The 104,845-nt window shown below is 49.8% G+C and carries 99 protein-coding genes, 1 pseudogene and 3 riboswitches; of the genes and pseudogenes, 8 read left to right on the top strand and 92 right to left on the bottom strand.

Going from position 1 to position 104,845, the window contains the following annotated elements; genetic code table 11:
- Window positions 1-109: 109 nt before the first annotated feature.
- From ABEW34_RS03095 to ABEW34_RS02845, 51 genes and pseudogenes are all read right to left on the bottom strand, one after another.
- Entirely contained in the window at window positions 110-526 is a 417-nt protein-coding gene (locus tag ABEW34_RS03095; RefSeq protein ID WP_056034740.1) for a GtrA family protein, read from the bottom strand.
- 64 nt (window positions 527-590) lie between these two features.
- Complete coding sequence (locus ABEW34_RS03090; protein WP_430154764.1) at window positions 591-4,442, bottom strand: glycosyltransferase family 39 protein; 3,852 nt, start codon at window positions 4,440-4,442, stop codon at window positions 591-593.
- Window positions 4,443-4,710: 268 nt separating this feature from the next.
- Window positions 4,711-6,234 (bottom strand): lysine--tRNA ligase, encoded by a 1,524-nt coding sequence (gene lysS / locus ABEW34_RS03085; protein ID WP_430154762.1) that lies wholly within the window; start codon window positions 6,232-6,234, stop codon window positions 4,711-4,713.
- A gap of 85 nt (window positions 6,235-6,319) precedes the next feature.
- Entirely contained in the window at window positions 6,320-6,796 is a 477-nt protein-coding gene (gene greA / locus ABEW34_RS03080) for a transcription elongation factor GreA (protein WP_056034744.1), read from the bottom strand.
- 695 nt (window positions 6,797-7,491) lie between these two features.
- Window positions 7,492-7,662 (bottom strand): annotated as a pseudogene (locus ABEW34_RS03075) (tRNA dihydrouridine synthase DusB); the annotation flags it as partial.
- Between the two features lie 16 nt (window positions 7,663-7,678).
- Entirely contained in the window at window positions 7,679-7,900 is a 222-nt protein-coding gene (locus ABEW34_RS03070; protein ID WP_430154760.1) for a helix-turn-helix domain-containing protein, read from the bottom strand.
- Window positions 7,852-8,403 (bottom strand): 2-amino-4-hydroxy-6-hydroxymethyldihydropteridine diphosphokinase, encoded by a 552-nt coding sequence (gene folK / locus ABEW34_RS03065; protein WP_430154758.1) that lies wholly within the window; start codon window positions 8,401-8,403, stop codon window positions 7,852-7,854. The genes ABEW34_RS03070 and folK overlap by 49 nt, the downstream gene beginning before the upstream one ends.
- Window positions 8,381-8,767: a dihydroneopterin aldolase gene (gene folB, locus ABEW34_RS03060; RefSeq protein ID WP_430154756.1), complete on the bottom strand. Its 387-nt coding sequence runs from the start codon at window positions 8,765-8,767 to the stop codon at window positions 8,381-8,383. Before folB ends, folK begins: the two co-directional genes overlap by 23 nt.
- Window positions 8,768-8,798: 31 nt before the next feature.
- On the bottom strand, window positions 8,799-9,671 hold the full coding sequence (folP, locus tag ABEW34_RS03055) for a dihydropteroate synthase (protein ID WP_430154754.1): 873 nt from the start codon (window positions 9,669-9,671) through the stop codon (window positions 8,799-8,801).
- A 61-nt stretch (window positions 9,672-9,732) separates the two neighbouring features.
- Window positions 9,733-10,698, bottom strand: a complete 966-nt coding sequence (locus ABEW34_RS03050; RefSeq protein WP_430154752.1) for an aminotransferase class IV — start codon at window positions 10,696-10,698, stop codon at window positions 9,733-9,735.
- Window positions 10,695-11,276 (bottom strand): aminodeoxychorismate/anthranilate synthase component II, encoded by a 582-nt coding sequence (gene pabA, locus ABEW34_RS03045; RefSeq protein ID WP_430154750.1) that lies wholly within the window; start codon window positions 11,274-11,276, stop codon window positions 10,695-10,697. Before pabA ends, ABEW34_RS03050 begins: the two co-directional genes overlap by 4 nt.
- Window positions 11,277-11,290: 14 nt before the next feature.
- The gene (locus ABEW34_RS03040; protein ID WP_430154748.1) at window positions 11,291-12,928 is read right to left on the bottom strand and encodes an anthranilate synthase component I family protein; all 1,638 of its coding nucleotides are present in this window, start codon (window positions 12,926-12,928) and stop codon (window positions 11,291-11,293) included.
- 297 nt (window positions 12,929-13,225) lie between these two features.
- Window positions 13,226-14,164 carry a cysteine synthase A gene (cysK, locus tag ABEW34_RS03035; RefSeq protein WP_046234444.1) on the bottom strand — a complete coding sequence of 313 codons (939 nt, stop codon included), beginning with the start codon at window positions 14,162-14,164 and terminating at the stop codon, window positions 13,226-13,228.
- Between the two features lie 307 nt (window positions 14,165-14,471).
- Window positions 14,472-15,443 (bottom strand): peptidylprolyl isomerase, encoded by a 972-nt coding sequence (locus ABEW34_RS03030; RefSeq protein WP_430154746.1) that lies wholly within the window; start codon window positions 15,441-15,443, stop codon window positions 14,472-14,474.
- 18 nt (window positions 15,444-15,461) lie between these two features.
- Window positions 15,462-16,361: an Hsp33 family molecular chaperone HslO gene (gene hslO / locus ABEW34_RS03025; RefSeq protein ID WP_430154744.1), complete on the bottom strand. Its 900-nt coding sequence runs from the start codon at window positions 16,359-16,361 to the stop codon at window positions 15,462-15,464.
- A gap of 3 nt (window positions 16,362-16,364) precedes the next feature.
- Window positions 16,365-17,135 carry a type III pantothenate kinase gene (locus tag ABEW34_RS03020; RefSeq protein WP_056034779.1) on the bottom strand — a complete coding sequence of 257 codons (771 nt, stop codon included), beginning with the start codon at window positions 17,133-17,135 and terminating at the stop codon, window positions 16,365-16,367.
- On the bottom strand, window positions 17,132-18,016 hold the full coding sequence (nadC, locus tag ABEW34_RS03015) for a carboxylating nicotinate-nucleotide diphosphorylase (protein ID WP_430154742.1): 885 nt from the start codon (window positions 18,014-18,016) through the stop codon (window positions 17,132-17,134). The genes ABEW34_RS03020 and nadC overlap by 4 nt, the downstream gene beginning before the upstream one ends.
- Window positions 18,009-19,625, bottom strand: coding sequence for an L-aspartate oxidase (nadB, locus tag ABEW34_RS03010; RefSeq protein ID WP_430154740.1), 1,617 nt, complete (start codon window positions 19,623-19,625; stop codon window positions 18,009-18,011). The genes nadC and nadB overlap by 8 nt, the downstream gene beginning before the upstream one ends.
- Window positions 19,626-19,664: 39 nt before the next feature.
- Complete coding sequence (nadA, locus tag ABEW34_RS03005) at window positions 19,665-20,603, bottom strand: quinolinate synthase NadA (RefSeq protein WP_430154738.1); 939 nt, start codon at window positions 20,601-20,603, stop codon at window positions 19,665-19,667.
- Between the two features lie 416 nt (window positions 20,604-21,019).
- Window positions 21,020-21,982: an ABC transporter permease gene (locus tag ABEW34_RS03000; protein WP_430154736.1), complete on the bottom strand. Its 963-nt coding sequence runs from the start codon at window positions 21,980-21,982 to the stop codon at window positions 21,020-21,022.
- A gap of 1 nt (window position 21,983) precedes the next feature.
- On the bottom strand, window positions 21,984-23,078 hold the full coding sequence (locus tag ABEW34_RS02995; RefSeq protein ID WP_430154734.1) for an ABC transporter permease: 1,095 nt from the start codon (window positions 23,076-23,078) through the stop codon (window positions 21,984-21,986).
- A gap of 5 nt (window positions 23,079-23,083) precedes the next feature.
- Complete coding sequence (locus ABEW34_RS02990; protein WP_430154732.1) at window positions 23,084-24,631, bottom strand: ABC transporter ATP-binding protein; 1,548 nt, start codon at window positions 24,629-24,631, stop codon at window positions 23,084-23,086.
- A 118-nt stretch (window positions 24,632-24,749) separates the two neighbouring features.
- Entirely contained in the window at window positions 24,750-25,820 is a 1,071-nt protein-coding gene (locus ABEW34_RS02985) for a BMP family ABC transporter substrate-binding protein (protein WP_430154730.1), read from the bottom strand.
- A 517-nt stretch (window positions 25,821-26,337) separates the two neighbouring features.
- A complete protein-coding gene (ftsH, locus tag ABEW34_RS02980; RefSeq protein ID WP_430154728.1) occupies window positions 26,338-28,338 on the bottom strand; it encodes an ATP-dependent zinc metalloprotease FtsH in 2,001 nt (666 codons plus the stop codon).
- A gap of 104 nt (window positions 28,339-28,442) precedes the next feature.
- A complete protein-coding gene (gene hpt / locus ABEW34_RS02975) occupies window positions 28,443-28,982 on the bottom strand; it encodes a hypoxanthine phosphoribosyltransferase (RefSeq protein WP_430154726.1) in 540 nt (179 codons plus the stop codon).
- A gap of 47 nt (window positions 28,983-29,029) precedes the next feature.
- Complete coding sequence (gene tilS / locus ABEW34_RS02970; protein ID WP_430154724.1) at window positions 29,030-30,460, bottom strand: tRNA lysidine(34) synthetase TilS; 1,431 nt, start codon at window positions 30,458-30,460, stop codon at window positions 29,030-29,032.
- A 76-nt stretch (window positions 30,461-30,536) separates the two neighbouring features.
- Window positions 30,537-31,460 carry a protein kinase domain-containing protein gene (locus tag ABEW34_RS02965; protein ID WP_430154722.1) on the bottom strand — a complete coding sequence of 308 codons (924 nt, stop codon included), beginning with the start codon at window positions 31,458-31,460 and terminating at the stop codon, window positions 30,537-30,539.
- The gene (locus ABEW34_RS02960) at window positions 31,444-32,169 is read right to left on the bottom strand and encodes a hypothetical protein (protein ID WP_430154720.1); all 726 of its coding nucleotides are present in this window, start codon (window positions 32,167-32,169) and stop codon (window positions 31,444-31,446) included. The genes ABEW34_RS02965 and ABEW34_RS02960 overlap by 17 nt, the downstream gene beginning before the upstream one ends.
- A gap of 288 nt (window positions 32,170-32,457) precedes the next feature.
- A complete protein-coding gene (gene spoIIE, locus ABEW34_RS02955) occupies window positions 32,458-34,950 on the bottom strand; it encodes a stage II sporulation protein E (RefSeq protein WP_430154719.1) in 2,493 nt (830 codons plus the stop codon).
- 364 nt (window positions 34,951-35,314) lie between these two features.
- Window positions 35,315-35,860, bottom strand: a complete 546-nt coding sequence (locus ABEW34_RS02950; RefSeq protein WP_430154717.1) for a S1 domain-containing RNA-binding protein — start codon at window positions 35,858-35,860, stop codon at window positions 35,315-35,317.
- A 103-nt stretch (window positions 35,861-35,963) separates the two neighbouring features.
- Window positions 35,964-36,275: an FtsB family cell division protein gene (locus tag ABEW34_RS02945; RefSeq protein ID WP_056034815.1), complete on the bottom strand. Its 312-nt coding sequence runs from the start codon at window positions 36,273-36,275 to the stop codon at window positions 35,964-35,966.
- A 68-nt stretch (window positions 36,276-36,343) separates the two neighbouring features.
- Window positions 36,344-36,946: a spore cortex biosynthesis protein YabQ gene (gene yabQ / locus ABEW34_RS02940; RefSeq protein ID WP_430154715.1), complete on the bottom strand. Its 603-nt coding sequence runs from the start codon at window positions 36,944-36,946 to the stop codon at window positions 36,344-36,346.
- Window positions 36,943-37,227 carry a sporulation protein YabP gene (gene yabP, locus ABEW34_RS02935; protein ID WP_099517812.1) on the bottom strand — a complete coding sequence of 95 codons (285 nt, stop codon included), beginning with the start codon at window positions 37,225-37,227 and terminating at the stop codon, window positions 36,943-36,945. The genes yabQ and yabP overlap by 4 nt, the downstream gene beginning before the upstream one ends.
- Before the next feature lie 209 nt (window positions 37,228-37,436).
- The gene (locus ABEW34_RS02930; protein ID WP_430154774.1) at window positions 37,437-38,198 is read right to left on the bottom strand and encodes a DUF817 domain-containing protein; all 762 of its coding nucleotides are present in this window, start codon (window positions 38,196-38,198) and stop codon (window positions 37,437-37,439) included.
- A complete protein-coding gene (locus ABEW34_RS02925; protein WP_430154713.1) occupies window positions 38,198-38,806 on the bottom strand; it encodes a histidine phosphatase family protein in 609 nt (202 codons plus the stop codon). The genes ABEW34_RS02930 and ABEW34_RS02925 overlap by 1 nt, the downstream gene beginning before the upstream one ends.
- 107 nt (window positions 38,807-38,913) lie before the next feature.
- A complete protein-coding gene (locus ABEW34_RS02920) occupies window positions 38,914-39,195 on the bottom strand; it encodes an RNA-binding S4 domain-containing protein (protein WP_046234424.1) in 282 nt (93 codons plus the stop codon).
- Window positions 39,196-39,198: 3 nt separating this feature from the next.
- Complete coding sequence (locus tag ABEW34_RS02915; protein ID WP_430154711.1) at window positions 39,199-39,471, bottom strand: HU family DNA-binding protein; 273 nt, start codon at window positions 39,469-39,471, stop codon at window positions 39,199-39,201.
- Between the two features lie 192 nt (window positions 39,472-39,663).
- Window positions 39,664-41,145 (bottom strand): nucleoside triphosphate pyrophosphohydrolase, encoded by a 1,482-nt coding sequence (mazG, locus tag ABEW34_RS02910; protein ID WP_430154709.1) that lies wholly within the window; start codon window positions 41,143-41,145, stop codon window positions 39,664-39,666.
- Window positions 41,146-41,444: 299 nt separating this feature from the next.
- Window positions 41,445-41,987 (bottom strand): stage V sporulation protein T, encoded by a 543-nt coding sequence (spoVT, locus tag ABEW34_RS02905; protein ID WP_430154708.1) that lies wholly within the window; start codon window positions 41,985-41,987, stop codon window positions 41,445-41,447.
- 536 nt (window positions 41,988-42,523) lie between these two features.
- A complete protein-coding gene (locus ABEW34_RS02900) occupies window positions 42,524-42,757 on the bottom strand; it encodes a hypothetical protein (RefSeq protein ID WP_430154707.1) in 234 nt (77 codons plus the stop codon).
- A 24-nt stretch (window positions 42,758-42,781) separates the two neighbouring features.
- Window positions 42,782-43,531, bottom strand: coding sequence for an ABC transporter ATP-binding protein (locus tag ABEW34_RS02895; RefSeq protein ID WP_430154772.1), 750 nt, complete (start codon window positions 43,529-43,531; stop codon window positions 42,782-42,784).
- 264 nt (window positions 43,532-43,795) lie between these two features.
- Window positions 43,796-45,637 (bottom strand): allophanate hydrolase, encoded by a 1,842-nt coding sequence (gene atzF / locus ABEW34_RS02890; protein WP_430154705.1) that lies wholly within the window; start codon window positions 45,635-45,637, stop codon window positions 43,796-43,798.
- Window positions 45,634-49,335: an urea carboxylase gene (gene uca / locus ABEW34_RS02885; RefSeq protein ID WP_430154703.1), complete on the bottom strand. Its 3,702-nt coding sequence runs from the start codon at window positions 49,333-49,335 to the stop codon at window positions 45,634-45,636. Before uca ends, atzF begins: the two co-directional genes overlap by 4 nt.
- A 22-nt stretch (window positions 49,336-49,357) precedes the next feature.
- Window positions 49,358-50,008 carry an urea amidolyase associated protein UAAP2 gene (locus ABEW34_RS02880; protein ID WP_430154701.1) on the bottom strand — a complete coding sequence of 217 codons (651 nt, stop codon included), beginning with the start codon at window positions 50,006-50,008 and terminating at the stop codon, window positions 49,358-49,360.
- Window positions 50,009-50,010: 2 nt separating this feature from the next.
- Window positions 50,011-50,736 (bottom strand): urea amidolyase associated protein UAAP1, encoded by a 726-nt coding sequence (locus tag ABEW34_RS02875; protein ID WP_430154699.1) that lies wholly within the window; start codon window positions 50,734-50,736, stop codon window positions 50,011-50,013.
- Window positions 50,737-50,782: 46 nt separating this feature from the next.
- Window positions 50,783-50,933: riboswitch (guanidine-I (ykkC/yxkD leader) on the bottom strand.
- A gap of 148 nt (window positions 50,934-51,081) precedes the next feature.
- Window positions 51,082-51,873 (bottom strand): hypothetical protein, encoded by a 792-nt coding sequence (locus ABEW34_RS02870; RefSeq protein ID WP_430154697.1) that lies wholly within the window; start codon window positions 51,871-51,873, stop codon window positions 51,082-51,084.
- 240 nt (window positions 51,874-52,113) lie between these two features.
- A complete protein-coding gene (locus tag ABEW34_RS02865) occupies window positions 52,114-52,314 on the bottom strand; it encodes a hypothetical protein (protein WP_099517823.1) in 201 nt (66 codons plus the stop codon).
- A gap of 13 nt (window positions 52,315-52,327) precedes the next feature.
- Window positions 52,328-53,200, bottom strand: coding sequence for an SPFH domain-containing protein (locus ABEW34_RS02860; protein ID WP_430154695.1), 873 nt, complete (start codon window positions 53,198-53,200; stop codon window positions 52,328-52,330).
- Window positions 53,201-53,413: 213 nt separating this feature from the next.
- A complete protein-coding gene (locus ABEW34_RS02855; protein ID WP_430154693.1) occupies window positions 53,414-54,214 on the bottom strand; it encodes an ABC transporter permease in 801 nt (266 codons plus the stop codon).
- 5 nt (window positions 54,215-54,219) lie between these two features.
- Complete coding sequence (locus tag ABEW34_RS02850) at window positions 54,220-55,236, bottom strand: ABC transporter substrate-binding protein (protein WP_430154691.1); 1,017 nt, start codon at window positions 55,234-55,236, stop codon at window positions 54,220-54,222.
- A gap of 183 nt (window positions 55,237-55,419) precedes the next feature.
- Window positions 55,420-55,568, bottom strand: a riboswitch (guanidine-I (ykkC/yxkD leader).
- A gap of 146 nt (window positions 55,569-55,714) precedes the next feature.
- The gene (locus ABEW34_RS02845) at window positions 55,715-56,890 is read right to left on the bottom strand and encodes an asparaginase (protein WP_430154689.1); all 1,176 of its coding nucleotides are present in this window, start codon (window positions 56,888-56,890) and stop codon (window positions 55,715-55,717) included.
- Window positions 56,891-57,089: 199 nt separating this feature from the next.
- On the opposite strand from ABEW34_RS02845, the gene ABEW34_RS02840 reads away from it, so the two are divergent.
- Both ABEW34_RS02840 and ABEW34_RS02835 read left to right on the top strand, forming a co-directional pair.
- Window positions 57,090-57,665: a TetR/AcrR family transcriptional regulator gene (locus ABEW34_RS02840; RefSeq protein WP_430154687.1), complete on the top strand. Its 576-nt coding sequence runs from the start codon at window positions 57,090-57,092 to the stop codon at window positions 57,663-57,665.
- A 94-nt stretch (window positions 57,666-57,759) separates the two neighbouring features.
- Entirely contained in the window at window positions 57,760-59,580 is a 1,821-nt protein-coding gene (locus ABEW34_RS02835) for an alpha/beta fold hydrolase (RefSeq protein ID WP_430154685.1), read from the top strand.
- Window positions 59,581-59,588: 8 nt separating this feature from the next.
- Here the strand turns inward: ABEW34_RS02835 and ABEW34_RS02830 are convergent, their stop codons facing one another.
- On the bottom strand, window positions 59,589-60,224 hold the full coding sequence (locus ABEW34_RS02830; protein WP_430154683.1) for a DUF2306 domain-containing protein: 636 nt from the start codon (window positions 60,222-60,224) through the stop codon (window positions 59,589-59,591).
- Window positions 60,225-60,369: 145 nt separating this feature from the next.
- On the opposite strand from ABEW34_RS02830, the gene ABEW34_RS02825 reads away from it, so the two are divergent.
- Window positions 60,370-60,966: a TetR/AcrR family transcriptional regulator gene (locus tag ABEW34_RS02825; protein WP_430154681.1), complete on the top strand. Its 597-nt coding sequence runs from the start codon at window positions 60,370-60,372 to the stop codon at window positions 60,964-60,966.
- Between the two features lie 193 nt (window positions 60,967-61,159).
- Here ABEW34_RS02825 and urtE read toward each other — a convergent pair whose 3' ends face one another.
- From urtE to ABEW34_RS02795, 6 genes are all read right to left on the bottom strand, one after another.
- A complete protein-coding gene (gene urtE / locus ABEW34_RS02820; protein ID WP_430154679.1) occupies window positions 61,160-61,867 on the bottom strand; it encodes an urea ABC transporter ATP-binding subunit UrtE in 708 nt (235 codons plus the stop codon).
- Window positions 61,845-62,624, bottom strand: coding sequence for an urea ABC transporter ATP-binding protein UrtD (urtD, locus tag ABEW34_RS02815; RefSeq protein WP_430154677.1), 780 nt, complete (start codon window positions 62,622-62,624; stop codon window positions 61,845-61,847). The genes urtE and urtD overlap by 23 nt, the downstream gene beginning before the upstream one ends.
- Window positions 62,593-63,678 carry an urea ABC transporter permease subunit UrtC gene (gene urtC, locus ABEW34_RS02810; RefSeq protein ID WP_430154675.1) on the bottom strand — a complete coding sequence of 362 codons (1,086 nt, stop codon included), beginning with the start codon at window positions 63,676-63,678 and terminating at the stop codon, window positions 62,593-62,595. The genes urtD and urtC overlap by 32 nt, the downstream gene beginning before the upstream one ends.
- A 24-nt stretch (window positions 63,679-63,702) precedes the next feature.
- Window positions 63,703-64,608: an urea ABC transporter permease subunit UrtB gene (gene urtB / locus ABEW34_RS02805; protein ID WP_056034884.1), complete on the bottom strand. Its 906-nt coding sequence runs from the start codon at window positions 64,606-64,608 to the stop codon at window positions 63,703-63,705.
- Window positions 64,609-64,718: 110 nt separating this feature from the next.
- Window positions 64,719-65,981 carry an urea ABC transporter substrate-binding protein gene (gene urtA / locus ABEW34_RS02800; protein WP_430154673.1) on the bottom strand — a complete coding sequence of 421 codons (1,263 nt, stop codon included), beginning with the start codon at window positions 65,979-65,981 and terminating at the stop codon, window positions 64,719-64,721.
- Window positions 65,982-66,468: 487 nt separating this feature from the next.
- Window positions 66,469-67,869 (bottom strand): MATE family efflux transporter, encoded by a 1,401-nt coding sequence (locus tag ABEW34_RS02795; RefSeq protein ID WP_430154671.1) that lies wholly within the window; start codon window positions 67,867-67,869, stop codon window positions 66,469-66,471.
- A 158-nt stretch (window positions 67,870-68,027) separates the two neighbouring features.
- On the opposite strand from ABEW34_RS02795, the gene ABEW34_RS02790 reads away from it, so the two are divergent.
- Window positions 68,028-68,912, top strand: coding sequence for an AraC family transcriptional regulator (locus ABEW34_RS02790; RefSeq protein ID WP_430154669.1), 885 nt, complete (start codon window positions 68,028-68,030; stop codon window positions 68,910-68,912).
- Window positions 68,913-69,023: 111 nt separating this feature from the next.
- Here ABEW34_RS02790 and ABEW34_RS02785 read toward each other — a convergent pair whose 3' ends face one another.
- From ABEW34_RS02785 to pth, 4 genes are all read right to left on the bottom strand, one after another.
- Entirely contained in the window at window positions 69,024-70,181 is a 1,158-nt protein-coding gene (locus ABEW34_RS02785) for a peptidylprolyl isomerase (RefSeq protein WP_430154667.1), read from the bottom strand.
- Window positions 70,182-70,258: 77 nt separating this feature from the next.
- On the bottom strand, window positions 70,259-73,786 hold the full coding sequence (mfd, locus tag ABEW34_RS02780; RefSeq protein WP_430154665.1) for a transcription-repair coupling factor: 3,528 nt from the start codon (window positions 73,784-73,786) through the stop codon (window positions 70,259-70,261).
- A gap of 317 nt (window positions 73,787-74,103) precedes the next feature.
- Entirely contained in the window at window positions 74,104-74,337 is a 234-nt protein-coding gene (locus tag ABEW34_RS02775) for an anti-sigma-F factor Fin family protein (protein ID WP_056034901.1), read from the bottom strand.
- A 138-nt stretch (window positions 74,338-74,475) separates the two neighbouring features.
- Window positions 74,476-75,036, bottom strand: a complete 561-nt coding sequence (pth, locus tag ABEW34_RS02770) for an aminoacyl-tRNA hydrolase (RefSeq protein WP_430154663.1) — start codon at window positions 75,034-75,036, stop codon at window positions 74,476-74,478.
- 276 nt (window positions 75,037-75,312) lie between these two features.
- On the opposite strand from pth, the gene ABEW34_RS02765 reads away from it, so the two are divergent.
- Window positions 75,313-76,455, top strand: coding sequence for a WG repeat-containing protein (locus tag ABEW34_RS02765; RefSeq protein WP_430154661.1), 1,143 nt, complete (start codon window positions 75,313-75,315; stop codon window positions 76,453-76,455).
- Here the strand turns inward: ABEW34_RS02765 and ABEW34_RS02760 are convergent.
- The 6 genes from ABEW34_RS02760 to ABEW34_RS02735 form a co-directional block, all read right to left on the bottom strand.
- Window positions 76,452-77,366 carry a metallophosphoesterase family protein gene (locus tag ABEW34_RS02760; protein WP_430154659.1) on the bottom strand — a complete coding sequence of 305 codons (915 nt, stop codon included), beginning with the start codon at window positions 77,364-77,366 and terminating at the stop codon, window positions 76,452-76,454. The genes ABEW34_RS02765 and ABEW34_RS02760 overlap by 4 nt on opposite strands.
- A 90-nt stretch (window positions 77,367-77,456) precedes the next feature.
- Window positions 77,457-77,801 carry a DMT family transporter gene (locus tag ABEW34_RS02755; protein WP_430154657.1) on the bottom strand — a complete coding sequence of 115 codons (345 nt, stop codon included), beginning with the start codon at window positions 77,799-77,801 and terminating at the stop codon, window positions 77,457-77,459.
- A gap of 7 nt (window positions 77,802-77,808) precedes the next feature.
- The gene (locus tag ABEW34_RS02750) at window positions 77,809-78,714 is read right to left on the bottom strand and encodes an HAD family hydrolase (protein ID WP_430154655.1); all 906 of its coding nucleotides are present in this window, start codon (window positions 78,712-78,714) and stop codon (window positions 77,809-77,811) included.
- Between the two features lie 3 nt (window positions 78,715-78,717).
- The gene (locus ABEW34_RS02745; protein ID WP_430154653.1) at window positions 78,718-80,073 is read right to left on the bottom strand and encodes an ABC transporter substrate-binding protein; all 1,356 of its coding nucleotides are present in this window, start codon (window positions 80,071-80,073) and stop codon (window positions 78,718-78,720) included.
- Window positions 80,074-80,113: 40 nt separating this feature from the next.
- Window positions 80,114-80,953 (bottom strand): carbohydrate ABC transporter permease, encoded by an 840-nt coding sequence (locus ABEW34_RS02740; RefSeq protein ID WP_430154651.1) that lies wholly within the window; start codon window positions 80,951-80,953, stop codon window positions 80,114-80,116.
- 23 nt (window positions 80,954-80,976) lie between these two features.
- Window positions 80,977-81,801: a carbohydrate ABC transporter permease gene (locus ABEW34_RS02735; protein WP_430154770.1), complete on the bottom strand. Its 825-nt coding sequence runs from the start codon at window positions 81,799-81,801 to the stop codon at window positions 80,977-80,979.
- Between the two features lie 285 nt (window positions 81,802-82,086).
- Here ABEW34_RS02735 and ABEW34_RS02730 point away from each other — a divergent pair, with 285 nt between their 5' ends.
- Window positions 82,087-82,626, top strand: a complete 540-nt coding sequence (locus ABEW34_RS02730) for a GbsR/MarR family transcriptional regulator (protein ID WP_430154649.1) — start codon at window positions 82,087-82,089, stop codon at window positions 82,624-82,626.
- A gap of 234 nt (window positions 82,627-82,860) precedes the next feature.
- Here the strand turns inward: ABEW34_RS02730 and ABEW34_RS02725 are convergent, their stop codons facing one another.
- From ABEW34_RS02725 to ABEW34_RS02660, 14 genes are all read right to left on the bottom strand, one after another.
- Window positions 82,861-83,508, bottom strand: a complete 648-nt coding sequence (locus ABEW34_RS02725; protein WP_430154647.1) for a 50S ribosomal protein L25 — start codon at window positions 83,506-83,508, stop codon at window positions 82,861-82,863.
- Between the two features lie 249 nt (window positions 83,509-83,757).
- On the bottom strand, window positions 83,758-85,158 hold the full coding sequence (gene glmU / locus ABEW34_RS02720; protein WP_430154645.1) for a bifunctional UDP-N-acetylglucosamine diphosphorylase/glucosamine-1-phosphate N-acetyltransferase GlmU: 1,401 nt from the start codon (window positions 85,156-85,158) through the stop codon (window positions 83,758-83,760).
- A gap of 326 nt (window positions 85,159-85,484) precedes the next feature.
- A complete protein-coding gene (spoVG, locus tag ABEW34_RS02715; protein ID WP_020620824.1) occupies window positions 85,485-85,772 on the bottom strand; it encodes a septation regulator SpoVG in 288 nt (95 codons plus the stop codon).
- A 129-nt stretch (window positions 85,773-85,901) separates the two neighbouring features.
- Entirely contained in the window at window positions 85,902-86,300 is a 399-nt protein-coding gene (locus ABEW34_RS02710) for a RidA family protein (protein WP_430154768.1), read from the bottom strand.
- Between the two features lie 35 nt (window positions 86,301-86,335).
- Window positions 86,336-87,166 (bottom strand): pur operon repressor, encoded by an 831-nt coding sequence (gene purR / locus ABEW34_RS02705; protein WP_430154643.1) that lies wholly within the window; start codon window positions 87,164-87,166, stop codon window positions 86,336-86,338.
- An 83-nt stretch (window positions 87,167-87,249) separates the two neighbouring features.
- Entirely contained in the window at window positions 87,250-88,104 is an 855-nt protein-coding gene (gene ispE, locus ABEW34_RS02700) for a 4-(cytidine 5'-diphospho)-2-C-methyl-D-erythritol kinase (RefSeq protein ID WP_430154641.1), read from the bottom strand.
- A 145-nt stretch (window positions 88,105-88,249) separates the two neighbouring features.
- Window positions 88,250-88,438, bottom strand: a complete 189-nt coding sequence (locus ABEW34_RS02695) for a small, acid-soluble spore protein, alpha/beta type (RefSeq protein ID WP_430154639.1) — start codon at window positions 88,436-88,438, stop codon at window positions 88,250-88,252.
- Window positions 88,439-88,612: 174 nt separating this feature from the next.
- The gene (veg, locus tag ABEW34_RS02690; protein WP_056034935.1) at window positions 88,613-88,882 is read right to left on the bottom strand and encodes a biofilm formation stimulator Veg; all 270 of its coding nucleotides are present in this window, start codon (window positions 88,880-88,882) and stop codon (window positions 88,613-88,615) included.
- A 203-nt stretch (window positions 88,883-89,085) separates the two neighbouring features.
- A complete protein-coding gene (gene yabG / locus ABEW34_RS02685) occupies window positions 89,086-89,976 on the bottom strand; it encodes a sporulation peptidase YabG (RefSeq protein WP_430154637.1) in 891 nt (296 codons plus the stop codon).
- Window positions 89,977-90,079: 103 nt separating this feature from the next.
- Window positions 90,080-90,994 carry a 16S rRNA (adenine(1518)-N(6)/adenine(1519)-N(6))-dimethyltransferase RsmA gene (gene rsmA / locus ABEW34_RS02680; protein ID WP_430154635.1) on the bottom strand — a complete coding sequence of 305 codons (915 nt, stop codon included), beginning with the start codon at window positions 90,992-90,994 and terminating at the stop codon, window positions 90,080-90,082.
- Between the two features lie 10 nt (window positions 90,995-91,004).
- Window positions 91,005-91,553 carry a ribonuclease M5 gene (gene rnmV / locus ABEW34_RS02675; RefSeq protein ID WP_430154633.1) on the bottom strand — a complete coding sequence of 183 codons (549 nt, stop codon included), beginning with the start codon at window positions 91,551-91,553 and terminating at the stop codon, window positions 91,005-91,007.
- Window positions 91,554-91,773: 220 nt separating this feature from the next.
- Window positions 91,774-92,919, bottom strand: coding sequence for a ubiquitin-like domain-containing protein (locus ABEW34_RS02670; RefSeq protein WP_430154631.1), 1,146 nt, complete (start codon window positions 92,917-92,919; stop codon window positions 91,774-91,776).
- A gap of 245 nt (window positions 92,920-93,164) precedes the next feature.
- Window positions 93,165-93,372, bottom strand: a riboswitch (cyclic di-AMP (ydaO/yuaA leader).
- A 184-nt stretch (window positions 93,373-93,556) separates the two neighbouring features.
- Complete coding sequence (locus ABEW34_RS02665) at window positions 93,557-94,330, bottom strand: TatD family hydrolase (protein ID WP_430154629.1); 774 nt, start codon at window positions 94,328-94,330, stop codon at window positions 93,557-93,559.
- Between the two features lie 121 nt (window positions 94,331-94,451).
- A complete protein-coding gene (locus ABEW34_RS02660; RefSeq protein ID WP_430154628.1) occupies window positions 94,452-95,747 on the bottom strand; it encodes an HD domain-containing protein in 1,296 nt (431 codons plus the stop codon).
- Window positions 95,748-96,027: 280 nt separating this feature from the next.
- Here ABEW34_RS02660 and ABEW34_RS02655 point away from each other — a divergent pair, with 280 nt between their 5' ends.
- Entirely contained in the window at window positions 96,028-96,282 is a 255-nt protein-coding gene (locus ABEW34_RS02655) for an AbrB/MazE/SpoVT family DNA-binding domain-containing protein (RefSeq protein WP_012772023.1), read from the top strand.
- A gap of 119 nt (window positions 96,283-96,401) precedes the next feature.
- Here ABEW34_RS02655 and rsmI read toward each other — a convergent pair whose 3' ends face one another.
- The 10 genes from rsmI to ABEW34_RS02605 form a co-directional block, all read right to left on the bottom strand.
- A complete protein-coding gene (gene rsmI / locus ABEW34_RS02650) occupies window positions 96,402-97,280 on the bottom strand; it encodes a 16S rRNA (cytidine(1402)-2'-O)-methyltransferase (RefSeq protein ID WP_430154626.1) in 879 nt (292 codons plus the stop codon).
- Between the two features lie 31 nt (window positions 97,281-97,311).
- Entirely contained in the window at window positions 97,312-97,968 is a 657-nt protein-coding gene (locus ABEW34_RS02645) for a tRNA1(Val) (adenine(37)-N6)-methyltransferase (protein WP_430154766.1), read from the bottom strand.
- Window positions 97,969-98,089: 121 nt separating this feature from the next.
- Window positions 98,090-98,536: an initiation-control protein YabA gene (locus tag ABEW34_RS02640; RefSeq protein WP_430154624.1), complete on the bottom strand. Its 447-nt coding sequence runs from the start codon at window positions 98,534-98,536 to the stop codon at window positions 98,090-98,092.
- A gap of 94 nt (window positions 98,537-98,630) precedes the next feature.
- Window positions 98,631-99,434, bottom strand: coding sequence for a PSP1 domain-containing protein (locus ABEW34_RS02635; RefSeq protein WP_430154622.1), 804 nt, complete (start codon window positions 99,432-99,434; stop codon window positions 98,631-98,633).
- Between the two features lie 4 nt (window positions 99,435-99,438).
- On the bottom strand, window positions 99,439-100,416 hold the full coding sequence (gene holB, locus ABEW34_RS02630; RefSeq protein ID WP_430154620.1) for a DNA polymerase III subunit delta': 978 nt from the start codon (window positions 100,414-100,416) through the stop codon (window positions 99,439-99,441).
- 39 nt (window positions 100,417-100,455) lie between these two features.
- On the bottom strand, window positions 100,456-100,899 hold the full coding sequence (locus ABEW34_RS02625) for a YaaR family protein (protein ID WP_046234499.1): 444 nt from the start codon (window positions 100,897-100,899) through the stop codon (window positions 100,456-100,458).
- Window positions 100,900-100,915: 16 nt separating this feature from the next.
- The gene (locus ABEW34_RS02620) at window positions 100,916-101,245 is read right to left on the bottom strand and encodes a cyclic-di-AMP receptor (RefSeq protein ID WP_430154618.1); all 330 of its coding nucleotides are present in this window, start codon (window positions 101,243-101,245) and stop codon (window positions 100,916-100,918) included.
- A 67-nt stretch (window positions 101,246-101,312) separates the two neighbouring features.
- Complete coding sequence (gene tmk / locus ABEW34_RS02615) at window positions 101,313-101,939, bottom strand: dTMP kinase (protein ID WP_430154616.1); 627 nt, start codon at window positions 101,937-101,939, stop codon at window positions 101,313-101,315.
- 108 nt (window positions 101,940-102,047) lie between these two features.
- Window positions 102,048-103,577 (bottom strand): aminotransferase class I/II-fold pyridoxal phosphate-dependent enzyme, encoded by a 1,530-nt coding sequence (locus ABEW34_RS02610; RefSeq protein WP_430154614.1) that lies wholly within the window; start codon window positions 103,575-103,577, stop codon window positions 102,048-102,050.
- 187 nt (window positions 103,578-103,764) lie between these two features.
- A complete protein-coding gene (locus tag ABEW34_RS02605) occupies window positions 103,765-103,956 on the bottom strand; it encodes a sigma factor G inhibitor Gin (protein ID WP_081418785.1) in 192 nt (63 codons plus the stop codon).
- A 217-nt stretch (window positions 103,957-104,173) separates the two neighbouring features.
- Here ABEW34_RS02605 and ABEW34_RS02600 point away from each other — a divergent pair, with 217 nt between their 5' ends.
- Window positions 104,174-104,704 (top strand): transposase, encoded by a 531-nt coding sequence (locus tag ABEW34_RS02600; protein WP_430154612.1) that lies wholly within the window; start codon window positions 104,174-104,176, stop codon window positions 104,702-104,704.
- The last annotated feature ends 141 nt before the right edge of the window (window positions 104,705-104,845 follow it).

Below are 104,845 nucleotides of genomic sequence, written 5' to 3'. Positions count from 1 at the left end.
ACTCATATAATATATCACGGGTGCCTAGAGGATTGCAAGTGTTTTTTCAAAAAAACTTTCAACTTTTATTAAACCCGCATTACAGCGCCTTTTCCGGCGTTTCAAACCCTTATTTACCGCGAAAAACCCACTTCTTGCTGCCAATAAAATTGAGCACTGTTGTCACCCCTGTAACGAGCAGCTTTGCCAGCCACTCGTTAACAAGCATCTTTTCAGATACGAAATACAATAGGGGCAACGACAGGCCTAGAACCGTACAGCTCAAAATAGTAAACCTTATCGCCTGTGCTTTATCAAACTTGCGTTCTCTTCGCTGCTCCGGCCCTTTGCCGAACGTCAGCCAGGAATTCATAACGTAGCTGTTCACAATACCTGCTCCATAAGAAATCACCTGTGCACCAACGAAGTACACACCCAGCCATACCAAGAGGCTAAACACCATAAAATCGACAGCCGTATTTACGAGCCCTATCATATTAAACATTATAAACTGCCTGATTGTTTGCCTCATTGCACCCTGGGACATGTTGCCGCTCCTTTGTCTTCCTAACTTCTTTACTCAAATGTTTGTATGGCTCAGCTTCCTGGCACTAGCCGCTATAGAGCACCCAGCTTGGGAACCAACGCAATATATGAGCCACATATGTTTTGCTGAAAGGCAAACCTGATAATACAGGATAAAACATAAAGAACAGCACGACTGCTGCTGCGACGTAGAGGCCTAAATATTTCCTCCACTTCGGATTTTTCTCCTCTGCCGTCTGGAACATATAGAGTATCGCCATGATCATGAACGGCACCATCGCAAAATAATGATAAATAAACGTCAGCCTTGGCACCAGCATCCAAGGCAAGTATTGCGACAGATAAGCAATCCAGACGATGTACATGCGTTTATCCTTGCGCTTAAGGCTTATATAGAAGGCACCTATTACTGCAAACAGTCCCGTCCACCAAATAAGTGGATTGCCGAAGGCGGAAATCGACGATACATCATTCGCATTTTCTAAATCCTTGCCGCTATAATACCACACCGGGCGTTTCATAAACGGCCATTCCCACCACTGCGAGGAATAAGGATGCGTGGCAACCAGCTCGCTGTGATAAGAATACATATGCTCCTGCTGACTTACAAGTCCTTCAAATGTATATTTGCCATCACCTGCGTTCAGCACCGGGATAAAGGATAGGCTGTAAATAACAGCAGGAATGGCGATATACGTCACCAAACAGCTCGCGAGCGTCAATAGCGTATTGCGCGGGAAAGCTTGAATGACGCGCTTAAAGGTTTCCCTCTGCTCGGCATTCCCTGTTCCCGATGCAAGCGCACGCTTGGATGCCGCATATTGCTGGTAGCGTTCGAACAAGGATAGGCCCAACATAACGGCAAGCCCTGCCCCGCCGTAAAGGACGATCCATTTGGACGCGGCACCTATGCCGAATACGATCCCTGCAAGGGATAGCGGAATGAGCGTCTTCCGTAGGGCTACTAAATAGAAGTTCATTCTATAGTAACGGTACATGAAGTAGAACATAAGCATAATGAAAAATACGGCGTACACATCGATCGTCGCAATGCGCGTCTGTGTGAAATGCATGAAGTCGGCTGCTAGCAAAATTGCGCCTGCCGCTGCATAAACCGTGCGATAGCGGAACAACCGCAGCACGAATATATACATAAGCGGAATCATCGCAATACCGAACAGCGTTCCAATGATCCGCCAGCCGAAGGGGCTAAGTCCGAACAGCTTGATGCCAATGGCGATGAGTATTTTGCCCAGTGGCGGATGTGTATTTTCATAGACAGGCAAATCCTCAAGGAACTCATATGCAGTACGTGCATGATAAATCTCATCGAAGTATGAGCCGTTCCAATAGGTTGACTTGTAAGCAGCCGAGCTTTGCTCATCAAATAGATGCTGAGCAGGACCAAAACGCGGGTCCTCGGCCGCTGCCGCATTAGAGTCGATATAAACAATGTCTCCAATAGGCAGCGGCTGATCGCTTCCGCTCGGATAAAAGGCCATTTCCTGCAGCGAGAAACCAGTTGAAGCGACTGTAACCTTGGCATATCTCGCGCTCACATTAAGCGGCTGGACGACCCATTTTAGATCATCGCCGATTTTCAGCTCGACTTCTACGCCGCCGCTCCACGCATCCGGTGAATTTCCGAACTCCAGCTTGAACTTGCCGGCTCCCACACCTCCGAACATATTGACCCGCTCCAGCTGCTGCGTCTGGCCAAGATCAACATAAAAGCTCTGGCCATTCTGCTGCGGCTTCCATCCAGTATTAAGGCTATTGAACGAGCCCAAGTTAAGCAGCGCCACAATCGCATAGACAACGGTAATGCCGCCCATCCACCACCAGTCTTTGCGAGTGAGCTTATTGCTGTCCTTGCCTGGAGAAGAAGCTTGCAGTTCCTTCCCTTTAGCAGTGCTCTGCGGCTCCAGCTCCTTGAGTGCCTGCCGGTCTGCTTCACGAAGTTCTTCCTGCGTTAGCGGAGGAACTGGTTTGGGATCATTTTTCACATAAAGAGAATAACCGACATAAAGCAAATAGGCGAACAAGCACAAATTCGTAATGGAGCACAAAATGACAATGCCGTCGGTCACCGTATGCTGACCTGCCTCGCTGAATGCAAGCACGTAGCCGACATTAATGAAATGCGTGACACTGAAACCCATCATGAGATGCAGCAGCCGCCGATCCTGCGACTCGATATAGGCGAAAACATACAGCAAGATGACAGGGAACAGATAACGCTCATGCATTTTTGTAGCAAACAGAAACACGATTGTGATGAGAATAATCGCAATAAAATAAGAGATGCCCAGATTGCGCTTTGGCTTGCCCTTGAAGGAGAACCATAGTGCGGCTATAACCGCTAGTACAATGGCAATGTTACCCCATGTTTTATAGGATAGCGCAAGCCAGCTGCTCTCCAGCGGTGCCCAGTTCCCTCCCGTAAGCGCGTATAAGTTGAACGCATTCAGCGTTGCGTACGGATAGGAGGATAACGTTGCTTTGTAAAGCTCAATAACACCCATTAAGCCGCCATTGTTCAAGAAAAATGGAGCCGCAAGCACTAGAAAAGCAATCACGCCATAAGCGACGCTCATCAAGGCACGCTTCCAATCGCGTTTATGCCAATAAGCGAGCAAGACGACCGGGGCGAATATTAAAGCCTGCGGTTTAATGAGCACAGCAAGCGCGAACCAGATACCGCCTCGTTCCAAACGCTCCCCCGCCATGCTGCTAATGGCCATAATGAGAAACAAGGTGAAGAAGGAATCCACCTGCCCCCAGCCTGCTGAATTGATCCAGATCGCCGGGTTAAAGACATAGAGAAGGGCAAGGCCTGCCGCTGCTGCCGGATTGAGCTTTGTTTTGGCAAAACGGTAAATGAGCCAGCTGGACACTAGATCGGCCACGATGGCGGGGAGCTTGAAAAGCAGTGTTGCTCCGCTTGTATCCGGATTTATGCTGAACCATGACTTGATGGCAGCAAGAACATACAAAATATAGACGTAGCCCGGCGGGTAGTCTGCAAAGACCCCTTTTTCATAAAACTGCTGGACGCCATTCTGGTAGGCGCGATCCGCCCAGTACATAAAGGTTTTAATATCGTTGACGTAGCCCGGCACCTTAATCGCAACCCATAGCCTGAAAATAAGAGCTGCTGTCATGGCGGCAATCAGCCAGCCACGATAGGAAGTGCTGGACTTGCCAAGCGGCTGCGTCCGAAGCATTTTTCGATAGAGAAAAACAAACAAGAGGCCGAATAAGGCCGATATCGATAATACGGGAAAAGCGGATATCTTTTTCGGGTCCTTTTCAGCTTCTGTCGATCCGCCCCCACCACCTGTCAGCTTCGATGGTTCGAAGGACATGATTTGCACGTTTTCAGGCTTTGCTGGAAGCTGCTCCATTTTCAAATCGTCGAACAGCGCTGTTCCCGTGTTCAAGCTTCCGTAGCCGCCCAGGCTGATGCCCATTTGCAGCTCCTTCTGCTCTGGCCCTGTCCGGCCGTAAAATTCGAGCAGCTTCCACTCGCCTGCCGTATCAGTCAACTGTGGAAATGGATCGCCCACTCCTAAAATGAACAGATTTGCCCCGATTGCATCGTTTTTCGCATCTGAGACCTTGACCCAGCCGCTCACATGGTAATAAGCGTCCGGACTTACGGTCAGCTTCTGTATCCATTTGGCATGGTTCGGTTGAAAGTTCTGAATCTTAGCTGCGCCGGTGCCCGAATAAACATCGGACTGCTCCAGCGTGAAGCGCGATACGCTCTCCCCAGCCTCCCACACATCCTGCGTCCATGACAAAGGTACACCAGACTCCGCATCCTCGAAGCCAGCATTATGTATAATATTAAATTCCTCCGCGAACACCTGCTTGCCGCCATAAGGCAAAAAACTGAATAAGAGCATTACCATGCATATGACCAACCGCAAACTTCTCATCGAACCTTTCAGCAACGTCTGTTCACCTCTAATTTCTATAGTCAATACCTCGCTAAGATAGCTTTTTTTGTCTGAAAATACATATTCACTTTAAAGGAAAATACGGCACGGGTCAATGGACGGAGCCGGCATTAGCTTATTGCCTGACATAAAGCACGTTTAAACAGCTTTCCTAGCCTATTATAGAAAAAAACCTGCTGAAGCCGCAGGCCTCAACAGGTTAGTAGAAAAATATGATCGGCTATTCGCCAGCAAGATTGCGCATATGCGGGAACAGCAGCACGTCGCGGATGGAAGGCGCATCGGTGAGCAGCATGACCAGACGGTCGATACCGATTCCTAGTCCGCCCGTTGGCGGCAAGCCGTACTCCAGTGCACGTATGAAATCGTCATCCATCTCATGCGCCTCGTCATTGCCCTGCTCCTTCTCCAGCAGCTGCGCCTCAAAACGTTCGCGCTGATCGATCGGATCGTTCAGCTCTGTAAACGCATTGGCATGCTCGCGCGCCACGATAAACAATTCAAAACGATCCGTGAAGCGAGGATCAACCGGGCTTTTCTTCGCCAGCGGCGAAATCGCAACCGGATGGCCCGTAACGAAGGTCGGCTGAATGAGCGTATGCTCACAAAACTCTTCAAAGAACGCATTCACAATATGACCAAACGTCATATGCGGCTCAACTTTGACGTTATGCTCCTTTGCAATGGCATGCGCTTCTTCATCCGTCATTTGAACGCTGAAGTCAACGCCTTTGATTTCCTTAACCAGATCAACCATTGAAATACGGCGCCATTGCGGCGTCAGGTCGACTTCTTGGCCTTGGTACATGATTTTGGTTGTGCCGAGCACATCCTGCGCGATATGCGCGATCATGTTTTCTGTCAATGCCATAATGTCCTTGTAGTCCGCGTAAGCCTCATACAGCTCCAGCATCGTAAACTCTGGATTATGGCGTGTCGACATGCCTTCGTTCCGATAAACGCGACCAATTTCGTAAACCTTCTCCATGCCGCCAACAATGAGGCGCTTCAAATGCAGCTCAATCGCAATACGCATATACAGCTGCATATCAAGCGCATTATGATGCGTGATGAAAGGACGTGCGGATGCTCCGCCCGGAATCGTATGCAGCGTCGGCGTTTCCACTTCCAGATAGTTCTGGCCATCCAGGTAGCGTCTCATCGATTGGATAATGCGGGAGCGGGAGATGAACGTCTGTTGAACATCAGGGTTCACAATGAGATCAACATAACGCTGGCGGTAGCGCAGCTCGACATCCTTCAGTCCATGGAACTTGTCCGGCAAAGGCAGGAGCGACTTCGTAAGTACGATCACTTCAAGCGCTTTTACCGATACTTCGCCGGTATTCGTCTTGAATACCGTTCCCTTGACGCCGATGATATCGCCGATATCAAGCAGGGTGAACGCTGCGAATTGGTTTTCCTCAACCGTATCCTTGCGTGCATAAATTTGAATTTTGCCGCTTAGATCCTGAATGTGGGCAAAGCTCGCTTTCCCCATGCCGCGCTTCTGCATAATCCGGCCCGCAATGCTTACCTGTACGGCTTTCTCCTCCAGCTCTTCCTTCGTAAACGACTCATAAGCGGACACGATGTCCTTCGCATTATGCGAACGCTCGAATTTGCTGCCGAATGGATCAATGCCGAGTCCTCTCAGCTCGTCCAGTTTGTCACGACGGATTTGCAGCAGCTCGCTTAGCTCTTGTTCTTGCTCATGACCTGTCTCGGTGTTCTGATGTTCCAACTTGATTTCATCTCCTAAGGCACCGCTTTAACGTTCAAAAAGCTTCCGCTTAAGGAAGCTTTCTGAATCAGACACAGTGCAAACCTTATTTTTTAATATCGACGATTCTATATTGTATAACACCGGCAGGTACGCTGACATCAACGACCGTGCCTTCCTTTTTACCCAAAATCGCTCTGCCTACAGGACTCTCATTGGAAATCTTATTGTTAAGCGGATCCGATTCTGCGGAACCGACAATGGCATATTCCATTTTATCGCCAAATTCCAAATCTTCTACGGTTACCGTGGAGCCGATGCTGACCACATCTGTATCGATCTCATCGCTGTTGATGATCCGAGCGTTGCGGAGCATTTTTTCCAACGTAATGATACGACCTTCGATGAAGGCCTGCTCATTCTTAGCATCTTCATACTCGGAGTTTTCGCTAATATCGCCGTAGCCAATCGCGATCTTGATCCGCTCAGCTACTTCGCGACGCTTGACCGATTTCAGCATCTCCAGTTCGTCCTCAAGCTTTCTCAAACCTTCCTGAGTCAGAATGATCTCTTTATCGCTCATCTTTCCGATTCTCCCGTCGTGTGACCAATTTTCATACCATGTATGAATTCACTGTTAATTAATATATTACGCTCCTCTTGCCTCAGACCAGCTGAGGGAGCAGATAAGCCGCGTTGACTATAGTCATTAAGGTTATATTGCACGATTATATGCAATGTTCTCCTGAATGTCAATCAAAGCCAAACGACTGGAACGACTTTCGCATAAGGCCTCTTGAAAGCGTTGCCCACCATATATGTACACCTGTCTGCAAGGAACACGCTGCTTGTAAATGCACCCGTGCTTGAACCCTCTATTTCAGTTGGCGGGACAGCCAAATAGCCCTTCTTTTTTATTCGTTACAAAACCGCACATTCCTTCCTAACATGTCTGCAAAAAACACAAAGTTCCAAATATATAAGATTTTTTACATAAGCCTACCATTTTCTCATAAGCCATCATGGCTCTCCTCATTTATCCTTTCCTATACTTCAAAAAGCAATGTGAAAAACCGATCTATGAAAAAACAACAAATGTTTTGTCGTTTGAGTCACATGAGCATAGGCAGGAGAGGCGCCTTTACAAGCTTATTTTTTTAAAAAAGGCAGGTCTCTGAACGTTCTCAGATAACCTGCCCGTTTATTTCATTTGTAAATCAAGTATAGGGAGTGTCGAATTCCCGAACAGCCGTTTCCTGAACAGCTTGCTCGTGCAAGCTAGAGACCTGCAGCAGCCAGACCTTGCTCTTCGAGCGACACCACATATTGATCCAAAATGTCCACCATCCGGTCCCGGCCGGTTTCTTCCATAATAACATCCTTCACGCGCGCACCGCCCGGCAAGCCTTTCAAATACCAAGCCAGATGCTTGCGCATTTCCCGTACGGCAGCCGTTTACGCCTGCTTATACGTTTCCGTTTGATTCCGAATCCGTCAACTCTTCATAGCTAACGCCAAGGGTGTTTGATATGTGAATCAATAACTTCGCGTCCGCCTTGCGGGTGCCGCGCTCAAGAGAGCCTAACACCGCTACCGACACGCCAAGTACTTTTGCTAATTCCTGCTGTGTATAGCCCTTTAGCTTACGAAATGCCCGGACTCGCTGTGCCAATTGATGATTTTCCATAACATGATGCCTTCCTTTCCATCCTGAAGCGCTGAAGCCGCGGCCGCAGCCACCTGTTCCTTAAGCGGATGGGACTGCTCGATTACATCACCAAGAGGAACGAGCACGAAAGAACGTTCCATCATTCGAGGATGCGGAAGCGTCAGCTCCTCGCCATCCATCACGACATCAGCATACAACAGCAAATCGAGATCTATAGTGCGCGGCCCCCAGCGTATATCTCTAACACGCCCAAGCTGCTGCTCGGTATCCAGCAGGACGTGCAGTAAAGCAAGCGGGAACAGCGTAGTTCGTACGGCGATAGCCATATTCAGAAAAGGGGGCTGATCCGTATAGCCGACCGGATCGGTCTCATATACGCCAGAAACGCGAAGCACTTCGATGTCTGGGCAGCCGCTTAACTGCTGGATCGCTTGCAGCAGAAGCTGCTGCCGATCACCTACATTTGAACCTAGAGCCACATAAGCATATGCGGGCGAATTAAACGGAGACAACGCGTCCATCAGCATCCCGCTTTCTGCGCAGCTCTACCGTCACGCCATCAAAATGAATGTCGAACGGCGGGTTCGGCTTCGTCACACGAACCGTGACTTCATTTATCATAGTATAAGCCGCCAGCAATTGGGTTGCAATGCTACCCGCTAAAGCCTCGATCAATTTAAACGGCGTTCCTTCGACGATTTTCTTCGTTAGCGCATGCAATTCGGCATAATTCACCGTTGCTTCCAAATCATCCATCGTTGCCGCCTTCTCCAAATCCAGCAGCAGCTCCAGATCGACACCGAATTTTTGCCCCAGCCTGTTCTCTTCTGCAAAAACACCGTGATAACCGTAGAACTGCATGCCTTTCACAAGCATTCTATCCATAAGCTTACGCCCCTTATACTTATATCTAAATCTATGAATAACGCGGATAGGTAATCGCATCCGACATTGTAGCTGTTCTTTTATTTGCGCGGACATCATGCACCCTGACGATTTGACAGCCTTGAGCAATGCCCAGCGCCGTCGTTGCTGCCGTACCCTCTACCAGCTCTTCCCTCGGCAAATCTAGCGTCTGCCTAATGAAGCTTTTGCGTGAAGTGCCCAGCAGTACAGGATAGCCGAGAGCGTGCAGCTCGGCGAGCCGCCCTAGAAGCTCCATATTCTGCTCATGGGTTTTGGCAAAGCCAAGACCGGGATCAAGCCAGATCTGCTCCTCTTGCACGCCCGCATGTCTTGCGATTTCGATGCTTTCTTTCAAATCGGCAATAACATCCTCCACAAAATCAGCTGCCAGGTAGACGGGATTCATCCGATTATGCGTTAAAATAACCGGGCAGACGTATTCCGCTGCAGCTGCCGCCATTTCCGCATCAAATTTGAGTCCCCAAATATCATTGATGATCGTAGCTCCTGCTTCGAGTGCATGGCGCGCTGTCTTTGCTTTATACGTATCGATCGATATCGCAATGTGGGGCAGCGCGGCACGGACAGCTTGTATGACCGGAATGACGCGGCGCAGCTCCTCCTCGGCATCGACCGGCACAAAGCCTGGGCGCGTGGACTCGCCGCCGATATCGATAATATCAGCGCCTTCTGCCGCCATCTCCACCGCGCGGCGGGCAGCCGCCTCCGCTTCATTAAACTTCCCGCCATCGGAGAAGGAGTCCGGGGTCGCATTCAAAATGCCCATAATCAGCGTGCGCTTGCCCAGCTCCAGCCGCTTCCCTCCAGGCAGCTCATAGCTCCTGCTGTAATATTCAAGCTTGCTTTCTCTTGTTATATTCATAAGTTCCGCTCACACCTTTAGCTATTCTAGTCTTCATGCGCAGCTGATTGACGCTTCCACCTTACTTGCTTCTCATCGTATCGGAGCGGTAAGCCTTGAGCAGCTGGCGCGTGATCGGGCCGGCCACCGTCCCGGCTTTCCCGGCTTCCGCTTCAGGTTCAAGCATGGCTCCATTTCTGGCCTTTCCGTAGCCCACGCCGCTTCCTGCACCCGCCTCTTTGCCAACCTTCACCAGAGTGCCGTCGGTACCTGATAACCGCGTAACTGGCACCAGCTCCTGAACGGAGCCCGTCAGCCAAATTTCATCTGCCCCAAGCAGTTGGTTCCAGCTGTAATGGCCTTCCTCCACCTGGAAGCCTGCCGCACGGGCCAGTTCCATAACGCGCTCTCGCGTAATGCCAGGCAAAATGCCTGTATCAACCGCGGGTGTCCGAATAACACCATCCTGGGTAAAAAAAAGATTGCTGACGATGCCCTCCGTCAGCAGGCCAGCACCGCTCAGCATCAATCCTTCTGCTCCCGGCGAGGCATTGCTCGCGGCCAGCTCGCGCTTCGCTATAATATTATTCATATAATGCAGCGATTTAAGCCGAATCTCTCCTTCTGGCGTATTGCGCTTCGTATGCAGCAGCCTAAGCTCGCGGCCATGCTCATACAGCGCAGCCTGATAAGGCGGCAGCGGCTTCATCAAGATCAGCTCCTGCGGCTGCTCATAATCACCCATCGGCAAGCCTAGTCCGCCATCGCCAGCTGTAACGGTCAGCCGGACATAACCGTCCTTCAGCTCATTCGCATGAAGCAGCTCGGCGATGCTCGCCTCAAGCGTGCTTTGATCCGTTTTGTAGCGAATGCCCAGCGATGCACAGCCCGCTTCCAGCCGCCGTAAATGCCGCTCCAGCAAATAAGCGCGACCGCCATAGGTCCGAAACGTCTCGAACAAACCCAAACCGTACAAAAAGCCGTGATCATATATTGAGATCACAGCTTGACCGGCATCCATGACATCGCCATTGAATGCGACCTTCATCGCGGCGCGCCAGTACGAATTTCCAAAAAGTTGCGCAGCAGCGTCAGCCCATGCTCGGAGATAATCGATTCCGGATGGAATTGCACCCCTTCAATCGGGTATTCTTTGTGGCGAAGGGCCATAATTTCGCCTTCTGCTGTTTCTGCGCTGATTTCGAGACAGTCTGGCAGAGTCTCTTTTTTCACGATAAGGGAATGGTAACGGGTTGCGGTGAACGGCGAAGGGATGCCTTCAAAAATGGTTTTGCCGTCATGCACCATTTGCGATGTTTTGCCATGCATTAAACGTTCAGCGCGAATGACATCTCCGCCAAATGCTTGTCCAATCGCCTGATGGCCAAGGCACACGCCGAAAATCGGAATTTTTCCTTTAAAATGCTCAATGAGCGACAGGCTGATGCCCGCCTCGTTAGGAGAGCAAGGTCCCGGAGAAATCAAAATATGATCAGGAGCCAGCTGCTCAATGTCCGCCAGCCCCAGCTCATCATTTCTTTTCACAACAATGTCCTCGCCAAGCTCGCCTAAATATTGCACCAGGTTGTAGGTAAACGAATCATAGTTATCTATTACGAGAATCATCGCATGCGCCTCCTCTAATGTTTGCGCCCGCTTGGCGCAGCCTGCCTGAACCGTTCACTATACTCAATCGCCTTCCACAGCGCCTTCGCCTTGCTTAATGCTTCCTTATATTCGCGCTCTGGCTTGGAATCAATGACGATGCCTGCTCCGGCCTGAATGTGCACCACGCCGTCTTTGACGACCATAGTTCGTATGATAATATTAAATTCCATATCGCCGTTATAGTCAATCCATCCGAGCGAACCGGTATATGGTCCACGTCTTACAGGCTCCAGCTCTTCAATGATTTCCATCGTGCGGATTTTGGGAGCGCCTGTTATGGTGCCGCCTGGGAAAGTGGCCGCAATCACATCGTAAGCATCCTTGCCCTCGGCAAGCCGTCCCTCAACTTGGGATACCAAATGCATCACATGCGAATATTGCTCTATGACCATCAGCTCTTCCACTTTCACCGTGCCGTAAGCCGAAATCCGGCCCAAATCGTTGCGCTCCAAATCGACCAGCATAATATGCTCGGCGCGCTCCTTCTCGCTCGTCCGCAGCTCCTCCGCCATGAGCTCGTTTTCCGCTTCTGTTCGGCCGCGTCTGCGCGTTCCGGCAATCGGACGGGCTGCAAGCAAGTCGCCGCGGCGCTCAACGAGCAGCTCCGGCGAAGCCGACACGAGCTGAAAGTCAGGACAGCGCAGAAAGCCCATATATGGAGAAGGATTAATGAGACGAAGCCACTCGTACAGCTCTTCTGGCTGCACACCCAGCGCCCGGCTCTGCCTCACCGATAAATTAACCTGAAATACGTCGCCTTGCCCAATGTAACGCTGAATTTGCCGAACAGCCTCCTCAAAGGCTTCCTTCGAAAAACGCGTGCTGATCCCGCCCAGCGCATCCAGATTGCTCTGGAGGGAATCGTCCGCGGTGAGCTCGAGACGCTCTTGTCGCAGCTGGCGGCTGCCGCTTGTGCCAGTGCTTGCAGCATGGCTCACACCTCGCTGCCCATTCACTCCGCTCCCGAACCGCTGCTTCCAATAAACGGCCATCTCATCCGCCCGTGAGCAAGCTTGCGCATAAAGCAGTCGCAGCTCCTCTTCACTCGCATCGCTTGGCACAAGCGTATGCACAGCGCAATAAAGCTTCTTGTCGCTATGATCGACAATCCACAGTTCATTTAAACGCAGGAACAAATAATCCGGCAAATTCAAATCATCTTCCGTCAGCTCCGGCAGCCGTTCAATCGAACGAATGACGTCATAGCTCCAAAATCCGACGCAGCCGCCCGTCCATTTCGGCGTGCCAGCTGCTTCAAGCTTCGGCGCGAGATAAGGCTCCATCCAGCTCCGCACCACTTCGAGCGGCTTGCCCTGATAGCGTACGACTGAATCAGCTGCATGCGAAGCATCGGCGAGAGCTGCACTCAACGCCTGGGCTTCCGCCTTCAGGCCTTTGCCGCGAATGACGCTTTCCGGCTGCAAGCCGAAATATGTATAGCGCCCGTCCTTGCCGCTCTCCAGCACAAAAGCATACGGCGATGCATCCCGCCATGCCTCTTCCCATGAAGTGACGCCTTCTTCTCCAAGCGGCAGCTCCCGCAACAGTGGAAAAGTCGTATACTTCTGCTCGGCGTGCCACCCTAACCAATAGTCCAAGGCGGTGAACATCACCTTCCAACCCCCGATCGACAAGCATGTTTATTTTGCCTAGTATACAGAATACCCGCCCAAAAGGAAAGAGCATTGCCGCCATATACCCAAGGCCAATTACGCCCATCAAGCGTAAACGGCTGCAGCCGTCCTCTGGCGGCAAAGCTAACGTTTCGAAAGTGAATTATAAGCTGTTTATAAGGTGAAACTTATAAATTCCAATAATTGAAAAAAGCCCCCCACTCAAATGAATGGAAGGCCAGTCAAACGGTACACCGCTCCTACTCAAGGCACGGCCCCGCTTGGAAATAAGCGTTAGTTCTCGAAGTTGAACAGCGGCGTACTGAGGTAACGCTCACCGTTACTTGGAACAACCGCGATAACGCGCTTGCCTTTGCCGAGTTCCTTCGCTACTTTCAAAGCAGCATAGATTGCAGCACCGGAGGAAATTCCGCATAAAATGCCTTCTTCTTTCGCAGCACGGCGTGCGTAGTCGAATGCATCATCATTTTCAACGGTAATCACTTCGTCATAGATCTCACGGTCCAAAATCGTCGGCACAAAGTTAGCACCAATGCCTTGGATTTTGTGAGGGCCAGGCTGTCCGCCTGAAAGCAATGGGGAAGCTGCTGGCTCAACCGCGTAAATTTTAATATCTTTGAAGTTCTTCTTCAGCACTTCACCAGTACCCGTAATTGTACCGCCAGTACCAATACCCGCTACGAATGCATCCAACTTGCCATCCAGGGAGTTGATTGCCTCAACAATTTCTGGGCCTGTCGTCTCGCGGTGGATTTTCACATTCGCTTGGTTATTGAACTGCTGCGGGATAAAATAGGACGGATTCTCTTTCGCCAATTCCTCGGCTTTGCGAACAGCTCCGTTCATGCCTTCCGAACCCGGCGTCAGAACCACTTCTGCGCCATAGGCACGAAGCAGGTTGCGGCGCTCAATACTCATCGTCTCAGGCATAACGAGAATAGCTTTATAGCCTTTAGCTGCTGCTACCAAGGCAAGACCGATACCTGTATTACCGCTCGTAGGCTCAACAATTGTATCGCCTGGCTTGATAATACCTTCTTGTTCAGCTACTTCGATCATGCTGATTGCGATACGGTCCTTTACGCTTGCACCTGGATTTTGATATTCAAGCTTCACATAAATTTCAGCGCTATCCTCAGGAACAAGACGATTCAAGCGAACTAGCGGTGTATCACCAATTAGATCAGTAATGCTTTGCACGATTTTTGCCATGTGTCATACTTCCTCCTTATTCCGACTAATTCAGTTGGTTTTTTAACTAATTCCATCTTATCAATGAGTTGTATTCGTTGTCAATACCTTCATGTCCTTCAATCGAAAACGGCTGGCTAACGCCATCACCGACCGAAAAAGTAACGTTTTACGATGAAATATAAGACTGATATAAGAGGAAGCCTTATAAATGCTTATATTTTGAAAAAGACGGATTGTTCGCCCATTTTCTAATCATCTTGCGAATACGGCTATATGATGCTCCAATATAATGGAAGCTTATAAACGAACCTAAAATTTCTTATATTTATGGGAAGGTGACCGCGTCATATTTCTCCAATAGCTGCTGCTCAATTTCGCTTAGCGAAGGAGCCTGTGATAAAGCTAGCTCTTTGCGAACCTGTTCATGCAATTGCTGCCCCTGTGGCTTATCCGTTGTATGGCGCTCCATCAAACGAATAATGGCGTATCCTTCGGCAATTGCGATTGGGCCGGCAATCTCTCCCGTACCCAGCTTGCTTGCTGCTGAAAGAATCGCCAGCTCATGAAACGGGTCATTCGCATCAATAAGGCCTAAATCACCGCCAGCCTCTGCCGTAAAAGCATCTATTGAGCTTTCAGTGGCTGTTTGCGCGAAATCCGCTCCTTGGGACAGTTTATCCAGCACGCGGTTCGCCTCTTCGATATTCGCCGTCACAATCCAGGATAAGCGATATTGCAGCTTGTCGCTGTATTGCTCCTCATGATCCGCAATGTATCGTTCAACCTCAGCATCAGGCACATCCACCTTTTGGATCGCAATTTTTTCAGTCAACAGCCTGTACTTTGCATCCTTCAAAACTTCCTCTTTGGACATGCCCAGCTGCTGATCCATGATGCGGTAAAAATCCTCTTCGCTATCATATCCCTCTGCCTGCTCCTCAACAGCTTTCTGCTGTTCCTGAGCAGTAACCTCAAGCTGCTGTGAGGCAGCTTCTTGGTCAATGGCGCTTTGAATCATCATCAGCTTGAGGGTAGCTTCGCCATATTGCTCGCTGAGCCTGTTCATTAGCTCGCTTACCCTAATGCTGTGATTGCCAATGATGGCAACAATTTTATCGTTTTCCGAGCTGCCGGGTACAATCTCATTGCCCGTTTCCGTACGTGTTCCCGGATCCGGCTCATGCTCTGGCAACCCTTCAGAAAAAGGCGACAATCTCACTACAACAACTACACTGAGCACGATCATGCACAACGCCTGAATGACAACGATCGTCCTGACTACACCGATTTTATTCATTGCCCGGTAGCCTCCATCTTAATGGATCGGCTTCGGTTTGGCTTGGTCGAGCAATTGCTCCAGCTCAGTGCGGTTAAACTGGTAAGCTTCATTACAGAAGTGGCATACGACCTCTGCTTTTCCTTCTTCTTCAATCGTTTGCTGCAATTCCGATTCGCCCATGCTGATCAGAGTCTGCTCTACACGCTCGCGCGAGCATTTGCATTGAAAACGCAAATCCAGCGACTCATGGATGACAACATCGTCGCCGACGACCCATTTGAGCAGCCCTTCTGGCGTCTCGCCCTGATCGAGCAGCGCAGTGACAGGAGGCATCGCACTGAGCGCTTTCTCCAGCTTTGTGATTTCCGCATCCGTAAGTCCTGGCATCAGCTGTACGATAAAGCCGCCAGCGTGGATGACGCGGCCGTCCTCATCGACCAGCACGCCGAGCCCAACTGCGGAAGGCGTCTGCTCCGATACGGCAAAATAATAGGTGAAGTCTTCGCCCAGCTCGCCGGAAACAATCGGAACGCTGCCGCGATAAGGCTCTTTCAGACCTAGATCCTTTGTAATATGAATATAACCGCTATGGCCTACTGCACCAGCAACATCAAGCTTGCCCTGCGCATTGCTTGGAAGCAGAACGAGCGGATTGTCCGTGTAGCCTCGCACTTCTCCATGAGCATTTGCATCAACAACGATTTGTCCCATTGGGCCTTCGCCCTTCACTTGAATCGTCAGCTTTTCTTCGCCCTTCAGCATGGCGCCCATAATAGCTCCGGCTGTTGCCGTTCTGCCGAGTGCCGCCGTTGCTGTCGGCAGTGTACCGTGCCGTCGCTGCAGCTCATCGACCAATTTCGTCGTACGGGCAGCGAAGACCCGAATTTTGCCTTCCCATGCCGTGCCGCGCACCAAAAAATCTTTCCTTTGCTCCATCGTCTATCCCTCCTGATTCCGTTCATATATAATACGCAAGCCTTCTAATGTCAGAAGCGGATCAACCTCATCTATCGTTTCCGATTCTGAGCTAATTAACTCAGCCAAGCCGCCCGTCGCGATGACACGCGGCGAAACTTTAAATTCCTTGCGGATTCTGCGCACGATACCGTCCACTTGTCCAGCATAGCCGTATATAATTCCCGCCTGCATAGATGTGACCGGATTGCGGCCGATTACGCTTGGCGGCTTCACCAGCTCAATTCGCGGCAGCTTCGCCGCCCGCTGATAAAGCGCCTCTGTCGAGATAGCAATGCCCGGTACAATTGCGCCGCCCAAATAACTGCCAGCCGCATCAATGTAATCAAACGTCGTTGCGGTGCCAAAGTCGACGACAATAAGCGGGCTGCCATATTTGACGATGCCCGCCACCGAATTCACGATGCGGTCAGCGCCGACCTCGCGGGGATTTTCATACCGGATATTGAGTCCTGTCTTCACGCCTGGGCCGACGATATACGGTTTCTTGCGCAAATACTTCATGCACAGCTGCTCCAGCGTCCGCATGAGCGGTGGAACAACGGATGAAATAATAACGCCTTCCATCTGCTCCAAACGCATGCCGGCAAAATGAAACAAATGATGAAAGTTAATGCCATATTCATCAACTGTAGCGGAACGATTCGTGCTGAGCCTCCAGTGATGGAGCAGCTCCTTGCCTTGATAAATACCCAGCACTATATTCGTATTGCCGACGTCAATGACGAGAATCAAGACATGGCCCCTCCCTTCTTCGCAAACAGGTCGAGACTAATATCAAGCGATTGAAAGGAGTAGGTAAGGCCTCCTACCGAAATGACATCTACACCGCAAGCGGCTATGCCGTGAATCGTATCAAGCCGCACATTTCCCGAAGCTTCTACAATAACATGTGGCGCGCGCTGCTTGATTTGCTTTACAGCGGCTTTCATCATCTCATGCGGCATATTGTCCAGCATAATAATATCAGCACCGCATGCAATCGCCTCATCGACTTGCTCTAAAGACTCCGTCTCCACTTCGATTTTCATCGTATGGGGAATACCTGCTCGCGCTGCTTCCACCGCTTCTCGAATACCGCCTGCGCCCTTAATATGATTATCCTTGATCATAACGGCATCATACAAGCCAAATCGGTGATTCGAGCCGCCGCCTACACGAACGGCATATTTTTCAAGCAGACGATGGCCAGGCGTCGTTTTGCGAGTGTCGACCAGTCGGACCGGCAGGCCTTGCAGCGCCGCTACAAATTCACTAGTCTTCGTCGCCACTCCAGACATCCGCTGCATTAAATTAAGCGCTAGTCGCTCCCCAGTGAGCAGACTATGGATGCTGCCCTCTACTTCAGCGAGTACAGTGCCTTTTTCAACATACTGCCCATCCTCGACCTTTGCTGTGAAAGCTAGCGATTGGTCAACGATTTCAAACACAAGACGCGCAATCGGAATGCCGGCAATCCGCCCATTTTCCTTCACATGAATGACGGCCTTCGCCTGCGCTCCACGTGGAATAGTCATAGCTGTCGTTACATCGCCGCTCCCGATATCTTCAGCGAGCCAGCCACGTATTTGCGCGCGCAGCGCTTCATTATAGCCATCCAGCGTTGTCTCAAACATTGGTTAACCGCTCCTCTGTCCTCCCGTATACACGGTGCATTACGGTATGCTTGCGCCATACTTGATCATTGCGCTCCGGGAAGTCCTCACGGTAATGCGCGCCGCGGCTCTCCTCCCGCTGCAAAGCGGATTCCGCCGTCAACAGGGCGCATGTCAGCATATTGGCAAATTCAAACTCTTCCCGCTTGGTCAGCATGGCTTGAAAAATAGTCAACTGGCGCCGCAGCTCCTCCAGCCCCTTCGCGAGACCCTTGGCATCGCGCTGCAAGCCCGCGTACCTGACCATCACTTTTTGCAGCTTCAATCTCCGCTCCACCACTGCCTGAATCGGCACGCTGCTGCGCGGTACGCTGCTCTCTATTATAGGCTGAATCTCTGCATGCTCTGCAAGTTTATCAATCGCCTCGACGATCCGCTTGCCGAAAACGACCGCTTCCGAAAGCGAATTGCTCGCTAAGCGATTCGCTCCGTGAACGCCTGTCGAGGAAACCTCGCCGCACGCAAACAACCTTTTAATATTGGTTTCTCCATCGAGATCGGTTTTAACACCGCCCATCATATAATGGGCAGCAGGGGCGACCGGAATCCAATCCGTCGTCAGATCCAAACCGTATTGCAGGCAAAATTCATAAATATTCGGAAAACGATGCTTCACCATATCCGGCGACTCATGCGTCACATCCAAATAAACAAAGGTTGATTTCGTTGCCTCCATCTCGCTAATAATGGCGCGGGCCACCACGTCACGCGGCGCCAGCTCCAGCTGAGGATGGTAACGCTCCATAAAACGCTCGCCCCGCGTATTGCGAAGCACGGCTCCTTCGCCGCGCACCGCCTCTGAAATCAGAAACCGCGGCGCTCCTGGGTAGCATAGGGAGGTCGGATGAAATTGAACAAACTCTACATCCTGGATATAAGCCCCTGCCCGGTAAGCCATTGCAATCCCATCGCCTGTGGCCACCTCAGGATTCGTCGTGTAACGATAGAGCTGGCCAGCACCACCAGAGCATAGAATGGTTGCCTTGCCGCGCACAAACAGACGCGAGCCGTCCGGTTTTTGCACAACAGCGCCAACGCATTCTCCATCATTAGTCACCAAATCGATGACAAAATGGTCGTCCCAAACTTCAATACCCGGTTTAGACAACGCTTTCTCCGATAAGGCTCGTACAATTTCGTAGCCCGTCGCATCCCCGTTCGCATGCAAAATACGGCGCTGGCTGTGAGCGCCTTCCTTCGTCAGCGCAAACTCGCCATTTTCCAAATCGAACTGCGTCCCCATTTCAATGAGCTGATTTACCCCTTCCGGCCCCTCATGCACGAGCACATTGACCGCATCCTCTGAGCACAAGCCTGCTCCTGCAATCAACGTATCCTCGCTGTGGTAAGTGGGTGAATCATCCTCCGATATGACCGCGGCAATGCCGCCCTGCGCATAACGGGTGTTGCTGTCGAGCAGCGACTTCTTCGTAATCATCAGCACGGAATGCCGATCACTTGCCCGAAGTGCGGTAAAAAGACCGGCAATGCCGGCCCCAATCACAATTACATCCTTCTCGATTACCGGCAGTTCGTCCAAATTGATGTCTACAAGGTATCTGGGAATCATTTTTCGCGCCTCCAGGCATAGGAGTAGCGCATGCTGCTCCTATTTCACGAGTAACATGCGCTCCAGGGACAAGCGTGCTTGATCCGCCACATGCGGCGGTACATAGATTTGCGGCTGCATCGTTTCGAGGCATTTTACCAGCTTTTTGAGGTTATTAACCTTCATGTTCGGGCAGACCAAATATTTAGATGCAAAAAGGAATGTTTTGTCCGGACTGTCCAGCCGCAGCTGATAGCCCGTGCCATCCTCCGTGCCGACAATGAACTCCTTGCAATCCGATTCCTTGCAATATTTAATAATTGCTGTCGTACTGCCGACAAAGTCACCCAGCTCCACCACTTCAGGGCGGCACTCAGGATGCACAACAAACTGTGCATTCGGGTATTTCGCTTTCATTTCCTCTACATCCTTGACCGTCAACATGTCGTGCGTGTTGCAGTAGCCCTCCCAGATAATCATGTTCTTATCGGTTTTCTGCTGCACGTAATGCCCAAGGTTTTTGTCCGGTACCCAAATGACGTCTTGGCCTTCAACGGAGTTCACAACGTTAACCGCATTTGCCGATGTACAGCAAATGTCAGTCTCTGCCTTAATTTCGGCAGATGAGTTAATATACGTAACGACGGTCGCATTCGGATGCTGAGCTTTCAGCTTGCGAAGACCATCGACATTGACCATATCCGCCATCGGGCAGCCTGCACGCTCGTCCGGAATAATAACCGTTTTGTTCGGTGCCAAAATTTTTGCGCTCTCGCCCATAAAATGCACACCGCAAAATACGATGACATCCGCATCCGTCTGTGCCGCTTTTTGTGCTAGCAAAAACGAATCTCCACGGAAATCTGCAACCTCTTGAATTTCATCACGCTGATAATAATGAGCAAGAATGATGGCGTTGCGCTCTTTCTTCAATTGCATTAGCCGTTCCCGCAGTTCGCGGTTCTGCTCCGCCTTGCGTTCCAGTGCCAGTGCTTCCACAGTTAATCCTCTCCTCTTATGAGGGAAGGGCAAGCTGATTGCCCATTCCAGATATGGCTACTTCCGACTTTGTGAATTGATGCACAAACCTAAAAAGTCGTTCGCCTTTCATTTGACCTTTACGGTAAATTCATTTGATAAGGTTTAATTTACTCCAGGCAGATCATGCTGTCAATGCGTTTATGACAAAAGTGTGAATTACCTATGAAAATAACTCCTGACGCAGCTGAACTTTCCATCAATGGCGACGATTGTGTATAAATGCAGCATTTACACACATAGTTATCAACAAGTTATCCACAATCGTGGATTTTCTGTGACTAACCTTGCGCAAATGATCAGAATACAAAAACTTCCCTTGGATTAATCACCAGATACGTGATATCCATGGGAAGTTTGGTGCTCTTTAGATCCTGTTAGCGTTTTGCCGGATCGTATGGTTCGCCAAGCGAGCCTGGAGCAGAAGAACGTCCTACTGCACCAACGAGTACAACCAGCGTCAATACGTATGGCAGCATGTAGAAAAACTCGGTCGGAATTTGCTGCGACCAATCGAACAGTTGGGCAAAGTTGCGAATCGCTTGCGCGAAGCCAAAGAAAATAGCAGCTCCCGCAACGCCGAGCGGATTCCATTTTCCGAAAATAACTGCCGCGATAGCGATAAAGCCTTGGCCCGAAATCGTATTATGGGCAAAGTTGCTCGTCGTTGTTAACGTAATGGTCGCACCGCCAAGACCCGCAAGTGCGCCGCTGAGCAGCACGCCGATATAACGGTATTTCGTTACGCTGATACCCACTGTATCGGCCGAGCTTGGGTATTCACCGACTGCGCGGAGGCGCAAGCCGAAGTGCGTTTTGTACAGTACAATATAGCTGATAATGACAAGCAAAATAACAACATAGGTCGTCGGATAAGCTTTAAAGAACGCCTCTCCAAAAAACGGAATATCTGATAAATAAGGGATTTCCCATTTGTTGAATACATGAGTCAGCGTTGTTGTTTGTCCCGAACCTTCATACAAGCTTTTGGTCAAATAAATCGCTATGCCCGCTGCCAAAATATTAATAACGACACCAACTATCGTCTGATCCGCCTTAAATGTAATGGTAGATACCGCATGTAGAAGGGCAAATAACACGCCATATATTGCTGCCCCCACTAAGCCTATCCACGGAGCAGATTCCTCATAACCAGCTTGTATCGCATAATCGGTAATGACTGCTGCCGCGAACGCGCCTGACACCATCAGGCCTTCGAGACCGATATTAATAACGCCAGACCGCTCAGAAAAGAGACCACCTAGACCTGTGAAAATAAGCGCCGTAGAAAATACAAGCGTAACGTTAATAAGCTGACCCAATATTTCCAGTGCATTCATATTAGATCGCCTCCTTACGCTTGTCTGCACGTCGTCCAAGGAATGGTTTTATGAAAAACTTTACTATGCCATGCGAAGCAATAAAGAAGATGACCGAACCAATAACGATTCGAACGAGCTCCGGCGGTACACCCGCTCCAAAGCTCATACCCGCAGAGCCATAGCTGAGACCACCGAACAGTATAGCACCGAACAACACGCCAATTGGCGTATTGCCGCCAAGCAGAGCAACCGCGATACCATCAAAGCCATAGCCCCATGGCGCTGCTAGAATCGTCTGATAGCCAAATACGCCCAGCGTCTCAAACACGCCTGCCAGTCCCGCAAACAGTCCGCTAATAAACATCGACTTTACAATGGTGCGATTGACATTAATCCCTGCATACAGCGCTGCGTCAGGGCTTTGTCCCACTGCTCTGAGCTCATAGCCCTGCTTCGTTCTCCATAGTATAATATAAAATACACCAATACCGAGCAAGGCAATGACCGTGCCCCAATGCATACGGGCATGATCCATCGCATCGGACAACCAGCCAATCGATACCAGTGCAGATTCTTGGATTGGATCTGATTTTTGCTGCCCTTTTGCCACAAAAAATGCGCGAATAATGTAATTGGACAAATAAAGCGCGACCCAGTTCAACATAATCGAAGAAATAACTTCATTAACGCCGCGAACAGCCTTTAAATAGCCGGTCAAGGCCGCCCATAAGCCTCCGCACAGCGCTCCGACAATAATAGCAAGCGGAGCATGCAGAAACCACGGTAGGTCCAGCGTAATCCCTATGACGGTTGCACCAGTCATACCCATCATGAACTGGCCTTCTACCCCGATATTAAACAGACCTGTACGGAAAGCGAAAGCAACCGCTGTACCTGTGAATATGAGCGGAGTAATCGCACGAATAGCCTCGCCCATATCGTAAGCACTGCCAAACAGCTTTTTAATCAGTGATTGGTAAGCCAGTATAGGATCAAACCCGCCTGCCAGCATGGCTATTGCCCCGCACAACAGACCCAAAATGATAGCCACCAAGGGGACCAGGAAGGATGTTTTATTGAATATTTTGTCCGCAATTCCTTTGACTTTATCCATGGTTGCTAACTCCCCCCTTTGCTCGGCTCATTCGCCGCCGAATTGCCTGCCATCATTAGACCCAGCTGTTGATCGTCACGCTGATCTGCATCGGCATACCCCATAATTTTACCTTCATACATAACCGCAATGCGATCAGACAACGCGTACAGCTCATCCAGCTCGAACGATACAAGCAAAATCGCTTTACCTGCATCCCGCGCTTCAATCAGCCGCTTATGCACATATTCGATCGCACCTATATCCAAGCCACGAGTCGGCTGCACAGCAATGAGCAATGATGGATTTTTCCAGAGCTCACGGGCTATAATAGCCTTCTGCTGGTTGCCGCCCGACAAGGAGCGGGCCTTTGCCCCAATACCTGACGAACGTACATCAAACTCCGTTACTAATTGATTCGCAAGCAAGTCTATTGCTTTATAATCGATAAAGCCGTTTTTGCCGAACTGCGGATCAAAGTAAGTATCCAGCACCATATTTTCGCTGAGTGTGAAATCAAGCACCATACCATGCTTGTGTCGATCCTCTGGAATGTGACTGACGCCTGCTACGGACAATTGGCGCGGCGTTTTATTGATCATTTCCTTGCCCTGAAGCTTTACAGATCCGCTTGATGCTTTACGCATTCCTGTAATGGCCTGTACCAGCTCACTTTGTCCATTGCCGTCAACACCAGCAATACCCAAAATTTCGCCCGCACGGATATCAAAGGCTACACCGTTCAGAACGAGTTTTTTCTCTTCGCCCTTCATCGTAAGGTTGTCAACGGATACGATAAGCTCTCCGGGCTCTTTCTTAGTCTTTATAGCCTGGAAATTAACATCGCGGCCTACCATAAGCTCAGCAAGCTGCTGCTCATTCGTTTCTTTGGTCGTGACGGTACGCACAACCTTGCCACGACGAATAACCGTAACGGAATCCGCAAGTGCCATAACCTCTTTGAGCTTATGCGTAATCAAAATAATGGACTTGCCTTCGGCAGCCAAATTGCGCAATATGCCAATCAGCTCTTCGATCTCCTGTACGGTCAGCACCGCTGTCGGTTCATCGAAGATCAAAATTTCGGCCCCGCGGTACAACGTTTTCAAAATTTCCACACGCTGCTGCATGCCCACCGTAATATCTTTAATCCGCACCTGCGGATCTACTTTCAATGCATAACGCTCCGAGATGGAACGGACTTTGTCATTTGCTTGCTTATAATTGACGAATGTGCCAAACTTGCGCGGCTCATTGCCAAGCACAATATTTTCCGCCACCGTAAATGGCTGTACGAGCTTAAAGTGCTGATGCACCATGCCAATTCCAAGTTCAATCGCCTTACCTGCACCTTCAATAACTGTTTTATTGCCGTTAACCCAAATTTCTCCTTCATCCGGCTGATACAGCCCGAACAAAATGTTCATCAATGTGGACTTGCCTGCACCATTCTCGCCCAGCAATGCATGGATTTCGCCTTTCTTGAGCTCAAAATCAATCGAATCATTGGCTACAAGCCCGGGAAAGCGTTTCGTAATCCCCTTAAGTGTGACAGCCGCTGCACTTTGTTTCATCCAGTTATCCTCCCCGGTTTGTTAGCTCCCAATCTCAAAAAAGGACAAGACCAGCTTATAGCAGGTCTTGTCGGCTGTACATAATAAACAAACGACATCTAAATAGATTGATTGAAAATTATTTAATATCAGTTGGAACTACAAGCGAACCGCTAATAATTTGTTGTTTGTAATCTTCAACTTTTGTCATAATTTCTTCAGATACGTTAGGGTTGTTTTCTGGCAGACCTACTGCACCGTCTTTTAGACCAAGAACAACCGATTTGCCGCCTTCCCATTTGCCATTAATCAGTTCAGTGGAAACTTGGTGAATGGCAGTTTCAACGCCTTTAAGCATGGAAGTAAGTGTGACTTCGTTGCCGAACTCGATGGATTGGTCTTTATCAACACCGATTACCCATACATCTTGCCCTGCTTTTTTACGAGCTGTTGCTTCGTTGAATACACCGTTGCCAGTACCACCAGCAACTTGGAAAATAATATCTACGCCGTCATTGTACATGACAGTTGCTGCTGCTTTACCCAAGTCCGGTTTACCGAATTCGCCCGTGTAGTTGCGGATAACCTTCGCTTCAGGGTTTACTGCTGCTACACCTGCATTGAAGCCTGCTTCAAATATAGTAACGCTCGGAATTTCCATACCGCCCACAAAACCAATTTTATTCGATTTTGTTGTCAAGCCAGCAACTACACCAGCAAGGAAAGAGCCTTCGTTAGCTGCGAAGTTAACAGAAACAACGTTTGGTGCGTTAACAGTACCGTCGATGATGCCGAACTTGGAGTCCGGATTGTCTTTCGCTACTTTACCCATTGCATCTTCAAACAGGAAGCCTACGCCCCAAATCATATCGTATTTCTCAGAAATGAAGGCACGCAGATTTGGTTCCATATCAGCGTCGCCTTTACTTTCCAAATATTTCGTTTCGGAGCCTGTATCTTTCGTTACACGTTGCAAGCCATCCCAAGCGCTTTGGTTAAAGGATTTATCATTTACGCCGCCTGTATCTGTAACCATGCCGATTTTGAGCTTAGCACCGGCTGCTGTCGATTCTTCAGGTGCAGCAGACGAAGCCTCAGGCGATGCCGTTCCGTTCGTGCCAGAAGTACCCTTGTTGCCACCGCCACAAGCAGACAATACTAATGCGAACATAAGAACAATAGACAACATAAAACCTAAACGTTTTTTCATCTTCGATTTCTCCCCTTATTATAGATGTGTTGTAACTGCAACCTGCTTGCTTATATTATTGTTGTTGTGCTTGGCTGCTATTCTCTTTATTATAATTGCTTATCCACATACGTCAACATTTTTACGTCATGTAACATGACACAGAAATTTTGTTCACGCCTATATCTCACAATTATTTAACATTTGTGCCAAACACGCCATTAAAAACCTCACACACACCCGACAAAACCAAATAATGGCTGCGTTTTACCTCTATTATTATAGGCTAAACCCGAACATTAATAAAGTAAAATTAATCAAGCGTGAACGGGTGAAACCGTCCTATGGCGGCAAAGCACCGTTGCGAGGGTGAAATATAAGTCCATTATAAGGGCGTACCTTATAAATGCTTTTATTTCAAAAAAAGACAGCTATTTTCTCGGTCACTACTGAGAAAATAGCTGTCTCCATAAACAACGGGAAAGGACGTTTGTTCAACGACCGACAATACCGGGTATAAAACACGTCCTTATCCTGTTTATTTCGGTTCTTCCTCATCGTTCGGTTTATCATCAGGCTTATCCAATGAAGGCGGAGTAATTTCTCCCGCTTCTCTTGATTGAATACGAACCTTTACATCGCCAATCGTATCGACGATTGGTTCAGTCGTTGGTTCAACAGCGACACTCTCTGCTTCGCCTTCCGCTATTTCAAGAGTGCCAGTTTCGATCAACCGTTTGATTTGATCCATTTCAAGCGTCTCTACAGACAGAAGCGTCTCTGCAATCGTGTGAACCTCTTTCGATCTCTCGGTGAGCAATTTTTTCGCACGTTCATAACAAGCTCCGATAATCGCCTGCATCTCTTGGTCAATTTCATAAGCGATCGCATCGGAGTAATTTTGTTCATGGCCGATATCACGTCCAAGGAACACCTGTCCTTGCGAGCTTCCGAATTGCAATGGGCCAAGCTTGTCGCTCATTCCGTATTCCATAATCATTGCACGAACGATGCTGGTTGCTTGTTTAAAGTCACTGTATGCGCCTGTGCCGATTTCGCCGATAAACAATTCCTCAGCTACACGTCCGCCAAGCAAGCCTGTCACTTTATCCAGCAGCTCCTGCTTCGTTACAAGCATCCGATCTTCCTTCGGCAGCATGATGACGTAACCGCCAGCTTTACCACGAGGAATAATGGTCACTTTATGAACGAGATCCGCATGCTCCAGGAAGAATCCAATAATCGTATGTCCAGCTTCATGGAAGGCAACAATGCGCTTCTCACGATCGCTGATTACACGGCTTTTCTTCTCTGTACCTACGATAACGCGGTCAATCGCTTCATCAACCTCAACCATTGCAATGTCTTTCTTGTTGCGACGGGCAGCAAGCAGTGCTGCTTCGTTCAGCAAGTTTTCAAGATCTGCTCCGGAGAAGCCTGTTGTACGTCTTGCGATAATATCCAGCTTGACGTCCTTGTTAAGCGGCTTATTGCGGGAATGCACTTTAAGCACCGCTTCACGGCCTTTCACATCTGGACGATCTACCGTAATTTGGCGGTCAAAACGTCCCGGACGCAGCAAGGCAGGGTCCAAAATATCAGGGCGGTTCGTTGCTGCAACGATAATGATACCTTCGTTCGCTCCAAATCCGTCCATCTCGACGAGCAATTGGTTGAGCGTTTGCTCACGTTCATCATGACCGCCGCCAAGACCAGCGCCACGTTGACGGCCAACGGCGTCAATCTCATCGATAAAGATAATACATGGTGCATTTTTCTTCGCATTTTCGAACAAATCACGGACACGGGATGCGCCGACACCGACGAACATTTCCACGAAGTCCGAACCTGAAATACTGAAGAATGGCACGCCTGCTTCACCAGCTACTGCACGGGCAAGCAACGTTTTACCTGTTCCCGGAGGACCATTGAGCAGAACACCCTTAGGAATACGGGCGCCTACCAGATTAAATTTACGCGGATCTTTGAGGAAGTCAACAACTTCAACAAGCTCTTGCTTCTCCTCATCCGCCCCTGCCACATCCTCGAAAGTGATGCGCTTCTTCTCTTCATTATAAAGCTTAGCGCGGCTTTTGCCGAAGTTCATGACTTTACCGCCGCCGCCTTGCGCTTGATTCATTAAGAAGAAGAACAGAATGAATATAATCACAAACGGAATGATGGAAGTAAGGAGCGTAAGCCAGACACTTGGCGTATCCATTGGTTTATACTGTAACTCAAAACCGTTCTTCACTGCGGCTTCACGCAATACCTCGCCTGAATCAATCCCTGCACGCGATGTGAACTGTATGCTCTTCGCGCTTTCGGGCTGTTGTTTGTATTTACCAGAAATATAATAAGACTGACCATCGTACTTTATCATCATTTCCGCGACGTTGTTCTCATTAATGGCAGCGCGAAGCTGATCATATCGTATTTCGACGGTAGTATCATTCTGATTGCTGATAAACTGAATAATCCCGACGGTTACCAAAAAGATGATCAAATAAAATCCAGTGTTACGGATGATCCGATTCATCTCCTACCTCCTCTCAAGACGCTTTTCATATTTTAACATAGCATGACTTTCCATCACAATAGAACCACTTGGAGGATAGCCATACTGGCTAAGCCCATTTAAAATTACTTCTCGTACACTTCCGGTTTCAAAACGCCAATAAACGGCAGGTTGCGGTAACGCTCGGCAAAATCAAGGCCATAACCGACAACGAATTCGTCCGGCAGCGTAAAGCCCGTGTAGTCCGCTTCGAGATCTACCGTACGGCGCGCTGGCTTATCGAACAGCGTAGCCACCGTAACCGATTTGGAATTGCGGCGCTCCAAAACATCAATCAAGTAGCTCAGCGTCAAGCCGCTGTCAATAATGTCCTCAACAATGAGCACATCACGGCCTTCAACCGATACATCAAGATCCTTAATAATCTTGACCACACCTGAGGACTTGGTCGATTGACCGTAGCTCGACACCGCCATAAAATCAATTTCCAGCGGAATTGTCATTTCCTTGATCAGGTCGGACATGAAAATAATGGCCCCTTTAAGGATACAAATAACGAGAGGGTCACGCCCTTCAAAATCCTGACTGAGCTTCTCGCCCATCTCACGCACCTTGGCCTGAATCTGCTGTGCATCGTAAAGCACTTCTTGAATGTCGTTTAACAACGGAAATCCCCCTACAGTACTTATGTTTATGAGTGTAATAGTGCTTCTTATTCTTTCGTCAAACGAATGAATAACAGTTCCTTCGTGCTTGTGCTGATTAGCGCATGGCCCGATCGCCTGAAGCCTGGAATCCACAGCAGCCGCCCGTCCGCATCAAATAGCAGGGGATAGCTTTCACGCTGTGAAGGAGGCAGCTTTTCGTCAACGAACATATCTTGCACTTTTTTAGACCCATTTAATCCTAAAACTTGAATTCGGTCACCACGGCGCCGATTTCGCACAGTTAGCGGAAACGTAAGCTGCTCCATATCGAAGCACGCTTCATGGCGCCCTGCCCGTTTTCCAGCAGCCTGATCATCAGCTGTCCGCCGCTCAAACGCGAGCCTCCAGCCGCCCGCCTCTACCTCTATGTATTGCTGGGTCAATGGTACAACTGCAAGCGCATAGTCCGTATTCGTGTCCTCCTGCTTCGGCAATCTGACAAAACGCATATGGTCGTATTCACGCAAACAGCGCAAGCCGTTACCAATATCCATACGCCAAGTGCTTGAACTTTCGGGCGCTGCGGCAAGCCGCATAGACTCGATATTGTCGAAGGAGACCACATCAGCATCCCTCGAAAGATAATCTAATATTAGTTTAATCAATCTCCTTTGTAAAGCGACATGAAGGCCTGCCAAACGACTGCAGCTTACAGAACATTCCTCCGGCTTGGTATAGGCTAATTCTTCGAATAAAGCTTTAGTCTGGCTATCCAGCCATTCATCCTCGGCCCCCGCCACTTCAGCAAGGCGGCCAAGCGATTCAGACAGCTGCGGATTGAAGCTGGATAACTGCGGAATAACATCCAGACGGACAACATTGCGAAAGTAGTGGCGCTTCTCGTTGCTGCTGTCCTCACAATACGGAATGCCATGATGACAGCAGTATTGTAAAAGGTCTGTTTTGTTCTTACGCATGAGGGGGCGAATGAGTTCCACGTTTTTTTCCCGCCTGCGCACCGCCATGCCGGAAAGCCCCGAAATACCGCTTCCGCGTATCAAATGCATGAGTACCGTTTCCGCCTGATCATCCGCATGATGGGCAAGGGCAATCGCCTGGGCTCCCCACCTCTCTGCAACCTCATGCAAATAGGCGTAGCGTTTCGCGCGCGCCGCCGATTGTGCATTCATTTTTGTTTCTTCTATATAAGCAGGCAAATCGAGTTCTGCCAGCTCAAAAGGCAGCCCAAGCTCGCCTGCATAGCGCCGAACGACCTCCGCCTCCAGCGCCGACTCCTCCGGCCGGAAGCCGTGATTCACATGAGCCGCCACAACGCTTAGCGCACCGCTCGACCTCAGGCGGCTCATGAGATGCAGCAGCGCCATGGAATCCGGTCCCCCGGAGACGGCAACAACTATGCAGTCTCCTTCGCTCCACAGCCGTTCAGTCGCTGCCAGCTTCTGGACTTCGGGAAGCATATCGATTCCTATCGTCATTTTCCCTTCCCTCATTCCCTTCTGGCTTCGCCTTCTTCAACATACTGGCGAAACCTTCCTATAACATCTTATGTCATTACATACCCACGCGAAGCAGCCAATAAACCGATACAGCCAGCATAATCGCCGAACCCGCAACTAGCCCTTTAAGCCAAAAAGGAGTCGGTGCAGCCTGCTTGCGGTTCGTTCCATGCATCAACACGCGCCACGCCTCCGCGCCTTCAGCAGCATCTGCGAAACGTCCCGCAAGCGCTTCTGCAAGCCAGCCTGCAATCGGCTTCAGTGAAGCATTGGTTGCAATGAGCTGCTCCAAATCCTCGGTCGAACGATTTTGCGGGAGCAGCGTCAAGGTGAGCTGGTGCAGCCGCTTCGGGTCGTGCATCTGGATGCACAGCACCGCGAAAGAAAATAAGTCGTATTTCAAATCGGCTGCCCGAGACCCTGCATTCCAGTAGCCGCGGTCATAAATTTCAGTGAACTGGCGAATGCTCTTCCCTACCGCCGTCACCCCGCCGTAATCCACCAGCTCGACATGCCCGTAATCGGCCACCATCACATTTTCCATCTTCAAATCGCAAAATACCCAGCCCTTGTTGTGAAGCTCCGCCAGTTTATTCAATAAATTGAGGCTGACCAGCGGGAACCATTCCTTGCCGTTTTGCAGCAAATACGCAGACAAGTTCACTCCGCGCACATACTTCATAATATAAAAAGGGTAATCTCGTCCATCGGAGCCTTGCAGATCATCCACATCATACAAAAATGCAGGTGCCTGGCGCCTTCCCTGCTTCGCAAGCGTCTGAAGCACATTGATTTCCGACTGCAGGTCGACCGCATCAGCGCCTACCTTAAGCGCGACCCAGCCCTGGTCCGAGTGGACCAAGTACACTTTGCCATTGGCGCCTTCCCCAAGCAGACGCTCGACCCGATACTTACGGCGCTTCCATTTTCCAGTCACCACAGTGCCACGGTGGAGACTGATTCTAAACGACGTAGTCACTCATCATCCCATCCGTTTCTTCTCTGCTCCTCCTACCATAATCCCCCTGACGATAAAAATCAATGACCTGCATCAGCGCAGGACCCGTTGGCGTCGTTCCGCTCATTTGCAATTTTGGAAAAATGGACTGTGCTCCCGATAAATTATCCGTCCAGCCCAAATCCATTTTGCACTCTTCTCCATGCCTTCCGCCTGGAAAATGAAAGACAGCGATTTCGCTTTTCCCCTGCCTTGCTTGCAGGCTCAGCATTAGGTCGCGGATCGCTTCTTCTACCGCAATCAGCTTGGGCTTCATGCTGGCGCTGGCGTCGATAAGCAGCGCCACCTGCAGACTTGAGCTTTCCCCAAGCTCATCCATGACCCTCACGACCTCGCTGCGTGTCTCCGGCGGCAAATCCTCAATCGCCCCGCTGCCCAGCACATGCTTAAGCTCCTTCTGCACAGCCAGCTGAATCGTCTGTACAACCGTCTTGCGGGTCATCATTTGGACCGTCTGGGCCAGCTGGCGCGTTTGGACCATCCGGCTGATGCCGCCGCCCGCCCTTGCGATCTCCTCAATCTCCATGCTGCCGGACTCGCCTGCATCGCCGTGATCAAGCACCCCAACGACATTGACTGCAATACCTTCCGCCTTCGCATGGGCCGCCGCTATTATCGGACTAACCCCTACATTTGAACAACCATCGGTTATAAGCAAAATTTGTTTCATCCCTATCAATCTCCCCTCACAAGCGTAAACAGCCACAAACCAGCATGCCGCCCCACTTAGGGGGGACAAGGAGCTGATTCTATCAGCTTTGCCCATTTTAAGAGAGATAAACGGCTGCATGCAGAAAAAAACCAGCATTCATTCATAGCCGCTCCACTTTGAAGCACGCTATGAATGAATGCTGGTCCGGCCTGTCACCTCCAGTTAATCCATAAATTTAGCAGCCGCCCAGCCGTTTCTCAACCTTCTTTCCTTTCTCCTTTCTTCTTTTCATCTTCTCCCCTTATGCTAGCTTACCGTCCGCGGCCGCTCCATCCGCGTCAGTCCCGGCCAGCGGAATGCCGCCCACTCTGGCAAATGCTTGTCCACGCGTGCCACCAGCACGGTCATATCGTCGATAATCTCCCCCTTATGATGACGCACTACCGTATCGAGCAGTACATCCGCCATTTCCTGCGGGTCCTCCGTTTTCAGCTCATGAATAATTCGTTTCATCCACATCTCCTTATTGACCGCATGGCCCGGCGCATCATAAATGCCATCGCTCATCATAATGAGCGCATCTCCCGGCTGGAGCTGCATTGAAATCATATCCACATCAATATCCTGTAAAATGCCGATCGGCAAATTGTTAGCCGTAACTGGAATCACTTCCTTGCCGCGCTTAATAAAGCTCGGCGTTGATCCGATTTTCATAAACATCGTTGAGGCGGTATAAAGATCGATAATGGCGAGGTCCACGGTTGCGAATACTTCATCTGAGGAACGCAGGAGCAGGATGGAGTTGACCGATTTGACCGCGAGCTTCTCGTCCATACCCGACTTGAGCAGCTGCTGCAAAATCGACAGCGCTGCGCTGCTTTCCTGGCGCGCCCTCTCTCCATTTCCCATGCCATCGCTAATCGCCACGGCAAATTTGCCGTTGCCAAGCTCCACCATGCTAAAGCTGTCGCCTGACAGCAGATCGCCCCCTTTGGCCGCACCAGCAACGCCCGTTTCAATTTCAAATACTTTGGCGGAGCCAAATACGACTCTTGTTGCTTCTCCATTTTTCTCCGGTTCCTCCTCGAGTTTAACTGCAATATGCTCACCTAAAATGTCCGTAAGCAGCGGCGCAATAATTTTGCGACACTCATCATATCCCTTGCTAAATGTATGGTACAGCTCAATATCAACATTGCCCTCCTCCAAATTAATCACTTCAATTTCTCGAATCGACAGACCCAGCCCCTCCAGCGCCTCCCTAATTTGCTCCTCCTGCAGATGCAGCGTTTGTCCCTCGCGGCGAATTTCCTTTGCCAAGTCCTCCATAACCTGGGATACGCCGGTCAATTGCTCAGCCACCAGCTGACGGGAGTCGAATATTTGCTTCTTCCAGTGCATATTATTTTGATAAAGCTCGTACTGCTGCTTCATGACAGACATCACCTGCGTCGACTTGGAGCAATGGGCAGTCCACGTTCTCGGCATATCCTTGGCTCCAGGAGCCCGCTCCTGCTCTACCGTCGTCATCATCTCGGTCATCACTTTATAGGTCTGATAAAATTTATCCCCCCAGCATGCGTTTTGCCGATGGCAGCTGGCACAGCTTCGAGCCGCCACCTCATTCATAAAATGAGTAATCTCATCTTCGCGGTTCATCGCCACAACACTGCCGTTTAACTGCCCGAAGCTCCGCGAGAGCTGCCGGAACATCTCCGAATATTGCGTGACTCGCTCCGCCGTCACCTCACGCACCCGCTTCGCATATTCATGCTGCGACTTGGCATGCTCATTCGTTCCCGGCACATAGCGGGATATCGTCCGGATCATGACCCGCGGCGTCAATATCAGCATAATAGCCGCTGTAACCGATTCCCAGGTGGACGCCATCACATCGCCTTGGCCGCCTACATATACAGCTAAAATGGACGTCCCGAGCAGCATGCCGAAGGCTACAGCCATCTTCCCTCCATCCCGCAGCAGCCCCGCCAGCAGCCCCGCAAAAGCCAGCAGACTCATCTGCACAATGGCGTTGAAGTCCGCAAGGCTGAGTATGAGCCCCGCAATGACCCCGACCGATGCTCCAAGCGGCGCTCCCCCAGCAAGCGCGAACAGCACCAGCATATACCGCGACATAATATGCTCCACCGACATGCCGTAAATCACCCAGCCCACTGCCCCTGTCATGACAGAAGCGAGCAAAATCATTAGACATATAATCTCCTCGCTCCGCAGTGCCGCCGTCTTCTTAGACATGGTCAGCACCGGTATGGCTTGAATGAATACGAGGGTGAGAACGAAGCCAAGCGCCGCTTCCACTACAACCAGCATGATGCTGTACCAGGTCAGCGTATCCAAGGTGAAGGCATGAAACAATTGGACAAGCAAGGTGGCGGTAAATACGAGCAGCGGAGCCGAAGCAAGCTCAGCTTTCTCATAGGCTTCGAGCCCCTTGAACAAAAGAAATAATGCCGCAATTTCCATCGCAATCCAGACCGGGGAGGGTGTAACCGCAAAGAAGCTCCCCACCACCACTGACAGCCCAACCCAAGCAACCGCATCCTTTCGAAGAAAATAAATGACGGCGAAATAAGCGGCGGCAAACGGCATAAGCGACTCCAAAATGACGGCTCGTCCAAGCAAAAAACCAACAGCAACAAGCAGGAAGGTCCATTTTTTCGCCAGCACCAGCTGAATAAATCGCTGCGAGGCAACGCGCTCCTTGATTTTACCGATTCGAGGCTGCAGCCATCCTTCTTTCTTTCCTCTGGGAAATACGAGTACACTTTCCTTGTTCATCCGCAGACACCACCATTTCCGAATGTATTGTGTTTCCCATTATAGGAGGTCGTCCACAGGAAGTTTGTCAGTTTAACGTAGGCGGCCCAAAAGTTTTTTCCGACAAAATCAACTGCCCTCGCAGTCCTTGTCAAAAGCAAATTTTCGCTTGCCCTGTCTGGGCTCATACCTGCTTCTTTGCAGCCATTGCCTCGAACAGCTTCAACAAAAACCGTCTATTGGCACTTCTATTTGTTGGCGAATATACAGGTGAACGTGTCGGTATTGAAAGAGTAGGGGAGGAAAAAACTTGGAGGCGGCACATAAACGCAAAAAAAGCAGAACCATAAAGGCTCTGCTCTTGTCATTAAAATATAGCTCTTACTTAAACCCGCTTGGCTCCGCGTCCACCGCGTTTGCCTTCGGTATTCTTCTTCAGGGAGGAAATGCGTTCTTCACTGTCTTTCAGGAAGCGCGACACTTTATCCTCAAAAGTTGGTTTTCCGTAAGCTGGTCTCCCGGCCTGCTGCTTGAATGGACGTCCACCACCGCCGCCGCCGTGTCCTCCACGGTCGCCACGATCCTGACCGCCACCACTGCCGCCGCGATTAAAGCGCTCTCCGCCGCCACCAGGTCCGCCACTCGGCCGAGTGCTTGGACGTGATTCGCGTGCAGGAGGCAGTTGGCCTTCTGGTCGATCAATTGCCTGTTTAATGGAAAGTCCAATTTTTCCGTCTTTGTCAACGTTAATCACTTTGACCTTGACCACGTCTTCGATCTTCAGGTGATCTTTCACGTCTTTGACGTAATTATCAGCAATTTCCGAGATGTGAACGAGACCTGTGACACCTCCAGACAAATCAACGAATGCCCCGAAATGCGTAATGCCTGTCACTTTGCCCTCTAACTTCGCGCCTACTTCAATTGCCATAAAATAAAATGTTCCTCCCTAAAAGTTTCGCTTAATGTACTATTAACGTGATTATAACCGAACGGAAGAAGGAAGGTCAACAGACGTTCACCCGTTTGTGCGTCTATTTAACCACCTGTATCTGTTGTTCGCCCTCTTTAACCATGCCTTGACCTTTGGTTGCCAGCTGGGCAATATATTCCGGATCGTTAAGCCGCTCAATTTCCTGTTGCAGCTGCTGCGCTTGATTGGTGGCTTCTTCCTTCTGTTTCATTACAGCTGCAAGCCGCAGTTCGGTAGCGTTTTGCTGCTGGATTTGTCCAAAGAAGGTATAAGCCGCCCAGCCCATGAAGAGGACAATAAACATCATCCACATCTTGATCCGACGCTTGGAGCCTGGATTAACGGTTAACTTGTTTGCTGCTGCTGTCGCCAAATGCTTGTACCCCCTTAAGAAATAGAACCAGATGCATCCATCACTCGATCTGCTCCCTGCCATGAAACTTAGAATAACTTCCGCCAAAGTGCAACTACGCGTGCAACCGCTGCCTTAAAGCGTTCTGCTAGCTTAAGCTTATTGGCAGCCTTCGTGAATTGACGATTCAACGGACGTATGATAGGACCTAATACCCACCATAGCAATAGCCATAATGGACGAGTCAATTTTAACACAATTTTTAGAACAAAAATAGTGAAAGCAGTCCCAAATCCCAGTACTACAATACCTAATTTGTATAATAGAAGGATCGGCTTAATAATGACAAATTCCACTGTTTTGACAATTCCTCTGATTAGTGCGCGGATGGTGCGAATGATGCCCTGTACCAGTTTGATGACTGGCTTGCTAAACAGAAAGTAATAACTGGTCACACCTATTGCCAGCCCTAGGAAAACGTACGCCCGCACCTCGCCATTGTTGCTTGCGTACAGCACACGGAACACAATAATCGACGCTACCAGCCAGTAAATAATATCCAGAACCGGCAGCCACCACCGCGGAAACCGCAGCTCATTCGACACCACACGGTAGCCGTCAAAAGCGACTCCCATGCCGATTCCTGACAGAAGCATCATCGCGATCGTGTACCACTGCATCGTCAGCGTCACTTAAATAATTTACCAAATAGGCTTTTGGATTTGCTTGGGGCATTGCCATCCAGATAGGCGAGCGAATGAACGAGCCCCTCTATAGCGACAAAGCCTTGCTCCAGGCTGAGATGTTTAATATGCAGGTTCTGCCCTTTAATCGTCAGGAAGCCCAGATCCGTTTCCAGCAAAAATTCCTCGCTGTCAAAGCTCTCCACATTCAATACGCCGGTAATCTCCAGAAGCTTTCGATTGAGCATCTTCACTTCCTGACGCTTCTGTCCTTTATTCTGTTCCACCATTGACCCGTCCCTCCACTTCAAAAGCGTAGCTTATGCTAAAGCTTATGGGAGTGGGACGAACTTTAGAACCTGTCCAGTGGGACAAATCTATGGAGTCTATGAAAGGACTCACGAAAATAGAGCAGCTACCGATATATACCCTATTCTATGATTTTGAAACCTCGCAACGCCTTACCTTCCTATCTATTAAAAGAAAGCTTCTATTGCGTTCAGCGGGCGCTTTTTACCCGTTTCAGCTGGGCCACAATAATGATGCTGATCACGACGAGCAGCAGCCATGAGCTGATTTTGCTCACATGAACGAGCGTCCATTGCTTTTCCTGATCCGGATAGGCCCATGCCCCGAAAAAAGTCATAATATTTTCCGCTATCCAAATAAAAAATCCGGTTAGAGCAAAAGCCAGCGTCAGCGGCATCGCATACACGGCATCTCCAAGCCTGAAACGGACGCTCGTGCGCCAGAATACGATGATCAGGCCCGCCATCAGCACCCATCTGAAATCCCACAAATAATGGTGGGTAAAAAAGTTCAAATATATCGCTGCGCTGATCGCTACCGCATACGCCATTTTTGGCCAGCCCACCATCTCCAGATGGAGCCTGCGCCAAGACTGACAAATATAGCTCGCTACGCTCGCATACATGAAGCCGCTGTACAGCGGAACGTCGAATACTCTTGACCAGCCTTCGCCCAGATACGTCCAAGAGCCCATTTTCACTTTATACACCTCAAGCACCAGCCCGATAATATGAAACAGGCAAATGACCTTTAGCTCATCCCACGTCTCCAGCTTCGTAGCTACCATAACGACCTGCATGGCCAAGCAGATGAGCAGAATAAGATCATACCGGGCAATGCCCGGCACATGGACGTAATGCGTAAGAGCCATAGCCCCGAAGATCGTAACCGGAAACAGGCAGTTCAGCGCCTGCAAGTAGCCGAACAACAGCAGCTTTTTCAGAAAAAAAATCATTTCGCCTCTACTTCGTCAACCACACCGCTCAAATGCAGCGCACAATTAAACCTCTCACATGTCCAGCCGCCTGCGGCATTCGCATAAATCGTCGAGATGGACGTATTTTGAAGCGGCTCGTTCTTATAGGCATCCGGCACAAGCTCCTTCAAGCAGCGGCCGATGAGCGCACCATGGCTGACGATGAGTACATTTTCACCTGGGTGGTTAAGGGCTATCTCGCTCAGCACCTCGCTGCCACGACCAACAACCGATTCATGGCTTTCTCCCTGCCAGTCCATTTCCCGCCAATCGGCTCCCCACTTCTCGATACGCTCCGCCTCCGTCGTGCCCTCCAGCAGGCCGCCTCCCATTTCCCGCAGCCGCTCATCCTGTTTGACCGCCACACCGCCGCCCAGACGCTTTGCCACCGCCTCAGCCGTCGCAAGCGCTCGCTGCAGATCACTGGAGTAAATATGATGCCATTCCTCCTTGCTGAGCCGCTCCGCCAACACCTCCGCTTGCTGCAAGCCTTCCTCATTCAACGGAATATCCGTAGAGCCCTGCGCTCTCCCCTCGACGTTCCATTGCGTAACCCCATGCCTGATCCAACCTATTTTCGTCATGCTCCAGTTTCCCTCCTTGATTTTGCTCCATCCACAGTTATATACGTATACCTATAAAAAAAGGGTCGCTCTGCACATAATTACCATGCGCGAGCAACCCTTTATCTTTATTGCCATTCGAGATCATTGTCACGCGGACGCTGTTCTTCCTTCAGCACCGTGTAGAGCTCACCGGCTTCATCCTTGCGGGTCGTTTCGGCAATTCGCTCAATTCGAACGGTTACTGTCTTCTGCCCGTATTGGATAGCAAGCTCATCCCCAACCTTTACGGCGCTGCTCGCTTTCGCTTCACGGCCGTTGATCCAGACGCGTCCCTGCTCGGACACATCCTTAGCGACTGTACGCCGCTTGATCAGGCGGGATACCTTAAGAAACTTATCCAGACGCATGAATTACTGGATAGCTTCTTTCAGCTTGTTGCCTGCTTTAAATGCAGGAACTTTCGATTCTGGAATGTTAATCTCTTTGCCAGTTTGTGGGTTGCGGCCAACACGGCTGGAGCGTGTGCGCGTTTCGAAAGTACCGAAGCCGATCAATTGTACTTTGTCTCCACCAGCAAGAGCATCTGTTACTTCACCAAGAAAGCCGTTAAGAACAGCCTCTACATCACGTTTAGTCAAACCGCTTTTTGTTGCAATGTTGTTAACCAAATCTGTTTTGTTCATTCTAAAATCCTCCTAATAATAAGCTTAGCTAATGGTATAGCCGCACAGTGCGGCCTACGTTCGTGAAAGTTTGAAACTGTTACACTTACGAAGTTAACTTATTCTGCTTGCCGACATGAATTCCTGCCGCTGACCGCAAATTTTTTTCACGAAAAGTGCGGAATCTTTGCTGCTCTTAGCGAACCGCGTAACTTACTGTCGCTTTGCTTCTTCCCACCAGCGGTCCATTTCTGTTAAATCAGTCTGGTCAAAAGTTTTGTTGCTTATACGAAGCTGCTCCTCAATATAAGCAAAACGCGACTTGAATTTACGGTTCGTCATCGTCAGAGCCTCCTCTGGGTCAGCATGGATGAATCTCGCTGCATTGACGACGGCGAACAGCAAATCGCCCAGCTCGCCCGCCTGCTCCAGCTCGTCCTTCGAGGCAATCGCTTCACGAAGCTCGGAAAGCTCCTCCTGAATTTTATCGAGCACAGGCCCAAGATCATCCCAGTCAAAGCCGACCTTCGCCGCCTTCTTCTGAAGCTTGTATGCCTTCATCAGCGCCGGAAGGTCCTGCGGAATGCCGTCCAGCTGCGACTGCCGGCTGGCAGCTGTGCCATTGCGCTCCTTCTCCTCAGCCTTCATCTGCTCCCAATTGCCAAGCGCCTCAACGGCATCCGCAGCGCTGCTGGCGCCAAATACATGCGGATGACGGAACAGCAGCTTCTCGTTCAGCGTCTCAATGACATCATAGACAGTGAACGCGCCCGTCTCCTCCTCCATCTGGCTATGCAGCATCACCTGCAAAATCACATCGCCGAACTCCTCGCGCATACCGTCCGGATCATCATTATCTATCGCTTCAAGAGCCTCGTACAGCTCTTCGATAAAGTTTTTGCGGATAGACGAGTGCGTCTGCTCCCGATCCCATGGGCAGCCTTCCGGGCTGCGCAAAATGGCCACAATCTCATGAAGCCGATCAAAAGAACGGTTCAGCACCGCATCCTCCGACGTACGCGGCACGTACAGCAGCGATAGATTGCCAAAGCCTTGTGTACGATCAAGCTCATAGAGCGGCACGCGAATAATCTGCTCTTCGCCGGCAACACCGAGTGCATGTCCGATGACAACCTCGAAGTCGTCGGGATAACGCTCCATTAAAGCCAGCTTCACGTCGGATGCGGTAAACGCATCGTAAATTTGCCCAATAATCGTATGTACCCGTGGTTGAAGCATGGCGGGCTGAAGCTCTGCGGCATCCAGCAGCGCAAAACCTTCAATCGGGTCAATGCCGAGCCGAATAAACGCTTGATCCAGGAAGCTCTCTCCACCGATAATGTCAAGCTGCACGCCTGCATCCGTACAGCGCTCGCGGAGCAGCTGAACCGTACGTTCTGCGACCATTGGATGCCCCGGAACGGCGTACACGACCTCTCCCTGCGACGATTGCGCCTCTAACAGCAGCATGGCTGCTATCGCCTCGTACACCTCTGGAAACGTATCATGCTGTTCATACACCGAATCAAACGAGGTATACGCAAGCTCATGCTCCTTAAGCAGCGAAATCGCAGGATGCTGCTCCGTCCTGACATAGACGCGCGATGCCTGCTGGAGTCTGCGCCATACGCCAAGCGTCATTTGATCGGCGTCGCCAGAACCGAGGCCAACAACCGTAATATGCGGTTCACTCATTATTCTCCCACTCTCCTACAATTGGCTTGTCCCATTAGTATACTAAAGAAGATGCTGCTACTACAAAAAAGCGAACAAGCCCCCTTCTCAATTCCCTCAATTGGAAAAACGGGGGTACTACATTAAAAAGGTTTATCATTTCCAATTTTTAAACTAATTTACAGCTCCTATAACCTGAAAGTTGAGCTCATATATGCTCAGACATCCAGTCCCCAGCAACACAAACAAATAATAGCCCGGTGCTTAAACAGCTATCCTGCTGTGTGCACCGGGCTTTGCGTTTGAAGAGACAGCCTGTTTTACTGCTCCATTTGCTTCGCTAAAAAGCCAGCAGCAGTCTCTGCCATTTTTTGCTCCATAATCGACATTTTCACAGCCTCATCCTTGCTTAGCAGCACAACGGTACCAATCGGGTCTCCGCCTGCAATAATCGGCGCTACAACGAAGGCTGAGAAAGTGTCGCTTATATCTTTAATCATCTCATAAGCCCCGGGAGTCGTTTCAGCCACAGCTTTGCGGTTCTCCATGCAGCTTTCCAGTATCGGCCCTACCTGCTTGTCCAGCAAATCTTTCTTGGAGGCGCCGGCTACCGCAATAATCGTATCCCGGTCAGAGATGAGCGCCACATGATTCGTGCTCTCAAACAACGATTCTGCGTATTCTTTGGCAAAATCCCCGAGTTCGCCAATAGGAGAGTACTTCTTAAGAATAACCTCCCCGTCGCGATCAACAAATATTTCAAGCGGGTCACCTTCCCGAATGCGTAGTGTCCGGCGAATTTCCTTCGGAATAACTACACGCCCAAGATCATCAATGCGGCGTACAATTCCAGTTGCTTTCATTTCATGTTGCCCCACTTTCCTAGAGGATTTTAAGTCTACTGGGTACGAACTGCCTGTCTAATAGCGTAAACGGCTCTCGCCGTCATTTATCGGCAAAGGCTCGTTTTGCGCTGAAATATAAGCGGGTTATAAGCAGGAACTTATAAAGTCTTATATTTAAAAAAACACGGCTAACAGGGGAAATCCTCGAATGCTGAAGCAGTCGTTTTCCGATGCATGACGAAGGCCGCCACTCGAAGGACCGTTCTTTACTTGATCAAGCCGGGCAATGCGTTTGCCTGTGAATCTGACCATAGTATTCATCCGCTCCCAATTTCTTATGCACGAACCTTGAACAGCAACCCTTTAAACTATTTTACCCTTTACTTCCCCTTCATTAACACCGCCTTTCAGCACTCCTGAAAGGCGGCGGGCAGCTCATTCCCAGACTAATTTCCTAGTTCCAGCGGGTGAATATCCACGAAATTTTTAAATATTTGTCGCTTCATCCAGCTATTAACCAGCAGCTCCACCATTTTGATTTAACCCTGATCTGGTTAAGCCTTTTGTTCTTGCCCTCCGCGAGCCTCCTCCTTTTGCCCTTCTTCTCCCCGAAAAGAAAAACATCCCGCTGCTCCATTAAGAGCCGCAGGATGCCTGAATAACATGACGGTAGCAAGCAAAGCCATAGCCGCAAGCAGTTTGGGACGAGCCTTGAGAACCTCGGCAGTAGGGAAATTCCGCTGATCCTTCTGTTCCTCTTCCAGCACAGCCCTATTCAGTTGCTCCATTATTAACTCCTCCTTTAAAATCACTCAATCATGCTTCAGCAGATCGGCAAGCTCGCGCTTTAAAGCTAAAAATGATGGGTGCTCACGCACTTCTGGCGAACGCTCCGCAGGCAAGTTCACTTTAAATTGCTTTAAAATCCGCCCAGGGCCAGCCCCCATTACGACAATCCGCTGGGACAGAAAGATCGCTTCATCAATATCGTGCGTAATGAAAAGCACGGTAGTTTTCTCCTTTTGCCACACATCCAGCAGCATCTCCTGCATCTCCAGCTTCGTCTGGGCATCCAGCGCGCCAAATGGCTCATCCATCAGCAGCACCTTCGGGCGATTGGCAAGCGCCCTGGCAATGGCCACCCGCTGCTTCATCCCCCCTGAAAGCTGCTTCGGATATGACTTGTCAAACGACTCAAGACGGATGATTTTGATCCAATAATTGGAGATCGCCCGTCGAGCAAGCGTTGGTACCCCTTGCAGCTTGAGACCATATTCGATGTTTTCACGCACCGTCAGCCACGGAAACAACGTGTAGCCCTGAAAGACCATGCCCCGCTCTGCACCGGGCCCGACAATCTCTTCACCATCCAAAGCCAGCATGCCGCTCGAAGGCTCATCAAGTCCGGCGACCATGCGAAGCAGCGTAGATTTGCCGCAGCCAGACGGGCCGAGTATGGTTAAAAACTCATTGGAGCCAATAGTGAGCTGAATATCGCGCAGCGCTTCAAAGCTGCTTTTTTTCGTTTGGTATACTTTATGGAGACCGTGTATTTCGATCATTCCGCTGCCAGCTGCCAATGCGGAAGCTGGCTCGTTTTGCACCAATACTTTCTCCTCCAGCTGTTCTTTCGCTGTTACCGTCGCCATATTCACACATGACCGCCTCCAAAAGTGTTTAATTTGCGCTGCCCGGTCTGCTTGCATTCCAGCAAGCAAACCGGCACTGGATTTGAATAACTGCCGCTCAATTTGTCAGGTAATCTAACAATTTTAATTAGAATACCGTAATTTTTTACTGTTTGTCAATTTATATGTTAGGTTTATTCACATAATGCTTATGGACTGCTGATATTTCCTCCAGCTGCCATAGGCCGAAATTCGCTCTGCCCCTTCACGAGCGTACCCTTCACAAATAAAGCCCGGCACCTCTTCCCCAGACTCCAGCTCCACTTTCCCCATGCCTAGAGGCGCTGGTATAAGAGCCGCGAACTCACCGAAACGCGCCAGCGGCATTCGCCAAAGCTCCAGCGCGACCGATACGCCGCCTCGATCCAGCTTAATCATGCCAGGCTTTGCCGGCGTCGTAGGAAGCTTGATTAGCTCGTATTTAGCCACTGTGTTCGCTTCCCTGAAAAAGCTTGCTCCGAAAGCATGCATTTGCTGCTCTAACGCGAATCCGCGCATATGGAGACCACATACAGCCACTAGCGTCGTCTGATCGGAGTCTTCTATTTCGGATGCCGCTGCAGGATCTATTCTAGCCGCTACAGCGCCATTTTGACTGCATTCCGCCCGGCCCGACTGCCCAGACTCCATTATCTGGTTGTCATATAACCTCCCCAAGCCTTCAAGCAGATGCTCTTGATCCGCTAAAGCGAACAGCGTTATGCCAAAAGGCAGCCGCTCCGCCGCCTCCCCTGAAGGAAGAGCTACCGCACTTAGATCGAGCAAATTGCAGTGGTTCGTAAAAGCGCCCATTGCCGTATTCGTCTGTATAGGCTGCTCGCGCACCTGCTCACGCGTCCACGTTCCGCCACAGGTAGGCATAACCAGCACCGCATCATCAAGCAGACCCTTTGCCGCCAGCTTGAAGGCTTGCAAGCGATGCATGGAAGCAAATACGGAAGCTGCCGTATGGCGCTCGGCAGCTCCCGAACGAAGCACCTGCTCCGTTGCAGAAACCGCAATTCCGGGATGACCTTCGATAAAACTACCCAGTTCAGCCCAGCGTTCTGCCACCCAGGGACCTTCATATAGCTCAGCTGCCGCTTCTGCAAACAAGCCGCAATCCACATTTTCAATAGCAATCCCCAGCTGCTGCAGCTGTTGAACGGAGGCATCCCATGCCTGAGCGTAACCGCCTGCAAACGGTCCATAAAAAGCTGGTGGCTCTAGCGGCAAATACAGCTTGGACGGCAGGCCGCTTGCAGAGCGCGCAACCTCCCTTGACCATGGATCAGCGGGATCGAGGCCGCGAGCGGAGCTGTCGACGGCGAGCGCATCATCTATACTGTGGGCGAATACCGTCACACAGTCCAGGCTGGCGCAGGCAGGCACGACGCCCTTGGTCGGCCACGCGCCAAGGGTCGGCTTGTAGCCGACAAGCCCGTTCAGCGCGGCCGGCACCCGGCCGGAGCCGGCGGTGTCTGTGCCAAGCGAGAATACCGCTTGGCCGCGGGCAACAGCGACAGCCGAGCCGGAGCTCGAGCCGCCGCTGATCAGCTCGGGGCGCAAAGCATTATGCGCCTCGCCGTAAGGGCTTCTCATGCCGACCAAGCCAGTGGCGAATTGGTCGAGATTGGTTTTGCCCAGCGGAATGGCTCCCGCCCGAACTAAACGCTCCACTACAGTGGCGTTTTCTTCTGGCGTATAGGCAAATTCCGCACAAGCTGCCGTTGTCGGCAAGCCAGCAACGTCGATATTGTCCTTGATCGCGAAAGGGATGCCCCAGAGCGGTGTTTTTGCCGGATCAAGCAGCGCGAGACGCTCCAAATAGGGCCGCAGCTGCGCAAGCGCAGGCGGTGTAATCCAGATGTTCATTGCGGCATCCCGCTCGGAACGGCGAATGATTTCTTCAATTACCGCCTCAGGCGCAAGCTGCTTGGCGGCATATTTTTCACGCAGCCACTGCATGGTAAGCACATCAGGAAAAGTAACAGCCGTCATACGAGTGACACCTCTTTCTGGATTTGCATAATGCCAGCAACAAGCTGGCCGGTATGAACCTCATCACCAGGCCTGACATAGATCGAAGCAACGACCCCGTCACAGGATGCCTGCTGGGAAAACTCCATTTTCATGCTCTCAACAATGATAAGCGTATCGCCCTTTTTCACCCGATCGCCCGGACCTACGAGCACTTTCCAGACACTTCCCGGCATATTGCAGCGAATGGCCTCCGCTCCCGCAGGGAGCTCCTCTTCTTCGCCCAGATCCGCACTATCCTGCTCCGACACATATTCCGCAAGCCCAAGCGCCTTCCAACTCTCACGCTCTGCCTTGAACGCCGCCTGCTGGGTGTCGCGGAACGATTCTGCATCCTTTTCAATAGAAGCAAGAAACAGCAAATAGTCATTCAACTGAAAAGTCGTTTCCGTAATTTCGACATCAAAGCGCCCACGCGGGAAGTCCTCTCGCATCTTCAACAGCTCATCCGCAGCTACCGGATAAAACTGAATTTGGTCAAAAAACCGCAGCAGCCATGGCTTGCCCGCCGCAAAACTCTTCGTCGCCTGCAGCTTATTCCACATTTGAATCGTGCGCCCAACAAATTGATAGCCGCCCGGCCCTTCCATGCCATAGACACACATGTAGGCTCCGCCAATTCCAACTGCATTTTCAGGCGTCCACGTCCGCGCCGGATTATATTTGGTCGTCACCAGACGGTGCCGCGGATCAATGGGCGTAGCAACTGGCGCACCCAAGTACACATCGCCCAAACCCAGAACCAGATAACTGGCGTCGAAAACGATTTGCCGCACAGCCCGCCTATCCTCCAAGCCATTGATCCGGCGAATGAACTCTATATTGCTCGGGCACCACGGAGCATCAGGACGCACCGTTTGCTGATAGCGGTCTATCGCCAGCTGCGTGGACGGATCGTCCCATGACAGCGGAAGCCGCACAATTCGCGATGGAACTTCAATGGTCTCAAGCGGCGGTAGCCCGCTATCCAGCTCCAGCAAGCGGCGGCAAGCATCGCGGGCCGTGATGCGAGTGCGATCGATATGCACCTGCAGCGAGCGAATGCCCGGCGTAAGATCAAGCACCGGAAGCGAAGCATCCGCCCGTATGGCCTCCATCAGCACATGCACCTGAAAACGGAGCAAAATGTCCAGCTTCAGCTCGCCATATTCCACGAGCAAATTCTCATCCCCACTGCAACGAATGGCGATGGGAAAACGCCGCCCCGCCTCCTCGCGGACGAGCAGCGGATAGGACGGCGAAAGCAGCTGCCCCCTTGGCTCAGGAAGCTTCAGCTCTTGCAGTGACGCCATGTCGCCTTCGCCAAGCGCCCGCAGATTAGCTTCCTGTGCTTCACGCAGCTTATCCGCCTCTTCAAGCGTCAATAGCTGAAAATAGACCTTATCGCCGGGATGCAGCTGCCCCAGCTTCCAAAATTCGGCCGAAGCCGTCGTAACCGGGCATACAAAACCGCCAAGGCTCGGGCCATCTGGCCCCAGCAGGATCGGCATATCGCCCGTCAAATCAAGCGTTCCTACAGCATAGGCATTGTCGTGAATGTTAGAAGGATGCAGTCCGGCTTCTCCACCATCTTCTCTAGTCCATAGCGGCGCGGGACCGATTAATCGCACGCCTGTGCGGGAGCTGTTAAAGTGAACCTCCCACTGCGTTTCGGTTAACTGCTGCAAATATTCAGGCCGCAAAAATTCCTCCGTACAATGCGGTCCCGGTATAACGCCAATTGTCCATTGCCCTGCAATGGCTGGACGGTACGCAGGAGCAAACTCCTTCGCTAACGGTGCAGACAAATAGTCTCGCGACAGCTCAGAGCGCTTTTCAGAGAGCGCCATTTCATACGATAGCATGCTGCTAGCGCCGTGAACTCTCAGCACATCTCCAGCTCGCAGCGCCCGGCCGCCATGACCGCCAAAGCCGCCCAGCGTAAACGTTGCAGCGCTGCCCAGTATGAGCGGCATATCTAGTCCGCCTGCAATTTGCAAATACGTCCGAAGCCCTGCAGCCGCCTCGCCGAAGCTGAGCACCTGTCCCGCCTTCGCTAGAATAGGCGCATACAGCGGAACAAGCTTGCCGTCCAGCTTCGCTTGCATATCAGCGCCCGTCAGGCAAAACTGCATAGCTGCGCGGAAGCGATAAGAACCTCCGCGCAATGTCAGCTCCAGGCCCGCCGCCTGATCAGAATTGCCGAGCAGCTTGTTGCCGAGGCGGAAGGAGTAAGGGTCCATCGGTCCGCATGGCGGCACACCGACATCCCAATGCCCGACTCTTCCGGGCCAATCCTGCACCGTCGTCTGCACGCCGCCATCCAGCACCTCAATGGCTTGCTCCACTGGCGCAAAGCCTTCCAGCATTCGCGTATAAACAAGCCCCTCCTTGCAAGCCGCATCCTCAAGCAGCGCCTGCACATATTGCAAATTTGTCGTCAGGCCGTACATCCGCGTCTGGGCCAGCGCCTCGCCCAATTTACGCAAAGCATCGTCGCGATCCTTGCCGTGCACGATAATTTTCGCCAGCATCGGGTCATACAGCGTCGTAATGGTCATGCCATCTCTCACCCATGTTTCATTGCGCGCTTGCTCCGAAAATCTCGCTTGATCCAGCTGCCCCGCACTCGGGCGAAAGCCCTGCAGACAATCCTCGGCGTAAATCCGCGCCTGAATGCTATGTCCCTGCGGCTTCTTCGCGAGCGTTTGCAAATCGCGCAGCTCGCCCGCCGCTTCCCGCACCATCCATTCCACGAGATCAAGGCCAAGCACCTCTTCCGTAACGCCATGCTCGACCTGCAGCCGTGTGTTCACCTCCAGAAAATAAAACGCGGACGTTTCCGGGTCATATAAATACTCCACCGTCCCCGCACTGCGGTAGCCCACTTCGGCAGCGAGCCTCGCTGCCGACTCCATCATGGCCGTGCGGACACTATCCGGCAGATGGGGCGCTGGGCTTTCCTCCAGCACCTTCTGATTGCGCCGCTGCACGGAGCAATCCCGCTCACCAAGCGCAACAACCTCACCATAGCTGTTGCCGAAAATCTGTACCTCGACATGGCGCGCCTTGGCGATGTATTTTTCCAAAAACATTCCGCCGTTCTTGAAATTCGTCTCCGCCAGATGACGAACACCCTCATAAGCAGCAAGCAGTGCCTGCTCATCATCACAAACCCGCATGCCGATACCGCCGCCGCCTGCCGTGCTTTTCAAAATAACCGGGTATCCGATTTGCTCCGCACGCAGCACCGCTTCTTCCACACTGTCAATTAGATCGGTTCCTGGCAGCATCGGAACACCCGCCTTTGACGCCAGCTCTCGGGCTGAGTGCTTAAGACCAAACTGCTCCATTTGCTCCGGGGTCGGGCCGATGAATACGATGCCGCGCTCGGCGCAAGCACGGGCAAAGTCTGCATTTTCGCTCAAAAACCCATATCCCGGATGAATCGCCTCCACACCTGCCGCTATCGCCGTCTGAAGAATGAGCTCCGCGTTCAAATAGCTCTCTTTGGCAGGGCCATCTCCAATCCATACCGCTTCGTCGGCATTATCGACATGCCTGCTGTCTTGATCTGCCTGCGTATAGACGGCGACAGATTGAATGCCCAGCTTGCGCAGCGTGCGTTCGATTCTCACGGCAATCGCGCCGCGATTTGCAATCAGTACCTTTGTAAACATAGCGACCTCTCCCCGCATTCATTTATTCGTTCCAGATCAGCACCTGCACAGGTGTTGGGTTATAGGCATTGCAAGGATTGTTAAGCTGCGGACAATTGCTGATGAGCACTGTTGTCCTGCCATGCGATTGCATCTCTACGTAATAGCCAGGCGCCGATACACCGTCCGCAAACTGCAAGCCTCCCTCAGCCGTCACCGGCACATTCATGAAAAAATTCACGTTCGGCGCCAAATCGCGCTTTGTATAACCCGCCTCCCGCTTCGACAGCTGGAGCATGAACGTATCGCGGCAGTTGTGCATATGCAGCTTTTCATGGGCATATCTCACCGTGTTGCTCTGGGCAGAGCAGGAGCCGCCAATCGTATCATGGCGTCCGCATGTATCGGCAATGATCGTCACGAGTGGCTTGCCCGACTCCGCCCGCAGCACCGACCCTGCCGATAAATATACATTCGCTTGCCCCGCAATCGTTGCAATGGCACTATAGTGATCTTCCGGCTGATCAGCGTCGTAAAAAAGCGTGTCCGCCGCCTGATTGCCTTCCAGGTCGACAATTCTGAGCACTTGGCCAGGCAGCAGGTCATGCATCCAGCCATCACCCGCCAAAATCGTTTTACTGTAAACAGCCTCCGCCGCCTTGCGCGGGCTTTCTATCAGATTAAAAGCGGCCATTATTATTCGCCTCCTCGTAAAGCGTCGTATTCCCACGTATTTTCAAACGCACGGCGATTTTCCGCACGGTAATTCACACAGTAATCATGATCCCGATCTACCGGTTCCGCAGCCAATACTTCAATCAACACACGAACCGATGGATAAACCCTTCTTGCATCGAGCGGATTAGGCGTATTCGATAACATTAGCAGCACATCCATTTCTGTTCTAAGCGTTACAGTGCTGCCTGCCTGGCAATGATGCTCCACATAATGCATATCACCCTGCTCATCGCAGCTGACTTTAGAAAACCAATTGACGACCGGCATCAAATCTCTGACACCCATGCCGTTTCGCACTAACTCCACCGCCAAATTTTCCTGCCCGCTTCGCAGCCAGCCGTTTCGAAGCTCCTGATAAGTCGTCGCGCCATAGCGCTCATCCGTCAGCTCGCGGCTTGTGTAGCCGCCAAGCGGATCATGCCAGCCCAGTTCATCTTCTACAATGCTGACCATTGCGCGCCCATTGTCGCTCATCAGCACATTCCCTTTGGTTAGATGTGAGGTATGCTGCGCCTTAAGGGTATCCGGCATATTGTAACGTTCATTCAGATCTGCGGCACTGAACAGCATGGCCGACACATTTGCCCCACCTTCAAGGGCAGTCAAACGAACGAGCTTCCCCCGTCCAATAACGCCTGACCACTTGCCTCCACCTTCAATCATCTTGCTCCACCCTTTACTCATTTCCACTCCACCTCTCCGAGAATATAAAAAAAAGCCTGGGAGATTGATCTCCCAGGCTTTTATCCTTCCGTGTTATACAGCGATTCGCGCCAGCAGCGCTATAGTTTCGACTGTATGCCGTCTCTCGGACCAGACTTAGCTTTCATCAGATGAGGAAACCCCCACAAGCAGCTAACGGAACCCTAGACAGCGGTTTGTTTCCAGTTTATGTCGCAACGGAAACCCATATTCAATTGTCACATAACCTAACGTTAGATAGATTATATGACTGTTGAATATCATTTGTCAACAGTTGCGTTAGATAATATAACATTAAATACGTCGCTATATAAACACATCAGCCCTCTACGGCATTGAGTATGCGTCCAATCGCTCCTCTCGGTTTAGCGAAATAGTAGTCTTCTTGATTTTCCGTTCACTTGAAGCGAACCAATTTTGAATTTCTTCAAACCCAGCTTTAGATGATTGCAGATCAGCAGAACCTATCCAAAACTGATTATTATCTACCCATTCGTAATCAGGAATCGGCCAAGTTGGCGCGTACATATACACTTTAGCCAGCTCCTCCCTCTCATAAGGAATGACCTTCATCTGCACCAAATCAACAGCAAACAAAGCATGCCGAACAACCTGCCCGCCCTCATTGTAGCCAAATCTCAATAGCAGCCTATTTTTCTCTGGAGAAAGCTTATAATCTTGAAAAATGCCATCCGCCAAACCAACGCTCACTAATTCGGAATCATGTTCCTTTACCAAAATAGTTGAGCATTGCTTATTAGCACAATTGTACTTCAGCAAAATAAAACGTTCTTGACCCGCGATATCGAGCATTTCCAATTGAGTTCGTTCGACTTCATTTTCAATTTCAGCAATATCAGCTTGCAAGCCCAGGTATTTCTTATAGAGCGGGATATCGCTAATAGCTAACTCTATCTTCTCACCGTTAGCCCCTCCCACCACTAGTACCTTAGGTACAACCTCCTCCGTCTCCATGCGAACCAAATTAGCCATTTCTGTATCGGCAGGAGCCACCTTATGATTGCCCTTCAAGAAATAAACAGCCGCTGCTCCCGAGACCAATACAAATGCCATCACAATAACAAGCACCAGAGATGACCTCTGCCGCATTTTGTTCATTTTCATCCCCCCATCCGTCATACCATTACCCTCATGCCTGCAACCTGCATACTAATAGCTTTAAAGTTAACGACGCTTCCTTCTGTGAAAAAGTTACAAGGCAGCTGCGCTCATTCAATGACCGCTGACCCTGCGAATCACCCACCTCAAACAAAGCAAACAGCAGCTTCATCGTCCTTAGACGGCAGCTGCTGTTTGGCTTTGCTCTTTCCTATAATCAGGCTCTTTATCTGCTTCTCTCTATTCCTTAGGCTCACCAGCATTTTCCGGAGGCTCGGCAGGCTTTGGCTTTGGCAGCCTGCCAGAGCGGCTAAGCGCCTCGCGCAGCAGAAACTCAATATGCCCATTAACGCTGCGAAATTCCTCATTAGCCCATTGCTCCAGAGCGCGGTGAATGTCAGGATTCAGTCGGAGCGGAAAAGCTTTCTTTTCTTTTCCCATTATCGACAGCTCCTTACGTGTACAAAGACCCGGTATTAATGACCGGAGTAGCAGAACGATCCGATACGATCGCCACCATCAGATTGTTGACCATCGCCGCACGCCGCTCCACGTCCAGCTCAATTCCACTGTCCTCCAATTGCTTCAACGCCGCATCCACCATACCAACTGCGCCTTCAACGATTTTCTGGCGAGCCGCCACAATCGCTGTCGCCTGCTGCCTTTGCAGCATTGCGCTAGCAATTTCCGGCGCATAGGCCAGATGCGTCAGCCGCGTCTCAATCACTTCAACTCCCGCAACAGCAAGCCTGCTTTGCAGCTCCTTGAGCAGCTCTTCAGCCACTTCCTCCGAATTGCCTCTCAGCGACATCGCATTCTCATCCGTATGCGTATCATACGGGTGCTGCGCCGCCGTGTGGCGAACAGCCGTCTCGCTTTGGATTTCCACGAAACGCTCATAATTGTCTACATCGAAGCTGGCACGAGATGTATCCGTTACTTTAAATACAACAACCGCCCCAATTTCAATCGGATTGCCATCAGCATCATTGACTTTCAGCGTATGGCTGTTAAAGTTGCGCACTTTAAGCGACACCTTCTGCTTGTTCGTCAGCGGAAGCGTCATCCACAGCCCCGCATTCCTTACCGTACCGATATATTTTCCGAAAAAGGTGATGACCTTCGCTTCATTAGGCTGCACAATCGTCAGCGAGGAAGCAGCGATAATAAAAAGAAGAATCAGCAAAGCACCTGCAATAATCAAAAGGAAGTCCGGCTGTGAGTCCGATGCGCCAAACACAATAAGAATGACTCCCCCAACAAGTGACAATATGCCAATGAGCAATGCTAAAAATCCATTCACATGCCAAGCTTTGTACTCCTTCATCTGTCAGAACACTCCTTAGTATTAATTTGATATATTTATGATATCACTTTTTACATTTATATGCAAACAAGCGCAAACAGCTGAAGCCATCCTCTGGCGGCAAAGCTGTCGTTGAAAAATCATATACTTTCCAATTTAAAAAAGGCCCACAATCCTCAGGGAACTCTCCCTATTGGACTGCGAGCCTCGCATAGCAGGTACTGCTATTCTTTTTTATACCCAAGGAAATAATCTGCGGTTCAAAAAGGCAAAAATGCGGTCGCTAATCAAGCCAAGCAGCCCAATAACGAATATACCAACAAAAATTTCCTCCGTATTCAAAAACCGCTGCGCCTTCATAATTGCATATCCCAGCCCGCTGTTGACCGCAACCAGCTCCGCCACAACTAGATATGTCCACGCCCAGCCGAGAATAAGCCGCATCGTATGCATGAGCTGCGGTTGGATCGCCGGTATCAGCACCGTCTCAATCGCCTTCCAGCGCCCCGCCCCAAGCGTAAAGGAAGCTTGCAGCAAATCCTGTGACACCCTTCGCGTATTGTCAGCTACCATCAGCACCAGCTGAAAGAAGCAGCCGATGAAAATAAGCAGCACCTTGGCCCACTCCCCAATCCCTGCCCAAACCATAATAAGCGGAATGAAGGCGACCGCCGGCATATAGCGAATAAATTCCATCGGCGGCTCCACCAGTGCTTCGCCGAACTTGAACGTTCCAGCCAATATCCCGATGGGAATGCCCAATACACATGCCAACAGGAAGCCCGACATTACGCGAAATAAGCTAACGCCAATATGATTCCAATAATCAGAGCTGCCGAGCAGCTCTATAAAGGTAGTCAGAACGACATGCGGCTTCGGCAAAAATACGGGGTTCACAGCCTCCGTATAGCTCAGCAGCGACCAGAGCAGCAGAAGGAGCAGAAAAGAGCAGCTAGCTGTAAGCGCAAACGCTCGGGGGCTGATATCTTTAAAAATCTGTATCCGATGCGGCTTCCGCCGCCGAACTGCTTTCATCGCCATCACTTCCCTGCTGTTGTATTTTTGACGAATTGCGAGTCGAATAGTCCGCTCACATCATCTATGTCGCCGACCATATCAAGTCCGCGCAAGAAATTCGCCGTCTGCCCTGCCGTATATTCAAGCGAGGTATATTCATCACGCTTCTCAAAGGCATGGAGATTATCCGCTTGCGAGAACAGCTTGATGCCGTCAAATCCCAGCTTGAGATCCTCCGGGGTCGTCTCCGCCTTAGCCGCAAGCAGCTTCAGCACTTCTTCCTGATTGGCTTCATAATACGCAAGCGCCTCGAACCAAGCATCCACCACCTTCTGCACTTCAGCGGAACGCTTCTGCACGACCTCTTCACGGAACACAAGCAGATCTGGAATAAGCCCAGGCGTATCTTTAGAAGAGAACAACACCTTGCCTTTGCCCTCCTTCACCGCAATCGTCTGAAACGGCTCCCACAGCACAGAAGCATCTGACTTTCCGGAAATAAAAGCGGGTCCCGCATCATTTACGGTCATATTGACGTAGTTCACATCTTCTTCCTTCATGCCATTTTGCGCCAAGGCAGTCAGCAGCAGCAAATGATCGACAGTTCCAAGCTCCGTCGCAACCGTTTTTCCCTTCAAATCCTGAACGGACTGGATTTCCGGTTTGCTGACAATAGCATCGCCGCCAAAAGAATTATCATTTACCAGAACCGCTTTAAGCGGAATTCCTTTTGAAAAAGGAGCAAGCGTATCGCTCAGCGTCTGGCTGTTCGCATCAACCCTTCCCGTCGCTAAAGCCTGCAGCGAGTCGCTGTACACCGGGAAAAACTCCAGCTTGACGTTGACGCCATGCTTTTCAAAAAAACCTTTCTCCTCCGCTACATACCACATGTACCAACCCGGCCACGGACTAAGAGCAATTGTAATCGGCTCCCCTGTCCCATCTCCTCCTGCTTTGCCATCTGAACTGCCACAACCTGCAACAACAAACACCGACACGATAAGCAACCCCAAAAGCCAAACCTTCCACGACTGTCTCATTGTCCCACCCCTTGTCTTTAAAGCTCCAATCTCTCAATAAAGGGAGATTGGGCCAAGCGTAAACAGCTGTCGCCGTCCTCTGGCGGCAAAGCTGCCGTTTCGAGGAAGAAATATAAGAAAGTATAAGTGTGCAGCTCATACATTCTTATATTTCTAAAAAAAGCAAAAGCCCGGGAGATTGTGATCTCCCAGGCTTTTATCCTTCCGTGTTATACAGCGGTTGCCGTCATCCCTCAATGGATGCACGCTCCCCGTACGCCGTCTCTTGGACCAGACTTGATAAACCGCAAGCATGCTCGCGACCTGTCAACGGAACCCTAGACAGCTTGTCGTTCCCGATGTGTACAGCCAGCATAGGAACCATATTTTCTTTTTGTTAGATTACCTTACATTTACCTGTATTATAGTAGGGCATCCAACACGCTGTCAATACTCATGTCATGTTAATTTACGTTGTTTTCATCTAAAATGCTTTGTATTATGCAGCAGCTTTCACTGTAGTATCTTCCGGCACTTCCAGCGCTCCGTAAGTAGTGAACCATTTTTGCATAGTTGGGAAATCGCTTGTGTAAGTCAGAGTCAGCATAAGCAGAATACGAGCATGAGCTGCATTCAAATTATCTCCTGCCAAAATCCCATCGCCGCCGCCATAAATATTGCCCGATCCGGTTCTTGTCGTTGTTACAAAAACAACACCCTTTTCAATCGCCTTCGTACGCTCTTCTCTCATCGCCGCGGAAATACCGCCAGCTCCTGTACCCGCTGTAACAATCCCTTTTGCCCCGCCGTCTACGAAGCCTTTGATCGCCTCGCCGCCAGCACCTTGATACGAATAAGCAATTTCAACCTTCGAGAAGCCAGCCTTTGGCAGCTTGGACAGATCAAACGGCGTCACCCACTCTGCATCGGTTTTCAGCGCTCTTGTCGGCACACGGTAAATTTGAATAATCGATTCGTCAATGTAGCCTAGCGGGCCAAATCCTGGCGATTCGAATGTATCGAGACGCAGCGCATTTGTTTTCGTCACTTCGCGCACAGCATGAATCTCATCATTCAGCATGAGCACGGTGCCGAATTTCTTCGTCTTGCCGCTCGCCGCCAGCTTGATCGCATTGAACAAGTTCGCCGGAGCATCGCTTCCGATTACTGTCCATGGACGCATAGAGCCTGTAATAACAACCGGCTTCGAGCTGCGAACCGTAAGGTCGAGGAAATAACCGATCTCTTCCATCGTATCCGTACCCGTCGTAACGACTACACCGTCGTATTTCTTCAACGCTGCATCTACTGTCATCGACAGGCTTGCCAGATCATCCATCAGGTAAGCTGATGAGCCTTTGTTGCCAAATTGCACAGTCTCAACGTCCGCCATCTTATCCAGATTCGGCAAACTCTTCACCATATCTTTAATTAAAAGCGTACCCGCACGGTACGTTTGAAAGCTTGTCTCATCCGTCGATTGTCCAGCAATCGTGCCGCCTGTACCAATAACCAAAATGTTAGGGAGCTTCGATTTTTGGAAGGAAGCAGGCACCTCAGGGAAAGCAATTGCCTGGATAGCAGCCTCAGCGGCTCCTACGGGAGAAATAAATGTTACGAGTGCGATAATGGCAGAAAGCGAAAAAACAGTCATCCTTTTAATAGACAGCATCATCTTGGTTCCCTCCACTTAACTATAATGTAATCTCTATTGCGTTATATTATCTCACATAATTAAATAGAGCAAGTGACTTTATACCTAGTTATGTTAGAATATATAACATAAATTAATAATGGTGTGATGTCTTCTATATAAAGCGCTCTGCACATGTGCAAGCATTGACAAAATAATTTTAGTGCTATACAGTACTAATATGAAAACAAAACAATCCAACCGCGAGATCGCCTTGCACACGGCCCAACAGTTGTTTTTAAGCAAAGGTTATTTGGTTACGAGCATGGATGACATTGTCGCTGCCAGCAAAGTATCCAAAACGAACATCTATTATTATTTCAAAAGCAAAGAAGAGCTGCTGTCCGCCATTATTGAACGGATGATCAGCCAATATGAAAGCTTATTCCAGCACATTAGCGGGCAGACTGACACCCCTGTACTTGCACGTCTGGATAAACTAGTCCAGCTATTGACCGAGCAGGATGCACGCTGCCTTGGCGGCTGCCCATTTCTGACCCTCTATACGCAGGCACCGCTGGAGAATGGCCCTTTCCGCGAGCAGTTCCGCCGTTTTTTTCAAAGCCAGCTTTCCTTTATCGAGCAATTGCTGCACGAGGGGATAGCGCGTAAAGAGCTCAAGTCCGACTTACCAGTCGAACCAACCGCCGCGCTCATGCTGTCTACGATTGAAGGAGCTTTATTTTTGCAGCATGCCAGCCAGAATCCAAATACCGTTCAACATGCGTTTCACGCTTTAGCAGCCCTGCTAAAGTAATTTTTTTGAACATTTTAGTACTAAATAGTACTATTCCTTGAAAAGATGATTCCCTCTTAACTAATAAAATGATTGAAACAGAAGGAGCAAGCACATGACACATTTATTTGTTACAGGCGGTACAGGATTTATTGGACAACGATTGATACAGGCACTTGCACAAACCAAGCAGCATGTGACCGTTTTAGTTCGTTCTTTAAACAAGTATGAGCAGCTTTTGGAAAAGCTGAACCTTCAGCATAATGAGTTCATCAAACCGGTATGCGGTGATTTGACGCAGCCTTTATTGGGCTTGAATGAAGAGGATTTGGCGCAAGTGAAAACAGCAGAGGTCATCATTCATGCGGGAGGCCCTATGGATATCAGACTGAGCGACGAGCAGGCAAAGCGGGTGTTTTTACAAGCCTCGCAGCATATGGCTGAGATAGCCTCACTTATTCATGCGGAGACGACGCTGCGCCATTTTATCCATTTGGTCGGCTTCAAAAGCCCATTTCGCAATGAGGATCTATCGCAAAAAGAGCAGGCTATTGCGTCTCTAAACCATGAGCCGCCTTACGAACAGGCCAAGTTCCTCGCTGACCTTCACGTGCGAGAGCAAAGCGCCAAACATGGCTATCCCCTGTCCGTTGTTCACCCCGGCGTCGTCATTGGCGATTCCGCAACAGGAGAGACGGAGCAGCTCGGCGGTCTAGGTCTGTTAGTTGAAGCTGCACGCCGAAAGTTGCTGGCACTTGTGCCGGGAGGCAAGAAATATTGGCTGCCCCTGTTCCATCTCGATCACGCCGCAGCCTTTATCGTCGCGCTTGCTCAAGAAGAGCATCCCATCAGCCAAACGTATTATTTGCTGCAAGCAAAGGAAGACAACCCTAATATGATGCAGCTTATTACAACGATGGCAGAGGAGCTTCGCGTAGCAAAACCCATCGGTTCTCTGCCTCTGGGCTTCTTATCCAAGGTGCTTGGAAGCCAGCTGGGCAGCAAGCTAGGCATTCCCCAAGAATCGCTGAGCTTCGTCGTAGACGATTCTTATTCGCTCGATTCAGCCCGACATATCCAACAAAAATATACGCTGGACTACACGGTGACGCCATCTGCTTTGCGCCACACGATCGCCGACCTTGATTTTCGCCTCTCGCATTCAGTGACGGCACATAAAGGCTATAAGCAGAGCAAGTTAGGCAATATGACTGCACTGCATAATAGCAACAACAGCGGGAAGCCGATTATTTTTATACCTGGCACCTTTAGCGGAGCGGATTGCCTGATTCCTCTGGCTGATCATTTTCAGAATGCCAATGTATGGCTCCCCGACCTCCCTGGGCTGGGCAGAAGCCCTTATCACCACAAGTCCTATGTAATTGATGGCCACGTGGATAGTTTTATAGAAGCCATTGCAGCAATGGATACTCCCGTCACCTTAATCGGGCATTCTTATGGCGCGCTCCTCGCTGCCAAAATCATGGAGCGTCTGCCGGAGCGAATTGAAGCGCTTGGACTGCTGCAGCCCGTTTTTCATCCGGCACCTTCCATGTATAAACAGCGCTGGCTTACAGAAATGGCGCTCTCACGCATGAGTGAGGCTGCGCTGGTGAAGTCGCTGATCAAGCAAAGCTGCTTCGAATCAGAGGCACAAATTCCAGCTGAATACATCCGTTATGTGCAGGAAGAGCTGCGCTCACCACGAGTAAGGAAGACGCTTGCCGAGGTGCTGCGTGAGCTGACACGCCCGCAAAGCTTTCAGCTATCGCCGGAGCAGTGGGATGAGAAGAAGGTGCATATTTTATGGGGAGAGAAGGAGCGGAATTATAAACTGCCTGATCGTTACCGCCATTTGAAGCTGAGCAGCCTTCCTTATGGGCATCATTTTCCGATTTCTCATCCAGAGCAAACTGCCCAGCTGCTGTTGCAATAGCTCCTGCATTAGGCAGGCCTACGTCTATAAATAAATTGAATAACCAACTCTGCTATTAGAAGGTTCAAGACCATAGATCCATAGATGCCGATCGTGTAGCTGGTGACGTAATCCAAGCCAAACCCTTGCTGCGATACAAATGTAAGGCTATGAATGAACATGTTTGTAAAGCAAAAAACATAGCTTCTTACCATCCATTTGCGATGCTTGACCACCTGATTCTTTCTAATTTGAACAATTGCTGTAATTGTCATCGCTGTCCATGCCATATTGATTATATTGAAGGGTATGCTGTTGATTTTCCCACCTGTTGTATAAGGGGCCATATAGCCTGAGCTAAGGACAACAACAAGAACGGCAATTAAATACACATAGCCATTGACCCGGTGAAGCTTTCTAAATCGGGCTAATACTTTTCCTGAAAAATTGACTGCCCCGGATACCATCGCAAGGCTTGCGAACACAATATGCACATACATGACAATCAGCCAGGCAGCCGCATTGGTCGGCCGTTTCGTTTTATGCTCCAAGAAGGCGGTCGCCTGTGGGTCATAGAAGAAATTTTGATAAACGACGTATCCGATGTAAATCACTGCTGAGACAACCATTAAGGAATATAAGGTCCTGCTTGATAGAGACTTCATAGGCTATTTCCCCTCCTTTTAAAAACCGAACCGTTCGGTATTTTTATTGTAGCTCATTCGCTTCTTTGTTTCATCTGCAAAATGTTACAATACTTAGACAACGATGAAACGAGAGCTGTAACCATAGAGAGGAGATTGACCGCCCATGCGTAAAGGAGAAAAAACACGCCGTCATATTATTATAAAATCGGCGGAGCTTTTTAATCAAAAGGGAATTACGGGATCGTCGATCCAGGATATTATAGAGGCAACTGGCGTAACGAAAGGCGGCATCTATCGGAGCTTTAGCAGCAAGGATGAAATTGCTCTTGAAGCTTTTGCCTATGCGGGAGAAGTGCTGCAAGAACATTTCGAGAAGGCCGTGGGAAGTGCAGAAACAGCACTCGGCAAAATCATGGCGCTTTGCCATATTTACAGTGATACGGTCAACAATACTCCAATAAAGGGCGGCTGCCCGTTTATTATTAGTGCAGTCGAAAGCGATCACGCTTTACCTGCTCTTCGCGGACACACGATTGCCGCTTTTGAAGGCTCGCTTGCCATGTTACAGGAGATTTTGAAGCTGGGCATAGCCAGAGGCGAATTTCAGGCGGATTGCGATTTAGAATCAACCGCCTCCTTTATCTTCTCCTCCCTTGAAGGAGGTATTATGGTCAGCCGGCTCACACAGGATAATAAATATGTGAATTATTCTATAGATAATATAGAAACATTTTTAAAGACCACAATCGCCGTTTCTTAATTGAAAAATAGATTTTTTTCAGGAAGGACTACCGCTTCATAACTACACGTACGAAAGTGAACCTGGTGATTGCCTGTTATGGAGTTATTATCGCAAAAAGAAAGCCTTACTCTTCTAAAGGCTCCTGCCTAGAGTAAGACTTTCTTTTTTCGCTTATTATCTGCTTTGAGGCGGGGATACCAAAATCGAGGTATTACACCGTCAAATATTTCTTGATTACGTCGTCGCTCAACTGTGCGAGTGTTCCTTCCCATGCGATAGCGCCCTTTTCTAAAATATAAAAATAATCGCCCACGCTTTTCACAAAATCGAGGCTTTGTTCAACGAGCAAAATCGCCGTTTGGCCATCCGCTTTAATGGAACGAATGACTTCGCGAATATCATCCACGATGGAGGGCTGAATCCCCTCGCAAGGCTCATCGAGCAGCAGCAGCGACGGCTGCGAAGCGAGCGCTCTGGCGAAAGCAAGCTGCTGCTGCTGCCCGCCGCTGAGATCCCCGCCGCGCCGCGCATACATTTCCGGCAGCACCGGAAATTTCGCAATGGCATCGGGCGGAATTATATTTGCCTGCCCGCGCCTCTCCCTTGGCGCAGCCTCCAAGCCGATAAGAATATTTTCGTATACGGTGAGCTGCCCGAAAATCTCCCTGCCCTGCGGTACATATCCCATGCCGCTCTTCGCTCTTCTGCCTGGTGCGCGCTTCGTCAAATCCACGCCGTTGTAAGCTACTGTGCCATGACGTACTTTCAGCAGCCCCATAATGCTTTTCATTAACGTCGTTTTGCCGACACCGTTACGCCCGAGCAGGCACACAACCTTGCCTGCCTCCACCTTTAAGGATACATCGCGCAAAATAATGCTTTCTCCATAACCCGCCTCAAGCTGTTGAACGGCTAACATCCGCATCCCGCCTTTTTCCCAAGTACACCTCCGCAACCCGGTCATCCCGCTGCACATCCTCCATCGTGCCTTCCTTAAGCAGCTTGCCCTCATGCATAACGGTCACCTTGCTTGCAAAGCTGCGCACAAATTCCATATCATGCTCAACGACGACAATGGAACGTTCACGCGCAATTTCTTGAAGCAGCTCCCCCGTCTTATCCGTCTCCTTATCGGTCATGCCGGCCACCGGCTCGTCGAGCAGCAATATATCCGGCTCCTGCAGCAGCATCATGCCGATTTCCAGCCACTGCTTCTCGCCATGCGAAAGCCCGCCAGCACGGCTATCTTCTTGATCTGCCAGCCCGATCATCTCCAGCTGCCGCTTCATCCGTTTCTGTTCTCCCGCCTGAAGCCTTGCAAACAGAGTAGCGAACACCCCGCGCCGCTGGCGCAGCGCAATCTCCAAATTTTCCAGCACGGTCATAGACGGGAAAATAGATGGGGCCTGAAACTTGCGGCCGATGCCCAGCTCGGCAATTTGATGCTCTTTTTTTCGCGTAATGTCGATATCGCCATTGAATGTGACCTGGCCTGTTGATGGCCGCACCTTGCCGCAGATCACATCGAGCATCGTCGTTTTGCCAGCGCCGTTCGGACCGATCAGGAAGCGCAGTTCTCCTTTTGCCAAGGTGAGGCTCATGCCCTGGATCGCTTTAAAGCCGTCAAACTCCACCGTCACATCATTACACTGCAGGATACTCAATGGTTGGCTCATTTTTCGTCACCCTCCGCTTTTTGCCGAGCTTGATTTTGCCAAGCAGTCCCGTTAAGCCATTCGGCAGGAATACAACAACGATGACAAACATCGCACCGAGAAAATAGGTCCAGCCTTCGGGGTAAGAGGTGCTGAATTCGCTTTTTGCCCAATTGAGCAATACAGCGCCCAGCGCCGCCCCAATTAAAGTGCCGCGCCCGCCAATGGCCACCCACAGCACCATTTCAATAGAGGGCACAATGCCCATCATGGAAGGCGAAATAATGCCGACATGGAGCACAAACAGCATGCCCGCGATTCCCGCAAATGCGGCAGATAAAGTGAAAATAGCCATTTGGTACATCGCAGGATTGTACCCGATGAAGCGCACGCGGTTTTCCCCGTCGCGAATGGCGCGAAGCACCTTGCCGAAGCGGCTGCCGACAACGTATCGGCAAGCTACAAAAACAGCAATCAGCACCAGCACAGTAACAAAATATAAAATCCGCTTCGTATCAGGGGAGGCGAGCGAGGCACCTAATATTTTGCTAAACCCTGTCACGCCGTTCGTCCCGCCCGTAAAAGCTTGTTGCCCGACCAGCAGCGTTGTCGTAATAATAACCAACGCCTGCGTCAAAATCGTGAAATAAACGCCACGAATTCTGTTGCGGAAAGTGAAAAAGCCGAGAAATAGCGCCAGGAGCGCGGGCATAATAATGCCCATCGCTACCGCAAAGCCAAAGCTGCTGAACGGCTGCCAGAACAGCGGCAGCTCCTTGAGCCCGCTCCAGCTCATGAAATCCGGCAGCTTCCCGCCGCTCGCCTCCAGCTTCAAGTACATCGCCATCGCATACGCGCCAATGCCAAAAAAAATGCCATGGCCGAGGCTGAGAATGCCCGTATAGCCCCAAATTAAGTCCAGTCCTAGCGCCACAATAGCAAAAGCAAGAAATTTTGCGAGCAGATTGAGGCGGAAATCACTTAAAAACATCGGTGCCGAGAACAACGCCGCGGCCGCAGCCGCATAACCTGCCAAAATCCACAAACGCTGGGGTGATAACCTTCGCTGTTCCATTTTCACCCGTCACCCCTTTCCCTATTAATCAAGCGAGCGTGTACGCATCGCCACAAATCCGGAAGGACGCCATTGCAGGAACGCCACTATGCATAGGAACACCAGCACCTTTCCAAGCGAAGCATTCGTCCAATATTCAAACATCGTATTAAATACGCCGATCCCGAGTGCGCCAAGCACCGTACCAACCAGCTTGCCGACACCGCCAAGCACGACGACCATGAACGCATCAACAATATAGTAGGTGCCCAGAGAAGGGCCGATTGGCCCCATCAGCGTTAAGGCACAGCCCGCAATTCCTGCGATACCTGAGCCAATCGCGAAGGTCATTGCATCTACACGGCGGGTCGAGACGCCAAGGCAGGCCGCCATATCGCGATTTTGCATAACGGCACGCATGCGTCGTCCTTCAAGGCTGCGGTAAATATAGAAGTACATGGCGATTAGACAGGCCGCGACCAAGCCGACAATGAACAGCCTTTTGTAAGGAAGCACGACATCGTTCAATATGCGCATGCCGCCATTCAGCCATGAAGGGCTGGTTACCGCCACATTGGGAGCGCCAAATATGGAACGTGCCAGCTGCTGAAGTACAAGACCAACGCCCCAGGTTGCCAGCAAGCTGTCAAGCGGCCTGCCATACAGATGGCGGATCAAGCTGACTTCCAGCAGAAGGCCAAACAAGAACGCAATCAGGAAGCTCGCCGGAATCGATAGAACAAAATACCAGTTGAACCAGGAGCCCGGCATATAGGCGTGAAACAGATTTTGCGTCAAATAGGTGGAATAAGCGCCAATCATAATCAGCTCGCCGTGGGCCATATTAATGACCTTCATTAAGCCGAACGTAATGGCCAGCCCCAGTGCGATCAGCAGCAAAATCGAGCTTACACTAATGCCATTGAACAGCTGCAAAATAAATACGTCCATTCCGCTCTTCACCTCCTGCGATGGCTTGCGCCATCGCCATTATCCCGCTGCTGTTATAGGCAATTCACACCCAAGGGGCATTCAAAAAGCATGAGCTGAGCCTAAGCTTTCTACTCAGATGGCTGTATGCTTGCAGCCCATTCATAGCTTTTCAAATAGGGGTCTGGCTTCACTGCTTCACCGGAATTCCACAGCTCCTTAAACTGTCCGTCTGCTTGAACCTCGCCAATCCTTACGGTTTTGTAAATATGCTGCGTCTCGCCGTCAATGCGCACCTTGCCTTCCGGCGCATCCCACTCCAGCTCCTTCGCAGCCTCCTTTACTTTGGCAACATCAGTAGAACCCGCCTTCTCTACGGCTGCTTTCCATAAGTACACTGCTGTGTATCCAGCTTCAATCGGGTCAGCCGTCACTCGATCCTCCCCAAATTTCTTCTTATAATTCGCTACAAAAGCCGTATTGGCCGGGGTATCCGTCGTCTGATAGTAGTTCCATGCCGCCAAATGCCCTTCCAGCACATCTACGCCAATGCCGCGGATTTCCTCCTCCGCTACCGATACCGACAATGTCGTCAAATCCTTGGCGGAAATGCCTGCATCCTTCAGCTGCTTGAAGAAAGCGACGTTGCTGTCGCCGTTCAGCGTATTAAATACGATGTCCGGCTTCGCTTCTTTAATTTTGGTAATAATGGTGCTGTAATCCGTATATCCAAGCGGCGTGTATTCCTCACCAACCAGTTCACCGCCCTTAGCCTTGAGCTGTTCTTTAATAATCAGATTAGCCGTGCGTGGAAATACATAATCTGATCCGAGCAGATACATTTTTTTGCCGCGGTTTTCGAGGAGCCAGTCAACGGCTGGCACAATCTGCTGGTTCGTCGTCGCTCCCGTGTAGAAAATGTTCGGCGATGCCTCCAGCCCCTCATATTGCACCGGATACCAGAGCAGGCCATTCAATTCTTCAAATACCGGCTTCATCGCCTTGCGGCTTGAGGAGGTCCAACCCCCAAACACTGTCGCTACCTTATCTTCGGAAATCAGCTTTCGTGCTTTCTCGGCAAAGGTCGGCCAATCCGATGCTCCATCTTCAACGACCGGAATAATTTGCTGGCCCAGCACGCCGCCTGCTGCATTAATTTCTTCAATGGCCATCAGCTCTGCATCTCTTACGGACACTTCACTAATCGCCATCGTACCGCTGAGCGAGTGCAGAATCCCTACTTTAATGCCCTCTGCCGCCGCAGTTCCACTACTTCCCCCCGTCGTTTCCGAAGGTGTGGTCGAGGCTGTCTCTTTATTTCCCCCGCATGCCGACACAACAAGGCTAATAAGCAACAAGATCAATCCCGCTTGAATTACATTTCTGTTTTTCATTTCTCCACTCCCCTAAGTTAAGCATTATTTGTATAAGAGATATCTAAAACCGAACGTTAAGAGAAATTATGTATGAATCGTTCGTCCAGAAGGAACGTTCGCAGGTTCATTATAGATTGGCAATTTATCTCATGTCAATATATCTAACACAACTTTTTCTTATTCTATTCCATTCGACAAAAAACTTGTTTTTATGACATAATTATTCAGCCAAAAGATGATTCTAGCGCCTCATTTGCGCACCACCTCACTCTTCCCTTTATATTTATGTTATTTTATCTAACATAAAATTAGACTTCCAACTTACTTTTGCGCAGGACTATGCCCCCTTGATCATTTGCTGCTCTTGTTCTCAAGCACAAAAAAGCAGCTATACGCTTAGCGCATAGCTGCTCTACCCATTGTTTATTGATACGACTTCCTTTTGTTGCGTCTGTCTTTATCATCGCTTAATCTTGAACGGCACTTCAACGCTTTGAACCTGTCTTTACTTAGCGAGTGCGCCCGAACCCACTGCTACAGTTCCTTTTGCAGCCTTATGCTCCAGTTCATGCTGCCGCTCAGCTTTGAGCAGAAATTTCCGCCCCCGCCAGCGAAACAGAGCTAGGGCGCCCCGAATATACTCATCTAAGATCATGCAGGCATAAATACCGAGCAGACCCCAGCCCATCTCGATGCCGACCCAATAGGCCAGCGCTGTTGCAATGAGCCACATGGAAATTAGCGAGCTCCACATCGTGAATCTTGTGTCACCGACTGCGTTTAGCGCATTCCCCATCGCCATATTGACCATTTTTCCCGGCTGCAGAATGAGGTTGAGGCCAAGCAGCGAGACGCCGAGCGCTATTATTTCATGATTTTCCGTAAACAAACCGAGCAGCTGCTTGCCGAATAAGAAGATAAGCGTGGCATTGACCGTAACGATGGCAAGCCCAATCCACATGGCGCGATACGCTATGCCGTAAGCTTCTTTAATTCTTCCCGCTCCATACAAATGAGCAATCTGAATTTGCACGGCCAAAGCAATGGAATAGCCCAGCATAAAGCAAAATGATTCCAGTGTATTTAAATACGTTCGCGCTGCCAGCTCATTCGTACCGAGCATCGCCAAAAATGTATAAATAAGCAGCTGCGTAAACACCCAGCAGGACATATTGACGCCAAGCGGCCAACCGATTCGCAGGACATCGCCAAACAGCCTGCGACTGAATTTTGCAAGGTCGCGTATCCGAATCGTTCGTTCAAAGGCATGCATGAACATAACAAACAGCACCGTCACGGCGAGCAGACGACAGATGACTGTCGATATGGCTACCCCTTTCAGCCCCCATTCCGGGAAGCCGAAGGCGCCAAAAATAAACGCATAGTTGAGAACCACATGTACAATGTTCATGCCAATGGCTGTATACATCGGTCCCTTTGTATTGCCGGTATTGCGAATCGCCGTACTAAGCGCCGCCATCAAGGAAATGAGCATCATGCCCCCGCCTACGATGGAAATATAAGTTTCAGCAAGCGGCATTAGATGCTCTGGCAGCTTGAGCAGCGAAGCAATTTGCCCCGGCATCGTATACAGTACGATGCTTAGCCCAACCCCAATTATGCCGCTCACACTGACTGCCATTATCGCAATCGTGCGTGCTTCCTCGCTTTTGCGAGAGCCCAGCTTTTGGGCAATGAGAATGCCGGCTCCACTCGCCACTGTAATAAACAGCGTCGTAAGCGCCTGAAACAGCTGATTGGAGAAGCCGACAACAGCAACCGCCTGATCGGAAATCCGGCTTACCATCAGCGTATCTGCCGCACCTAGCAAAAATTGCAAAAATAATTCAATAAAGATTGGCCATGCCAGCAGCCACAGCGAAAATTTTTTGTTCGTTACTGCCATTTTCCTATCTCCCTCTGGAGCCAGCCTTGCTCGCTCTTCCGTTGCTCTTGTATCATTCGTCATCTCAAATTATAGATGCTATACTGAGCATGATGTATCATTTTCAAAACCGAAACTATTAAGATACAAACTTCAAAGCAAGGAGGAAGCACGGCCACATGACGATGATTCATTTGACAATTCCCCCGCTTCCCCATTACATTATAGGCGGCCTCTCCATCGCCCCGGCGGGACGAAGACACCCAAGCAGAAGAAATATTGGCGTGTTCGACCTGCTCGTCGTGACGAAGGGCTGCCTTTATATCGGTGAAGAGGAGCGGGAATATGAGGTGCATGCTGGTCATGCGCTCATTTTGCGGCCGGATGCTTACCATTATGCGACGATGGCATGCCAAGAAACTACAGCTTACTACTGGATTCATTTCCAGACGACCGGAGCATGGAGCGTTTCAGAAAGGCTCGCCGATCAGCAGGCTGGCGGCGGCAGCCTTGAGCGTATACAAAACAATAACTATTACACGATGCCAACCTTTACAAAACAACTCCCGCAATTTGCGAAGCTGCTTCAGCCTTCCCGCATGGACAGCCTGCTGCGGCAGCTTGTGCAGCTGAATACGAATGATCATATTCCCGGCGTCAAGTGGAAGCAGCAGCTCGCTTTCCAGGAAATTATGGAGCAGCTTTCCTCCTCCTTGGAGGTAACGGGGCCTTCTCCCTCCGCGCAGTGCGCTGAGCAAGCCGCCTCGTATTTGCGTGAGCACTACCGTGATAACATAACCGCGCAGGAGCTAAGCGAGGCGGTCAACTTCCATTCCGTCTACATTGCCAGATGCATGCAGAAAGAGTTCGGCTGTGCGCCCTTCGATTATTTAATGCGCTTCCGACTGGAACAGGCCAAGCTGCTTCTGCTTCAAACGGACCTTGCAGTCGCCCGCATTGCCGAGGAGGTCGGCTTCAATCAGCCTGCCTATTTCACCTCCTGCTTCTCGCGTTATGAGGGGCTATCGCCGCGCCAATACCGCCTGCGCTTCTCGCATGGCTAAACGCGCGCCACGCGTGCACAGCAAAAATCCCCATGCCTCCAGCTCGTTAGCTGGACATGGGGATTTTTGCCTATCCTTAAAGCTTATCGCATGCATGTGCGATAGGCTTTATTACTTCGCCACAGGCGATGCGGACGGTTCTACCGACGCGCTAGGGGAAGCCGATGCAGCTGGCTCTTTCGATGCCGCAGCATTGTCAGTCGCTTTCGCATCGTCGCTTGCTGCCGGGGATTGCTCTGCACCTGGGGCAGGAGATTGCTCAGGCAGCGTAATTTTCACTTCTTGATTTTTCATATCTTCGCTCATGAAAGTGCTCATGTGGGCATAAGCCACAGCGCTCTCTACTGCTTCTTTCGTCGTAGCATCAAGCTTGTCATACGTCAGCTCATCGCGTTTCTCAACCATAATGACATGATAGCCATATTCGGTTTCCACTGGCTCGCCAATTACGCCGATTTTTTGCGTCATAGCTGCATTTTTGAAGTTTTCAACCCAGTCGCCTGGCTTCTTATCTACATATTGGCCGCCATCTTCTTTGGAGCCCGTGTCGTCCGAATAGACCTTAGCAAGAGCCGCCCAGTCGCCACCTTCATCCAGCTTCACTTTTACTTCTTTGGCGATTTTCAGGGCTTCCTCTTTCGTGCGCAATTCCTTCGATTCTTGCGTTTCCGGGTCTGTCTCGGAAGTGGCAATAAGAATATGACGAAGAGTCACCGTCGTATATTTAGCAATATTCGTTTCGAACTCTTTCTTAAGCTCTTCGTCGGTCACTTTGGATTTCATGTGATCTACGACAACCAGCATCAGCTTCATGTAGGTTTTTACATCGCTGTTCGTGATTTTTTTTGCTTCCAGCTGTGTTTTCAACTCGGCTTGCTTCTCCAGTGCCGCTTCAAAATCCGCATACTGCTTGTCCGTATCTGTAGCAGCCTGTTTCACGGTTTCTTCGCTTGCTTGAGCCGCCAAGATTTTGTAAGCAATGTACTGCTGCAGCAATTGCTCCTGGAACTGTGGCAGAGCCGTTACGGACTCATACCCTGGCTGCAAGAAATTAAATACCGCCAAATACTTGTTGAATTCAGCCTCTGTTACTTTGCCATTGTCCTTATAAGTAGCAACAGTCGCTCCTTCGCTTGTACCGCTGAACGAGGTACCGTTTCCTTCTTCTTTCTTCGAGCCGCAAGCCGCCAGTACCGTCATGACCAGCACTGCCGCGACTACAAGCAGAGCCAATCTGCGCCATGCCGATTTGCGTGTGTTATGCAACATTAAGAAATCTCCTCTCAAATCATAAAGTTGATTGTATTGTAACAGATATGTGGACCCTATTGCGAATTTACAGTAAATCAAGGAGCTGTGTCCTGCAGCTCCTCCTTCACAATGCGAGCATCCGCGTAACGCTTCAAAAACTGCTCAAGCAGCAGCAGACGCTGATCCATATCGAGTCCCTTGCCTCGAAGGGTAACGACCGGATTATCCTCCAGTGAGCTGCCTTGATGGAACCGATTTTCAAAATGCAGGCACAGCTTGTCGACCTGCTTTCTATCGATCCGCTTCTTCTCGGCGGAGGCAAATCGTACGACGAGCTCATCATTGCGCTGACTAATCTGCTCAATGCCATACATCGCACCATACACCTTCAATTTCGCTACCGTCATCAGATTATCTACCGCCTGCGGCAGGTTGCCGAAACGGTCGATGATCTCCTCGGTAAGATCCTCCGCCTCATCGAAGGAGCGAACGGAAGCCACCTTCTTGTAAATCTCAATCTTCTGAATGCTGTCATAAATATAGTCGGATGGCAGGTAGGCATCTACGCTGACATCAATGAGCGTACTGACGACTCGACTTTCCTGCACAGGGGCGCCATCAAGCTCCGCCTTGCGCTTGCCAATCTCATCGGCAAGCATTTGCGAGTACAAGTCAAAGCCGACCGACGCAATAAAACCATGCTGCTCCGCGCCCAGCAGGTTGCCGGCACCGCGAATGGCAAGGTCGCGCATCGCGATTTTGAACCCGGAACCAAGCTCCGTAAACTCTTTAATGGATTGCAGACGCTTCTCAGCGACTTCCGTCAGCACTTTATCGCGCTGGTAGGTGAAATAGGCATAGGCGATCCGATTAGAGCGGCCAACCCGTCCCCGCAGCTGATAAAGCTGCGACAGGCCCATTTTATCCGAATCATGGACAATGAGCGTATTGACGTTCGGAATATCAACGCCCGTCTCAATAATGCTTGTGCTGACCAGCACATCGGATTCGCCGTCCAGGAAGTCGAGTATCGTCTTCTCCAACTCCTGCTCCGACATTTGCCCATGTCCGACCGCTACCTTCGCATCCGGCACCAGCTCCGAAATCAGCTCCGCCATCTGGTAGATTCCCTGAACGCGATTGTACAAGTAGTAGACTTGGCCGCCACGGGCCAATTCACGCTCAATCGACTCTCTCACAAGCGCAGTATTGTATTCAACCACATACGTCTGTACCGGGAAACGATTTTCCGGCGGCGTCTCGATTACCGATAAATCGCGAACGCCCAGCATCGACATATGCAAGGTGCGCGGAATCGGTGTTGCCGTCAGCGTCAGCACATCGACGTTATTTTTCAGCTTCTTGAGCTTCTCTTTATGTGACACGCCAAACCGCTGCTCTTCATCGACAATCAGCAGGCCCAGATCCTTGAACACAATGTCCTGCGACAGCAGCCTGTGCGTGCCAATGACGACATCGACGGTTCCGGCTTTGAGGCCCTTCATCGTATCATTCTGCTCCTTGCGGGAGCGGAAACGGCTCAGCACTTGAATATTGAACGGATACCCGGAGAAACGCTCGCGGAACGTCTCATAGTGCTGCTGCGCAAGAATGGTAGTCGGCACGAGAATGGCAACCTGCTTGCCCTCAATCGCCGCCTTAAATGCTGCCCGTACAGCAACCTCCGTCTTGCCATAGCCAACATCGCCGCAAAGCAAACGATCCATTGGCATTGGCTTCTCCATATCCCGCTTGATTTCCTCGATCGCTCGCAACTGATCCCGCGTCTCATCGTAAGGGAACATTTCCTCAAATTCGTTCTGGTAAGCGGTATCCTGTCCAAAAGCAAAGCCCGGCGCCGATTGGCGCTGCGCATACAGCTTGATCAAGTCATCGGCAATGTCCTTAACCGAAGACTGTACCTTGCTTTTCGCTCTTGTCCATTCGCTGCCGCCCAGCTTATTGATCTTCGGCTCTTTTTCCTCATTGCCAACGTATTTCTGGATCATATCGACTTGTTCAATCGGTACAGACAGCTTATCCCCGCCTGCATATACGATGTGCAAATAGTCTTTATGAATGCCCGCGATTTCCAGCGTGCCGATGCCGACATATTTGCCGATGCCGTGGTTCTGATGCACGACATAGTCGCCAACCTTCAGCTCGGTGTAGCTCTTGATCCGCTCGGCGTTGTCTATCTTCTTGTCGATACGGCGCGCCTTGCGCTGCTTCTGGGAGAACATTTCTCCTTCTGTAATGACGACCAGATGCGAAGAGGGCAGCTCAAAGCCAGACTGCAGGTTGCCTTCCAGCAGTGTAGGCGGCTCAATATTGTAGTCGAACAACACGCGGCGCATGCGCTCCATGCGCTCTGCATTGCCGGCCAGCATGAGCACGTTAGCCCCAATTTTGCGCCAGCGGTCCATCTCTGCCTTGAGCACATTCATTTGTCCGTGGAAGTTTTGCATCGCCCGGCTCGTCATATTGAGAATATTTTGCGGCTGCGAATGCGGAATTTGCCTTAAAAACAGCGATAAGAACAATGTGGGAAACCGCTTACCATACAAAACTTCCTCCGACTTGCACGCAAGCTCAAAACCTGGCAGCGACTTGCCGTTTTGCAGCAAATGGGTTGCCCATTCTGCCTCATCACGCTCGAGCTGCTTCGCCGTTTCGATCAAGCGGGTAGGCTCATCCATAATGAGCAGCGTATCTTCCGGCATATAGTCCATAATGGTCTGACGTTCCGGATACAGCAAGGAAATATATTTATAAATATCGGTGAAATACATATGCTCGCGCAGCTTCTCCAGCTCGCCGCCGATTTCCGAGCGAAGGCGTTCCTTCGCCGTACGGTCGGACATTTTGCCAAGCTGCTGCTCCAGCAAGGCTGCCGCATGGCTGGCTGCTGATGCAAAGCGCTCTGCGCTCGCGACAACTTCCTGGCAAGGCGGAACCGTATACGTCTGAATATTGTCTTGTGACCGCTGGTCGACCGCATCAAATGTCCGAATGGAATCGACATCATCGCCGAACCATTCAATCCGGAAAGCGGAAGCCTCAGTCAACGGGTAAAAATCGACGATTCCCCCGCGTACGCTCATTTCACCACGGGATTCAACGCGGTCTACGCGAATGTAGCCCAGCCCTGTCATTTTTCTCAGGAAGCTGTCAATCGGCAGAACATCACCCACGCTAATCGTAATTTTCGCCTCTGCCATAACCCCGCGTACTGGCAAGTAGCGACGCACACCGGAAAAGGGCACGACAACAATCCCGCGGAAGCCTTCGGACAGCTTGATCAGCACGTCCATTCGCTGCGCCAGCGTCTCAGGACTCGAGATCGCCGATTCGGCAGCTACCAGCTCATTAGCGGGATAGAGCAGCACAGTATCCGAAGAGAAGCATTCCTGAAGATCCTCTGCAATTTTCTGCGCTGAAAACATATTATGTGTCACGACTAGCATCGGACGGTCAATCTCTTCTTTCACTGCGGCCATCAGCACTTGTCTGGATGAGCCAGCAAGCCCTGATACCATCTGCTCGCGCATTCCTGAACGGATTCCGGCTATGATGGACTGCACATCCGGATCAGCCGCAAAAGCCTGTATTAACGCTTTCAATCGTCTCGGCACCCCATTTCTATAAACAGACCACTTATAAACTCTTAAATTAATTTCAAGCAAAACCGCCCACCTAAAAAGGTGAGCTCAGCGCTTTGCATGTATGAATCGCTATCATCGAAAAGAAGCCTCAGCCAGCCGCCAAGGCCTTACATTACTTGTGAGCTCAAGGTGAATTGACTGTCGCCGTCCTTGGCGGTGCGGCGTGTTTCATTCAGAGAAATATAGAGAAAGGATAACAAATGATATGCTTTCCTATATTTGAACGTATTTGAGCATATTCCAACCGCTTCCAAAACACTTCCATGACTTGCCTTTTACTGCAACGGGCTCGCGATTAAGTTCAGCTCAGGATTCGCCTCCAGCGCTTCCCGGCAATAATCGCAAATCACCTTAACCGTCACGTCGCCGTGCTGGTCATACGTAATTATATCGCTGCGCTCTTCAAGGGTCAAGAAATCGAACCCCAGCTGCTGCTCGGTAATCCCGTCCCCGCCTGCAATCGTCCCTATAGGTGTACGGCAGTGTTTGCAAATATAGTTTACAGCCATATGTATGCCTCCTGAAGAATGGTTATACCCTTCAGTATGCCCGGCTTTACCCTATTTTACGCATTATTTCTAGAGGTGTGCTGAAAAAAGAGGCATCACAGCATGAGCTGCTTAAACAGCTTAGCCTTTTTCCCCAAGCTAGCGATTAAACTTCGCCATCGTTTCCTCAAACGACGCTTTCAGCGAGAACTCCGCCGCATCGCATGCCTGATCAACCATCGTTTTCAACTGCTCCTGCTCGCTTTTTGGAAAATTGGACAGCACATAATCGGCAATGTTGCCGCCAGGCTGCGGACGTGTAATCCCCATGCGAATCCGGTCAAATGTCTGCGTGCCTAAATGCGCAATCAGCGATTTAATACCGTTATGCCCGCCTGGTCCCCCTTGAAAACGCAGACGGATACGCCCAACCTCCGTATCGAGATCATCGTATATGACGAGCCCTTCGGTCACATCGGATTTAAAATAATCGATGAACGAACGCACCGATTCTCCAGATAAATTCATATACGTCATCGGCTTGATCAGCACAACCTTCGTTCCATTCACATTGCCCTCGCCAATCAGCGCCTTGCATTTGCTTTGCGTCACTTGGATGCCCCAACGCCGTGCTAGCTCATCAATAACCATAAATCCAACGTTGTGCCTCGTACCCTGATATTGCGATCCAGGGTTGCCGAGTCCCACAATCCATTTCATAGCGGCCTTTCACTCCTTGCTGTCTCGATCCTTATTGATTGTTATGTTCTCCATTTTACCTTATTTTCCTTCATCGTGGGCAATATATTGCAGCAGATGATCAAAATTATCGATAATGCTGCACCCCTCTTTTACAAGAAATGTTCCACGTGAAAAAAAACTGACCGCCAGCGGGATCATCCCTTGCAACCTAACTCACACTAACAACGTCCATTAAACATGGGAAATATACATTCCATATTCAACCATACCAGCTATAAGAGAGGAAATAGGCATATGCGATTATTTCGTGCATTATTATTGTTCACCATCATCACCAGCCTGATCACAGGCACCGTTTCTGCCAGCAGTGCGGGAGACACCAGCTCGCAAAAGGAGACGAAACCAGCGGCTGAAGCCCGCAATTATTTGTATCTGATTAAGAAGGACGGCAAATACGGCTACATTAATCAAAGCGGAAAAATCGTCATTGAGCCCGTATACGACGGCGGATCACGTTCCTTCTCCTTAAAACCGAATGAGCCAGTCCAAGTCACTGATAATAAACAGAAGACGAACATCTATTTTTCGGCTGAAGGAACGAAGCTGTTTGAATGCCCTCAGACACGCTGCGTTGGCATTATGCAGAACGAGCGGGTCATCTACACAGAGAAAGTTGAGGGAGCGGATGGAAAGCTGCAGAAGAGGTACGGTTATTTGAATGCCAAGGGTGAAAAGGTAACCGAGCCGATTTTTCATAAAGCCCGTGAGTTTTCCGAAGGGCTCGCCATCGTAACGGTGGGCAAAGGCAGCGGCTACATTAATACAGAGGGCAAGCTTGTCATTCCTTATCAGTTCAGCAGTGCAGCCAACTTTTCAGATGACATGGCCGTAGTTGGATATTTAAAAAAAAGCAAGGAAGGCGTGACCATCAAATACGGATTTATTGATAAAACCGGAAAGGTTGTTATTCCAGCGCGCTTCAACTATGCTGATTCGTTTACTGAGGGTGCTGCACGCGTGTCTTCTGGAGATACCTACGGCTTTATTAACAAGAGCGGCGAGTTTCTGTTCGAGCCCAATTACACCGCTGTTCAGCCTTTCTCAGAGGGCCTTGCCTACGTGGAACGCAATGGCAAATCCTTTTTCGTCAATAAACAAGGAAAAAGAGCAACCATGAACGTGAGTTCCAGCGGCCCTTTCTCAAACGGACTAGCCCCTGTTCAAGCAGGCTCATCCTTTGGCTATATCAATCCACAAGGTGCTTATGTGATCAAACCGACAGCTGCATATAGCTATGCCGAGCCGTTTCGGGGAGAGCTGGCTGTCGTCGAGCTCCGCGAAAATGCTAAAACAAAGACGCCCGCTATGAAAGCCTACATCAATAAGACAGGCGCAATCGTTTGGAACAATATCGACGACGAAAAATGGCAGAGCTAGCTCCCTTTTTCACCTGCATGACCGTTATGCACAAAATAGTCCTGGGCTTCCATCCACTGGCGCGCCACAAAATCACGGCCCCGGACACGTACGCCCTGCTCGTATACTTCTATATAATAGCCTTGGCTGCCGACCTTATGGGCATCCTCATCGGTCCATAAATAAGCGACGGATGCCGCATTGAACATGGTCGCGATCTCGCCTTGCCCATCAAACACCGTATGCGGCGCACCCAGTTCCCAGTGGGTGTGCCCGGTGAATAATATCACCTGCGGCCAGCCGGACAGTACCGCGCGCAGCTCCTCGTCCTGATTCACGCCGTACCACTCCTGCTCCTCCAGCGAGCCAGCAACTGTATTTTTTAGCGGCTGATGAAGAAATAGGAACACAGGTTGCATGTCCCCGCGGTGCTCCTCCAGCTTCTTTCCAAGCCACGCCAGCTGCGTGCTGGACAGCTCCGCATTTTTAGCCGTCTGAAGCTCGGAACCTAGAAAAATAAAATGGCTGCCGCCAATCCAGCGGTCATAATAAACAGCGTTCATCCCCGTAGATTGCTTGAAGCCGCTGAGCTCCTGCCCCTGCTCCCAATCCTTCCACGTATCATGGTTGCCGATTGTATAAAGCATAGGCGGAAGTCCGCCCTGCTGCTTAACACGCTCGACAATCGCTGAAAACTGCGCATATTCCGCTTCATGTCCATGATCCGTAATATCTCCGGCATGCATAATGCCCGCACTGCCCGAAGCAGCCGCCAGTTGTTGAATATCCAGCAGCGCCTGCTCAAAATGATGATTATGCACATGGCTTGGGTCAACCGTTACATGCGTATCCGTAATGACCTGAAAATACATCAGCGGTTCGCCAAAGCTGGGCACCGTATCCTTTTCACACCACAAACTAACCTGCTTCATGATCAAAACTCCCTTTGCTGAGGTTGCCACCTATGCTATATTTGCAACTTTTACTTACCTAGCCTTAGCTGCTTCGCCGTTCTAACTTCGCTAATTCCCTCTAACGGCTGCGCCATGCGCGCTAATGCTCATATTCAGCCCGACAACCCCGATGACGATGACTCCTACCCATAGCAGAGCCGATAGTGGGATACGCTCGCCGAACCAGATATAGCCCGCTCCTGTAATCAGCGTAATGCCTATGCCTGACCATACCGCATACGCAACGCTTACATGCATATAACGCAGGGCGAAGTTCAGGCAGGTAAAGCTGCTTCCATAAAAAATAAACATAGCAATCGACGGAACCATACGCGTAAAGCTCGCCGATAGCTTCATAGATATTGTTCCTGACAATTCCAGCACAATCGCCAGCGCCAGCCATAGATAACCCAATGTTTACTCACCCTTCAGTATGAGCTTCCTCCACAACAAGCTGCGAATAGGAAGCAATGATGACATCCGCCGAGGGAAGCACGCTCGCGGCCTGATTCGCTATGCCAATACAAAGTGCCGCTCCTGCCGCCTGCCCCATTCGCATATCGCCATCAGTATCGCCAATAATAGCAATCGACGACGGGGCAACGCCAAGCTTCTGGCAAGCCAGCTCCAGCATATCGGGATACGGCTTGCTGCGCGGTACGAGGTCCGCTCCTACGATGACGGAGAAATGGGGCAGCAGCCCCATCCACTCCAAATGCTCGCGCGCCGCTTCGGTATCATCTGCCGTGACGATGCCAAGCTTCAGCCCCGCTTTCTTGCACTGTTCAATGAAAGGGACAACGCCAGCAAGCGGGATGGCAGATTTGCGCCTTTTCAGCTCCCTATCAGCCTCTTCCTTGCTTTCCCTGACTAGCTGCATCGACTCGCCCCAGGACAAGCCAAGCTTATAGCATTGCAAGGCTGCGATGGCATTCAAGTCATTCATCGTCCCCATCGCGAGCGGCCCGTTGCGGTCATACGCGCATACATTCCCCGCCGCATCAAGGCTGGTTCCCCAGAGGGAGGGGAAAATCCCTTTCGGTAGAAGCAAGCCTTTAGCCGCAAGGCGCGCTGTATAACGGCGCGCCAGCAGCTCACTCCAATTCCCCCACATCGAGACAAAATCAATAATCGTTCCATCTTTATCAAAAAGAATGGCTTCAACGTCCCAAGGTTTGCCCCCGTCAACCTTAAGGCCAGCAACGGTAGGCTGCTTCCCTTGCGCTTGTTCCTGATTTCGCTGCTGTTCCTGACTTCGCTGTAGTTCCTGCTCTGAGACATCTTGCAGCGCTTGTAGAGCTTCTGAAAGAGCTGAATGTTCTGCCATCCCTTATTTGCCCTTCAACGCTTTATCCAGCTCACGCTGTGCGGTTTCCTTCGCCTGCTTCAGCGCCTTCTCTGCCGAAATGTTCTCGATTTGCACCTGATCAGCCGCTACAGTCAGCGCATCGTTGATTTTGCCGCCCGTCGGATCAAGGAATGGCTTCGAGCCGTGCGAAGCTTGCTGCAAAGGAATTTTTATTTGCGGATTCGTTTCGCTGAATGCCTTGAAAGCCGGATCATCCTGCGCGGACAAACGGACAGCAATGTAGCCTGTGTTCATCGACCAGGCGGCTGTGTTCTCACTTTTCGTAAAGAACGACAGCCATTTAAAGGCCGCTTCCTTCTGCTCATCCTTCGCTTTGGCAGGAACGCCCGCCATAATAGCCTGCGCGACTGGCTTGCCTTCGCCTACCCCTTCCCAGCCGGGCTGCTGCATGGCACCAACGATGCTGAAATCCAGATCGCCTTGGTCGCCGCTGGAGCCCGTGTAGCCTGCTGCTTGGCCCTTCATGACGTCGTCTATCGTTTTGTACCAATATTCCCAGCCTTGTCCACCGGAGTGTATCGCCATCGTTTTATCTTCATGCAGCCATTTGCGGAATAAATCCCATGTCTCTATCCATTCCGGCGAATCGAATACGATTGTTTTTCCGTCATCGCTTAAAATTTTGCCGCCTTTGCTAAGTGCTGCATCAATCATATTACCCGATCCCCACATTGGCTCCCAGCCATAAAAGGTCGTTTTGCCGCCATCCTTCACAGCCATCGTTTCCGCCGCTTTAGCCAGGTCTTCCCAAGTCTTGATATCCTCTGCCTGAATTCCCGCTTTCTCGAACGCATCCAGACGGTAATACATCACTTGAGTCGTCCCATACATCGGCATAAAATACTGCTTGCCCGCTACTTGTCCTTGCTCCAGAAACGTTTGGATAAAATCCTCTTTCTTAAAATCTGGCGCAGCGGCGATATACTCATCCAGCGGCTCAAAATACCCTTTGGCCGCCCAATCCACATTGGAGGCCAGCACCGCAGCCGGAGGCTGTCCAGCCGCAATATCTGCCTGAAGCTTTTGCTCCGTTTCGCTGTAATCCCCCTGCACGACGCCTTTTACAATAACCTCGCTCTGCGATTCATTGAATTTCTTAATGAGTGCTTCCACATTTTCGCCCAGCTTACCGCCAAGGCCGTACCAAAACTCAATTTGCACCGGCGCTTTCGGCGCCTCCGAGGCTGCTGCCGATTGCTCAGGCGTACTGCTGCCTGCTCCACCCGTCTGTGTGCCTGCTGTCTGTCCACATGCGCTAAGCGTCACCATTGCAAGTGTGAGCGACATCGTGCTCACCCATTTCATTTTTTTCAACATGGTCCATTCCTCCACTATTTATATTGTCGCTTTCGTAAAGCTACCCCTTAATGCCAGAAGATAAGTTAACACTCTGCATAATCGTCCGCTGGGCGAACAGAAACAGCAGCAAGAGCGGAATAATCGTGAAAGAGCTTGCCGCCATAATGAGCGGCCATTTCAGCCCGTAAGCACCCCCTTCCACGAAGAAGCTGCGCAGTCCCGCCGACACGAGCTGAAGATCGGGATTTTTCGTAATAAGCATCGGCCAAAAATAGTTGTTGTACTGCGAGATAAACGTGATGAGCGCCAGCACGACGAACGAGGCGCGGGTCAGCGGCACCATAATCGTCCATAAAATCCGGCTGTGCGATGCGCCATCGATTTGCCCGGCCTCCACCATCTCATGCGACACTTGGAGAAACGCCTGCCTGATGAGAAAAATCGAGAAGACGCTAACCGCGTTTGATAGAATCAGGCCCGCATACGAATCCAGCAAATAGAGCTTGGACAAAATCATATAGCTGGGCAAATATACCGCTGTGCTTGGAATCATGTAACCGAGCATAATGATGCCGGTCAACAAACCTTTCATCCGAAATTTCATATGGGTCAAGGCGTAAGCCATCATAGCTGAATTTATAATTTGCAAAAGAACGATGGCACCCGCAACGATAACGCTGTTGGCTATATATTGACCGAACGGCGCCGCCACCCACGCCTCCACATAATTGCTCCATAGCGGCAGCTCCGGCCATAATGTCGGCGGAAACTGCCAAATCTCATCGTTTGTCTTCAGCGCGCTCGTCATCATCCAATAGAATGGAAATGCCATCGCGAGCGCAATAGCCAGCAGGCTAATATGCCGCAGCGCCAGCCCTGCTTGGTAAACAGCCTTCATAGCTCTTAATTCCTCCCTATTAGCTAGTTGTAATGCACCATTTTGCGGCTGACCGTAAAGGACAGAACGGACAACAGAACGCAAATGGCAATCATAACGATGGAAATCGATGATGCTTCGCCAACCTGGAACGATTCGAAGGCCGATTGGTAATACAGATAAAGCAGCGTACGCGTAGAGCCCGAAGGACCGCCTTGCGTCAATACATTAATAGAATCGTAAGCTTGCAGCGCATCAATCGTCTGTACTACGAACAGGAAGAATGTCGTTGGCGAGATAAGAGGCAGCGTTACGTGCATAAACTTTTGAATCGCGCCTGCTCCATCGAGCCCTGCCGCCTCCAGCATATCCGTCGGCACGCTTCGCAGCGCTACAATGTAGAAGATCATCGCCCATCCGACCGATTTCCAGATGCCCACCAGCAGCACCCCGACCAATGCCCATTTGGGGTCTTGCAGCCAGCCAATGGCCGGAAGTCCAATCGCCCCTAGAATCGTATTGCCAAGCCCCACCTTAGGCTCTAATATCCATGACCAAACGATTGAAACGGCTACTGTTGGCGTTACCCAGGGCGCAAATACGAGCGTTCGATACAGAGCGGAGCCCTTAAGCGAGCGCCCAAGCAGCAGCGCCAGCCCAAGCCCGCCTGCCATAATCGGCAGCACACTGCCGAGACAAAATAGAAGCGTTACCCTTAGTGACTGGTAGAAGGCAGGATTTTGCAGCAAATATACATAATTGTCCAAGCCGACGAACAGCTTATCCGGACTCATAAAGTCCCATTCCATAAAGCTCAAATAGAAGACATACACCAGCGGCGCCAGCCAGAAGACCATAATCGGAATCATTGCCGGCAGCGTAAACAGCACTGCTTTTAACTCGTTCAACCATCCTGTCCGTTTCAACACCCAAACTCTCCATTCAATAAAAATTTAATTAATGATCAATTTAGCTGTTTTTCCGAAATAAAAATCTATGAATTCAAATTTTATTGTATACTCATTATGTCGCAGAACTATTAACGCATCGTCATCACCAGCTTAATTTCTTGTAAAGATATAAATATAAAGCTGGATTTTTAAGAGTTCGCTATAATATGGACATGAGGCAGACGGGAGAAATGGAGGATGGTTATGCCAGACCATACGGAGGAGCAGGAGACGCAGCGGCTGGCCTTGCGCCAAACGATGATTGACGCAATCGCGCAAACGATGAATTTATACGGGGCGAACTATTCGTTCGGACAATTATATGGCATTATGTTTTTTGAGGATAAGCCGATGACGCTCGATGAGATGAAGGCGCATATGAATATGAGCAAAAGCAACATGAGCTATGCCGTGCGCTCGTTAATGTCATCGCAAATGATTATGAAGCTGCCAGAGAAGCGGGAGCGGCAGGATCTGTATCAGGCGGAGACCGATTTCTTCAAAACGTTCCAAAACTTTTTCACCTCAAAGCTTCAACACGAAGTGGATGTCATGACAGAGGCGGCCGAATCGACTATCCCGCTGCTCAGCGAACTGATTCTGGACATGAAGACGAGCGAGGAGGAGCGTATGCGCTGCCTGGAGGATTTGCAGAAGCTGCGGCATGCCGTGCACTATTACGCTTGGCTCCAGCAATTCGTGGACCAGCTCAAGGCGGGAGCCTTTTTCGAAAAAGGTACCTGAGCATGCACTACATCGCACTATTAGAAGGTTAGCTTCAAGAGGCCGCCATCCATTGCATTGACGTTTGACGGCAGGCAATTGCCTTAACAGACACACAAAAAGCGGCCCCCTGCAAATGCATGGAGCCGCTGCTTTTATCATATGGAAACGCTTAGCAGCGTTTCGTTGACACCTATATAATGACCCAGCAGAAGCTGCCGGTCACGCTTTTCCTATGAGATACGAGCCTGCAAGCTACGAGCTGCTGCCAACCTCTTTCGCATCCTCAGAGCGTATCTCGTGAGCGAACGTCTCGGCTGCCGATTTCTCTGCTTCCTCTTCGGAAATTTCCTTCTGAGGAGCCAGCACGGTCACTACGACCTGCTCGGGATCAGACTTCACTTCTACACCGCTCGGCACCCCGATATCGCTGACAAGCAGGTTGCTGCCCATCTCCATATCCGCCACATTCAGCTCAATGGAATCTGGAATGCTGCCTGGCAGGCATTGCACCTCAAGCTCATGGAGCATCACCTGCAAAATGCCGCCTTCCTTCACCCCGTTCGCTTCACCAAGAAAGTCGATACGAACCTGCGTCTTCACTTCTTCATTCATGTTAATTTGATGAAAATCCACATGCAGCACTTGGCGCGATACCGGATCACGCTGTACGTCCGTTATCATAACCGGCTTTTTGCCATGGGATGGAATATTCAGTTCCAGTACGGCCTTTGGATGCGAACGGAGCAAAGCCAGCAATTCTTTCTCTTCAAGCAAAACAGATGTGGATTGGGCCAGCTGTTTGCCATATACCACGGCAGGCACTTTGCCCTGCTGTCTCAAGGAGCGCAGCTCACCGTTTGTAAGAGCAGTTCTTGTTTCGGCAATCATCGAGTTAGACATCATGGAAACCTCCTAGAAAAGTGATATTCCATATAGCTTTACCCTAATGAGCCAAAAAATAAACAAACCTAAACGGCGCTTCCTTTTTTTAGCGCCGTTTTAGAGGCAGCATTCGTATCGCGGTGATATACAATCCGCGAATAGAATGTCTAGAATGCCACCCCTGCTTCCCAAGGTGAAACGGCTATCGCCGTCCTTTGTCTGTGCAGCGCGTTTCATACCGAGAAATGTAGAGGGAGGATGGGAAAATCAGCCCTTCTTGCTCTTTTCCTTCTTCGCCTTCGCACGAGTACGAATCTTCTCGGCATAGCCTTCCTTATTCTCCTGACGGGCACGAGCAACCGCCAAATCGCCTGCTGGCACATCCTTTGTAATCGTCGAGCCTGCAACGACAAAAGCACCGTCGCCAATCTTCACAGGAGCAATCAAATTAACGTTGCTGCCGACAAACGCGCCATCACCGATTTCTGTTACCGACTTATTGAAGCCGTCGTAATTGACCGTTATCGCGCCACAGCCGATGTTCACGTCTTTCCCAACTACTGCATCGCCCACATAGCTCAAATGCGATACCTTGCTGCCGTCACCAAGCGAAGCATTTTTCAGCTCGACAAAATCGCCGATTTTGCAGTCTTCGCCCAGCTTGGAGCCGGGACGCAAATTCGCGTATGGCCCAACCGAGCTTTTATTGCCGACTTCAGATTCGGCGATAACCGAATATTTAACGGTAACGCCGTCTCCGATGACTGAATCCTGAATATCCGCATTTGGCCCAATGATGCAATCCTCGCCAATAACCGTAGAACCGCGCAGCACTGTGCCTGGGTAAATCACCGTGTCAGCACCAATTTGCACATCTGCTTCAATATAAGTCGAAGCTGTATCCATAATCGTAACGCCTTCAATTAAATGCTTGCGGTTAATGCGTGCCCGCATCAAGCCTTCCGCTTCAGCAAGCGCTACACGGTCATTAATGCCGATTGCTTCCGCCGTGTCCTCCGTGCAATAGCCTTGAACGGACTCGCCTGCTTGGCGGAAAATGCCAATGACATCGGTCAAATAAAACTCGCCTTGGGCATTATTGCTTGTTACCTTGGCAAGCGCCTCGAACAGCTTGCGGTTATCGAACACATACGTACCCGTGTTGATCTCCTTCGTCGCTGCTTCCTCTGGCGTGCAATCCTTCTGCTCAACGATTCTCTCAACCTCGCCGCTCTCGCCGCGAATAATCCGCCCGTAGCCAGTCGGATCAGCGAAAGAAGCCGTCAGCACCGTTGCCGCCGCTCCGCTCGACTGCTGCAAAGCCAGCATCGCCTGGATCGTCTCTGAACGTACAAGCGGCGTATCGCCGCAAATAACGATCGTTTTGCCATCTTCCGCGCCAATCAGCGCCTCAGCTTGGCGTACCGCATGGCCCGTACCGAGCTGCTGCTCCTGCAGCACATATTCCGCCTGCTCGCCCAAATAAGCTTTAACCGTCTCAGCGCCATGTCCGACGATGACAACCGTCCGCTCGCTAGCCGCCTGTTTCACCGTATCCAGCACATGGCCTACCATCGGCTTGCCGCATACATGGTGAAGCACTTTATATCGTTTGGATTTCATCCGCTTGCCTTGACCTGCTGCAAGCACAATCGCCATTACTTTCAATTGCTATTCCTCCCAAGTTAAAAGTCCAGTAAGCACAAGCGCCTTCTCAAGCAAAAACGACTTCGTCGTCCTTCTAGGACGAGCGAAGAGCTTTGCCTTAGAATTCTAAGCAGATATAAGGATGAAACTTATAAATTCTTATATTTTACATGAAAGCGGCTTTTCTCTACCAGGCTCTAAATCTTTGTTGTCCTATTATATACGGTCTGCCGCATCGATCTATCTACAAGAATATATCCCATCTTGGGCAAAAAGAAAAGGGAGCCCCCTTGGCCCCCTTATCCCCTCATGCAGATACTGATTTTTGCCCTCTAACGAAGCTGCTATTAAGCACCCTCTTCAATGGCCACTTCTTCTTCCGTTGCAGCGCGCTCGTACTCAGCGAGTACGGCAGCTTGAATTTTCTCCCGAGTGGTCGAAGAAATCGGATGAGCGATATCTCGGAATTCTCCATCGGGGGTACGCTTGCTCGGCATTGCAACAAACATTCCATTGTTTCCGTCGATTACACGGATATCGTGAACGACGAATTCGTTGTCAATCGTGATGGAAGCAATAGCCTTCATGCGACCTTCCGAATTGACACGGCGGAGTCTTACATCAGTAATTTGCACTTGTGTTCACCACCTTTGCCTATCTGGGACTTGGTGTAATATTCCACATTTTCGTGCCAATTCCTTCTCCTATTTTGGAAAAAACATGCATATTTTTAAAAAAATTTTCTATTTGAATTTTATCTGACTCTATTCGACAGGAATCGCTGCAATCACTTCAATTTCGACAAGCACATCCTTCGGAAGCCTTGCCACCTCTACTGCCGAACGTGCTGGTTTGTGGTCGCCAAAGTAAGAAGCATACACTTCATTCATCGCCGCAAACTGGTTCATGTCCTTCATAAAGACGGTTGCCTTCACTACATTTTGCAGGGTTGCTCCCGCTTCGGCAAGCACAGCCTCCAGGTTGCGGAATACTTGGTTCGCCTGCACCGTAATATCGCCCGTCACAAGCTCGCCAGCTGCGTTAAGCGGAATTTGTCCGGATGTAAAAAGAAGTCCTCCAAGCTGAATCGCTTGCGAATAAGGTCCGATAGCGGCAGGCGCCTTATCTGTTGCAATAACCTTCGGCTCTAAATGCTGTGACATCATTTATTCCAACCCTTCTTTAGATATAATCGTTATTATTCCGTGCGAAAATAATTACCCGGAATGACTGTCGTCTGTTTGGTCTTCAAATCCACGGCCGTCAGCTTGGCTAACGACACATAATCTTCTAATAAACGTTCTTCGAGCTCCACCTCGCCCGATTCTACAAAGACGCCAACGCCAGCAACGGTCGCTTTGAATTCAAAGAGCAGATCCATCATCCCTTGAATGGTGCCGCCTGCTTTCATGAAGTCATCAATAATAAGCACACGGGACTGCTCTTTAAGTGCGCGCCTTGCAAGCGACATCGTCTGAATGCGCTTATTCGAGCCAGAGACGTAATTGATGCTGACCGCAGAGCCCTCCGTCACCTTATTATCCCGGCGTACGATAACGACGGGCAGGTTCAGGCAGGCAGCTGTTGCATAAGCGAGCGGTATGCCCTTCGTTTCTACCGTCATAATGACATCAATCTTCCTTGCTGCAAAAGCGGTCGCGAACATGCGGCCAATATCGGCTAGCAGCTCAGGCTGGCCAAGCATATCCGTCATATACAAATAACCGCCGGGGAGCACCCGTTCAGGCTGCTCCAGCTGACGGCAAATATTATTCATAATGCCCCGTGCATCCGAGGCATGCATCTTCGGTGCGAACTTTACGCCGCCTGCGGCGCCCGCAAGGGTATTCAGCTCGCCAATGCCCTCTTCCTCAAATACTTCTTTAATGATCGCCAGATCCTCGCTAATGGATGATTTGGCTGACTGATAACGGTCCGCAAAAGCTGTTAGCGAGATTAACGTATGTGGGCGACTTAGCAGGTATTGCGTCATCTCTACCAGTCTTGCGCTGCGTTTTAACTTTTTCAAGGAATTCTCCCCCTGCTAAAATCCGAATATTATAATGTTAATATAACATTTTTATACGGATTTAATCAAGGGAAACGTCACTTTTATGTTAGCATTCTTACCACGTAAACTTCCTTGCAAAAGCCACGCAGTCCATTATATATGCGCGGGAGCTTCCCTTCTTTGGAAACGAGCCCGAATACTGTGGGTCCACTGCCTGACATTAACACGCCATCCGCTCCAAGACGAATCATGCTCTCCTTGAGCTGGCGCACCTCCGGGTATAGATCAAGCGTTACCGATTCCAGCACATTGCCTAGTCCTCCGCACACATCGGCGAAGGAGGCGCGCTGAATCGCTGACACCATGTCAGCGGCAGACGGATGCTGGCCAATGCCCGCTACCCGAAACTTGCCATACACATCTGCGGTAGAAACATTGATTGGCGGCTTCGCAAGGACGACCCAGCATTGCGGCGGGCTTTCAATCGGCTCCAGGCGTTCGCCGCGTCCGGTAGCGATGGCAGTACCACCTGTGACGCAGAACGGAACATCAGAGCCCAGCTCCGCTCCGAGCGTACACAGCTCCTCCTCGGGAATGTTCAGCTCCCACAGCCTGTTCAGCCCTCTAAGGGCTGCTGCCGCGTCGCTGCTGCCGCCGGCAAGGCCAGCGGCGACCGGAATCTTTTTGTCCAAATGAATATATACACCTTTACGCACATCATAGCGGTCTTTAATAAGACGTGCCGCCTGAAATGCCAGGTTTTTCTCATCTAAAGGTATGTAGCCGGCCTGGCTCGAAATAATAATCGTGTCGCGCGGCAGCTCCTGCATTTCAAGGCGGTCTGCAAGGTCTACCATCGTCATAATCATCTCTACCTCGTGGAAGCCGTCTTCACGCTTGCGAAGCACATCGAGCAATAAATTGATTTTAGCCGGAGCTTTTTCATAAATTTTCATCCTAAGCTCTCCCGTTCCTATCATTAACTTATCCAATATTATAGCAAACGGGCAGAAGAAAAGCTAAGAGTACTACCGCTTATGTAAAGAGCGGCGACTCTTAGCCGATTATTGCTGATTTTGCCTCGCATCGCAGATGGTCTGGTTAAGGCCGATTGATTCCATTCGCTGCGGCTTGTTCGGCCATTTGGATCGCCCGCTTGACCATATTGCCAGCGTCTTTGGCGCGAATGCCGCCCCAGCCTTCCTTTTGCACCGTATCATAAAAACCTAGATCCTTCGCCAGCTCATACTTTAGCTCCTCGGACATTACACTGCGTTTTCTGCGGCTCATGCGTGAGATCCTCCCTTGCTGCTGAATTGGTTATGCCCCCTTAGTATGCGACAACCCAGCAGCCCTATACGCATGAGCGCCCACCGAACGCTTCCAGCTTAGAAAATGAAAAAAAACGCGAAGAACTGTCGTCTCCGCGTTTAGTATAGCCTGTCGGCATCTATAGATCTGATGTTATGTCTGGGTAATTCGGACTTGACCTTCATCATTGCATACGGTCACTTCCACCGACTCCGTCAGTATATCCGCATAACTGTAGGAAACACGCTTGAATGACTGCGATTCCTGATCCAGTTTAACAATGAAAACAGAAGGGTAGGTTTCTTCCAACACACCGGTGCGCTCAACGGTCTTACGACGACCGCCATTTGCTCGCAGACGAATCTTGGAGCCCACATGAGCTTCCAAATTGCGTTTTATATCCAGTAGGGCATTTTTTGCCATTGTCCACTACCACCTCTTTCCTTGTCCATTATAACAAAATGGAGAGGGGTTGTCAAACAAAGCAAAATATTATATCAGTCAACTTATTTAATTGTCAACGGTGTTTTCATCCATTTTTATCATTCCATGAATAATTTATCGAAAAATTATAAAATCAATGGAGCCGAGAACGGTTGCGAGTCTCAACTGCACTCGGCCATCTGTTAAGAAATGCTTTGCAAGGATGACTCGACTGCCTTAATTTTAGGCTTTGGCAAGCCAATGCGATACCTTCCCAACGTCTCAATGCCGCCTACGCCATCAATACCGCTGATCGTGCCATGAATGACATCTGCCAGATTAATGGTATCGCGTATAGACGTATAGCTTGCTTTGATTGCAATGTATACCGGGTCTAACGCATGAATCAAAATTCTCCCGGGCGAGCTTGCGAAGTTCGAGCCGGCTTGCAGCAGCGCTTCAAAATGAGACTGGCACGCTCCCGCAATGACGACAAGGCCGTCGCGGTTCTTCTCATACTCCCGTGCTACGCGGACTGCATTATAGAAGCTCTGCGAGTTTTTATAGCTGCTTAGGCTGTGCAGATCGGCTTCCAGCCTTGTTTTCAGCACACCGTCATGTCCCGTAATGACCACAATGTCCGGCTTCACTTGAGGCAGCAGCCGGTAAAGCAAATCAGCCATCTGTGACTCATGCGCATGCACGCCATGCGCCGGTACGTTCATCGTCTGGTACAGCTGCATGCTTTTACGCAAATAATTGCCGTCACCGTCCAAATGCAGCACTTTGCCGGGCACCTCGAAGAAAGGCTGGCTTTGTGGCATCGCATGCCGTATATCCGCCTTCACCTGAACGGCCATTTGCTCATGCTGCTGACGTATGCGGCTGAGCGAGTCGTTTACTTTCACTCGAACCAGCTGCGTAGCTTTTTCTTTTTTTGGATCGCGAACAACCGATAAATCAGGAATCGGTGCATCCGCAAGCAATCGGTAATCCGTGCCTTTCAACAGGGCATGATGCGTTCGAACAGCTTCTACGCGGAATAGCACGTCACCGCCATACGATTTGCGGACGACCAGCTCCCCTTGCTCCATAGGTAAATCACCTCTTCGTCTATCCTATGGGCGTAAGGCACGTAGTGTGCGCAAAAAACAAACGGGCGCCCCGAGGCCATTGCCCAGCAGCGCCCATCTTTATTTAGCCTTTCCAGCCCACTTCCAAAAATGCACGGCTGATCTTGGCGAATTCCTCCAGCGACAATGTTTCACCCCGCCGCGCAGGATCGATCGCAAGCCCCTGCAGCAGCGTTGTAAGGGCCTCCCGTTGTTCTTTGCCCACAAGCGCCGTCAAATTGTTGTAAAGCGTCTTGCGGCGCTGTGCGAAGCTGGCCTGCACGACGCGGAAGAAATGCGCCTCGTCGGGCACATCAACAGCCGGCTTGTCCCGCAGCGCAAGCTTAATGACAGCTGAATCCACATTCGGCTGTGGAATAAACACGGTATGCGGAACGGTGCAGACGAGCTTTGGCTCGCAATAATATTGCACAGCCACGCTCAGGCTGCCATATTCCTTGCCGCCTGGCTTTGCTGCCATCCTCTGTGCGACTTCCTTCTGAATCATGACGACGATATTTTCCAGCGGCAGGCGCTCCTCCAGAAGCTTCATCAGAATCGGGGTCGTTACGTAATATGGCAGGTTTGCCACGACGCTAACCCCCGTTACCCCGCTAAAACGCTCTTCGAACAACTGCTTTAGGTCTAGCTTGAGCACATCGCCATGCACAATGCCCACCTTCTCTTCGCCTTCAAAAATATCATGCAATATCGGAATGAGCCGATTGTCGATTTCAACAGCCGTTACCGTTCCCGCAACTGCAGCAAGGCGCTGTGTCAATGCTCCGATACCAGGGCCGATCTCAAGCGCGCCTTTTGTCTCGTCAAGCTCAGCTGCGCTGACAATATTGTTTAAAATATTTTGGTCGATGAGAAAGTTTTGTCCCAAGCTCTTCTTAAAGGAGAATCCGTACTTCGCAATAATTTCCTTCGTCCGTTTAGGCGTGGCTACCTCTGCAGCCTTAACTGCGCCTTTATTCAAGCTTTGTTGCTCCATCATAGGCCTTCGGTCACCCCTGTTCCTGTTGTTCCATGGCTTGCAGCGCCTTCTCAAACTCTTCGCGCGTAATGCAGAAGCTTGTGCAGCGCTTGTAGAACTGCTTCCCGTTCGCGTAGCCGATACCCAGCAGCTTGCCCATAACCAGCCGCCGCTTCGCCGCTTCCTCATGTACGATTAAGCCAGCCGCCATCAAATCATCCCAAGTAATGGCCCCCACGCTTTCAGCCGTTTCTGTCCGCAGCTCCGAGAGCGCCTGCCTGATTGCATCAGGAGCCGCATTTTCAATGCCGATATCCCCTTTATAGGAGGCCAGCTCCTGCGGTAAAAAAGCATGCTTGCAGCCCGGCACGCGCTGAGCGACAATTTTACGAATACGCTCTCCTGCATGGTCCGGATCTGTGAATATAATAACGCCACGGCGCTCCTGTGCCAGCGCAATGCGCCGCAGCACATCCTCGCCAATGGCCGATCCATTCGTCTCAATCGTATCGGCTTCAACGGCCCGCTTAATCGCTGCCGTATCCTCTTTGCCTTCTACTACAATCATTTCCTTGATCACATCGAACAATCCTTTCACAAAGGGGAACTTATCTTCAAAAAATGGGCGATGGCTGCAACAACAACCCGCTCATTTGCGTCTGTTTTATTATAACCCCAATTAACCATTCAAGCGAATCTGATGCAAACAAAAAGAAGAGGCAAGGCCTCTTCCGCATCCTGTCATATTTAGCTTATGATTGCGATAAACTAGAGCACAATCCATAAAGAACTGCCACCAATTAGCTAAGCGATGGCTTGTTAGGACCAATCACATAAACGGTAAATCCTTTTTTCTTACCAAATTTATTTGCTTGCTTTTCACTGTCAAAATAAACATCGATCTTATTGCCCTTGATCGCACTTCCGGTATCTTCAGCACGGCGGAAACCAATGCCCTCGATATACACCCACCAACCGAGTGGAATGATATCCGGGTCAACGGCAATTGTCCGTCCTTCCGATACTTTAGCGCCAGAGGCCGTAATTCCGTAGTCCGGGTGGCCTTCACTTTTGCCCGTTGAAGCTAAGCCAGCTGAATAGGCCGTCAGCGTGACGTTGCTGAGCACTTTTTTGGATGTGAGCGTTGTGCCGTCTACCGTTACATTGTTGCTGGTTGTCGCTGTCGACAGCACAGTAACTTTAGGCTCCGGCTTTTTCGTACCGACTGCAACGACCTGATTAACCGCAGCCGATTCGACTACCTTGTCTACCACTTTCTTGGAGACAAGCACGCCATCTTCGAACTGCTTCTCAATTTTGATCGTTACGACGCCTTCTTTGCCCGTCTGCACAACCTTCTCCTTGCCTACTTCCAGGTTCGGATCTTCCTTCTTCACAATGGTGAACGGTGTTGTGCTGGACGACTTGCCTAGCTTCGTATCGACGCGAATGACCGTTACAGTCATATCTGCGCTGACGCCCGAGCCAAGCGAAGGTAATACTTTATCATCATCTTCAACAGGAATATTTAATTTCATTATCGCTGCCTGCACGGTTTTCTCTGTCGTGTACACCGTTGATGTTTTGCCATCAGCTTTTACAAGAAGCGGTACCGCATGCTTAATTTCAAAGCGGTCCCCATCCTTTACTGCCGTATTCAGAGGTACAGATACCTCGTCATGCGGGCCAATTGTAATAGCTTGTTCATCCAGTAGGCGTTGCAGGACCCATTGTTTCGTTGAAACAACAGTTTCTTGTCCATTCACTACTACGGATACGCTTTTGTCAGCCGATCCGTACAACAACACCAAAAACATGAAAGTCATAGCGATTGAGATCGTAGTACTCAAAAGAATCAAACGCAAGTTTTCACGCTTCCATCGCAATGCGAAAGACATGCTGGATGATCGTTTCCCATGGGTCTCACTTGCTTGAATAATGCCCACTTCATCGGTCCTCCTTCATAGCCCCGCCGTCGAATTACGCATGATACCATTGACGCGACTATAGTATATTGGCGTGCTTCTAGCACGCTCCAGTATATTTCCTCTGCAACCTCCTAGATTTACCCTATGACGACGATTTACCCAATATTCAAAAATAAAAAGAAAGCCCGTCGACAGAGGATCTGTATCGTGGCTTCCCGGGAACGTCAAAATAGACTATTCAGGAATGGTGGATGCACGAGGTTGATCACTCTCTATAAACGCTTACGAGGTTAGCTGTCGGGTTCGGGCAAGAGAGCTGCCCTATCGTCGGAAGAATGCTCATGGCAATCCCCGCCAAATTCACCCCTAGAAGAATTTCAAGTGCGCGTGCAATGTGATCCGCAATTTCCTCACAGCATCGTGCCTGGTTCCCCCGCTCTCCAAAGTTCGAAGATTAAGCGCAAACTGGAAATCCAATACAAAAATTTAAAGCTCTGAAATGAATCATACCTTCATCGGAGCCTAATTGTAAAGATCAGATAAAAACCGATTTAAGCGAAATTTTAGGATATTTACGGAAAAGAGAGTCTATTTCAGCATGAAAAATTAGTTTTATCGCCGGAAAGGTCACTTATTCTCGCTTTTATAGCTGTTTTTACTCAATTCCGAAACATTTTTTACCGTTTTCGGTCGTCAAATTGGCGATTTCGGCTACCGATTTTCCTAATATTTCTGCTGCCGCTTCCGCAACGAGCGACACATAAGACGTCTCATTTCGTTTCCCACGGAATGGATGCGGGGTCAAATATGGGGCATCCGTTTCGATCAAAATTCGGTCACTCGGAACCATCGAAAGCACCTCTTTTGGCACCCTTGCATTTTTGAATGTAAGCGGTCCCCCGAACGATATATAGAAGTTCATATCGAGGCATTTTTGAGCCGTTTCTGGACTGCCGGAAAAACAATGCATAACGCCCCCGACCTCAGAAGCATTTTCCTCCTTCAGCAGCTTGACAACATCCTCATGAGCATCCCGATTATGAATAATAATTGGTTTTCTCAACTTCTTGGCTAAGCGAATTTGCTCGCGAAATACGCGGTGCTGGACGTCTTTAGGGGACGTATCCCAGTGGTAATCTAGTCCGATTTCCCCAATAGCTACCACTTTAGGATGAGAGCAAAGCTCTTCAATCCACCCCAGATCCTCCGGCAGCATGTCGATACTGTCAACGGGGTGCCAGCCAACTGCTGCATATATAAAATCATATTTTTCTGCCAGTGCAAGTGTTGTTGGAATCGTCTCCCTATTGAAACCAATATTAACCATTAAATCCACCCCTGCCGCACGCGCTCTTTCGATAACGGCTTCGCGGTCTTCGTCAAAATGCGGGGAGTCTAAATGCGTGTGTGTGTCGAATAAAGAAATCATAGCTCAGCAAACTCCTTCTATATTATAGTTTAAGGTGAAATGGTCAAAAGCCGTCCTTTGGCGGCGCGGCGCGTTTCAGTCCGAGAAATATAGAGAAAGGATGGCAAAATCATATACTTTCCTATATTTTAAATAACATTCGTACTTTATCGCTTAATTGATCAGCGGCAGCGCGCAGCTTCTCTTCCGGATAATACAAATGGGACTGGCCCTGATGAAGTCCGGTAATGGAACGAATGATGTCGGATTTCGTGGAAATTTCACTGACAGCCTCGTAGCCGTCCATTAACAAAATCGGCGTCTTTTCTTCTTTTCCGCCTTTTTTCGTATCAGGCTGATACACATCATATGGTTGATCAAATGGAAAATCAATTTCCATATGGTAATCCGGATTCAATCCGATTGCTGCAAATTGTTGTCTTACTTCATTAAAGAGGCCAATATCCGGTTTATCCAACATGATGTATTTATAGAGACGACGCGTCAAAAAACGATCGCATAGCTCCGCCAGCAGTTCATCGCCTTCATCGCTCCATTCTATAAAGGCTGTCTGCAAGTAAGCCTCATCCAGCTTCAAATATTGTTTAACCGCAATTGTCCCGTCAAGCAGCCGTTTCAGCGGCTCCGGCATCCAACCAAAAGTGTAGCCACCCTCATAAAGCTCCTTCGCTCTGCGAAATATTTGTCTGAGGATGATTTCCGAGCTTCTCGTCACCGGATGGAAATAAACTTGCCAATACATTTGATAGCGGGACATCAAATAATGCTCCACGGCGTGCATGCCACTTTCCTTAACTACAATCCTTCCATTAATAGGACGGAGTACACGCAGAATACGCTCCAGATCAAAGTTGCCATAATTGACCCCTGTGAAATAAGCATCCCTCAATAAATAGTCCATTCGGTCCGCATCAAGCTGACTGGAAATCAAGCCGCTAACAATTGGATTCGGATATGTCTTATTAATAACAGCAGTGACATGTTCAGGAAAGTCGTCTGCTACATTTCGTAGTATACGATTGACCTCGGTGTCCTCAAGCAAAATGCTGCAGGTCCACTGCTCGTGATGCGTATCAAATACTTGTTCCAGCGAATGGGAAAATGGCCCATGACCAACGTCATGCAGCAGTGCAGCGCAAAGCGCCAATAGCCGCTCCTCCTGTGGCCAGCCGGGAAAACCATTGCGTTCGAATTGGGAAATGATCTTTCTAGTGATTTCATACACGCCAAGGGAATGGGAGAATCGGCTATGCTCAGCGCCATGAAAAGTAAGATAAGACGTTCCGAGCTGCCGAATACGCCGTAATCTTTGAAACTCCTTCGTATTGATTAGATCCCATATCGTCTGATCCTGAACATAAATATATTTATGAACAGGGTCCTTAAAAACTTTTTCTTCCGATAGCTGTCGGTTCATTCAACAAATCAACTCCTTTTGTTCTCTGGTTCGACATAAAAAAGTAAAAAATATGTCGAAGAATGTCGCAAAACAGTTTCCAAAATGTCGAAGCTGTTGTATTCTATAGTAAGAGTAATATGACCTTACTATATAGTCAAACTCCCTTAGTAGCTGCAATTTTCTTCAATAATTTCAGTTGACTATTATGGGAAACGTTGGTATTATAGTAGACATAAAAAGAGAAACTATGTCGAAAAGTGACGAATACACTTTTTGATGAGAGGGGAAACAAATTATTATGATGAAGTCCACAGGTATTGTCCGTAAGGTTGATGAATTAGGTCGCGTTGTTATTCCAATCGAGCTTCGCCGTACGCTTGGTATCGGAGAGAAAGATGCACTAGAGATTTATGTAGACGGCGAGCGCATTATGTTGAAGAAATACGAGCCAGCTTGTATCTTCTGTGGTAACGCTGAGAACGTATCTTACTTCAAAGGAAAAATTGTTTGTCACATTTGCCTATCAGAAATGCCTTCACCTGTGACAAAATAAAAAAAATAGGTTATAATAACCTTATTCAACTAGTTAATTCTAACCTTTTAATACTCCTTATTGCCTTCCTGCGCTAGAACCCGGCCAGGAAGGTCTTTTTTTCTCTATTTTTTGTTTTTCTAGCGGTTTACTTCATTATAAACATCACGCTTTGATAGACCACGATCCGTAGCTGCCTTTTTTATAGCATCCTTACGTCCAAGCTCAGCTTCGTAATGCTGCACATGCTCTTCCATGCTCAGCTCCGCCCACCAAGCAGCAGCAAGCTCCCCCGTATTCTCATCTGAGCTGCTTCCTTCTATTATAAGGCAATACTCTCCCAATGGCGGATTTTCCTCAACCCAAGCGATACATTCCGTTACTGTACCACGCGCCATTTCTTCAAAACGTTTCGTCAGTTCCCGCACCATCGCGATACGACGGTCTCCAAGATGCTCCAGTATGGCATCCAGCGTCTTCCGCAAGCGATGCGGCGACTCATACAGCATCAAGGTGCCTTCCTGTGCTTGGAGCTGAAGCAGCCATTTCGCAAGCGACTTTTTGTCTCGTGGCGGAAATCCGGCGAACATAAAACGCTCCGTTGGCAGGCCTGATACAATTAAAGCCGACAATGCCGCATTTGCACCCGGAATCGGAACGACAAAAATACCCTGCTCCACCGCCTCGGCAACCAAATCTGCACCTGGATCGGATATAGCAGGCAGCCCTGCATCACTTACAAGGGCAATCGATTGACCCTCTTGCAGCAATCGAATAAGCTCGCTGCCACTCGCTTGCTTATTATGTTCATGATAACTGACAAGCCGTGTCGCAATTTCAAAATGGGAAAGAAGCTTACGCGTTTGTCTCGTATCCTCGGCAGCTATAAGTTCCACTTCTTTCAACGTACGAATCGCGCGAAAGGTCATGTCCTCTAAGTTGCCGATTGGCGTTCCGACTAAATATAACGTTCCGGCACCATTTTGCTGCGGCCCGCTAAAGCTTTTTTGCACAAACATTGTTGAACCCTCCTTCTAGCATCCCACTAAGCTAAGTATCATATACCATAATCGGCGGCAGCAGCCTTAGCTCTGGTCTGCCATCTCGCATAGCCTCAATAAGCACCATATTGGCTTCGCCATTTTTATTCGGATGAATGAACTGTACCCGCTTTGGCTCCAGCTTATACTTGCGCATCGTCTCAATTATTTCTACAAAACGTGATGGGCGGTGCACCATGGCGACTTTCCCAGCTGGGCGCACCAGTCTTGAGCATGCCTCAACAATATCCTGCAAGGTACCGTGGACCTCGTGCCTGGCAATCGCATAATGCTCATTTTCATTAGAGTCGCCTGCTTCAGCCGACATATAAGGCGGGTTGACCGTAACCGCATCATACGTTCCATAAATCGCTTTATTCGCTGCAAAATGTCGCAAATCTGCTTCCACAATATTAATTTGCTGCTCCAGCCCATTCAGCTTTACACTCCGCCTTGCCATATCCGCAAGTCTTGGCTGAATCTCCACTGCATCAATTTGTGCTTTCGTCCGCCCTGTCAATAGCAGCGGTATGACACCATTCCCTGTACAAAGGTCAATGACCTTCCCTTTTTTCGGGATGCTTGCGAAGTTGGAAAGCAGCACCGCATCCGTCGAAAAGCTGAAAACTTCCCTGCTCTGGATAATTCGCAGTCCGGTGTCCATCATTAAATCGTCCAAACGTTCATTGGCTTCCAGCTTGATTTGATCTTCCACGACTTTCCCACTGCTCCCTTGACATAAAGATACCGTCCTCTTAGCAAGGACGGCATAGTGTTGACCGATTGCATTATTTATTTAAGAAGGATAAGCAGAAGAGACAATCTCCTTCTGTCCGCAAATGCCCATAATAGACATTGCAAATATGGAAGCCTTCATGGTAAAGTCTGGCCAAATTATCATGCCCTTCTCCTACTGAATATGCAGCTGCATCTTCGGCGGAGGTGAACAGATCGGCTGTTTCTGTCTGCTGCTCTACCTTTGTGCTTGTCCCCATCGTCTTGCTGGCAGTTGATTTTGAAGCCCCTGCTGTCTTCACAGGCAAAGGCTCCTCCACTTGAGGCGGAACCGTTTCCCGCTTCAAAATTTTGCGCAGCTGATGGTTTTCCATGCTTAACCGCTTATTCTCTTCAAGCAGTTCCTTCACTCGCAGCTTCAGATCCCCAACTTGACGATGAAACTCGCCCATTTGGGTATCAAGCTGATCCATTTGAACAAAAATCTCTTTTTTCTCCAAGTTCCCACCCCAGAGCTTCAAGCATCGTCTTGCACCTTAGCTGTAAGCATTGCGCTTGGTCGTTTGGACATGCTATGAATTGTTCTTATTGCTGTCATTTCAAAATGACATCGTCTAACGGAAGTTCCTTCGGTTTCCCCGAAACTTCAAACAAGTGCACGTACACGGTTTTGGAACCAACATTGATTCCCGTTACCTTGCCTTCACCAAGTGAAGTGATAACGATCTTGCCAATCGCTGGAAGCTCTTCTCTCGAGCTTTCATAATTGTCATGCTCGAATTTCAAGCAGCACATCAAACGGCCGCATAAACCAGAAATCTTAGTCGGATTGAGCGACAAATTCTGGTCCTTCGCCATCTTGATTGATACCGGCTCAAAATCGCCCAGCCATGAGGAGCAGCATAATATCCGTCCACATGGTCCGATTCCGCCAAGCATCTTCGCCTCGTCACGAACCCCGATTTGCCGAAGCTCAATCCGAGTACGGAACACGCTTGCCAAGTCCTTCACAAGCTCGCGAAAATCTACCCGACCTTCAGCTGTAAAATAAAAAATGATCTTGTTGCGGTCGAACGTGAATTCGACGTCAACCAGCTTCATTTTCAGCTGATGGTCTTTTATTTTGTCTGAACAGGTTGAGAATGCAGCTTGAGCAGCAGAACGATTCTCTTCTACAACCTTCGCATCCACGTCGCTGGCAATTCGTATAACACGCTTTAACGGAAGGACAACATCCGATTCACCGACTTGCTTCTGTCCAACCACTACTTTGCCATACTCGATCCCCCTGGCCGTCTCAACAATGACATGCTGGTCCTTGTCAACGGGATGCAGGGCTGGATCAAAGTAATAAATCTTACCCGCCTTCTTAAAGCGGACACCCACGACATTATACAAGGATTTAGCCCTCCTGTAAGTTTACCATTAATTGCTCTAAAGCGAGTTGAGCAGATACATTCGACCGAATACGCTTGCTTGCTTCGAGTGTATGCTCCATGCAAGTGACCCAGCCTTCCACTGGCCGGCTGAATGCATGCTTGCCTATCCATTCCAACTGATCTATATATACAATATCTTCTTGCCTTCCGGCCTGAAATTTAATCATGTCCTTAAACCATAATACAAAAAGAGATAACAGCAGCTGCGGATCTTCACCAATATCCTTCTTAATGAACTGCTGCTGGACGGTAATCATTGCCGCGGTGAATCGGGTCAGACTGTCCTTCCCTAATTGTATCACTACGTTTCGGATTTCTGCAAACTGATTCTGCTGGATGATTTCCCTAGCACCGTCCAATCCCGAGCTCAGCTGTACGGCTGCGCGAGCAAGAATGGAGGGCAGTCCTTCATTTGTTAACGTTTGAAGCATCTCGGCGGAAGACATCGGGAGGAACGGCACCCACTGTGTGCGCGAGCGAATGGTCGGCAGCACAGCTTGTCCATTATCGGTTATCAATATCGCTACAACAGGGGATAGCGGCTCCTCCAAAAATTTTAGTAGGCTGTTCGCCGCTTGAAGTGTCATTGTTTCTACTCGCTCAATCATGTATACTTTGCGTTTCGCCCCGCTGCCCCGCAGCCCAAGCTCCCGCTGCAGCTCGCGAATTTGATCAATCTTGATCGACTGCCCTTCCGGAGCAATCCGAATCATATCCTGCTGATTGTTATTATCAAACTTACGGCACTCCAGGCAGTGGCCGCAGGCATCATCGCCACCGCTCGTACAGAATAAAGCTTTAGCGAAAGCTTCCGCCATCGCCATTCTGCCACTGCCCTTCGGTCCATAAAATAAATAAGCATGCGATACTTTACCGCTTTGCAGCGCATGCTGTAAAATACGCTTCGCTTTCCATTGACCGGTTAGCTGCTCCATGCTCATAAGCTCAAAAATTCCTTCCTCGATCGTAACCTTTCCAATCTAAAACAATAAATTAATCAGCATGCCACGCACTTCACCGATCCGGGCTAGCAATTCAATACGCCCTTCTTCGGTCTCCAGCAGCTCCTCTGCCATATTAACGAGCTCTGCATCAATCTCGTCAAGCAGCTTATAGCGCTTCGTACGGCCTCGGCGATCAAACCCTCTAAGCTCTTTAAGCCCGATGCCGCGCCTAACGGTGTCCTCCAGAAACTTCTTAACCATCTGGCGGTAAAGCTTTAATTCCCGCACCGTCATTACTCTGGATAAATGGTCACCCTGCCTATGAATGTCCTGCAGCTTCTGCTGCAATTGCTCCTGTGTCCGCTGTGCTTCCTGCTGAACCATAACATCGCCGAAGCTCTTCATCTGCGGCTGCTTGGAAGCTAGGTCGTTACTGGCGCGATTCGCCCCAAGCGGACGAAACCCTGGATCAATTTTCATCCGTTATCACGTCCAATCAGAAATGTTCAAAGCGTTCTACCGGAACGACGAATACGGCAGCACCACCAACTTGTACTTCTACTGGGAAAGGAATATAAGAATCCGTTGAGCCGCCGATTGGCGATACAGGCGTAACTAATTGATCGCGCACTTTGCAGTTGGTTTTAATCACTTGAAGCACTTCATGTACTCGCTCGTCTTCAATACCAATCATAAACGTTGTATTGCCAGCCCGCAGGAAACCGCCTGTACTTGCCAGCTTCGTTGCTCGAAATCCTTCTGTCACAAGCGAATTCGACAAGCGGTTGCTATCCTTATCCTGAATAATCGCAATGACTAATTTCATCCTGATTCCTCCCATTATTCGTTATCGTTAACGTAATCTTTTCAACCCTGCCTTATTTCAAAAAACGCTAGATCCGGCTCTCTATTGCGGCCAAAACATCTTTCAGCACCATACCCTGCTCCTGATTTGCATCAACTCGGACTATTCGGTCAGGAAACTTCTCCAGCAATATAAAATAACCTTCCCTTACTCGCTCATGAAAAGCGATTTCCTCCAAATCAAGCCGATTAATCTCACGCTCATCCGATTGTCCAATACGGGCAAGACCTACCTCTGGCGTCACATCCATATAAATTGTGAGCTGCGGCATCGCCCCTTCAATCGCAAACTGATTAATCGACCATACCTCTTCCATGCCAAGTCCGCGCGCATGTCCCTGATAGGCTAGGCTGCTGTCTACGAAACGATCGCAAATAACAAGCTTGCCTGCTGTAAGTGCCGGCATGACCTTCTCTACAAGATGCTGTCGCCTTGAAGCCGCATACAAGAGTGCTTCTGTCCTAGCATCCATTGCAGTATGATTCCGATCCAGTATGACCGATCGGATCTTCTCCGCGATAGGAATGCCTCCCGGCTCACGAGTGGTCAACACTGCTTTGCCCTGCTGCTGCATCTTATGCGCAAGCTGCTCAATCAGTGTAGTTTTCCCCGCCCCTTCGCCGCCTTCTATTGTAATGAAAATACCCTTATTCAACGGTTTGTAACTCCTAATCTATGAAACTGAATTTTTCAGCGTAATGCTTACTTCCATTTTAACAAAGCGACTTTCCCTTGTATACGAGCTTTTGCCGCTTAATCATATTTATTCCACGATTGCAATGGATTGCATGGCTGGATCTTCCGCACCTTGGAACTTCGCTCCACTGCTTGCAAGCTCTTTAATATAGCCCAGCATTTCCGCAGTAAGCAGTTCACCCGGATATACAATAGGAATGCCCGGTGGATATGGGACGACCATCTCTGCCGCCCTGCAATTTATCGCATCTTTCAGCTTCACTCTTACCACAGTTCCTTTACTCACTCGCGAAAAGGCAATTGGTTCTACCGATTCTGGTAAGAACAATAGGCTCCCAGCTCTTGCAAGCGGTTGTTCAGTTATTACCCGTCCTTTAGATGCGATAATCATCTCTACTGCCTGACAAGCTTGAATGAGACGATCTGCATCCTCAAATTGAATGCCAATCCCCAGCAAAAGCACGACATGGCGCATATCCGCCATTTCTGCCCAGCAGCCCTGCTGTTCCAGCAGCTTCAATATTTCAAAACCGCTTAATGCCCCCGTTCGATCACATAATACAACTCGCAATGGATCTAATTGATTGTAAGCGGGCATTACCGATAGCCTATCATCGCTTTGCTTCAATATCTCAATTGCCGCACAGCACTCTTCTATTCCTTTACGCAAATATGCAGCAACAGCTAGTGCATCATCAAACCAGTCTGCGCCTGCCGCCTCTATCATTGCACGGGAAATATCGAGCGAGGCCATAATTGGAAAAGACGGACTAGAGCTTTGAATCGTAGCTAAAGCTTCTCTAATGGCGGTTCGGTTAAGCAACGCACCCTGCACATGAAGCATCGCTCCCATTGTAAGCGCAGTGAGTGTTTTATGAGTAGACTGTACGACGGCATCTGCTCCAGCCGCTATCGCTGAGACAGGCAGCTTGGGATGCAAGCCATAATGGGCGCCGTGTGCTTCATCAACAAGCAGCAGCATGCCGCACTGATGAATCGCTTCAGCATACGGCTGGAGGTTCACACTCATCCCATAGTAATTCGGATTATTGAGAAATACAGCCTTCGCCTGCGGGTATAAGTCCATCGTCATCTTCACCTGTGCTAGGGAAGGCTGCGTCGCAATTCCTGTTGGTTCATCGATTTGCGGCATTATAAATACCGCCCTGGCACCCGCCAGCTTCAAGCCATTAATGACTGACTTATGCACGTTGCGCTGTACAAGAATATAATCCCCAGGCTCACATACAGCCAGCAGCATAGCTAGATTTCCAGAGGTGCTCCCTCCCACGAGAAAAAAGCTTTCTTCCACACCAAAGCAGCGTGCTGCCAAGCTTTGAGCTTCGGCAATGGCTCCCTCTGGATGATGCAAATCATCCGTAGCGGACAGTTCTGTCACATCCAGCTTCATAATTGCTGCAAAAGTCTCTTTCATTTCTTTTATAAAAACGGGCTCCTGCCCCTCACCTTCCTGCTGAGGCTTACCAAGTCTAAATGCTTTGCCGTAGCGGTGCCCCGGCACGTGGAAACTAACCGGCTGCGATTCTGCATGTTTAAGCAGCATTTCATATAATGGAGCATGTACATGTTGTATCAAAGATAGCCGTCCCTTTCGCTATAAGCTTAAATCTATTTTAATGGATATGAACGAGCATAAACGGCAGTCCCGTCCTCTGGCGACAAAGCTACCGTTTCGAGGGTGAAATATATGCCCATTATAAGGGTGAAACTTATAAATGCCTATATTTTAAGAAAAAAAGAGCGAATTCTTAGGTAGAGTTCGCTCAAGCGTTTTTTTCAATGAAGATTTGCTTCATCTGATGGATAAAGAATGGATATTTAGCATCTTTAACGTCAGTTTGCACCATTTCTATTTCGCATGATTGGCATATAAATTCGGTAACGATGCGAATTCCTTCACCTTCTGCTTTATGCTCACCGCATATAATACAATGAAGCTGATGATTTTCAAGCATTTGAATCCCGCCTTTCAACCTAACTCTATAGCTACTATTATGGCATATATTCTAGCTTTTTAAACTTGTTTCATAGCCCATTTCAAATATTTATATATCGTATGCCGCCAGAGCCCAGATGGTGAATACAAAATTAGCCGTATGCTATCGCGGGAAAGCTCTAATTAACCGATATATATAGGATAGGCTTGAACGTTATGGAAGGGATGTTAGAAAGATGCGTCAATCATTATCTGAGCAGCAAGCTGCAACGATTTATCAATACCAGCTCGTTAAACGTAAAATCATTAGGCCTGAGCTAGTCCAAAGCCATATCCTTATTGCGGTTATATTCGTCGCTTTTCAGCTTCTTATGTATGGAAGAGCTGGACTTTTCAGCTGGTTGTTTGGCTTTGCTGTCATTCAAGTCATTCACCTGATTATATTGCTGCTAACCTTTATCCGAGTAGAAGAAGCAGCTGATCGCCGCTGGGTATGGGGTATTACACCACCTTGGTTCGGCTTTAAGCCTGCAAACGATATTAAGCTTCAGCTTTTCCGCCGTGTACACCGCCAGTTGTTCTGGTTAGGCCTTTGCGGCACAGGCATCTTATATCCTTGGATTTCGGAATCACTTATGATCAGCATCATCTGTTGGCATTTATGGCTCATCGTTCCGCGCCTCCTTTTGTCCATCGCTTTTCGCAAACAAAAAAAAGAAGGCATTCTCCGCCTCGGAAAATACGAAGCTTCGTATTACCATCGTTAACTGGCTATCCTATACAACAATTATTTATGATTATGAAAAAGAAGCTGCTCCTCAGTCATTAGTGGAGGAACAGCTTCTTTAAATGCATATTTAACCTTTAAATCAATGATTATAAATTAATAACGAAACAAAAAACCTGCC

Origin of the sequence: Paenibacillus algorifonticola, assembly GCF_050481745.1 — a bacterium.
Classification (GTDB): domain Bacteria; phylum Bacillota; class Bacilli; order Paenibacillales; family Paenibacillaceae; genus Pristimantibacillus; species Pristimantibacillus algorifonticola_A.
Note: the sequence above shows the minus strand (reverse complement) of the source record. Positions and strands in the feature narration are given on the sequence as shown.

Coding starts and splice junctions, on each gene's coding strand:
- atzF (WP_430154705.1), bottom strand. CDS start 45,637: ATGACGGCTGTTACTTTTCCTGATGTGCTTACCATGCAGTGGCTGCGT.
- tilS (WP_430154724.1), bottom strand. CDS start 30,460: ATGACGATAGGAATCGATATGCTTCCCGAAGTCCAGAAGCTGGCAGCG.
- ABEW34_RS02985 (WP_430154730.1), bottom strand. CDS start 25,820: ATGAAAAAACGTTTAGGTTTTATGTTGTCTATTGTTCTTATGTTCGCA.
- urtA (WP_430154673.1), bottom strand. CDS start 65,981: ATGAAAAACAGAAATGTAATTCAAGCGGGATTGATCTTGTTGCTTATT.
- ABEW34_RS02830 (WP_430154683.1), bottom strand. CDS start 60,224: ATGAAGTCTCTATCAAGCAGGACCTTATATTCCTTAATGGTTGTCTCA.
- nadB (WP_430154740.1), bottom strand. CDS start 19,625: ATGATTCCCAGATACCTTGTAGACATCAATTTGGACGAACTGCCGGTA.
- pth (WP_430154663.1), bottom strand. CDS start 75,036: ATGAAATGGATTGTGGGACTCGGCAACCCTGGATCGCAATATCAGGGT.
- greA (WP_056034744.1), bottom strand. CDS start 6,796: ATGAGCGATAAAGAGATCATTCTGACTCAGGAAGGTTTGAGAAAGCTT.
- ABEW34_RS03040 (WP_430154748.1), bottom strand. CDS start 12,928: ATGTTCACCGCCTTGGACTATTGGTTAGGGTGGCACGCCGAGCAGAAG.
- ABEW34_RS02600 (WP_430154612.1), top strand. CDS start 104,174: ATGCGTCAATCATTATCTGAGCAGCAAGCTGCAACGATTTATCAATAC.
- ABEW34_RS02625 (WP_046234499.1), bottom strand. CDS start 100,899: ATGAAAATTGATCCAGGGTTTCGTCCGCTTGGGGCGAATCGCGCCAGT.
- ABEW34_RS02605 (WP_081418785.1), bottom strand. CDS start 103,956: ATGCTTGAAAATCATCAGCTTCATTGTATTATATGCGGTGAGCATAAA.
- spoIIE (WP_430154719.1), bottom strand. CDS start 34,950: ATGAACAAGGAAAGTGTACTCGTATTTCCCAGAGGAAAGAAAGAAGGA.
- rsmA (WP_430154635.1), bottom strand. CDS start 90,994: ATGATGGAGCAACAAAGCTTGAATAAAGGCGCAGTTAAGGCTGCAGAG.
- ABEW34_RS02995 (WP_430154734.1), bottom strand. CDS start 23,078: ATGGATAAAGTCAAAGGAATTGCGGACAAAATATTCAATAAAACATCC.
- cysK (WP_046234444.1), bottom strand. CDS start 14,164: ATGGCAAAAATCGTGCAAAGCATTACTGATCTAATTGGTGATACACCG.
- ABEW34_RS03070 (WP_430154760.1), bottom strand. CDS start 7,900: ATGGAAAATCATCAATTGGCACAGCGAGTCCGGGCATTTCGTAAGCTA.
- ABEW34_RS02775 (WP_056034901.1), bottom strand. CDS start 74,337: ATGGCTGTAAACTATATTTGCAAACACTGCCGTACACCTATAGGGACG.
- ABEW34_RS02655 (WP_012772023.1), top strand. CDS start 96,028: ATGATGAAGTCCACAGGTATTGTCCGTAAGGTTGATGAATTAGGTCGC.
- ispE (WP_430154641.1), bottom strand. CDS start 88,104: ATGAAAATTTATGAAAAAGCTCCGGCTAAAATCAATTTATTGCTCGAT.
- yabP (WP_099517812.1), bottom strand. CDS start 37,227: ATGGTGGAACAGAATAAAGGACAGAAGCGTCAGGAAGTGAAGATGCTC.
- folB (WP_430154756.1), bottom strand. CDS start 8,767: ATGGATAGAATGCTTGTGAAAGGCATGCAGTTCTACGGTTATCACGGT.
- ABEW34_RS02735 (WP_430154770.1), bottom strand. CDS start 81,801: ATGATTCCGATTATGGTCTTCTGGCTGGCGCCGCTGGTGTATGTCTTC.
- ABEW34_RS02730 (WP_430154649.1), top strand. CDS start 82,087: ATGCCAGACCATACGGAGGAGCAGGAGACGCAGCGGCTGGCCTTGCGC.
- spoVT (WP_430154708.1), bottom strand. CDS start 41,987: ATGAAAGCAACTGGAATTGTACGCCGCATTGATGATCTTGGGCGTGTA.
- ABEW34_RS02620 (WP_430154618.1), bottom strand. CDS start 101,245: ATGAAATTAGTCATTGCGATTATTCAGGATAAGGATAGCAACCGCTTG.
- folP (WP_430154754.1), bottom strand. CDS start 9,671: ATGAATATAACAAGAGAAAGCAAGCTTGAATATTACAGCAGGAGCTAT.
- ABEW34_RS02835 (WP_430154685.1), top strand. CDS start 57,760: ATGACACATTTATTTGTTACAGGCGGTACAGGATTTATTGGACAACGA.
- folK (WP_430154758.1), bottom strand. CDS start 8,403: ATGGACGCGTTGTCTCCGTTTAATTCGCCCGCATATGCTTATGTGGCT.
- ABEW34_RS02725 (WP_430154647.1), bottom strand. CDS start 83,508: ATGTCTAACTCGATGATTGCCGAAACAAGAACTGCTCTTACAAACGGT.
- ABEW34_RS02895 (WP_430154772.1), bottom strand. CDS start 43,531: ATGATCGAAATACACGGTCTCCATAAAGTATACCAAACGAAAAAAAGC.
- urtC (WP_430154675.1), bottom strand. CDS start 63,678: ATGGAACAGCGAAGGTTATCACCCCAGCGTTTGTGGATTTTGGCAGGT.
- rsmI (WP_430154626.1), bottom strand. CDS start 97,280: ATGTTTGTGCAAAAAAGCTTTAGCGGGCCGCAGCAAAATGGTGCCGGA.
- ABEW34_RS03050 (WP_430154752.1), bottom strand. CDS start 10,698: ATGAAGGTCGCATTCAATGGCGATGTCATGGATGCCGGTCAAGCTGTG.
- ABEW34_RS02855 (WP_430154693.1), bottom strand. CDS start 54,214: ATGAAAGCAGTTCGGCGGCGGAAGCCGCATCGGATACAGATTTTTAAA.
- ABEW34_RS02765 (WP_430154661.1), top strand. CDS start 75,313: ATGCGATTATTTCGTGCATTATTATTGTTCACCATCATCACCAGCCTG.
- ABEW34_RS02850 (WP_430154691.1), bottom strand. CDS start 55,236: ATGAGACAGTCGTGGAAGGTTTGGCTTTTGGGGTTGCTTATCGTGTCG.
- ABEW34_RS03095 (WP_056034740.1), bottom strand. CDS start 526: ATGTCCCAGGGTGCAATGAGGCAAACAATCAGGCAGTTTATAATGTTT.
- nadC (WP_430154742.1), bottom strand. CDS start 18,016: ATGTTTGAGACAACGCTGGATGGCTATAATGAAGCGCTGCGCGCGCAA.
- ABEW34_RS02845 (WP_430154689.1), bottom strand. CDS start 56,890: ATGATGCTGTCTATTAAAAGGATGACTGTTTTTTCGCTTTCTGCCATT.
- ABEW34_RS02925 (WP_430154713.1), bottom strand. CDS start 38,806: ATGACGAAAATAGGTTGGATCAGGCATGGGGTTACGCAATGGAACGTC.
- mazG (WP_430154709.1), bottom strand. CDS start 41,145: ATGAGTGAACCGCATATTACGGTTGTTGGCCTCGGTTCTGGCGACGCC.
- ABEW34_RS02710 (WP_430154768.1), bottom strand. CDS start 86,300: ATGTCACAGCATTTAGAGCCGAAGGTTATTGCAACAGATAAGGCGCCT.
- hslO (WP_430154744.1), bottom strand. CDS start 16,361: ATGGAGCAAAGGAAAGATTTTTTGGTGCGCGGCACGGCATGGGAAGGC.
- urtE (WP_430154679.1), bottom strand. CDS start 61,867: ATGTTAGCCGTTCAACAGCTTGAGGCGGGTTATGGAGAAAGCATTATT.
- uca (WP_430154703.1), bottom strand. CDS start 49,335: ATGTTTACAAAGGTACTGATTGCAAATCGCGGCGCGATTGCCGTGAGA.
- pabA (WP_430154750.1), bottom strand. CDS start 11,276: ATGATTCTCGTAATAGATAACTATGATTCGTTTACCTACAACCTGGTG.
- ABEW34_RS02660 (WP_430154628.1), bottom strand. CDS start 95,747: ATGAACCGACAGCTATCGGAAGAAAAAGTTTTTAAGGACCCTGTTCAT.
- ftsH (WP_430154728.1), bottom strand. CDS start 28,338: ATGAATCGGATCATCCGTAACACTGGATTTTATTTGATCATCTTTTTG.
- yabG (WP_430154637.1), bottom strand. CDS start 89,976: ATGGAGCAAGGGGAGCTGGTCGTCCGCAAATCGTATGGCGGTGACGTG.
- ABEW34_RS02860 (WP_430154695.1), bottom strand. CDS start 53,200: ATGAAGGAGTACAAAGCTTGGCATGTGAATGGATTTTTAGCATTGCTC.
- urtD (WP_430154677.1), bottom strand. CDS start 62,624: ATGAGCCAACCATTGAGTATCCTGCAGTGTAATGATGTGACGGTGGAG.
- ABEW34_RS02960 (WP_430154720.1), bottom strand. CDS start 32,169: ATGAAACAAATTTTGCTTATAACCGATGGTTGTTCAAATGTAGGGGTT.
- ABEW34_RS02840 (WP_430154687.1), top strand. CDS start 57,090: ATGAAAACAAAACAATCCAACCGCGAGATCGCCTTGCACACGGCCCAA.
- ABEW34_RS02915 (WP_430154711.1), bottom strand. CDS start 39,471: ATGAACAAAACAGATTTGGTTAACAACATTGCAACAAAAAGCGGTTTG.
- ABEW34_RS02645 (WP_430154766.1), bottom strand. CDS start 97,968: ATGATGGACACCGGACTGCGAATTATCCAGAGCAGGGAAGTTTTCAGC.
- ABEW34_RS02875 (WP_430154699.1), bottom strand. CDS start 50,736: ATGAGTAAAGGGTGGAGCAAGATGATTGAAGGTGGAGGCAAGTGGTCA.
- veg (WP_056034935.1), bottom strand. CDS start 88,882: ATGGCAAAAAATGCCCTACTGGATATAAAACGCAATTTGGAAGCTCAT.
- ABEW34_RS02695 (WP_430154639.1), bottom strand. CDS start 88,438: ATGAGCCGCAGAAAACGCAGTGTAATGTCCGAGGAGCTAAAGTATGAG.
- ABEW34_RS02665 (WP_430154629.1), bottom strand. CDS start 94,330: ATGATTTCTTTATTCGACACACACACGCATTTAGACTCCCCGCATTTT.
- ABEW34_RS02785 (WP_430154667.1), bottom strand. CDS start 70,181: ATGTTGCATAACACACGCAAATCGGCATGGCGCAGATTGGCTCTGCTT.
- holB (WP_430154620.1), bottom strand. CDS start 100,416: ATGAGCATGGAGCAGCTAACCGGTCAATGGAAAGCGAAGCGTATTTTA.
- ABEW34_RS02795 (WP_430154671.1), bottom strand. CDS start 67,869: ATGGCAGTAACGAACAAAAAATTTTCGCTGTGGCTGCTGGCATGGCCA.
- ABEW34_RS02870 (WP_430154697.1), bottom strand. CDS start 51,873: ATGAACAAAATGCGGCAGAGGTCATCTCTGGTGCTTGTTATTGTGATG.
- ABEW34_RS03000 (WP_430154736.1), bottom strand. CDS start 21,982: ATGAATGCACTGGAAATATTGGGTCAGCTTATTAACGTTACGCTTGTA.
- ABEW34_RS02825 (WP_430154681.1), top strand. CDS start 60,370: ATGCGTAAAGGAGAAAAAACACGCCGTCATATTATTATAAAATCGGCG.
- ABEW34_RS02950 (WP_430154717.1), bottom strand. CDS start 35,860: ATGGCAATTGAAGTAGGCGCGAAGTTAGAGGGCAAAGTGACAGGCATT.
- urtB (WP_056034884.1), bottom strand. CDS start 64,608: ATGGACGTATTTATTTTGCAGCTGTTCAATGGCATTAGTGTAAGCTCG.
- ABEW34_RS02790 (WP_430154669.1), top strand. CDS start 68,028: ATGACGATGATTCATTTGACAATTCCCCCGCTTCCCCATTACATTATA.
- ABEW34_RS02880 (WP_430154701.1), bottom strand. CDS start 50,008: ATGGCCGCTTTTAATCTGATAGAAAGCCCGCGCAAGGCGGCGGAGGCT.
- ABEW34_RS03090 (WP_430154764.1), bottom strand. CDS start 4,442: ATGGTAATGCTCTTATTCAGTTTTTTGCCTTATGGCGGCAAGCAGGTG.
- ABEW34_RS02990 (WP_430154732.1), bottom strand. CDS start 24,631: ATGAAACAAAGTGCAGCGGCTGTCACACTTAAGGGGATTACGAAACGC.
- ABEW34_RS02740 (WP_430154651.1), bottom strand. CDS start 80,953: ATGAAGGCTGTTTACCAAGCAGGGCTGGCGCTGCGGCATATTAGCCTG.
- ABEW34_RS02865 (WP_099517823.1), bottom strand. CDS start 52,314: ATGGGAAAAGAAAAGAAAGCTTTTCCGCTCCGACTGAATCCTGACATT.
- ABEW34_RS02745 (WP_430154653.1), bottom strand. CDS start 80,073: ATGTTGAAAAAAATGAAATGGGTGAGCACGATGTCGCTCACACTTGCA.
- ABEW34_RS02900 (WP_430154707.1), bottom strand. CDS start 42,757: ATGGAGCAACTGAATAGGGCTGTGCTGGAAGAGGAACAGAAGGATCAG.
- ABEW34_RS02920 (WP_046234424.1), bottom strand. CDS start 39,195: ATGCGTCTGGATAAGTTTCTTAAGGTATCCCGCCTGATCAAGCGGCGT.
- ABEW34_RS02760 (WP_430154659.1), bottom strand. CDS start 77,366: ATGAAGCAGGTTAGTTTGTGGTGTGAAAAGGATACGGTGCCCAGCTTT.
- ABEW34_RS03030 (WP_430154746.1), bottom strand. CDS start 15,443: ATGAATAAAATCGGTGTAGTCAGGACGATCGTTGTCATTCAGGCGTTG.
- ABEW34_RS02750 (WP_430154655.1), bottom strand. CDS start 78,714: ATGGCAGAACATTCAGCTCTTTCAGAAGCTCTACAAGCGCTGCAAGAT.